The sequence below is a fragment of the Pseudoalteromonas sp. T1lg76 genome, assembly GCF_002964725.1.
GTDB lineage: Bacteria > Pseudomonadota > Gammaproteobacteria > Enterobacterales > Alteromonadaceae > Pseudoalteromonas.
Window position 1 is genome coordinate 1 of sequence record NZ_PQCE01000013.1, and the last position, 102,440, is coordinate 102,440.

Below are 102,440 nucleotides of genomic sequence, written 5' to 3' on the forward strand. Positions count from 1 at the left end.
TCCTGCTCTGTGTTACTCGCTATGAACATAGAATGACTATGCATCATAACGAGCGTCGTGATCAGAATGCGTTTAGATTGAACATAAAGTTAACCGCAAAGATAAACAGACCCTAAGTATTGCGCGGCCTTATATGATGCCAAATTTAGCCTTGCCAATCTACCTAGGGTCTCCCTAAATAGGCGAGCCTGGTGGTAAGGGTAATGGCTTAAAGCCTTGTTGCCACTGACCGGTTTCAAGGAAATGATTAATGGCATCGGCCAGATGTTGTTTAAAGGCGCTCTCCCCTGAGCTAACGCTACCTAGCAGCTTGTTTTGTCTGTAGTCATCAGCCACACGCTGCAGGTAAAACTTGAACTGGGCCTGCACCTCAGGTGCCACCTTATCGCTGGCAACCAGATTGGCAAAGTGCTGTGCCGTCAACCATTGAATACGGTGCTGCACTTTTGCCTCCATGGCATTGCCATGGTTATTGTCGAATACCCGCTTCACCAGGGTATCAAGCAAGGTATCCAGATTATAGGCCAGTTCAGAGCGGGCACCTTGCTGCGCCAGACGATTAACGCGCTCTGGGTGTAACAGCAGGCTCAAGCTATGGTTTGCCGCCACTTCAGGCAGAGCCATGGCATCCAGAGTCAGACCGGTACGGCCCACTATGCTTTCGCGGGTGTTGTATTCGCCATAGGCTTTAGGCGGGATCAAGGCCAGAATTGACTCCGGCACCACCAGCTCTTTGGCATCCAAAGTAAGCAGCAGCGAGGCCAAAGCCTGACGTTGCACCCCGGCATCGACCACTTGCGCGCCCTGCACCTGCTCTTTACCACGCACCTCGTAGCTGTAATCCACACCAGCGATCAGCTTGACTGCGGCTTCCACCTGATAACGGTGGAATAGATACAAGGGCACCAGCACTTCTTCAAGTTGAGATAAGGAGGTGCCGGCTTTGATATTATCAACGCCAAAACGGGACAGGGCTTTGGCCCGTACCGCCATCACGCGTTCCAGCTCTTTACTTGGGTTATCGCCGTTATCCCACAAATGACCATTGGGATGGGCGCCGCCCTGAGCACGGGCGTCTCTATCGGAGATAAACTCCAGGCCAAGGGCTTTGTTCTCGGCAAGGATCTTGGCCAAGGCTTGAGCCTCGTTTTGGCGGCTAAAATCGCCATAACCATATTTAATCACCTGCTCATCCCACACGCCCATGCCCTTGGCATAGGCTTTTGATATATCCAGCACACCCTGCTCGTCCAGGCTGACCAAGGGATGCGGGTAGTCCATCACCGAAGCACGCGCTTTGGGCGAAGCGGCAAAGTTATGGGCTATTCCCAGGGTGTGACCAATTTCATGTGCGCTGAGCTGACGAATTCTGTCCAGCGCCATGGCCTGCAACTCGGCGGTGACTTCATCACCCTTTTTATAAGGAGCGGCCAGGGCTTCGGCAATCAGGATATCCTGACGCACACGCAGCGAACCTAGTGTGACATGACCTTTAATAATTTCACCGGTGCGCGGATCTATCACTGAGCTGCCGTACGACCAGCCTCGAGTGGCGCGATGCACCCATTGAATAACGTTAAAGCGTACGTCCATGGGGTCGGCATGCTCGGGCAGCATTTTGACCTGGAAGGCATTTTTATAACCGGCTTTTTCAAACGCGGCATTCCACCATTTGCCACCATCGAGCAAGGCGCTGCGCACCGGCTCCGGCACGCCCGGATCAAGGTAGTAAATAATGGGTTTCACCGGCTCGCTGACGGCCTGATTGGGGTGTTTTTTGGCCAGGCGATGGCGCGGGATATAGCGCACCAGCATGCTCTCGCCCAAGGGCGCCGAATAATCCTTGTGCTCTATACTCCAATACCCGGATTGCGGGTGGAAGGCTCGTGGCTGGTATTTATCGTCCGGCAAGGCAACGAATGAGTGATGCATATTCACGCTGATGGCGTAAGGATCAGCGCTCACCTGTTTCACATACTCACCAGGCTTAGTGCCGGTAAAGGTGAGCACCGCTTCCAGTTCGGTATTTTTCACAAATGACTTGCTGCGCGGCATAAACACCGCACTGCGGCTGGTGTCGACACTAAAGTTACCTTGCTTACGCGCCGCCAGGGTGCGACTAACGCCGTGCACATCACTGAGCAGATAAGGGGTGTAGTCCAGCAGCACTCGGGAATCCGTGCTGGCCTGCACTTCAAAGCCATATAGAATACTGGAGGCAAAGGCCTCATTCACGCTTTGCTGCTCTGCACTGTTACTGCTTGAGGCACGGTAATTCGTGTTCAAGGCACGCAACATCACCTTGTTGCCCATACGCTCGAACTGCGCCAAATAGGTATTACCCAACTGGCCACGGTCTAAGCCTATATCATTGGAGCCCAAACCATAGGGCAGGCTTTGCTGCAATAGAAACGGCGCCTTCAGCTTATCCACCTCAAGATAAAGCTTGCCCTCATCATTGGCATAATAAAAGGTGAAATAGCCAGGATATTTGCTCATATTTTGAGTAAATTGGCTGATAGACTTAATTGCTGCCTGCGCTTGGGTTATCATAGGCAAGAACAAAAGAAACAGTGCTATTCGTATTATCTGCGTACTTGGCATAATTCTCACTTTTGTTGTTATTGGTATCGTAGGTTGGCTGTGGAATTTATAAGCCTTGAGTATATCTCTCTGCCTTGAGTCTACAACCACAAAGCGATAAATAGACAGCGTAATCTAGACGACATCCTCTCACTTTAAAATGTCGTGTAGACCCCATAAAACTTAGGAACAATTAAGATGCGACGACTCCCCCCAGTCTTGCTTGAAGATGGTTGCTCACATGACCTTATTTCACTTATCCGTACTATTTTAGCGGCCTGTAAAGAAATCTCTTTCCGTGTTGGCCAAGGCGCCCTGTCTGGTGTGCTAGGTTCTACACTGGATGAAAACATCCAGGGCGAAACGCAAAAGAAACTGGATGTACTTTCCAACCAGCTGTTGAAAGACATCCTTTTAGAGTCCGGTTATGTTAAGGCCATCGCCTCGGAAGAAGAGCCGGGCACGGTTGCGGGTAACCCAGACGCAGAATACATAGTCGCATTTGACCCTCTTGATGGCTCATCAAACATTGATATCAATTCATTGGTTGGCACCATTTTCTCTGTTATGCGCGCGCCAAAGGATGCAGATCCGGCTGATCCTAATATCTTTTTGCAAAAGGGTGACCAGCAGGTAGCCGCAGGTTATGTGCTCTACGGCCCATCGACCATGCTGGCGCTTACCACGGGCCAGGGCACACGTATTTTCACCCTGGATAAAACCCAAGGTACCTTCTTGTTGACTCAGGACTTTGCCAAGGTGCCGGAGCAAACCAAAGAATTCGCCATTAATACATCAAACCAGCGCCACTGGCAGCCGGCGATGCAAAACTATATTACCGACCTATTGGCCGGTGAAACCGGACCGCGCGGTCGCAACTTCAATATGCGTTGGATTGCCGCCATGGTAGGCGATGTTCACCGTGTGCTTAGCCGTGGTGGTTTATTTACCTACCCGGAAGACACCAAAGACCCAGAGAAACCGTACAAGTTACGTCTGCTTTATGAAGCCAATCCTATGGCCATGCTGATAGAGCAAGCCGGCGGCCTGGCCTCAACCGGTTATGAGCGCATTATGGATATAGAGCCAGAGCAAATTCACCAGCGCGTGGCTGTGATTTTGGGCTCAAAAGAAGAGGTGGAAGCCTGCTTAAGCTACCACAAGTAATACCGAGGAAGGGCAGTTGATACTGCCCTTTTTATTTAACTTAAATCCTGAATAGTGCCTTATTTCTCCAGCGGCAACTCATGACGAGCGCCCCACTCGCTCCAAGAGCCATCATAAACCTGTAATTCTCTATGGCCACACTCATAGGCTGCCAGCGCTAAAATACAGGCGGTGATGCCTGAGCCACAGCTAAACTGCAATCTCTGAATATCCTGCTCAAGCAGTTGCGCCAATGCTTGCTGCAACTCTTCCTGTGGGCGTAGCTCGCCATCTATTATTAACTCGGCATAAGGCAAGCTCTTGGCATTGGGAATATGTCCGGCGCGCATGCCTGCTCTGGGCTCGGCCATCTCACCACTGAAACGCTGCGCCGGTCGGGCATCAAGCAACAAGGTCGAGGTATCGTTGATAGCCGCGAGCACCTGCTCGGTGTTAATAAAAAAGTCAGCCCGTGAGGAGGCTTTAAAATTACCTCGCTCCTCGGCGCTATGCCAGCCCTGTTGCACCGGCAACTCGGCGGTGCGCCATGCTGGTAGACCGCCACGCAGCACCTTAACGTTATCGAAACCAAAGGCCTTAAACATCCACCAGGCTCGGGCGGCGCTAAATAAGCCCTGGTCGTCATAGACCACCACTTCCGAGTCCTGACTCACTCCAGCTTCTTGCATCTGTTGCTCAAATTGAGCGGCGCTGCATAAAGTATTAGGCCAGGGGCTGGCGTTATCGGCCAGAGCGCTTTTAATATCAAAACGCTGCGCCCCTTTAATGACCGCCGCCGGCGCATATTCGCCCGACTTACCCGGGAGTACCATGCCGGCATCAAAGATTTTTAGCTTGGGGTTGTGCAGCTGTGCATTCAGCTGCGCCACGGTGATTTGCTGGCTCATACACCACCTTGTCATTGGATACTTATTGCAACAATAACATGGACGTTAGCAGAACTCTGGCTGTCGCACCACTTCGATAATTTCTGTGGTCGAAATACTCGGAGTGCGCGGCAAGTAAATTACCTCACAGATATCATTAAATTCATCAAACTTTCCGCGCCAATCATCACCCATAACCAGGATGTCGGCACCATGCTCTTTGATATATCTGCGCTTAAGAGTGAGACAGTCTTCCACAAACACTCGGGTCACATCCGACATGGCGGCAATGATACGCAGACGGTCCTGTTGCGAATACACAGGCGCACGCCCTTTTTTCTGTCTATTCAACGCATCGGAGGAGACACCAACGATTAACTCGTCACCGAGTTTTGCGGCCCTTTGTAACAGGTTTACATGGCCGACATGGAACACATCAAATGTACCAAAGGTAATAACTTTAATTGTCATATAAGAAGCTTACTATTCGCTGAGAACTTAGCCCATCCAGCTTCCCTGCGAGCTTTGTTATTGTTTTTATGTTGTCTTGATTATGTTTTGCCTGTGGTTGCGACAGCGCTTGCTCGATCGCTCCAGGCAATTGCTTGGCTTTATCGACTTTGAAGGTTAAGGCCTCAAAGTAGTCGATATCCGAGTCTAATCTTGCCTTAAATCTATAGGCAAAGGGGCCGCGATATGACCACCTTAATTTATAAAAATTGCACCAGATAACCGGCTTTTTAAGGGCAAAAAACTCGAAAATTGCCGACGATGCATCGGATATCATCACATCGGCCAAAGCCATAAATGGCACCAGATTAAACTCACTGACAGCCGCCAGGTAGACGTGCTTGCGCTGCGCCCACTTATTGAGCAATTGTTGTTGTTTTTGGTATTTATTTCTCGTTAGTGAAAAGAAATGCGGCTTAATAATAATGTTGCAGTGGGCATATTCATCCACCCAATTTTTTTCCATCATTTCTATGGAGCTGGGATAAAATGTCGGCGCATAGAGTAAGGTTGGCTTATTTGGGTCTAAACCCAGATCTTCCAGGCTGTGCTGCGATGTAAAAGCCTGGCTTTGCAACAAAGGGTCTAGCTTAGCGTATCCGGTATCGACAAACTTATCATTTGGATACAGGCTCTCAAGACGTGCTAAACGGTGCTCACCTTCAACGAAGCGTACGCTAGCCGCATTATTTGAAGCATGGTAATAACAGGCCTTAGGGCCAATACCATGCTGCATTAATACGGTTTTTTTGCTTTGGTTTAACACCTGCATTTGGGCAAAAGCTTTGCCAAAAATAATCCACTCGCCATCACATTGACGATAAAAGTCGAGGGATTCATCCTCACTCTCGAGCCAATGCACAGGTAGCTTGTGTGTTTTTATGGCTGCATCAGCCGCCTCTTTTAACGCCTTATCCTGCTCATTGTAAAATACGAAGCACACCGCCGCCCCTTGCTGCAGCAATTGCTTATACAGGGGTAAATATTGGGGAAGATAGTATAAGTGCAATACATCAAAGAAAACCTTCATTTCTTATTCACACTGTTTTAACAATGTTGTGCATCATACTAAAGTTAATTCTTAATTTTTAGATTTGCGCGCAAATATAAGGATTAAGAACTAGTTTTTACCTGCTTAAAAATGCCACTGTGACCAGTTTGAATCGTCTCTCGGCCTAGGCAAAGCAGTGAAAGGGGAAGGCACATAAAAAAATACCGCTGCACCTAGGTGAGCGGTATTTTCAAACAGGGGAAGTTAAATTAGTCGATTAACTGATATTCGTTATCGAGAATGGCAATAATTTCACTGCGTGGATCCGCTGGAATTTCCAGTTGCTCACCGACAATCTTGCTGGCTATCCCCACATAGGTTTGCGATACCTGCATCATCACCTCTACCGGCAACTTGTACGCTTTAGCCAGGGCTTCACGCTCATCCATACGGTCTTTATTCAACAATACATCGCTGTCCGGCACATTATTGATCAATAACTGGCGGAAACCTTCTTTCGAGTTTTCAATGATCTTACCATCACGGTAGGCCGGGCCATCCCAGATACGTGAAGAGTCCGGCGTGCCCACCTCATCGATATAGATAAGCTGTTCATTGCCATTCATGTCTTCCACATAACCAAACTCAAACTTGGTATCAACAAAGATCTGATCCAGCTTGGCCAGCTCGGCGCTGATCAATTCAAAACCTTGCGTCAGCAGGTGCTCGTACTTGGCCACATCGGCTTCGCTGCTGAAATTAAAGGCGTCCAGGTGGTCGGTGATATTCTTGCGGGTGATATTTACATCGTCCACCGCCGGCACATCATCTAGGCCCTCTATAATGCCCTTGGTTGAAGGCGTGATCAGCACTTCTTCCAGCTTCTGATTGGCTTCTAGGCCTTCGGGTAAGTCGATACCACAGAAGCTGCGAATGCCCTTGGCATAATCGCGCCACATGCTGCCGGTAATATATTGACGAGCAATGGCTTCTACCCTAACGGTTTTGGCCTTGCGCACGATCCATACATAAGGGTGCGGAATATCAACAATGTGATTGCCCGCCAAACCCGCGGCATCGAACTGCTTAAACCAGTGTGACGCCACTGCATTAAGGGCAATGCCTTTCCCTGGTACGCCGTTTAGACCTTCTTCACCCTGCCAGATGCAGTCAAATGCAGAGATGCGGTCAGAAATCACCATAAGCGCCAGCTCGGTGCCCTCTGGTACGGCATAGCCTTTTTCGGCAATTAGGCGCGCGCTGTCTTGCTCGGTTAACCAGTATACCGAACGAACCTTGCCGCTGTGCACGGGTCCTTTGGTACGAATAGGTAAATCGTCATTAATGTCTAAGACTTTATAATTGCTCATGGCTACTCCAACAAGGGCTTGAGAGGCGAATGCTTGGCCTTGGCAGCGCTCACGGCAACCAAGACTTTAGGCGCGCTATGATAAGCTAGCTGGACACGAAGATAAAGAAAAACGCCGCCATAAGCGGACTTTTGTCCTATCTTTTCTAATCACGCCTAAAACTAGCGCCTGCATCTGTCATTCGCTCTTCATCTTGCTGTAAACTAAAGAACATCTTAATCGATTAAGGGCCTTCTAGTGGATTTAGCAAGCAGCACTCAGGGTAAACGTTATTTAATGTATATATCGCAAAATTACTCCTATGCAATTTTGCGCCCATTGCAAAAACAAATTCTTGCTCATGGCGGAGAAGTGAAGTGGTTTTTAGAAGGCTCCGAAGTAAACCCTGACTTTTTAGCCGAGGATGAACAGCGTCTCCATAGCATTGACGAAATCAAAGCCTGGGATCCACACGCCACGTTTGCACCTGCGAATATTTTGCCCACTTTTTTCCCCGGTAAAAAAGTGGCTGTATTCCATGGATTTGATGCTGGCAAACTTAACAGCCGTGGTAAAAATGATCATTTCACTATTCGCGGTTGCTTTGACCTCTATTGTACTCAGGGTCCCAACACCACAGGCCCATTTACCGAGCAAGCTAAAGAGATGGGGTTTTTCCGTGTCAGGGAAACAGGTTGGACAATGCTTGATTCCTTATTTTCAACCATCTCTGACAACCCATATGTCTCAGCTACGGATACACGCCCAACGCTGTTAATCTGCTCCACATTTTCCAAACGCCTGTCTCTTGCGCCAGTATTAATTAAACAAGTCAAACAGCTGAGAGACAGTGGCAAATACCGTATTTTGGTGCAATTCCATCCCAAGATGGCGACAGAGATAGTCGACCAATACAAGGCGATGCAGGATGAGAATCTCACCTTTGTTGAGACCGACAACGTTATTCCATTGCTGCAAGCTGCTGACGTCATGCTCTGTGACACATCTTCGATTTTATTGATGTTTTTATTATTGCGCCGCCCAGTGGTGACCTTTAATAACCAGGCTCCGGGGCCACATTTGCTTAATATCACCGAAGCGGATCAGGTGGATGACGCCATTGCCGAAGCGCTTAATCAGCCACCCGAGCTTATGGCCAATATCGAGGCCTTTTGCCAACAACTGCACCCCTATCAGGATGGGCAATCCAGTGTCAGAGTGCTGGCGGCCACCAACGACCTGATAGACTCAGACGGCAAGGAGCTCAAACGCAAACCACTTAATCTGCTACGCCAGTTTAAAATGCGTAAGAAGTTATCCTATTGGCGCTGGTAACGGCGCTTAATCGCAACCCCCTGTTTTGCTCAGACGCTCGTGATAAGCTAAGCGCAGCGAACAAGAAGATATAACGGCGCCAATGATAGACATAGATAAGTTGTGGTTTTCCTGGCAGGGTCATACCGACCAACCCACCTTGAGCATAGACGCTCTGCATATTGCCAAGGGAGAACATCTGTTTTTACACGGCCCCAGCGGCAGCGGTAAATCCACCCTGTTGTCCTTGCTGGCCGGGATTCAAACACCGCAGCGCGGCAGCATCAGGCTTAACGGTACCGCCATCGAGACCTTGAGTAGCGCCCAGCGCGATCAATTTCGCGCCGACCACCTGGGCTACATCTTCCAAAGTTTTAATTTACTATCCTATTTAAGCCCCATTGAAAACGTGACCCTAGCCTGCGCCTTTTCCAAATTACGCAAGCAACGGGCTCTGGCTCATCAAGCGTCACTTAACGAGGTCGCCCACACCTTGCTTACCCAGCTGGGATTAGCACCGCAGTTTCATCAACAGCCAGTCAATACCCTGAGCATAGGTCAGCAACAAAGGGTGGCCGCTGCCCGCGCGGTGATCGGCGACCCGGAAATCATCATTGCCGATGAGCCTACCTCGGCGTTGGATGAAGCCAATCGCCAGGCCTTTATCGAGTTGCTGTTTGCGCAAACGGATAAAACCGGTGCCACCGTGGTGTTTGTTAGCCACGAGCAAAGCCTGGCACCACTGTTCTCCAAGGTGGTGCACTTGGATGACTTGCAAGGAGCAGCCGATGATCTTGCTTAAATTAGCCAGTAAAAGCCTGCTCAATCGCCGCGCCAGCGTGTTGTTAAGCCTGCTGACCATAGCCATTAGCGTAATGCTGCTACTCACCATAGAAAGAGTACGTATGCAGGCCAAGGAAAGCTTTGCCGCCACAGTGTCTGGCACGGATTTGATCGTCGGTGCCCGTACCGGCGATATTCAATTACTGCTCGCCTCGGTATTTCGCATCGGCCATATGAATAATGGCGTGAGCTGGCAAAGCTATAAAGATATCAGCAGCAAAAAGGGCATTAAATGGGCGCTGCCCTTGTCTTTGGGCGATACCCACAAGGGCTATGCGGTGCTTGGTACCACCGGCGATTACTTTAGCCACTTTCAATATGGCAAAAAGCAGCACCTTAGCTTTAGCAGCGGCGCTCCCTTTGCAGAGGACAACGAAGTGGTGCTTGGCGCCGAAGTGGCCAAACGCTTGGGCTATGGCTTGGGTGATAATATTGTCGTCGCCCATGGCATGGGTAAAACCAGTTTTCATCACCATGATGACAAACCACTGGTTGTGGTAGGCATTCTCGCCGCCACCGGCACCCCGGTGGACAAAACCCTGCATGTCCCTTTGATTGCCATCGCGCAATTACACAGTGCACAGGCGCATCATGAAGATGAAGAACAACATAACCATAACGAGCCCCATGCTGCCGACTTAATCGGTGAGCCCAAACAGATCAGCGCCTTTTTAATGGGTTTTGACAGCCCCCTCTATACCCTGCAGGTCCGCCGCAATATTAATAACTACAAAGGCGAACCCCTGATGGCCATTATGCCCGGGGTCACCTTGCGAGAGTTATGGGGCATGTTGGCCATGGTCGAAAAGCTGTTGCTGTTATTCTCTATCGTGGTGCTGCTGGTCAGCCTGCTGGGCATGCTTACCACCTTGTTGGCCAACCTGTCGCAACGACGCCGTGAGCTAGCTATTTTGCGCTCGGTGGGCGCTAAACCCTGGCATATATTCTCCTTGATGAGTATGGAGTCCTTATTGATCAGCCTGCTGGGCACCAGCTTCGGAGTCGCCCTGAGTTATCTTTTGCTGACGCTGGCACAGCCACAATTACAGGCTCAGGCCGGTATCAATATCGATCTTCAAGGTATCTCACGCTATGAACTTATGCTGATCGCCGTTATTATGGCGGCAGCCTGGATTGTCGGCTTAATCCCCGCAGTCCGTGCCTATTTTTATTCCCTGCATGATGGGATGAGTGTTAAGACCTAGGATTATTATGAGTCTATTTAATCGTTTTCTAGCCGTACTATTAACCTGTGTGAGTGTGGCCTCTTTCGCCAATGAACCGGTGGAAATTTTTTGGGAAGATTTAGTGCCCGAGGGGCATGTGACCGTCGATACCCGTAATTCCGCCGCCAGTCACGAAGGCGCCGACCAAAACTGGGTGCAACCGAATTTAGACGCTCCCGTGGTGCAAAAATACAATGGTAAAACAGTAAGTTTGCCAGGCTTTGTGGTACCCCTTGAGGGCGACAGCGAGGTGATCACCGAGTTTCTGCTGGTGCCCTATTTCGGCGCCTGTATTCATGTGCCACCACCGCCGCCAAATCAAATTGTACATGTCACCATAGCCGATGGCGTGCCTATCGAAAGCCTGTATGACGCCATAGTCGTGACCGGGGTAATGAGTGCTGAAAGCTGGAGCGGTGATATCGCCAAAACCGGCTATAAAATCAAAGGTATTGGCGTCGCGCCCTTTGAGCTATAAGGCAATTTTGTATTTTTGTAGGTCGGTGCTCTGCGCCGACATTTAAGCAAAGGTGCAGATTTGTCGGCCTGAAGGCCGACCTGCAACGACATGGTAAGAATCATGCTCTATTGTCGGCCTTTCGGCAATGTGCTCCTGTATTGCTCTACTACCGCCATCCATGGCGGCAAACCCCGACCTACACATTCACCCACTAGCGCTGGCAGCGCTTGCAATACACAGTGCTGCGCCCACCCAGACGAATTTCCGTCAACTCACTTTGACATTCAACACAAGGCTGACCCTTACGGCCATACACCAGTAATTGCTGAGCGAAGTAACCCGGTTTGCCATCACTTTGGGCAAAATCCTTCAGGGTTGTGCCACCTTGCTCAATGGCCGCGGCCAAGGTTTCCTTGATGATCGGCGTGAGCTTCTGATAACGCGCTAGGCTTACCTTGCCGGCTTCACGCTTGGGGTTAATGCCGGCCTTAAACAGTGATTCGTTAGCATAGATATTGCCCACCCCAACCACCACATGATTATCCATCAGAAACTGCTTAATAGGCTGCTTCTTATTACGCGACTTGGCAAATAACCAGCTGGCATCGAAATCATCGGTCAGCGGCTCGGGACCAAGTTTACTAAACACCGAATGCAGGCTGTCGAGCTCCTGCCACAAACAGGCGCCGAAACGACGGGAGTCGTTCAACCTCAAACTCAAGCCGTTGTCGAAATCAAATACCACATGGTCATGCTTTTTAAGCGGCTCATTAATAGGCACCACACGTAAATGACCGGACATGCCTAAGTGCAGGATCACCGCTCCTTCGTCGGTATGCAGCAACAGGTACTTGGCCCGCCTGCTCACGGACTCAATGATTTTTCCACCTAGTTCATAGACTTGCTCGCTTACAGGCCAACGCAATTGGTTTTGGTGAATACTCACTTTGGTGATGGTGCGCCCTTCAACATGGGGAGCTATGCCTAAACGGCTAACCTCGACCTCTGGAAGTTCAGGCATACGAATTTATCCTTCTAATGGTAAAAATAGCTGTTGCGCTTGGAGCTAACTGCCAAGCTTATGGTGCACCCAGCAAAAATAATGACCCCCAGTGTAACCAAAAAGTCGCCCTCAATCAGCCCATTTGCCGCTACCCCAGAGCGGTTAATTATTGTTACAATAGGGGCAAAGTATTTTGGAGAGTCACAATGGCCATGTATGTAGTGGGACACAAGATCCCTGATTCTGATTCTATCTGCGGTGCAATTGCACTGGCATACCTTAAAAACCAGATCGGTGAAGAAGCGATCCCAACCCGTTTAGGCGAATTATCACCGGAAACGCAATTTATCCTTGACCGTTTCGGCTTCGAAGCCCCAGAGCTTAAAATGAGCTATGCCGGTGAAGATGTGTATATCGTTGACCACACCGAAAAAACTCAGGCTCCCGATGATATCGATCAGGCCCGCGTAGTAGGCGTAGTCGACCACCATAAACTTGGCGATCTGACTACCTCAACTCCGCTTGAGTGCTGGATCCGCCCGGTAGGTTGTTCAAACACCATTATCAAAATGATGTATGACTTCTACAATGTGGAAATCCCTAAGGGCATCGCTGGCTTGATGATGTGCGCCATCCTGAGCGACACCGTCATTTTCAAATCACCAACCTGCACTACGGCCGATATCAAATGCGTTGAAGCCCTGGCAGAAATCGCTGGTATCGACGACCCGAAAGAGCTGGGCATGGAAATGTTCAAGGTAAAATCTGCCGTTGAAGGCACGCCGGCACGCGACCTGGTTATGCGTGACTTCAAAGACTTCAACATGAACGGTAACCTGGTTGGCATCGGCCAGCTGGAAGTGATCGACCTGTCTGTATTTGACGATATCAAGGCCGACTTGGAAGCGGATATCGCCAAGCTGAAAGAGGAAGGCAACCGCCACAGCGTATTACTACTGTTAACCGACATCATGAAGGAAGGTTCGCAAATGCTGATCGCCTCTGATGATGAAGGCATAGTAGCCAAAGCCTATGGTGCTGAGATTGCAGACTCGAAGGTATGGCTAGATGGCGTACTGAGCCGTAAAAAGCAGGTTGTACCGCCACTGCAAGACGCATTCGCAGGCTAAAGCGACCTACTAACATAAAAAGCCAAGCACCTCGCTTGGCTTTTTTTATTTCCCACAACAAGCGCAATCCGGATTTTTAACCAGTTTAAAGGTTTTTTGCCCCAGGCTTTGAGCATTATAACTGTGCACTACTCCCGTCTCACCGGTCCCGAGAATACACTGAATAGCCAGCAAAGCCTGCTGCGCGCCAATAATGCCAAGTAAAGGCGCTATCACCCCCTGAGTCGCGCAATTATCACTGGGGTTATCAAGACGCTCGGGAAACACGCATTCATAGCAAGGCGATGACGAAGAGCGAAGATCAAAATAGGCCAGATGGGCGCTAAAGCCCGTCGCCGCAGCACTCACCAATGGCTTATCAAGGGCGTAACAAGCGCGGTTAAGCGCATAACGGGTGGCAAAATTATCGCTGCAGTCCAGCACCAGATCGCAGTCACGAATATGCTCGGCGAGATTGTCGGCATCGGCGCGCTTAACCAGCGCCTCAATGGCAATCTCATTGTTTAGACTCGCCAGTACCTTGGCCGCGGCCTTAGCCTTGGGCTGCCCAAGGTGGTTAACCTTAAACAGCACCTGACGCTGCAGATTACTGAGTTCCACCAGGTCATCATCCATCAATCGCAGCCGCCCCACACCGCTGCTGGCCAGATACATCAGCGCCGGGCTGCCCAAACCGCCACAACCGACCACCAGCACGGTGGCGTTTTTCAGACGCAACTGGGCATCAATACCAAAACCATCCAGCATCAGCTGCCGAGAGTAACGGATTTGCTCCTTGGCACTTAACTCTTTTGTGCTCACTCAAGCGCTCCGGCGATCGCTTGCTGTAACTCGGCAATGGCCGCTTGTGGGTCGGCCGCTTCGGTAATGGCGCGCACCACGGCAATGCTGCCCACTCCGGTTTCCACTACCTCGTCCATGCGCATCAGATCAATGCCACCAATGGCCACGCAGGGATAATGCGGCTGCATCAAGGGCACAAAATGGCGCAGCTTTTCCAGGCCTTGGATTTGTCCGCTCATGTCCTTAGTCGTAGTCGGATAGATGGCGCCAAAGGCCATATAGCTGGGACGATAATTGTGCGCCAGCAGCATTTCATAAAAACCATGGGTGGATAAGCCCAACCGCATGCCGGCATCCTGAATGGCCTTAAGATTGGCGGTGTGTAGGTCTTCCTGGCCCAGGTGTACCCCATAGGCACCGTGCTTCAGCGCCAGCTGCCAGTGGTCGTTAATAAACACCTGTGCCTGATGGGTTTTTCCCAACTCAATGGCACGGATAATATCCTGCTCCAAATTGCCGGCCTCGACGTCTTTAATGCGTAACTGCACTGTTTTCATGCCGTTTTGCAAACACAGTGCTAGCCAATCCAGGGAATCAACCACTGCATACAGGCCAAGACGTTCAGGGCAAGGGGCAAAGCCGGCGGCATAATTAAAATCATTGGCACAATCAAAATCCAGGGCATCGCCCAGCCAGGTGCCCGGTTCAATTACCAGGGGAAAGTCGGCCAAATTTTCCGGGAACTGGGTGTGCGCGACCGGGCCCACACCCTCACCATAACGTTTTGCGGCTTTTAACCCGGCATTGATATAGGCCTTACCAAGGATAAAAGCATCTTTTAGGGGATAGCCCTTAGCCAGGCAGGATGCCAGCACCGAGGACAGGGTACAGCCGGTGCCATGGGTATGAGGCGTGACAACGCTCTCATTTCCCAGCCAGTACTCTTGCTCGCCGTGGCGGCAAAAATCAACGCAGTAACCTTGCGGATAATCCCAGTGCCCGCCCTTAATAATCACCGCTTTGGCGCCCCACTGCTGCAGGCGCTTGGCGGCGTCACGCAGGGCATCCGGACCTATCAGGTACACCCCGGTAAGCAATTGCGTTTCGTACACATTGGGGGTGATCACATCCACCAGCGGCAACAAATGCGTTTTAATGGCGTCGGCAATCTCGCTTTGCGCGTCTTCCTCTATCAGGCTATCGCCGCTGCTGGCAATGGCCACCGGGTCGTAAACAACCTGAGGCGGTGTTTCCCAGTTGTCGCGATAATACTGTAAGTGCTCGGCAATCAACTGAATTTGCTGGACATTGGCAAGCATGCCTATTTTTATGGCTTGGGGTCTCAGGTCATGGGCCAGGGCCTGCAACTGGGATTCGATAACCGTCAAATCCACCGGATTCAATGCCTCAACGGCAAGGCTGTTTTGCGCCGTCAGCGCCGTGATTACGCTGCAACCATGTACGCCAAAGCTGCGCATGGCCTGTAAATCCGCTTGAATACCGGCGCCGCCGCCACTATCCGAGCCGGCAATTGTCCAAACTATTTCGCTCATACTGCTCTCACTCGTTAAACTGGTGCCATACTGGCATACCCAGGGTCGGTGTTGAAGGCACGGCGGTGGATTTTACCGCCATAGGTCCGGCCAAATAGCTTTGTCGACCGGCCAAGGTGGCATTGGCAAAGGCGCGCGCCATCAAGACTGGGTCATTGGCGCCGGCGATGGCCGAGTTTAACAACACCGCATCGGCGCCCAGCTCCATGGCCTGACAGGCATGCGACGGCACACCCAGCCCGGCATCGACAATCAAGGTGACATGGGGCAGGCGCTCGCGAATGCTTTGCAACGCATAAGGGTTAAGAATGCCCTTGCCTGTGCCTATGGGCGCCGCCCAGGGCATGATCACCTCACAACCCAAAGCGGCCAGGCGCTGGCAAATCACCAGGTCGTCGGTGCAATAGGGTAAGACCTTAAAGCCCTCGGCCAGCAATTGCTCGGCGGCCTCAAGCAAGGCCACAGGATCCGGCTGCAGGTTATAGTCATCGCCTATAAGTTCTAGCTTGATCCAATCGGTGGCGAAGACCTCACGGCACATCTGCGCCAGGGTCATGACCTCCTGCACACTGTGACAGCCGGCGGTGTTGGGCAGCACGGTCAAGCCAGTGTCTTTAATAAGCTGCCAAAAATCATCGCCTGCGGCCTGAGAATTTTGTCGTCTAAGGGATACGGTGACGATTTCGCTCTCACTGGCGAGGATCGCCTCCTGCATACACTTGGGCGATGGATAAAGCGCCGATCCGATCAGCAGGCGACTGTTAAATTCCTGACCGTAAATGCTAAGTGTATCCCTCATCTAACCCCCTTGTATTGGCGCGAGGATGTCGAGCCGGTCGCCGTCTTGCAGCACCAGCTGCGGATATTGCCCCTGAGCCACAAATTGGCCGTTGACGGCCAAGGCAAAGGGAGGCGTGGCACCAAAGCTAGCCAGGGCCTGCTTTGCGCTGGCCTGTTCCGGCACCTCAAAGGCGCAGTCATTAATAAAAATCTGCATAATTCATTACCTTAAAATGCGGTATTAAACTCGGTCAGGGCCGTGCGCACCACGGCGGGAGCCAGCATATAACCATGACGGTACAGGCCATTGATGCTGATCACCTTGCCCTGACGACTGACGCTGGGGCGGTTATCCATCAGTGCTGGACGCAAGCCCACCTGCAGGGCCTCAATATGGGCCTCGGCAAAACCACTGTGTACGCTAAAAGCGGCACTCAATAGCTCCAAACCACTGCGCACCGTGACTGGGCGCTGATCCTGAGACTCGATTTCCGTGGCACCTATGACATAGCGATTGCCCGGTTTCGGAGCAATATAAATGGGGTAGCGCGGATGCATCAGGCGCACCGGGCGCTGCAGGAAAACCTCGGGAGCCACTACCCGAGCCACCTCGCCGCGCACACCACGCAAGGGCAGCTCGCCCTTGGCGCCCATACCGCGACAATCAAGCACCGCCAGATAGTCCTGCTGGGCCAACTCCTGAGGCTGTACCTGGGTGTGAAAGTGAAATCGCACCCCGGCATTTTTTAAGCGCGCATAGCTATGGTGGAAAAATCCGAGGTTATCCAGCTGTCCCTCACTGGGCAGGTAAAGCCCGCCGCCAAAACGCCCGGCCAGCTCCGGCTCTAATTGACGCAGGCGCGCCGCGCTTAACTGCTCCGGCGCATAACCAGCCAAGGGCTTAAGCTGCTTTTGAAAATGCGCCATGGCCCCTTGATCCTGCGGGTGGGCGACAACCACGGTGCCTTGGCGCTGAAAATGCACCTGAGTGTCGAGCAGCGCCAGCAATTGCGGCCATATCGCCAGAGACTCCAGCCCCAGCTCGGCCAAATCCTGCTCGCACAGCACCGACTCTGCCAAGGGCGCCAGCATGGCAGCGGCCACCGGACCGGCACTGCCGCTTCCTTCGGCGTCGCCACTGTCGAAGACTTCGAGCCGGTAATGCTTGGCCAGCAAGAGTGCGGCCACCCGACCGCACAAGCCAAAGCCCACTATGGCTATTTTTTTACCCATTAGTAGGCCTTGTGATACAGCTCGCTGCCGGCGGCCTTAAACTCCGCCGACTTAGCCTTCATTTCAGACTCCACATCGACCATGCGAATGCTGATCTCCTCGCCCAAATTATTCGGGTCTATGCCCTTGGCTTCTAAGTCCTTGGCATAGTCACGCACTTCCTGGGTGATCTTCATGGAGCAGAATTTTGGTCCGCACATGGAGCAAAAGTGCGCCACCTTGCCGGATTCCTGCGGCAGGGTTTCATCGTGATATTCACGGGCACGATCCGGGTCTAGGCCCAGGTTGAATTGATCCAACCAGCGGAACTCAAAGCGCGCCTTAGACAAGGCGTTATCGCGTTCTTGGGCGCCAGGATGCCCCTTGGCCAAGTCCGCCGCGTGGGCGGCTATCTTGTAAGTGATCAAACCTTCTTTTACGTCTTCCTTATTGGGCAGGCCAAGATGCTCTTTTGGCGTCACGTAGCAAAGCATGGCACAGCCGTACCAGGCGATTTGCGCCGCACCGATACCCGAGGTGAAATGGTCATAACCTGGGGCGATATCCGTGGTCAGCGGCCCCAAAGTATAGAATGGCGCCTCGCCACAATGTTCCAGCTGCTCGTCCATATTGGCCTTGATCATATGCATGGGTACATGACCCGGGCCCTCAATAAACACCTGCACATCGTGCTGCCAGGCAATTTTTGTCAGCTCGCCCAGGGTACGCAACTCGCTAAATTGAGCTTCGTCATTGGCATCGGCGATCGAGCCGGGACGCAGACCATCGCCCAGGGAGAAACAGATATCGTACTGCTTGAGGATTTCACAGATCTCTTCAAAGTGGGTGTAGAGGAAATTTTCCTTATGATGCGCCAGACACCATTTCGCCATAATAGAGCCACCGCGCGAGACGATGCCGGTTACCCGCTTGGCGGTCATGGGCACATAACGCAGCAGCACACCGGCATGAATAGTGAAGTAATCCACCCCCTGCTCCGCTTGCTCAATTAAGGTATCGCGGAAGATTTCCCAGGTCAGGTCCTCGGCCACCCCGTTGACCTTCTCCAGCGCCTGATAAATGGGCACTGTGCCCACAGGTACCGGTGAGTTACGAATCACCCATTCACGGGTCTCGTGAATATAACGGCCGGTGGATAGATCCATGATGGTGTCGGCACCCCAGCGCGTCGACCATACGGTTTTTTCTACCTCTTCCTCGATGGACGAAGTCACCGAGGAGTTACCAATATTGGCGTTGACCTTGACCAGGAAGTTACGGCCAATGATCATCGGCTCGGATTCCGGGTGGTTTATATTGTTAGGGATCACCGCGCGGCCACGGGCAACCTCGTCGCGAACAAACTCAGGCGTAATAAACTCGGGGATGCTGGCACCAAAAGACTGGCCCGGGTGCTGTTCCTTAAGTAACTGCTCACGTACCTCAGCACGGCCCATGTTTTCACGAATGGCAATGTATTCCATTTCCGGGGTAATAATGCCCTGACGCGCATAATGCATTTGCGTCACATTTTGACCCGCTTTGGCACGGCGGATCTGGGGCAAGTGCTCAAAGCGAATATAATCCAGGCCTTCATCGGCCATGCGCTGCTGGGCAAACTGCGAACTTTTGCTCTCTAGCAACTCGGTGTCGTCACGCCCTTCTATCCAGGCCTGACGAAACTTAGGTAGACCCTTGCGTACATTAAGCTCAAAGTCGGGATCCGTGTATGGGCCCGAGGTGTCGTAGACGCGGATAGGCGCATTTTTTTCATAGACGGGATTGTCTTCTGTGCCACCGACAAAGCTGTCGCTTAAGGCTATTTCCCGCATGCCCACGCGCACGCCGGGCAAGGTGCCTTCAACATAGACTTTTTGCGAATTAGGAAAGGGTTGACCGGTAAGGTTATGAATATAGTGCGACGCCGCTTCTCGGTTTTGACGACGGCTAGGTTTGTTCGATTCTGACATGACGCTTCTCATTAATTGGTTGAGTGTGTCTTGTCTGGAGGTGCAAAGACCTTGCTGGTCTGTGCCTTTGGTCCGTGCGCGTACGCGCCGCTTAGGCTGGGCCGAACTTGTGCCAAGTAAGCACAAGCGTGCCGAGGCAAGCTTGTTCCCTACGCAGGTATGAGCCTGATCAGGTTAACGGATCCCGCAATTGCGATCTCAGCCCCTTGATACCTAATGGTAAGTTAGGGCACTCCGACAAGTGTTCGTGGCGCAGTCTAGCCTAGAAACTCACTGCTGCGCAAGCCAGCGGTCGAGATGATTGGCAAATTGTTGTTTATCCTGGGCGCTCAGCGGCGCCTGGCCACCGGTTTGAATGCCGCTGCTGCGCAGGGTATCCATAAAGTCGCGCATATTCAGGCGTGACTTGATGTTTTCCTTGGTATAGAGCTCGCCGCGGGTATTCAGTGCCAGTGCGCCCTTATCGATCACTTCCGAAGCCAGGGGAATATCACTGGTGATCACCAGCTCACCGCTTTGCACCTGCTTCACAATTTCGTTATCGGCCACATCAAAGCCCGGCATCACCTGCTGCATGCGCAAGTATTCCGAGGCCGGCAGGCGAATATACTGATTAGCAACAAATACCGTCTTGGTTTTGGTGCGCATAGCGGCGCGGCAGATTATCTCGCGAATGGCCACCGGGCAGGCATCGGCATCAACCCAAATACTCATAGTCTTCAATCTAGAAAGTGAAAACACCAGTATACGCGGGGTTAGACCGAAGAAAAACCGCCAAAGTGCGATTCAACGGCAATAACGGACGGCTTATCGAATTTAGTCGCGCCGCAAATTTAAGCGCTTACAATGGGCAAAAAAACGATACAGGAATGAATTGTTATGAAACCTGCACTGACGGTACTTAGCGCGGCGCTGATTGCGACGCTTGGCACCCAAGTCCATGCCCAAGAGGCGTTAGAATTTAGCGATGTATTTGACTTTAAATATCCCAAAGCCACGGTTTTGGGTGAGCAAGGCAAGGTACTAGCCTTTAGTGCCGCCCCCTATCGCGGTGACGCCCAGGGTCTGGTGTATGACCTTGAGAGCAACACCTTGCTTGCCAGCGTTGAGCGCGGTACCCAGGCCAGCATCAATAAAAACAGCCAGTGGGCGGCGTTTTTGCAAGTTCCTTCCCTGTTAGAGAAAGAAACCGCCGATAAAAAAGCCAAGAAAAAACTAAAAAACACACTCGTATTGGTCAATACCCAAAGCGGTGAGCAACAAGAGTTTGCTGCGGTGAAAGACTATCAAATCTCCGACGATGGTCGCTGGCTTGCCTATCGCCATGAGCGAGAAGAAAACAAAGCGAACGATAAAGGCGAAGAAACTGATGCACCAGCAAACGGTGCAGAAAGCTCAGGCAAAACCGAAGACGCCATTAAGGCCGATAAAAAAGACAAGGTCTTAGAGCTGGTTGTGGTGGACTTGAGCTCGGGTGTCAGCAGCAGCCAGGACGCAGTGCTCAAATTCGCCTTTAGCCACACAGGCGCTGGCTTGCTGTTCAATACGCAAAGTAAAGACGGCAGCGAAAACGAGATCAGTTACCTGGACTTAAACAGCGGCCAACGCCATGTGCTTATCGATGAGCCGGGTGTGACCTTAAGCACCATCGACTGGCATCCAATGCAAAACCTAGTGGCCTTTAATGTCGGCAACTATGTGAATGATGACCAGCGTCGCCGAGACTATCGCACCATGCTTTGGCATGTTGAGCAAAACAAATTACAGGACCTGGATAGCCAATGGCAGGCGGGTAAAAAAGGCACGTTGAGCTGGTCTGAAGATGGCGAACGCTTGTATTTCACCGCCCGTCCTACCCTTGCCGCCAAACCCAAAGAGCTAAAGTATCAAGACGCCGAGTCACTGCGTGATTACGACACCATTATGGCCCAGGCCAAACTTAATCTATGGCACCATCAAGACGCTGAAATCAAACCTCGCGAAGAGCAACAATGGGGTGAAGAGAATAAGCACCGTCATTATCAGGCGGTATATCACCTTGATGGCAATAAGGTAGTGCAGCTCGCGGATGCCCAGGTGCCCGAGCTCAACCTGAATAAAAAGGCCGATCACCTGCTTGGTTACAACAATCAGGATTACCTGGCACAAATCACCTACAAGGGCTTCTATAGCGACTACTATGCGGTCGATGTGTTAACCGGTAACAAGCAACTGATCGTGGCCGAGCACCCTCACCGCCCCAGCCTGTCGCCCACGGGCAAGTATGCGGTCTTCTTTGACAAAGGCGTTTGGCAATTAAAAGACTTAGGCAGCAACAAGGTTCGCCCCCTAAGCAAGGCCATTAATGCCATCTTTGCCGATGATCAACACGACTACCCGTCTCCTGTCAGCGATTATGGTGTTGCCGGCTGGTACCGAGACGGCTCCAAGGTGTTAATTAACTCCAAGCATGATATTTGGGCGTTTGATACCCGCAGCGAGGAAGCCCAATCCTTAACCCAGGGTAAAGGCAACAACAAGCAATATCGCGTGATTAACCTCGACAGTGACAAGCTCGGGTTTAATCCGGATGAAACCCTGCTGCTGCGCGTATTTGATTTAAAAGACAAGCAAGCGGGAGTGGCTCAGCTCAAGCTAACGGACAAGTCTTTAGTAACCTTGCTCGACGGCGACGCTCGTTTCGATCTGGTGAAAAAAGCCAAACACGCGGAGAAATATTTATTTACCCAACAAAGCTACTCGCAATTCCCGGATTACTGGCAAGCCGATAAAGACCTGGCCAATGCCAAGCAGGTCACTAACCTCAACCCGCAAATCGATCAGTTTAAATGGGGCAAAAAACCCGAGCTAGTCAGCTATAAAGGCTATGATGGTGAAGATCTTCAGGGTGTACTGATCAAGCCGGCCGACTATGTCGAGGGCAAAAAAGTACCGGTAGTCATCTACTTCTATCGCTATATGAGTCAGCGTCGCTACGATTTCCCGAAGATGGAGCTGAACCACAGACCTAACTTCCCCATGTTTACCTCTAACGGTTATGCCATCTTCTTGCCGGATATTCGCTTTGAAGTAGGTCACCCGGGACCCTCGTCGACTAAAACCATGATCAACGCGGCGCAAAAGCTTATTGATATGGGCGTTGCCGACCCTGATGCCATCGGCTTGCAGGGCCACTCATGGGCGGGTTATCAAAGTGCCTTTATGGTTACGCAAACGGATATGTTTAAGGCCGTGGTGTCTGGCGCCCCGGTATCGAACATGACCTCGGCCTACAGCGGCATACGTTTGAAATCGGGTCTGGCTCGCCAGTTCCAGTACGAAACGGGTCAAAGCCGTATCGGTAAGCCCTTGTATGAGGCTCCCGAGCTCTACATTGAAAACTCACCGGTGTTTTTCGCCGACAAGGTGAACACCCCTATTATGGTGATGTTTGGCAATGAAGACGGTGCCGTGCCCTGGCAGGAAGGCATTCAATACTACCTGGCGCTGCGCCGTGCCGGTAAGGATGTGATCTTCTTGGAATACGAAGGCGAACCTCATCACCTCAAGCAATTCCCGAATCAGGTCGACTTCTCGATTCGCATGATGCAGTACTTTGACCATCACCTAAAAGGCAAAGCCGCACCACAGTGGATGCAAGAAGGCATTCCCTTTTACGAGGAATAAGAACGACAAAACATTGTAGGTCGGTGCTTCGCGCCGACATCTAAACAATTTTGCATTTTTGTCGGCCTGAAGGCCGACCTACAACGACATGGTAAGAATCGTGCACATTTGTAGGTCGGTGCTCTGCGCCGACATCTAAGCAATTTTGCATTTTTGTCGGCCTGAAGGCCGACCTACAGCTGTTTCGCGCGTTTAATGCCGGCCTCTAAAAACATGGCATAAGCTCGTTGTGCCAGCTCATCATCCTGAGGTCGAAAATGCTTGGGGAAGGTTTCAACCAAGGTAGCGACATCGGTGCTTGGGTTCGCCTTAACATGAGCCACTATGGCCTCAAGCCAAACCTTAGGCTTTGTTAAATCGGACGTTACAAGGACACCGCCATGACCCGGCAACACCTGAGTCACGGGCAATTGTGATAACTCATCCAAAGCCATCAGCCAGGCCTGATAGTTGGCCTCACCCGGGTACGGCAAAGTATCAACCATATCCGCGCCAATCAGCAGCTTGTCGGCCTTTACCAGAACGGCAATATCACCTTGGGTGTGCGCAGCAAAAGGCAGTAGCTCGACATTTAACTTGCCCAAATCAAGCTCGGTGGCCTGGGATATCACCTTATCGGGCGTTGAAAAGCGCAGCGATTGCCACTGCTTAAAGCGCGTCTGGGCTCGCGCTATTTTGTCCCGCCAAGCTTGTTGCTCCTGCTCCGGCAGCTTTTCCATACGTTGCGTACTTAAGGCGATACTTTTAACAAAGCCATCCAAACGCTCGTTTAACTGCTCATGGGCGAGGTGAAAATTCTCGCCAAGGGAGTGATGCACTATAAGCTGGGCATCGGGAAAATGCTTTTGTACCAAGGCTAACCCAAGCAGGTGATCATCATGGGCATGGGAAGCGAGCACATAACACAGGGGCACGCGCAGTTGCTTTTTCAGCTCACCAATAAACGCTTCCGTTTGCGTAAACTCCCCTGGGGCGTCCACCAGCAGCGCACACTGCTCTCCTTGGATCAGCGTCTGGTTGGAATCATAAAAGCGCAACTTAGCGGGCTGCTCAATAAATTCAACATGGTCGCTGAGCGTTTGCCAATTTTGCTGGGCCTGGGCGCCGGTCGCGACCACAGATAAAATAAGGGCGCTTACGTATTGACGCATAAACGACTCTCCATAAAAAAGGCGCTCAAGGGCGCCTTAATCTTCTTGCTGCAAAGCAGCTTCTAGCTTGTCACACAAAGCATGTTGCTGTGCCGACAATTGATGCAACTGCGCCTTGGCCTCAAGCAGCTCATGAGACAAGGTCAGCGCTGCTAACAGCAAGGCCTTGTCATCATTGCGAATTGCCGAGCGCGTACGCATTTGCTCTACATTAGCATTTAAGTTTTCGGCCGCAGCGAGCAGTGCCTGCTCTTGCCCCTTGGGACAAGCAAACTGATGCTCTTTACCGAGCAGGTTTACCTTAACGCTGTGCCCTTTGTCACTCATTAGCTCGCCGCTTGCAGCTTCTCAAGTAATGAGCTCAATGTGGTGCTGGTTTCTTTTTGCTTTTCTTCGCTTTCAAGCACTTCAAGTTGCAAGGTTTCGTTTTCGTCTTGTAACTTGGCATTGCTTTCACGCAGCGCCGATACTTCTTGGCCTAGCTCTGCATTGCGGGCAATTAGTTTATCGACCAGTTGTTCGAGTTGGGAAAGGGTTTCTTGATTCATAAATGCGCTCTTTAAACTGTTGATTAGAGTGTGCAAATGTAAAGCAATCTGCCTAGGGATGCTAGGGGTTACAAGCGAATTCCTGTAAATTTTTCCAGTATTAACAGCGGGTTCATTTTCAACCGACCAAGGTTCAGCAAGCGTTTAACTTATCAGCGCGCTTTTTATACAAACAAGTCTTGGGCATACTATTGACTATCGTCGGCTGTTTATCGCTGACAATAAAGAGTAAAATGGCGGCGCAACTTTTTGGTCTGGATTATTTATGCTCAGTTATCGTCACTCCTTCCACGCCGGCAACCCGGCGGATGTAGTCAAACACCTGGTATTGGCTCAGTCGCTTAAGCACATGGTGAAAAAAGACAAGCCTTTTGATTATATCGATACCCATTCGGGTGCGGGCTTTTTTGCCCTCGACAACGCCGATATGCAAAAGACCAAGGAGTATGCCGATGGTATTGCCAAGCTTTGGGATTACCAGGGTGATGTTGAGGCATTAAGCGAATATGTAGCTTTAATTAAGAGCATGAATAATGGCGCGGCGTTAGCCCATTACCCCGGCTCGCCTAAGGTGGCCGAGCATTACCTGCGCAAGCAAGACAAGGGTTGGTTTTTTGAGTTGCACCCGCAGGATTTGGCCTTGCTTGAGAAAAACATGGCCGGCAAGCGCTCATTGCGAGTAAAAGGTGAAAACGGCTTTAGCGGTTTACTCGGCTTGGTGCCGCCTTTATCTCGTCGCGCCTGCGTACTGATGGACCCGCCTTACGAAATTAAAAGCGACTATGACAAAGCCGTCGACAGCCTTATTAAAGCTCATAAGCGCTTTAGCAGCGGCACCTATTTGCTTTGGTACCCTGTGGTGGATCGCGAGCGCATCGACCGTATCGAACAACGCCTAACCCAAAGCGGCATTAAGAATATTCAGCTGTTCGAACTGGCCACCAGTGCCGACACCGACACCCATGGCATGACCGCCTCCGGCATGATAGCCATCAACCCGCCTTACACCCTGATGCAGACCATGGAGCAAGTGCTGCCCGAGCTGGTCACCTTATTAAGCGACAGCAGCGGCTTTTACCGCGCCATACAATTGGTGGAAGAATAAGTTAGGCTTTTGTCGTAAGTCGGTGCTTCGCGCCGACAATGTAAGAATGGTGCCCTCTTGTCGGGGTGAACCCCGACCTACAGCGGTGCTTCGTGCCGACATTTAAGCAAAGCTAATGGTGCTTGCGCGTCGCAGAGACAGGATCCTGGTGTATTAACACATCCACCTCCCCGCCGAACTCGGGATGTTTTTGCAGGCTAAAGGCGTCCTTTACCATAAGCTCAACCTCATCGGCGATGCGATGGGCTTGTACTAAGGGAATATGGTCATCCAACTCTAAGTGAAACTCGACAAAACGCACCTTACCGCCTTGGCGGGTACGTAGGGCATGCACACCGTGCACAGCCTCATGAGCGCAGGCGACCGCCACTATATGCGCCTTTTCTTCATCGGGCAGCTCCTTATCCATCAGATGCCCCGCACTTTCGGTGGCAATTTGCCAGGCGTTATACAATAAATAGGCGGCAACCAAAATGGCGAAATAAGGGTCGGCGCCACTTATCCCGTAATAAGCCAATAACAATGCCAACATCACAGCTAGGTTAAGAAACAAGTCACCCTTGTAATGCAAAGAGTCGGCCTTAAGAGCCACGGATTCGGTGCGCTTCAGGGCCTGATATTGCACAAACACCACAACCAGGGTACAGAAGATTGCAAACACACTCACCCAGACACCAAGCAAAGAATGCGTAATGGCGACCGGATTAAACATGCGCTCTATGGCATGAAAAGCGAGCAAACAGCCACTGCCGGCAATAAAAGCAGATTGGCCAAGGCCGGCTAGGGCTTCGGCCTTACCATGACCAAATCTATGGTCATCATCGGCCGGCTTTAGAGCATAACTAAGCACAAAGAAGTTCATCAAGGTGGCACTGATATCCAGTAAGGAGTCGGTAAGGGAGCCCAACATAGCCGCCGACCCCGATGCCAACCAGGCCCAGGCCTTAGCGAAAATCATTACGCTAACCATAATCAGAGTGCTGACGCTGGCAAAGCGCACCCAAAAATCATACCCCTTCCCTGTCTTTGGTGTTGGTGCTGCGTTGGCCACTAATTATACTCGCTATGATTCATTTACTTATATGGGCGTTATTGTAACTAAGTTTGCCATGCTTAGGCTAATTTTGGCTTCGCCCTTGTAGGTCGGCCTTCAGGCCGATGATGGAGCACCAATATCCCTTTGTCGTTGTAGGTCGGGGTTCACCCCGACAATAGAGCATCATTCTTTCTTTGTCGGCGCAGAGCACCGACCTAGATTACAAATAGCGGGAATTCCAAAACGGGTATTGTCCAAGGTTGGAAGCCAGATGTTTACGTAGCGGGTTTGCGGCAATATAGCGAGCAATTTGCAACCTGTCATCTTCGGCCCTTAATTGGCGTTCAAAGTAGCCGGGTTGCCACACCTTACCTTTACGCGCTAAAAGCGTGTTGATGTCGGCCGCGGTGGCTCCCTTTAAACGTCCCACCGCCTCGTGCAGATTATCCTTCCTTAAACGTAATAGACCATGGAAATGATCTGGCATCAGCACCCAAGTCAGCCAAGTGCAGCGACAAACAAGCTCATGTTGGTGCAAATGCCAGCAGAATAATGTTGCCAGTTCAAAGCGTTGAAAAAATGGAATGCGTTGGTAACAAGTAAAAGTGATGAAGTATTCACCATTAGCCTGACTAAAACGTCCTTTTCGTAAATCATTTAAGCTCATGTCCAGATCCTTGGAAGGCTAAAATTTGATTATAGTTTAGATTCCTAAGTTAGGTATTTTGCACCGATAAAGGGAAAGATTGGTGATCCATTGTCGGCCTGAAAGGCCGACCTACAACCCTTGCGGCAAAGCCTGACCTACAACGACAATTCAACATGTGGGCATTTTTGTCGGGGTAAAGCCCGACCTACAACGACAAAGGCTGGCCTACAAAAGATGCGTTCTTAATACCAAGTTTGATATACTTGCGCCAATTTTGGCTTAGCACCTTAGATTGTCGATAAACACCATGCTAGACATCATCTTATTTCAACCGGAAATTCCACCCAATACCGGCAACATTATTCGCCTCTGCGCCAATACCGGGTATCGCCTGCATTTAATCGAGCCGCTGGGCTTTGAATGGGATGACAAACGTATTAAACGCGCCGGTTTGGATTACCATGAATTTTCTCAGGTGCAGCGCCATGCTGATTTACAAAGCTATATAGACTCACAGCAACCAAAGCGGATCTTTGCCTGCACCACCAAGGGCAAGAAGTATCACCACGAGGTGAACTATCAGGCCGGCGATGCCCTGCTCTTTGGCCCTGAAACCCGAGGCTTACCGGATGACATTATTGCCGGTCTACCAGAGCAGCAGCGCGTGCGCATCCCCATGCAGGCCAATAGCCGCAGCATGAATCTGTCCAACGCGGTCGCCGTATTTGTGTTTGAATCCTGGCGCCAGCTCGATTTCGCCGGTGCCGTTTAACTCTTCCCATAGGTAATAATTTATGACCCCAACTCCAGAACTTATCACCCGCCTGGTGGCGCAAGCACTTGCGGAAGATTTAGACGGTCAAAGCGCCCTTGAGGGCGATATCACCGCGCAACTGATCCCCACCGAGCAACAAGCCGATGCCAAGGTGATCACCCGTGAAGCTGGTGTATTCTGTGGTAAAGACCTGGTAATCGAAGTATTTCAACAGGTTGACCCAAGTGTAGAGCTGACCTTTTATATCGCCGACGGTGAACACATGAGTCCGGATCAGCTTCTATTCACCGCCAAAGGCAATGCCAGAGCCATACTGACCGCCGAGCGCACCGCTCTAAACTTTGTGCAAACCCTTAGTGCCACCGCCACTGCGGCGCACAGCTATGCTCAAGTACTGGCCGGTTCTAACACCGAAATCCTCGATACCCGTAAAACCATCCCAGGCTTGCGCGCATTGCAGAAGTACGCGGTTAAATGTGGTGGCGGGCGCAATCACCGTATCGGTCTGTTCGATGCCTTTCTAATTAAAGAAAACCATATCAGCGCCTGTGGCGGTATCAGTGCTGCAATAGCTCAAGCACGTAAAAACCACCCAGACAAAGCGGTGGAAGTGGAAGTTGAAAACCTCAGCGAATTGGAAGAAGCGCTGGCGGCGGGCAGCGATATCATTATGCTCGACAACTTCTCTTTAGAAGATGTACGCACTGCGGTAGAGCGCACATCTGGCCGTGCCAAGCTGGAAGTGTCCGGGAATATCACCTTCGAAACTTTGCAACAATATGCTAACGTCGGCGTTGACTTTGTATCCAGCGGCGCCCTCACCAAGCATATCAAAGCTATTGATTTATCAATGCGTTTCTAAAATAGAACCAAGCAATTTGACGCCGATACAAATGTTACACAATGTTATAAAAAGGGCTACCCAAAATAAAATCACCGTGATAGCATCTAGTTTCAAAGAATGAGGTTTATAAAATAAAGTAATACTTTGTTATAAATCAATGAAACTGTAACATCGGCAGCGTACACTTTTAAAAAATGCGGGTTAAGTTCGTAGCTCCTTAAAATTAGGCTACAATTTAACCGAACATTAGCGGTGCCGACATTTTTTGTGTTAATGACTTTAAAAATTATTTAAAGCTATTAACATTGAAAACCAACCGGCGCTAAACTAGATTAAAGCAGTAGCTCTGGTTACCTTAACTTTGCCCAAAAAATCCTTTAGGAGAGGAAAATGGAAAAAATGACTCACAACAAACAACAGGGTTTCACCCTAATTGAATTAATGATCGTAGTAGCGATCATCGGTATTCTTGCTGCGGTAGCTCTACCTGCTTATCAGGATTACACTATCCGTGCAAAAATGTCTGAGGTTTTAGTTCAGGCTAGTGCACACAAAAACTCTGTAACAGAGTACTTCCAATCTGAAGGTATATTACCTGCATCTGCAGATGCAGCAGGCGTAGATGCTACAAGTTTACCTAGTGCTTATATTACTAATTTAACTGTTACTGATGGCGTTTTGACATACACTGTGGACATTGATAGTAAAGCAACAGGCGACGTTGTTTTAACTCCTACCGATTCTGCTAACGGTTCATTAACTTGGGTGTGTAGCGGTGACGTTGATGCTAAATACCTTCCAGCAAACTGCCGTCCAACCTAATTAAAGATTATTAAAATCACAAGGGCTGTCATATACAGCCCTTTAGTTCAACAAATCTCTATTGGGCTGTATTGGTGAGTAGCTTAACAAATTTTGATATTTACAGAGTTACTGAAGTTACCTGCCTTATTATCTTTATTTTCCTGCTTAAACTCCCAGACACCAAAAAGCTCACTAATACCCTAGTAGTTTTTATAGCATTGTCACTGTTAACTTTATTTATTTCCCCAGAGCAATACAGATACCATTGTGCCTTTGCCTTTATCTTAACATTAAGCCTTTATTTATTTGCGCTGCAAAGCAGTACCACTCTCTGGCCCGTAATTAGTGTTGCTATCCCTGTCTTAATTTATACCCAGGCTGTAATTATCATTACCATTATGGTGGGTGTTGCCAGCCTAATACACAAAGGTGTTTTTATAGTTGATGCCTTAAATTATGTTGCAAATATTCGCTACTTAAATCATATGCAAGTCGCAACCATGCCGCTCTTGTTTGCGCTTTTGACTACATGCCATCATAGCTATAAAAAGTACCTTTATTTGCTAATCGGCCTGAACTTTATTGTGGCGGTATTTAGCGGTGCTAGAGGGGCTATGTTGGCATTTTGCTTAACTATTGCGCTGTTTGCGCTTATAGATAAAAAAAACAGCATAAGAATAGCGATATTGCTGCTCGTGATTTATTTCTTAAATATCTTTACCGCACCAGATAATGGCGAATATCTAACACGCACAACTTCATCGGGGAGACTCGAGCTATGGCTTGGAGCATTTGAATCACTTAGCTTTAAAAACATCTTTGTCGGCATAACCCCTGGGTTATTTGACTCCAGTAAAAGCGGGTTACAGCTAAATCACCCTCATAACTCCATACTTCAGTTGACATATAGCTATGGCTTTACTCTTGCTGTTTGCGCTGTCTGCGCTTATTTATACCCGGTGTGGAAGCTCCGTAGTGAAATAAAGAACAAGCTTAAAGTAAATCTGCTTTCAGCCATTCTTTTATCGTCCGGTTTATTATCCTTATTCAGCGGAGTTTTTATTAACCCCTTATCCCAGCTTTATTTGGCGTCAATCTGGGGAGCCCTGTTGTACCAAAGCCAAAATCAGAACCAGCCTTTAACTACTCTAAAGATAGAATTACAATTCGGTATAGTGAAAACTTTATTTGCATTAGTGTTGGCTATAACTTGTTGGCTTAGTTTTGATATGATGCGACAAAATGCCACGGGGATAATGCGCCCAGGTTTATGGCTTGATCTAACAATAACATGAGTAAAAATTATGAATTTTAGTTCACCTTTAGCTCGCCGTTTAGCTGCTCTTGGAACATTTGACCTAAGCGAACTCGCCAGACAGAAGTCTGAACAGCAAACGAGCCTTGCCGAAGCAATCTGTACCGTTGCAAACATGAAGCCCGAAACTCTGCAGGCTAGAGCCAGCCAAATGTTCCATGTTTCCATGTTAGATTTATCTCTTTTTGACTCTTCGACTGTACCCGTCGATTTTGTAAACGAAAATCTAGTTAGGAAACATCGACTTCTTCCCATTGCCGTAAAGGGCAAAACCTTATTTATTGCTACTGCCGATCCTACCGACTTTAACGCCTTTGAAGATTATGAATTTAATACTGGCATGCAAATCGAGACTGTAGTGGCTAGATATGACCTGCTTGATAAAACCATTGACTCAGTATTTGACAGCAGCTCTGGCCTAGGGCTCACCGAAAGCGATATGCAGGAGTTGGATGGTGTTGAAGCAGACGATGGTCACAATAAGAAAAGCCTGACCACGGATGTCAATAGCAAGGAAGACGATGCACCCATTATCGTTTATATCAACAAGATATTAATGGATGCTATTAAGCGCGGTGCCTCGGATTTACATTTTGAGCCCTATGAAAAGCGCTACCGAATTCGTTTTCGCGTCGATGGCGTACTCCATGAAATCGCGTCGCCACCGGTCAATCTGGAAAGCCGCATTGCCGCCCGTATTAAGGTTATGTCTCATATGGACTTGGCGGAAAAACGTAAGCCTCAGGATGGCCGTATTAAGCTCAAAATAAACGCGAAGAAAAGCATCGACTTCCGGGTCAGTACCCTACCTACCCTATGGGGGGAAAAAATCGTAATGCGTATTCTCGACAGCTCAAGCGCCATGCTGGGTATCGATGTACTGGGTTACGAGCCAGAACAAAAAAAACTTTACCTTGATGCTCTAGCCCAACCCCAAGGCATGATCTTAGTTACCGGCCCTACCGGCTCGGGTAAAACCGTTTCCCTTTATACCGGCCTAAATATTCTTAATACCGCCCAGCGTAATATTTCCACCGCCGAAGACCCGGTAGAAATTAACTTAGAAGGCATTAACCAGGTGCAGATTAATATGCGCGCGGATATGACCTTTTCCAATGCGCTGCGCCCTTTTTGCGTCAAGACCCGGATGTGGTCATGGTGGGTGAGATCCGAGATTTGGAAACCGCAGAAATCGCAATTAAAGCGGCACAAACCGGTCACTTGGTGCTTTCAACCCTGCATACCAATTCGGCGCCGGAAACTCTGACCCGTTTAATGAATATGGGCGTGCCCTCATATAATATTGCTAGCTCGGTGAGTTTGATTATCGCTCAACGTCTGGCGCGACGCCTATGTAACCATTGTAAAGAGCCAGAACAATTACCCCAGGAAGAGCTGCTTAAACAAGGCTTTAGCTATGAGCAATTAGCTGAACTGACCATTTTCAAGGCGAAAGGCTGTGATGAGTGCACCGAAGGCTATAAGGGACGTGTGGGTATCTATGAGGTCATGCCTATTACCCCAAAAATAGCGGAAATTATTATGCGCGGCGGTAACTCCTTAGAAATCGCCGAAGTTGCAGCCGGCGAAGGGGTGAATAACCTTCGCGCCTCCGGCCTCAAAAAGGTCGCACAAGGGGTAACCAGTCTGGTAGAAATAAACCGTGTTACCAATGCTTAGATAACGAATTTTAACCTTTATGCTCTACACTAAAAGTAAGCGAAAAGTAATCACCGTGTTACTATTAGTCTAGTTCAACAGGATTGTGGATAGAAGAATGGCAAAACAATTAAAAAGTCAACAAGACACCTTCCAGTGGGTGGGAGTTAGCTCCCGTGGTAAAAAACTCGAGGGTGAGCTTAGCAGTTCAAGTATAGCCCTAGTTAAGGCGCAACTGCGCAAACAAGGAATTACCCCCTCCAAGGTCAAGCGTAAACCCAAATCTCTCTTTGGTAGTGGTCAAAAAAGGATTACGCCAAAGGATGTGGCTGTATTAACAAGACAATTAGCGACCATGCTATTGGCAGGTGTATCCCTAGTTCAAGCCATAGATATGATTGCCAATGGCTCGGAAAACCCCAGTATAAAAAACCTGCTTAATAATATAGGCGAAGAGGTTAAAGCTGGTCACCCCCTTAGCTCGGCGCTACGAAAGCATCCAAAATATTTTGATGATCTCTATTGCGACCTGGTTGCTTCCGGTGAACAATCCGGTGCTTTGGATAGAATTTTCGACCGTATCGCCCTTTATAAAGAAAAGGCCGAGGCGCTTAAATCAAAAATTAAGAAAGCACTCTTCTACCCCATAGCCGTTATTGTGGTTGCCATTATAGTAACTTCTATTCTTTTGATTTTTGTGGTGCCTCAATTTGAAGCAATTTTCGCAGACTTTGGTGCTGAACTGCCCGCATTTACGCAAATGGTTATTGGTATATCCGAATTCTTACAGGCCTACTGGTGGGTTGCCCTGTCGGTTTTAGCTATCGGCGGCTATCTTTTTGCGCAGGCACGAATACATAACAAAGACTTTAGCGACAAGGTCGATGCCTATATTTTAAAAATCCCAGTTATTGGCATGATCTTAAATAAGGCGGCGGTGGCCCGTTATGCCCGCACCTTATCGACCACCTTTGCTGCCGGTGTACCCCTGGTTGATGCACTAGACTCGGCCGCTGGCGCTTCAGGTAATGCGGTCTACCGCGACGCCATATTGGAAATTAAAGCGGAAGTGAGCTCGGGTAACCCAATGAACTGGGCCATGCGTAACTCTAACATTTTTCCCGACATGGTAATTCAGATGGTTGCCATAGGTGAGGAATCTGGCTCTTTGGACGATATGCTTGCCAAGGTAGCGACTATTTATGAACAAGAGGTAGATGACGCTGTGGACGGCCTTTCCAGCCTTCTTGAGCCCATGATTATGGCCGTATTAGGCGTATTGATCGGTGGCTTAATTATTGCCATGTATCTACCTATCTTCCAACTAGGTTCAGTAATCTAAATGTTTTCAGAAGTACAAAGCTTAATGCAAGCACAGCCGTGGTTTTTTTATACCACGGCTTTTTTCGTGTCCCTAGCCATTGGCAGTTTTTTAAATGTAGTTATCTATCGCCTGCCGAAAATGATGCAAACCCAATGGCAGGGAGAATGCCGACTCTTATTGGCGGATGAATTAGCGCAGAGCGATGCGCAGGAGCCCCAAGGCACCTTTAACCTGATCACCCCTAGTTCTACCTGCCCTAAGTGTAAGAGCAAGATCAAGCCCTGGCAGAATATTCCCGTACTGAGTTGGCTTTTGCTCGGCGGTAAATGTGCCAATTGTAAAACCCCGATTTCGGTCCGCTATCCTGCCATTGAACTAATTACAGCCCTATTAGGTACAGTGGTTGCCTGGCAACTGGGTGCCAGCGAACTAGCACTCTTATACATTGCCGTAACCTGGTGTTTAGTGGCGCTGACCTTTATCGATATCGATCATATGCTGCTGCCGGATCAAATTACCCTACCGCTGGTCTGGTTAGCGCTTTTGGCCAGCGTTTTAGGCATCACCATCCCCCCTGGCGAGGCAATTATAGGTGCCGCTGCCGGCTATTTAAGCCTTTGGAGTGTTTACTGGTTATTCAAACTGGTAACCGGCAAGGAAGGCATGGGTTATGGCGACTTTAAGCTAATGGCAGTATTTGGCGCCTTGCTTGGTTGGCAGGCCCTGCCCCTGATTATTCTGCTATCAAGCATTGTTGGGGCTGTGCTGGGTATTATCCTGCTGACAATTCAAGGACGGGATAAGGCCACTCCTATTCCCTTTGGCCCTTATATTGCCATCGCCGGCTGGATAGCCATGCTTTGGGGCGAGCAAATACAGGCAAGCTATATGAGTATGCTTCTTGGCTAACACACCCCCTTGGCTCTTGGGTTTAACCGGTGGCATTGGCAGCGGTAAGTCCAGCGCCAGCAAGTTTTTTGCCGAGCTAGGCATCGAGGTAGTCGATGCCGACTTGGTTGCCCGCCAGGTTGTTGTGCCCGGAAGCCCGGCCTTAAATGCCATAGTTAAGCGCCACGGGGAAAGCATACTCGATACCAATGGCGCCCTTGATAGAGCTAAGCTAAGAAAAATCGTATTTAGCGATAATAGCGAGAAGCTCTGGCTTAATAACCTCCTTCATCCGCTTATCCGCACCGAGATGCTCGACCAATTGGCAAGAGCGCAAAGCCCCTATGTGATTTTAGAAGCACCGCTGCTGTTTGAAAACGGACTGGAAAAATACTGTCAGCGCACATTATTGATTGATGTGCAATTAGAGCTACAATTAACGCGCACCTGCGAACGTGATAAACTATCATTGGACGCGGCACGAGCTATAGTTGCCGCACAAATGAGCCGTGGCAATAAAGTGAAAAAAGCCGATGATATTATTAGTAATTCCGGCACATTAGCTGCACTTAAGAGCAAGGTGCAGCGCTACCATTACAGTTATTTAAAGCGAGTTAAGTTGCATTCTTGTGCAGATAAGCAACAATAACCATATAACCTGTAATAACTTAGTTTGTTTAAGCTTATTATAATTACATCTAGCTTGCGTTATATCGGTATTTTATGAACATCAACTCTCCTCTGATCCGAAAGTTTATAACCTTGGGTCGCCTAGATAATGACAAGGTAAGGCTTGAGCAGGACCGTTGTCGCAGCGCCGCCGAACTGATTGTGCGCTGCAGCAATATGAGTCAAAACGAGCTATTAAGTCAGTGTGTCGAACTCTTTCGTGTCCCCTATTTTGATCTCAGTCAGTTTGATGAACAAAGCATAGATACAAACCTGCTAAAAGAGCGCTTGATCCGCCGTCACCACGTGCTGCCGCTGGCGAAAAAAGGCAACAGACTTATGTTAGCTGTGTCCGACCCCACGGATTACGGCGCACTTGAAAACTACGAGTTCAGTACCGGTTTGCAATGTGATGTGGTGCTTTGCGATTATCAGCATATAGATAAGCTTATTGAAAGCCTTTTCGATGCCACCCATGCCTTAAAAATCTCCGAGCAGGACGTTAAGGAACTGGAGCAAATTCAACATGATGACGGCCATGTAGCCGATGATCATGAAACCAGTGACGACGATGCCCCCATTATTGTCTATATCAATAAAATCCTCCGCGATGCCATTCATCGCGAGGCATCCGATTTACATTTTGAGCCCTATGATGGTGAATACCGTATTCGCTTTCGTATCGATGGCGTTTTGCATGAGATGGCCCACCCGCCGTTTAATTTAGCAAACCGCCTCGCCGCTCGTATTAAGGTGATGGCCAAGCTGGATATTTCCGAAAAGCGTAAGCCTCAGGACGGGCGTATTAAAATGAGCCTGTCACAGCATAGGAAAATCGACTTCCGTGTCAGCACCTTGCCGACATTGTGGGGTGAGAAAATCGTTATGCGTATTCTCGATGGCTCCACCACCCTGCTCGGTATAGACGTGTTGGGCTATGAGCCAGAGCAGAAGCTCCTCTATTTAGACGCTTTAGCCCAACCTCAGGGCATGATACTGGTCACCGGCCCTACCGGCTCGGGTAAAACCGTGTCCTTGTATACCGGTCTCAGTATATTAAATACCGCCGAGCGCAATATTTCCACCGCCGAAGATCCGGTGGAAATTAACGTTAAGGGTATTAACCAGGTACAGATTAACCCCAAAGCCGACCTGACCTTTGCCAACGCCCTGCGCGCCTTCCTGCGTCAAGACCCGGATGTGGTCATGGTAGGTGAGATACGTGACCTGGAAACCGCGGAAATCGCCATTAAGGCGTCACAAACAGGTCACTTGGTACTTTCTACCCTGCATACCAATTCAGCGCCGGAAACCATTACCCGACTGCTGAACATGGGCGTGCCTGCCTATAACGTCGCCAGCTCGGTGACCTTGGTAATAGCACAACGCCTGGCCAGAAAACTTTGCAAGCACTGCAAAGTACCTGAGCAGTTACCTGTGGACGAGCTACTAAAGCAAGGCTACAGCGAAGCGGAAGCCGCTAACTTGACCCTGTATAGGGCCGTTGGCTGCGATGAATGCACCGAAGGTTATAAAGGTCGTATCGGCCTTTATGAAATGTTACCGATTAGTCCGAAGATCTCTCAGGCAGTTATGAATGGCGCCACCTCTATAGAGATCGCCGCCATAGCCAAACAAGATGGCTTCACCACCCTAAGAGGTGCGGGCCTGCGTAAAGCGGCGGCTGGCATTACCTCTCTCACCGAAATCAACCGGGTTACCCTGATGTAGCCCGAGTTGAGGGTATATAACTTTCAATTAGCGTCCTGCTTAGATACACTTGCCCGCATCTAAGAATATGCGGAGCAAGTGTAGATGCCTGCGAAAGTGAACTGCCCTACCTGTGAGCAAGACGTTGAGTGGGGCCCCCAAAGCCCTTACCGACCATTTTGCAGCAAACGCTGCCAGCTTATTGATTTAGGCGAATGGTCATCGGAATCAAATAGTATTTCCACGCCCCTGAGCAATGAGCCGCAAGGCGCAGATGCCAGTGCCTTTATCGAAGAAATTGAGGCCATGCTGGCAAAAAGCGAAGATAGCTTTTTTAAAGATTAGTGTAGGTCGGTGCTCTGCGCCGACAAAGGAAGATTGATGCTCTATTGTCGGGCTGAAAGCCCGACCTACAGGCGATAATAAAGAGCGGTGTTCCATTGTCGGGCTTTCGACAATGTGCTCCTGCATTGCTCTCTTGTCAGGCTAAAGCCTGACCTACAAGTATGGCGGCAAACCCCGACCTACATTTCAGATTTAATTTTTACCAGATCAAAGTCGGCTAATTCTGGAACCAGCTTTTGCAGCTTGGACTCTGTGGTATCAAGCATATTCAAGCAGTTGCAGTACTCTTCCGATTTCAGTGCTAGCTGCTCGGCTTTCTTTTGCAGGGATTTGTCGATTTCTGCGGTAATAATTTCCATCCGGGTGCCCACATCACTGATGCGTTCCTCAATATTCCCCTCACGGGATTCGAGGGCATCTCCGAGTGCTATCAACATGGCTCCCAGCGAGCCCTGAATTGCGGTATGAATCTTTTTCGATACTTCCTCAGCAAAGAAGTCATCAAGCTTAGAGAGGGACTGAGGGGCGATATAAAAGAAATCATCGCCTCGTTTGAATTTATTGCGCAGCGCCTGCTCCACATACTGGAGTTGCGCCTTAAGCACTTCGGGCTCTTTATCGGAAAGGCCTGTGACCACATTCTCAATGGCGCTCAGGCTGATATTGACCCCATCGGTAGCCAACTCCACCAATTCGGGAACTGTATCGCGGATCATTTGATTGTATTGCTCAAGAATTTCCGTTTCCTTGGCATCGAGTTCAATCCACTGACCTCGCACCAGCAGCTGATTGCCCTGGTTAATCTGCACCCGGGTTTGGTTATTATCAACAATGCGAATGGTGTCCTGAGTGATGATCAGGCCATGGGTCAGCTCTACATCACAGTGCCCACGTGCCGCGCTGTGCTCGTCTGACACCTGTGCACTCACATCCATGGATGCCATTATTAACCCAACTGTAAACCCTAAAAAGCGCAGCTTCATAACAACCCTCGACTCAACTGCGGCACAGATTATCAAACGGCGGCTCATAAGCAAACAGCTAAATTTATGTACTAGGGACAGGTGAGCGCTTTAATTTCTCAAACTATGACGGTGGGCGCTCACATCTTGCTGATGCAAACGATACAAGGGCGCCGCGGGCTTGCGACGCTGGCAACAAAATACATAACTGCCCAGTTGGCACTTGGCTTCTTTTATCGCATCGGCAGCCAGAGCCGCAACCTGATGGCCGTTATGGCAGCAATTGATATCAGGGGAGACCAAACCAACGGCTAAAGACAGTAAAGGGATAAACTGACGCCTTCCCTGCCTGTCGCAACTCCAATAGCCTTTGGCCTTGATATGCTCGGTGCTGAAATAGCCCTCGATCAGGCGATCAAAATCAGCGATAACCGCAGCACAAATAGCCTGCGCCTGAGGGTCGTCGAACACAACCATAAAGTCATCGCCACCTATATGACCAACAAAACAGGGAACTGTCTGAGTATGGCGACGAATAAGCTTGGCCACCAGCTTGATCACCCCATCGCCATTGTCATAACCATAGAGGTCGTTAAAGGGCTTAAAATGGTTGAGGTCAAAATAAGCCAGGGTAAAGGAGCTGCCTGTATGCAGACGCTGCTCAATGGCTTCATTGATGGCAATATTCCCGGGCAACATGGTCAGCGGATTGGCATGTTGGGCATGACGCACCTTTTCCTCGGTTATGTACTTGAGGATAATTCGCAGTGGCACCACTCCCAGGTATTGCTGCTCGCGAGTGACAATGATATGACGACGAATATCAAGGTCGCCATCGGTGATCTGATGACTAACGCTATCCAAGGTATCATTTTCATCAACCACAAGAAGCGAGCGTTCCATTACCGCGCTGATAGCTTGTCTATCATAAAATGCATGCTCAACTGGAGTCGAAAACAGCTCACTAAGCCGCTCTTTATAAAGCAGACCCACGGGGCGACGCTCGCTGTCTAACACCACCACACAAGAGGCATTATTGTCCTCGGCAAATACTTTTTGTGCCTCACTGCAGCTGGTCTGCAGGCACAAGGCCTGTTTGGCCTGCGCTAAGTAACCTATATTTAAACTCTGCTCACGACGAGCTGGGCTCGCTCTCCATGTCGACTCAGGCATATGCTGATGCCGATAGTGACACTCGGGTTGTGCGCTGGGACAGGCCAACAAGTAGCCCTGAACATTGTCTATGCCCAGCCTGGTCAGAAGTTGAAATTCCTCAAAGCGCTCTATTCCTTCGGCGATCAATCGAGTATTGGTGGCCTTAGCCAAGTCGATAATGGATTTTAAGAACTCCCGTTTGACCGGGCTAAAATCACAATGGTCGATAAAATACCTGTCTATTTTGACTAGCTCGGGGCGTATTTCAGACCATTGCTTTAACCCAGAGTAACCAGCCCCCAAATCATCAATGGCGATTTGAAAACCAAGCTCACGATAATGTTCCACCGCTATTCGTAATAGCCTAGCATCCTCGACCTTATCCTGCTCGGTGAGCTCAATAACCACCTGCTCAGGTCCCAGGCCATATTTACGTAACAAGTGTAGCGTTTGCCCCTTTGGGTGGGCGGGTTCAAGCAAAGTATTAGGGCTGACATTTAAAAACAGCTTACCTGTCAGTCCCAGCTTGGCAAAGGTGGCAATGGCCGTTTCGCGGCATAATAATTCTAATTCGGAGAGCCTACGCGCCTGTTGCGCACATTGAAACAACACGGCCGGAGCGTGCAAGGGACTGCCTTCTGGGCCTCGGCTCAAGGCCTCATAGCCAATTATTTGCTGCTGCGTAACATCGAAAATAGGCTGAAATAGGGTTGTGATCGACCGCTGCCGCAATATCAAGGTTAATTCTGCTATCAAGTCCGTATTCACCGGCCTACTACACTAAAAGCACAAACGGTGGCGCAGGGTAGCACTTGAATATGACAAGTATATGAAAAGGTTTATTTTTCTCCTTTTTGATTTAAGTGTAGGTTAGTGCGCTCTTGTCGCTCTGAGAGGCTGACCTACAGGCGAAAAAAAAAATGCCGCTGAAAAGCGGCATTTTCTATATATCGCACTAAAATCGCAAGAAAGGCGATTAAGGCATGGCGTCTAAGTCCGCACCTTCTTTTTCCACCTCTACCGGGATCAAATCCTCTTTACTCACACCTAGCGCCACGGCTACCGAACTGGCAACGTACACTGAAGAGTAAGTACCGATGAACACACCAAATAGCAATGCCGTAGCAAAACCGTGAATGGTCTGTCCACCCCATACAAACAAGGCAATCAATACCAAGATGGTGGTGATTGAGGTTACCAGGGTACGGTTCAGAGTTTGCGTCAATGAAATATCGATGATCTCTAAGGTGTCATCGGTACGCACTTTACGGAAGTTCTCACGAATACGGTCAGATACAACTATGGTATCGTTGAGTGAGTAACCTATTACCGCCAAGATGGCCGCTAAGATGGTTAAGTCAAACTCAAGACCGAGTAATGAGAACAAGCCCATGGTTAACACCACATCGTGGAAAAGCGCGAATACCGCACCCAGTGCGAAGCGCCACTCAAAGCGCATCGCCACATAAAGCAAGATACAGATAAGCGCCGTTAACATGGCCAAACCGCCCTGCTCTTTAAGGTCTTCCCCCACACTTGGGCCAACAAACTCGATACGACGCATTTGCGCATCGGCATCCGCTTGTTTCATTGCCGTCATCACCTGGTTACCAATCACCTCGGCCTTTACGCCTTCACCCTGAGGTGGCAAGCGCACCAAGACGTCTTTACTGGAGCCAAATAGCTGTACCGACGCTTCAGCAAAGCCATTTTCGGCAAGTACTTTACGCACATTGCTTAGATCGGCCGGTTGTGAAAAACCTACCTCAACGGCGGTACCGCCGGTGAAATCCAAACCAAAGTTAAGGCCTTTAACGAAAAACGACGCGACAGAAGCAAAGATCAGCAAGATGGAGAAACCCATTGCCAATTTGCGTGCTTTCATAAATGGCAAGGTGCCTTTTACTTTTAATAATTGCATGCTTAGTTGCTCCTATATCGACAGCTTTTCAATGCGTTTGCCGCCAACGATCAGGTTGATCACCGCACGGGTACCGACAATGGCTGTAAACATTGATGTCAAAATACCAATGGCTAGAGTTACCGCGAAGCCGGCAATCGGGCCTGTACCCACTGCAAACAGAATAACCGCGGCAATCAGGGTGGTGATGTTGGCATCAAATATGGTGCTAAAGGCGCTGTCGTAACCGAAGTGAATCGCCTGCTGTGGGCTGCGGCCATCGGCCAGCTCTTCACGGATACGCTCAAAAATAAGTACGTTGGCATCAACCGCCATACCTACGGTTAGTACGATACCGGCAATACCAGGTAACGTCAGAGCGGCGCCAGGGATCATCGACATAACACCGACAATCATAATCAGGTTGGCAGCAAGCGCCAGGTTGGCAACCATGCCGAAACCCTTGTAGTACAGCAACATAAAGGCAAGCACAAAGGCAAAACCAAGGACAACCGCTGTCATACCCGCTTCGATGTTTTCCTGACCCAGGCTTGGACCCACGGTACGCTCTTCAACGATTTGAATCGGTGCAACCAGGGCACCAGCGCGAAGCAGCAAGCTTAGGTTATGAGCTTCAGCCGGGCTATCAAGACCGGTAATACGGAAGCTGCGGTTTAAACGCGCCTGGATGGTAGCCACGTTGATAACCTCTTCCACCTTGATCGGCGGCAGGGCTTTACCATTGGCATCCACTTCACCGGATGGCTTGTACTCAATAAATACCGTGGCCATAGGTTTGCCAATAGCGCGTTTAGTAAAGGCATCCATCTTGGCGCCGCCTTTGGAATCAAGCGAGATGTTTACCTGCGGACGCTGGTATTCATCCAGGCTCGATTGTGCACCGGTAATATGGCTACCTTCTAAGATCACGCGCTTTTTAAGCACCACGGGACGACCCGTACGATCCATGATGATCTCTGTGCCCGGCGGCACACGACCCTGCATGGCAAGGCCTGGATCGGCATCTTGATCCACTTCGCGGAACTCAAGGGTAGCCGTAGCACCCAGGATTTCTTTGGCTCGCGCCGTGTCTTGGACGCCCGGAAGCTGGACGATAATACGCTCAGCACCTTGGCGCTGTACGTTTGGCTCGGCCACACCGATTTGGTTAATACGGTTACGAATAATGGTTTCGTTTTGCTTGATGGCGTAATCGCGCAACTCTTTGATGCGCAGCTCGCTCATGGTTACCACAAAACCGCTGTCGTTGTTGCTGTCGTCGCTAAACAAATAGCCCTGATAACGGCCTTGCAGGAATTTCTCCGCCGCGCCTTTATCTTCTTCGCTGCGCATAACTACCTGCACCGAGTCGCTGCCAGCAACACGACGAATGGTACGATAACGTAACTTTTCTTCACGTAAATCCGAGCGGAAGTCCTGTTCCATCTGGTTGAGTGCATTGTCCATAGCGGTCACCATGTCAACTTCCATGGTGAAATGCACACCACCACTTAAGTCAAGACCCAGCTTCATTGGATTACCACCAATCGACTTCAACCACTCGGGTTGTGCCGGCGCCATATTAATGGCTGAGATGTAGTCTTCACTTAAGTTGTCGCGCAAGATGTCCTGAGCTTTTAGTTGTTCTTCTACGTTCTTAAAGCGAACCAGGATCTGCCCGTCTTCCAGCTTGCTCGATTTGGATTCAATTTTATTTTCGCTAAGGATGGTATTTACCGTATCTAGTGCGCTTAGGTCTGCGTCGGCACCTTTGGCGCCCGTTACCTGAATGGCAGGGTCGCGACCATAGATGTTAGGGGTGGCATATAGCACCCCTACCGCAAGCACTAAAAGCACGAGTAAATACTTCCATAAAGGATACTTATTTAACACGTATCTTTCCTTTTTATAGTGACTTCATGGTGCCTTTAGGTAGCACGGCAGAAATTGAGGCTTTCTGTACAGTCACTTCAGCTTGGTCGTTTAAGGCGATGGTTACGAAGTCTTTGTCTTCGGTTACCTTAGTGATTTTACCCACAAGGCCGCCTTGCGTAAGGACTTCATCACCCTTGGCTAGGGCGCTCATCAGGCTCTTGTGCTCTTTTACACGCTTAGCCTGTGGACGGTAGATCAGGAAATAAAATACCAAGCCGAAAATGGCCAGCATGATTAGCATTTCATAACCGCCACCAGCAGGTGCGGCACCAGCTGTGCTGGCATGAGCGTTAGCAATAAATAAACTCATCAGGTGTTCCCCTTCAGTATGTAACTATTAATTTTAATGTCTTAATTTATACGCAAGCCCGCACAAGGCGGGCTGGCAGTTATTCTGTTTCAGCAAGTTCAGGAACCGGCAGATTACGGCGAGCATAAAAGTCCGCCACGAATGCGTCAAGCTCTCCTGCGGCAATGGCTTCACGCAACCCTTCCATAAGGCGTTGGTAATAACGCAAATTATGGATAGTGTTAAGGCGTGCTCCTAAGATCTCATTACACTTATCCAAATGATGCAGATACGCGCGTGAGAAGTTAGTACAGGTATGGCAATCACATTCGCTATCAAGTGGCGCTGTATCGGTTTTATGCACGGCGTTGCGGATTTTCACCACGCCATCGGTAATAAACAGGTGACCATTACGGGCATTTCGCGTCGGCATAACACAGTCAAACATATCGATACCACGGCGCACCGCCTCGACGATATCTTCCGGTTTACCCACACCCATAAGGTAACGTGGCTTTTGCTCCGGCATCTTGTAGGCACAGTGATCCAGGATGTTGATCATGTCTTCTTTTGGTTCACCTACGGACAAGCCACCTAGGGCATAACCGTCGAAACCAATTTCTTCCAACCCTGCTTGCGATTGCGCACGCAGCTCTGGATACATGCCGCCTTGGATAATACCGAATAAGGCCGACGGGTTGTCGCCATGACCTTCTTTAGAACGTTTTGCCCAGCGCAGCGACAGCTCCATAGAATCTTTAGCCTGCTTTTCGGTTGCAGGATACGGCGTACATTCATCGAAGATCATCACAATATCTGAACCTAGATCGCGCTGCACTTGCATCGCCTTTTCCGGGCTTAGCATGATTTTCTCGCCGTTCACCGGTGAGCTAAACAACACACCCTCTTCGGAGATTTTACGCATAGCACCCAGGCTAAATACCTGGAAGCCGCCTGAATCGGTCAGGATAGGCTTATCCCAGCCCATAAAGTCGTGCAGATCACCGTGCTGTTTGATGATCTCAGTGCCCGGGCGCAACATCAGGTGGAAAGTATTACCCAGACAAATATGCGCTCCCGTGCCTTTTAGCTCTTCAGGAGTCATGCCTTTTACCGTGCCGTAAGTACCCACGGGCATAAATGCCGGAGTTTCCACTACACCACGGTCAAAAATCAAGCGACCACGACGGGCTTTGCCATCGGTTGTATCTAATTCAAATTTCATATGAACCTCAATCGGTCGGAAAAACAGTCCAACTCTACTTAACTGTTGCGAACTTAGGCGCAATTTAACCGTCCGATTCTACCTTTTTTGGCACGGCAATACTATGAATTGGGGCAAATCGAAAAAATAAAAGGGGGGTGGGTTAGGTTATGCTCGCAGCTTCGCGTTTTGTAGGTTGGCCTTTAGGCCGACATGGTGGCAGTTGTGCATATTTGTCGGGCTGAAAGCCCGACCTACAGGCAGCAAGGGGTGTATGTTTGTAGGTCGGCCTTTAGGCCGACAAGGTGACAGTTTTGCATACTTGTCGGGCTAAAAGCCCGACCTGCAAGGAATGAAAGACCTAGAGCTAACTTGTTTGCTTGGTTAAGAACATGGCATCGCCATAACTGAAAAAGCGATAACGCTCTTTGATGGCCTCGTGGTAGGCATCCAAAATATGCGTTTGCCCCGAGAAGGCGCTGACCAGCATGATCAGGGTGGACTCTGGCAAGTGAAAGTTGGTGATCATGGCATCGACCACATTGAACTGGTAGCCGGGGAAGATAAAGATATCCGTGTCGCCAAAGTAGCTTTTAAGCTCGCCGCCACCGATTTTCGCTGCCGACTCCAAAGAACGCACCGAGGTTGTACCCACGGCGATAACTCGACCGCCACGCGCTTTAGCGGCCTGCACTGCGGCCACCACCTCTTCTGGCACTTCAATGTATTCCGAGTGCATATGGTGATCGGTAACGCTCTCTACGCGCACCGGCTGAAAGGTGCCGGCTCCCACATGCAGGGTGACAAAGGCCATCTCAACATTCTTGTCTTTTAGCTGCTGCATCAGGGCTTCATCAAAGTGCAAGCCAGCGGTCGGCGCCGCCACGGCACCGGGTTTTTCACCGTAAACGGTCTGATAACGCTGTTTATCTTCGTCGTTATCCGGACGGTCGATATAAGGCGGCAAAGGCATATGACCAATTTGTTCCAGGGTCTCCAGCACCGAACCCTCGCCTTTTAATTCCAGTTCGAATAACTCCCCCTGACGGCCAAGCATTTCCATTTCTGCTTTGCCTTCAAGGAGCAGCATGGTGCCAGGCTTAGGTGACTTGCTCGAGCGTACATGAGCTAAAACCCGCTTATCATCCAATACGCGCTCAACCAGCACTTCCACCTTACCGCCGGAAGCCTTATTGCCGTGCATGCGCGCCGGGATCACCTTGGTATTGTTAAACACCAAAAGATCGCCAGGCTCGATAAAGTCGATAATGTCTTTGAAAATATGATGAGAGGTCGCACCGCTGTTACCATCCACCTTAAGCAAGCGGCTTTGGCTGCGCTCCTTTTGTGGAAAACGGGCAATTAACTCTTCGGGTAAATCAAAACTAAAATCGGCCACACGCATGTCGGGCTCTCCAGGGTGCTGAAAATCGCGCCAAGTCTAGTGATTCCCCAATCCGAAATCAAGCACACTAACCAGCCCGAGCTTTGGATTCGCCATAGACTAGAGTTCTGCCATAAAAGGGTGACCGCTTCATACCCCGAAGAAAATCAAAAAATATTTGCTGCAAAAACATTAAACTAACCACAAGTTGATTGTTTTTTAACTAGCGTGACTTTTGCTCTGCAACTGCTTGTCTATACTGAATAGTTCATGGTCTGTCTGAGCTTATCTGTGCCTTTGCCAAAGATACAAGCAAGACGGCTAATAGCAATTGGTATAAATGCGCTACCCGTGCCAACTAAGGTGGCACAACAAAAAAACTAATAATGGCCCAACAATGGAATGTGGCAAACCAGGTTACTGGTTCAGGAACTCCGCGTCACCGCCTGTGTTCAGGGGTGTGGAAGACTACAAATAAAGGAAGTCGGCATGTTTTTTTTAGTTACTCTACTTTTGTGCGTCAACCTCTTTATAGCTGGGCAATGTTATATGCATGCCAAACGTAAAGGCTATCCGGTTAAGCTCTTTCTGGCCTTGGGTCTGGTGCCCTACTTTAATTTAGTGATCTGGGTGTACCTGCTGTTTCTACCAGCCTTGGAAAAACCTCAGTTTGGCTCAAAAACAACCCTGTAGTGCACTACAGGGTGTTAAGCTTGGTACTGAGTCTGGGTGTACATCATTGATGTGTGCAACTCATACCCGCCTGCTATAAAGCGTATTGCTTCGCTCTGCTTAGCAAGTCTTTATGATCCAGCTTGCCACTTACGCAACGGTTGATATCCGATTTTTTAAACACCGCCATATGCTGGTTACGCGCCTGGCTAAACTGCACATTTACAAATTGCTCATCACTGATATCACGCATCCCGACACCATAATCGCAGAGACTGCGGGCTACACTGGTGAGTGCTTTTTGTAATTGCTCCTGCTGCTCTTGTTGTTGCTTTTCCTTTTGCTTTAAACGTTTCACCTTTACTTCTTTGACCAGCACCTTGTTTTTGGCATCGAGCGTGTCTTTTTCCTCGCGCAACTTGACGATTTCACGCTCTATTTTCTGCAATTGCTCGGTGAGCTCCTTATTGTCATCCTGAAGCTTGGATTGGATTCTCACTTCCCTTTGCTCGCGGTTAAGCTCGCGAAGGCGATGCCGCAACTCCCTCTGCTGCTCAGCGCTGGCACGCATTTGCTCCGATTGCTCACGAATATCTTCCAACTCAATAATGATTTCCTTGGACTCTGTACCTACGACCTCACCATTTACAAATTCCATATGGCCATCATTCATGGTCACCGAATCTGCGGTGATCACGGCCTCAGGCGGCAGCGGCGGCAAGGGCATATCATCAAATTCGGTTACAAAGACAAAATGATTATCCAGACGAATTCGATACAGCACCCCCTGGTCGGCCAAATAGGTACTGGAAACCTGCACCGATTGACGCTCTAGATCCTGCTTTAACGCCGTGCTCAGAATATTTTCCACTATGCCAATTTGGCGCTGCACCTGGTCAAACTCACCGGCTTGCGCAACATTAGTAAAGGAAGCCACACCTAGCGCCACAGCGCTTGCTATAAAGTACTTTTTCATCATTGACTCTCTGTGTTGTAAGCCGTGCTATAAGGCGGCTGTTGTTCAATTTGTTCAGCAATATCATTGAGCTGCATGCGCAAATAAGCATTATCCTGGGCCCGCTGGGTATTGATGTAATCGACCAGAGTCGCCATCGCATCCTGGCGCTCACTGCGGGCGATATCCACGGTTTGTGTGGCTATATCCGCTAAGGCTTCCTTTTGCCACTGCGACTGTGCCACCAGGGCCTCGCTCAATTGCTGCATCTGCTGTTTTTGCTCGGCTAAGGTTTGCTCTTGCTGTTGAATTTGCGCCACCAGCTGCTGATTAGTGCCATACACCTGGTAACCGCCAAAGAGCATGGTAAAACTCATAATGCTTGCAGCTACCCAGGGAAAATACTGGCTTGAGGTCGGCGTTAATGGAAATAACCGCTCAGCTTGCCAGCTTTGAGGAACATCCTGCGCAGCAAACTGCTCAGTAGCCCCTTGCCAATATTCGGCCTGTTTAAGCATGGGGCCAAACACAGGATCGCCGCTCAACGCCGCCATTTCATCCGCACTCAACTGCTCGCCATCTAAGGCTCTGTCAAAAAGCGCTTCAAGATTATTTTGTTTGGCCATCATGAACCTCCAATTGCGGTTTTAATCGACCCAAAGCCGCATACAAACGTGTTTTAACCGTATTGGCCGACACCTCCAGCTGCTGCGCAATTTCTTCAAAGGTGCAGTGTTGGAAGAATTTCATTTCCACCACCACCCTTTGCTCAAAGGGTAATCTGGCAAGCTCGGCTAGCAGCCGCTGATTTTGTTGCGCCTGCATTAAGGGGCGCTCCATATGCAATACATTACTGCTTGGCTCTGCCACCTCATCCAGGCTCTGATGCTGGCGGTGGCGGCGAAAATGCTCCGCCGACTTGTTATAGGCGATACGAAACAACCAGGTGTGCAACTGACTTTGGCCATTAAACTGACCCAAACCTTGATAGGCACTGATAAAGGTTTCCTGCATCACATCTAGGGCGTCATCCGGGTGCTGAAGCAACCTTAGACACTGGTTATACAACCTTTTCTCATGGCGTTTCACCAGGGTCAGCCAGGCTTTATTGCTGCCGCTTTGTGCTTTTATTATTAGCCGTTGTTCTGAGTTAAAAATCACGTAATTAAGCAATCAATTGATTGTGTTATTAGGTTAGTTGCAAGGCAGTGGGAAAAAGTTTGGAAAAATTAAATTTATTTATAAAAAAAGCGGCCTAAGCCGCTTTCAACAAATATTATTCGCTGCCAACCGTGCAGCAGGTGCGAAGAAACTCGCCAACCTTCTCACTGAAGAGACGGAAGTCGCCGATACGCCCCGTGGTTTTACGCCAAACTAAGCCGACATCACGATGGGCATCCGAGTCCGAGCTCACCGCCAGCAAGGGCTTGGAGTCTAAAATCCCGGCATTGAGCGCCATTTGCGGTAAGAAGGTAACGCCCAGCTTGTACTCCACCATGGAAAGCAGGGTATGTAGGTTACTGGCCTCAAAAGGGTTAATACAGCTAGCTCGCTCTAGGTTACAGGCACTAAGGGCATGCCCCGTCATACAGTGCTCTCGCTCAAGCAAGAAGACACTGTGCTCCGGTAGCAGGTTGTAATCGACCTCAGAGTCAATCTGGTAATCCTTATGATGCACCAGATAAAACTTATCTTTAGCGAGGATCTGGGTATGAAAACGGCTGGTTTCATAAGGTAAGGCCAGCAGGGCAATATCTATATGGCCATGCTCGAGTTTATCGAGCAACTTATCACTGGTGTCTTCTACCAGCACCAGATCCAGCTCTTTAAAGGTGGCCTTACAATAGCAATGCAGCGGCGCAGCCACAAAACTGGCAATAGTAGGAATAATGCCAATAGTGAGCGAGCCACTAAGTGGATGCAAGTGACTGCGAGTAAGCTCTTTAACACTCATGGTGTCGTCGATGATCTTCTTCGCCTTTTCCACCACCTCCTCGCCGATGGCGGTAAACATCAGGCTGCGATTTTCCCGCTCGATGAGCTGCACCCCAAGGTTTTCCTCAAGGTTCTGAATGGCGCTACTTAAGGTCGACTGACCTATATAACAGGCGCTGGCGGCGCGGCCGAAATGCTGATGCTGGTGTACGGCTAAGAGATACTGAAGCTGCTTAATACTGGGTAGGTTCGTCATATTTATGCCCATAAATAAAAAGACCCCAACACCTGGGGCGTTGAGATCTTTTCAAGCTAAAAGACTGTTTAGTCGTGGCAGGCGCTCAGCGCCTACGCTTTATACGCCAAATGCTGTTCGTAATACGTAGAAGATTACAATAGCAAGTGCGGCACCAACAGGCAACGTAATTACCCAAGAAACAACGATATTTCTTATTACGCCCATATTCAGCGCGGCAATACCTCGGGCCATACCTACACCCAATACCGCACCAACCAGGGTTTGCGTGGTAGAGATAGGCAGACCTGTACCTGAGGCGATAACAACGGTAGAAGCAGCGGCAAGCTCGGCAGCAAAACCACGGCTAGGCGTTAGGTGAGTGATACCTTCACCGATAGTTTTAATTACTTTCTTACCTAGTAGCGCAAGACCAACAACGATACCAATACCACCAAGAGGTAGAATCCACCAGGCCAGCGCCGCTTTCTTAGCGATTTCACCATTGTTCTCAACAATGTTTACTACCGCAGCAAGTGGACCGATGGCGTTAGCTACATCGTTTGAACCGTGGGCAAAGGCCATACAACAGGCGGTCAGAACCATTAATACCGCAAACACTTTTTCAACGTTGTTGAACTGCATTTTCTTGTCGGCTTTAGGGTCCATTTTCATACGTTGAATAACGATTTTACCGATAATGGCGATAATAACGGCGATACCGATAGAAAGCATATAGCCTTCCACTGCACCCAAGTTAATGCCTATGTGCTTTAAGCCTTTTTTGATAGTCACAAGAGACATTACGAAACCGGCAAGACCCATATACATAGGCACGAAACGCTTGGCATTCTCAAGCGGCTTTTCGGTATCGAAAATCAGCTTTTGCGCGCTCATGAAGATAAGATAAGCGATAAAACCAGAGATCGCCGGGGTGACAATCCAGCTACCGACTATGCCTGCAACCTTAGTCCACTGAATCGCTTCACTACCCACGGCAACCAGGGCAAAACCTATGATGGCGCCAATGATTGAGTGAGTTGTTGAAACAGGCCAGCCTAGGAAAGAGGCAATTAATAACCAGCTACCCGCGGCAAAGAGCGCGGCAATCATACCCAGAACCATAAGTTCAGGGATATCAGCAAATGGGGCGGCATCAATAATACCTTTACGGATCGTTGATGTTACTTCACCGCCAGCCAAGTAGGCACCGGCAAATTCGAAAATCATCGCAATGACGATTGCTTGTTTGATCGTTAGGGCTTTAGAGCCCACAGAAGTACCCATGGCGTTGGCTACATCGTTTGCACCGATACCATAAGCCATGAAGAAACCTACCGCTGCGGCAACAAGCACTAACAGGGTACCGTAGGACGAAATAATATCCATCAGAAAAACCTTATTTTTTTAACTTTGTGTGATTTAACTCTGTACCTTTCACTGAGTTAAATCCGGGCAATGTTAACGGGCTAACAGCACTTCTAAACGAGCACCAACTCGTTCAGCGATATCTGCTAAATCACCCACCCATTCGATGATCTTGTATAAGAACATCACATCAACTGGGTTCATCGTGTCTTCGATGCGACGTAATTCATGACGCAATCTGATTTGCATGTCGTCCGTGTCTTGCTCAATGGCATCAAGCTCAACCAGCATTTTTTCCACCAGCACAACTTCGCGACCGCGAAAACCGGTTTCCAATAACTCGTCTAGCTCGTTAATTGCCTTTGATGCTTGTTTAGTTGCATCCACGCAGCGGGATAAATATTGCAAAAAGTCTTTTTGAATGGTCTCTGGGATTGTCATCTCACGACCAACAACACGACCGGCAATATCTTTTGCTTTATTAGCAATCTTATCCTGATGAGTGATCAGCTCAAGTAGGTCGGTACGCTCAACTGGAAGGAACAAACCACGTGGCAAGTTAAGACGGATTTCACGTTTTAACTCGTCCGCTTCACGTTCAAGTGAGCGAATTTTAAGGCGTAACTCTTCCGCTTCATGCCACTCTTTTTTAAACACATGTTCAAAAAATGGAATAAGCATGGCGCTGGCTTTGTGCACCTTTTTTATATGATCTTCGATTGGTTTAATAGGTGATTTTGCAAAAACCCCTAAAAACGCATTACTAGGCATAATTGACCCTTTGAATCTTAGTTTGCAATAAAATCGTCATAAATAAGTCACGGAAACGTCTTAGGATGACTCCTATAATCGCTACCAGTGTCAATTTATTTTCGATTTGCATCTTTATGCTTCGGGCGTGATTTTACCTTATTAATCACCCGAACGCATGAATTTTCATGCTCAATTCATCAATGTTTTGCCAACTCCAAGACGGCGAAAAATATGAACATAAAAAAGGGCAAAAGTCCTTTTGCCCTTACATCTTGCTACCGGTTAGATGGTCTTCGCAATCATATCCTGTGATACGTGGCGAATATCTTTACCCTTAACAAAGTAGATTACGTACTCAGAAATATTCTGACAACGATCACCTATGCGCTCCAGTGAACGTACCGACCAGATCAGCTCCATTACACGCGGAATTGAACGCGGATCTTCCATCATGTAGGTCATAATCTGACGCGTCAGGGCTTCGTATTCACGGTCGACCTTTTCATCGGCCTTGTGCACTTCAAACGCTTTTTGCGCATCCATACGGGCAAAAGCATCAAGCACATCGTGCAGCATTTTTGACACCAGGCGACCCATGTTTTCCATGTTCGCCAGCAAGCCCTGCTGATCCTTGGTGAAAGAATCCAAGGCTACTTTGGCGATACGCTCGGCTTCATCGCCGATACGCTCTAGATCGGCGATGGTTTTGGCGATGGCAACAACCAGGCGTAAATCGCTCGCCGCCGGCTGACGCTTGGCGATGATGCGCGTACACTCTTCATCTATGTTCACTTCCATGGCGTTAACACGGTAATCGTTTTCTTTTACCTTCTTCGCCAGTTCGCCGTCGCCTTTGGCTACGGCGTCTAAGGCACTGTTTAGTTGCTGCTCAACCAAACCACCCATGCTTAGTACATGATTGCGCACATTTTCCAGCTCTTCGTTAAATTTACCGGAGATATGCTTATTAATATTGTGTTCCATAATGGCCTTCTTAATTCTTACCTAATAATGATAGCAAGCATTGCTACGCCCATCACAGCTTAACCGTAACGACCAGTGATATAGTCTTCGGTTTTCTTTTTACTTGGCGTGGTGAACAAGGTATTGGTATCTGCATACTCAATTAGCTCACCCATATACATAAATGCGGTTTGGTCTGACACACGGGCTGCCTGTTGCATGTTGTGTGTCACTATTACCACAGTGTATTTATCTTTTAGATCGCTGATCAGCTCTTCGATAACCAAGGTTGAAATTGGGTCAAGTGCCGAGGTCGGCTCATCCAGAAGCAAAACTTCAGGTTCAATCGCGATTGAACGGGCAATCACCAGACGCTGCTGCTGACCACCTGAAAGACCAAAGGCACTGTCGTGCAGTCGGTCTTTAACTTCATCCCATAAGGCCGCACCGCGCAGTGATTTTTCCACCACTTCATCCAGCTTACGCTTGTCTTTAATGCCCTGTAGGCGCAGGCCATATACCACGTTCTCATAAATCGACTTAGGGAAGGGGTTAGGGCGCTGGAACACCATGCCGACGTTACGGCGTAGGGCCGCAACATCGACACGCTTGTCGTAAATATTTTCGCCGTGCAGCAGGATTTGACCTTCGATACGACAGGTATCAACCAGATCATTCATGCGGTTAATACAACGCAATAGCGTCGACTTACCACAGCCAGATGGACCGATAAATGCGGTTACCTGACCTTTGGGGATATCCATGCTGACATTTGCCAGTGCTTGCTTCTCGCCGTAGTAAAGATCGAGGTTTTTAATCTGTAACGCTGTTTGCTCTGGGGTCAGATTGGTTAGATCCAACTTGTGCGTGTTTGCTGCGTTTACTTCGGTTGCAACTGTAATCATAACGTTTTTACCTATCTCAATTCTTTACATTAGTTGTCTAGCGCGCGGAACTTCTCACGCAAATGGTTACGAATACCAATTGCCGTGATGTTCAGAGCAATAATCACTGTGACCAGCAGGAATGCAGTTGCATAGACCAGTGGGCGCGCAGCTTCTACGTTCGGGCTTTGGAAGCCTACATCATAAATATGGAAACCCAAGTGCATAAATTTACGATCTAAGTGCACATAAGGGAAGTTACCATCCAGTGGCAGAGTTGGTGCCATTTTCACTACACCCACCAGCATCAGAGGTGCAACCTCACCGGCCGCACGGGCCACCGCCAGGATCAGACCGGTCATAATGGCCGGGCTGGCCATAGGCACCACGATGCGCCACAGGGTTTCAGCCTTGGTAGCACCCAGAGCCAATGAGCCCTGACGCACCTGACTTGGAATACGTGATAAACCTTCTTCGGTTGATACGATAACCACAGGCAGAGTCAAAATAGCCAGTGTCAATGCCGACCAGATCACACCAGGAGTACCAAATACCGGGCTTGGCGACGCTTCCGGGTAGAACAATTGGTCTATGCTGCCACCTAGCATGTAAACGAAGAAACCAAGACCGAATACACCGTATACAATCGAAGGTACACCGGCCAAGTTGATTACCGCGATACGGATCATCTTGGTTACCGCATTCTTCGCCGCATATTCGTGCAGGTAAATGGCTGCAACCACACCAAATGGAGTCACAATCACTGCCATTAGCATAACCATAAATACGGTACCGAAGATGGCTGGGAATACCCCGCCCTCAGTGTTCGCTTCACGAGGGTCGTCAGAAATAAACTTGCCCAACTGGCCGAAGTAATGACCCACCTTGGCAAAGAAGCCCATGTCGTTCGGCAACCAGAAATCCAGCACCTGATACAGTGGCAGGGTTACCAGCTCACCGCGCATGTCTTTTACTACAACCTGATCGCGCTTGGCGTCATCACGCAGTTGGAAAAGTGTTTTTTCCAGCTCTTTATACTGTTCACGCAAGGTCTTACGTTGGGCTTCAAGCTCAGCGGCACGCTCATGAGTCAACTCGTTATCAAGCTCATAGCCACGCTCTTTTAAACGCAGGCGCTCAAGCTCGTAGTTAATATGACCAATGTCGCCATTTTGCAGGTCCAGCGCCTGTTCATTCAGATCTACCGCACGCTCTACCAGCTCTTCGAGTTTTTCTTCCAGGTCGCCTTGAACCGGCTGACCGTTTTCGATCACCTGTTCTATATAACCATAGAAGTTACCGTTTTTAGAACGTTCGAACACGGCCAGGTTATGGGGCGTCGATTGGCTTTGGATGTCGGTTTCCAAAATCCAACGGAAATCCAACTCCACATATTCACGGTTACCGGTTTTGATCAGGTAACGGGTTAGTTCTTCCCCCTGGAAGTCACCCAAGTCTACGCCCGCTTGGCGTACGCGGCTGGCCGGCACAACTTCGTGGTCATAGATTTCACCTATTACCGTGTGCTGCTCTACCGAGCCCTGAATATGAAACTCGTGTACCGGTGAGGCCCAGAAGAAGCCCAGACCACGCCATGCGATCAAGGCCAGCAGGCCGATTACCGAAATCAAACTGATGCTTACCGCACCACCGGTCATCCAAATCCAAGGAGAACCAGACTTAAACCACTGTCTTATCATGTCGTTTCTCCTCTAATTACAGTGAGCTGTACTTTTCACGCAGGCGCTGACGAACAAACTCAGCAAGCGTGTTAAAGACAAAGGTGAAAATAAACAGCACAAAGGCGGCGAGGAAAAGAATACGGTAGTGCGAACTACCTACTTCTGACTCCGGCATTTCTACCGCTATGTTGGCCGCCAGAGTACGCATACCTTGGAAAATGCTCCAATCCATAATTGGCGTGTTACCTGTCGCCATCAGTACGATCATGGTTTCACCCACGGCGCGACCTAGGCCCATCATAATAGCCGAGAAGATACCCGGGCTGGCGGTAAGTAATACTACGCGCACCAGGGTTTGCCATTGGGTGGCGCCCAGCGCCAGAGAGCCGTTCGACAGGTGCTTAGGCACGCTGAATACCGCATCTTCGGCAATCGAGAAAATAGTCGGAATAACCGCAAAGCCCATGGCGATACCCACAACCAAAGAGTTACGTTGGTCGAAGGTCATGCCTAACTCGTTGGTGATGTACTGACGCACGTTGCCACCAAAGAACCAGGCTTCGAGGTTACCGCTCATGGCAAATGACAACCAACCGATAAACAACACCACAGGAATAAGAATAATCGAGTGTGCGCCCTCTGGAATACGGTGACGAATATGCTCCGGCAGCTTAGTCCATGCCAAAGCAGTAGCTAAGATACCTATAGGCAACAGTACCAAGAGAGCGACAATGGCCGGGAGGTTTTCCTCAATTAACGGCGCCAACCAGAGACCGGCCAAGAAACCTAAGATAACCGTTGGTAAGGCTTCCATAATTTCAACCGTTGGCTTAACCACCTTACGGAGCTCGCTCGACATAAAGTAGGCGGTGTAAATGGCCGCAGACAGAGCGATAGGCACGGCAAACAGCATGGCGTACATGGCCGCTTTTAAGGTACCGAATGAAATAGGCACCAAAGAGAATTTAGATTCAAAGTCATCACTGGCCGACGTTGACTGCCAGATGTAATCCGGCTCAGGGTAGCCTTCATACCAAACTTCTTGCCATAAACCAGACCAGGTTACTTCTGGGTGCTCGTTTTCAATTTCCAGCACGCTCACCTTGTTGTCGGCAAGAATTAACGCAGCATTAGCACGCGGAGCAACGGCAAAGTTCTTAATGGCTCCTTCGGCCACCTTGCCCTGCCATAGCTTGGCTTCACTGGTGGTGTAATACAGGCCTAGCTCACCGTTGGCACCGGTAGTAAAGAAGGTGCGACGGTAGAATTCAGAGTAAATATTAATGGCTTTTTGCTTTGAGGTTTCAAAGGCACGAATTTTCTTAAATTCCTTACCCTCATCGGTATTCACCTCAAACCACTGCGACACTTCACCGTTGTCATTGGCCAACATTAGCGAGTTGGCGCCGGCAAGTAGCTGCGCAGAAACAATATTGGCGTTTTCTTCATTCGCCGCCAAAATCTGTGTCAGTTGCACATCATCGGCATAACGGCTATCGAAGATATAAATCTGGTTGGCCGAACGCACAAAAACGCGACTGCCATCGGGAGAGATCAACAGCTCATCAATACGACCGTCGATATCCAGCTCGGTTTGCTCCGCAACCCATTCGGTTTCGCCGGTCATAAAGTTTTCTTCACCCATATAGGCGCTAAATACCACGCGCTTATCGGCGGTCAAAGCAACCACAACAAGCTTGCCTTCAGCTTGAGCAAAGGCGAAGCGCTTTATGGCAGCGCCCTGCTGGTCAACCGTTAACGGCTCACTGCCTAAGGGGTAATTAAGGACAGGCGTCATCTTACGCTGGTTGTTAGGGAAGGTAACCTGAAAGCTGGGCTTTACGATAACCACTTCACCGCTATCCAAACCATAGGCGTACAAGCCTTGGTGCGGCGCGCTGGTTGCAAAGCTGGACACTGCCGCCGGCAACTCTGCCGTCAGTTCGGTGATCTGCTTACCGAAATCAGTCCCCTGGATATTATAGAAATCAACGGCACCACTGCGCTTAAGCAAGTAAGCGACCTCGGTTTGCTCTTCAAGGCCTAGACCTACTACTTCTTGCTGGTCTACGGTGAAATGTGCGCGCTCTTGAACTTCAGCCGATTCAAAAATTGGCTGTACTACATAGAGGAGATAGAAAAATATCAGCAACAGCGCCACGAGTACCATTACCCCACCTGAGGTAATACTAAACTGAGCTATTTTGTCTTTAAACAGACGGCTTCTATCCGTGCTAAATGACAGGTTTTGCGGATTGGAAGTCATCAACTTACCCTTAGATCTTGACGATGTGCGGATTATATTTCATCAAAATGACAGTTTTGTTACATGGCTCTAAAACTGCTACGAAAAGCTGAATTTTAATCTTCTTAGCCGAGCAGACCCGGGAGTTAAAATCCTCACTGCAACAATTGGACAAACTTAAAAAAGGGGTCAATACTTGCTGATGAAGGATTTGAATAAATATTCAAACCTATTTAAAACTTTATAATTAACATTGCCTTAACGAATTCTCTGGGGTTTATATATGCTCCCTTAAACGGGCTTTTCACTCACAATAATAAAGAGACAGTAACCTATGCAGCAGTTAGTATTAACCGTAATCGGCCAAGACCGCCCCGGCCTCTTAGAAGACCTTGCTTCCGTAATTCTTAGTCACCATGGTAACTGGTTAGCCAGTAACCTTTCCCATCTTGCCGGTAAGTTTGCCGGTATCGTACAAGTCGAAGTGGCCGAAGAGCACCTGCGCGAGTTACAAGATTCCCTCAATAGCATTGCGCATTTGGAAATTCGCGTCGAATCCGGCGACCTCACCAACGCCGCAACCGCCGAGTTAATTAACCTGGTGATCACCGGCAATGATCGCCCGGGTATAGTACAAGAGCTGGCAACCGTGATCCGTCATAAGGGGGCCAATATCACCCATCTGACATCAAAGCGACAAAGCGCACCTAACTGGGGCGTGCCTATTTTCAGCGCCATGGCGACCGTGTCCTTACCTGCGGGAATGAGTCGAGACGTGGTTATTGAAGCGCTAGAATCCATTACCTCGGATGTGATCGTCGATATCGAAGATTAGCGGCAAAAACTTACGACCGAAATAGGCAAGGCTGCGGCCCCTGTCATATTTCGGTCATGTTTCTGCAATAAATTAGCGCACTTAGCCAGCCCTTTATTCTGAGTGTGTTATGAACATGGAACAAGTCGACCTGCACGTCACCAGCTATTATCCCAAAGAGCTGAGTTGGTTATCGTTTAACGAGCGGGTATTGCAAGAAGCGAGAGATACAACTAATCCCATTATCGAGCGTATTCGCTTTTTAGGTATTTTCTCCAATAATCTCGATGAATTTTTCCAGGTGCGGGTTGCCGATGTAAAGCGCCGAATTCTTCTTAACAAGCTGCCAGACGCCAATTTTGACGAAGATGAGGCCTTAATGCAGCAAATTCAGGACAAGGTCATAACCCTGGGTCATGATTTCAATGTCGCCTATGATGATATTCTTAAGACCCTGACCGAACACAATATCCATGTAAAACGCCCAGAGCAGCTCAGCCCCTTTCATCAGCAATGGCTGGGTGGTTTCTTTAAGGCCGAGGTACTTGAACACCTGTCACCTATTTTGGTGGACGAAAACAAGAATTACTCGGGCCATATCAACGACACCATGACCTATTTGTTCGTGGAAATGCAGGATGACAAAAATCACTACGCCCTGCTGGAGGTGCCGACCAATCGCCTGCCGCGCTTTGTGGTGCTGCCGGCAGAAAGAACCCGGCGCCAAAAGACCATAGTGCTGCTCGATGATATTATTCTTTATTTTCTTAAAGATGTATTCGGCAACTTTTTCGCCTTCGACTCCATTCGTGGCTACGCCATTAAACTGACCCGAGATGCCGAATACAATCTCGATGATGAAATCGAAGAAGGCGTATTGGACAAGATGTCCAAGGGCTTAAAACAGCGCCTGCGCTCCGAGCCGGTGCGTCTGGTATACGACCATACTATGCCCAGCGAAATGCACAAGGTGCTGCGTAAACGCTTAGGTATCAACCGCTTTGATGCCCTGATCCCAGGTGGCCGATACCGTAATTTCCGCGATTTTTTGGCCTTTCCCAATGTAGGTCGTCGCTATTTAGAAAACAGCCCGTTGCCGAGCCTGCGCTCTCATGCCTTTGAGCGCTTTAGCAGCGTGTTTGATGCCATCAGCCATGAAGACATCTTACTCTATTACCCCTATCACACCTTTAATCACTTTTTGAACTATGTGCGCCAGGCCTCCTTCGACCCGGATGTGGTGCATATCAAGGTCAATATTTATCGTGTTGCCAGCCAGTCGCGCTTAATTGGCGCCCTGGTCAATGCCGCCAAAAATGGTAAAAAGGTGACCGTCATGGTGGAGCTCAAGGCCAGGTTCGATGAGCAGAACAATATTGAATGGGCCAAATCCCTGGACGAGGCTGGCATCAAGGTTATCTTCGGTATCCCGTCTTTGAAGGTGCATTCCAAACTTTGCGTGATCCACCGTAAAGAGCAGGGGCAAATCGTTTCCTATGCCCATATAGGCACGGGTAACTTCCACGAGAAAACAGCGAAAATCTATACCGACTTTAGCCTGTTCACCAAAGATCCTGCCATTTGTGAGGAATGCGACAACGTCTTTAAGTTTATCGAGCACAGCTACAAGCCATTTAACTTTGAACACCTTATGGTGTCGCCGGTCAATGCCCGCGAGCGTATCAACAGTTTGATTGAAGAGCAGTGCCAGCTTAAGCGTAACGGCAGCATTCTTATCAAGATCAACAACCTGGTAGATAAGGAACTGATCGACAAGCTCTATCTGGCTTCGCAGCAAGGGGTGAAGATACGCCTGATTATTCGCGGTATGTGCTCCCTGGTGCCAGGCATTAAGGGATTAAGCGAGAATATCAAGGTTATCAGCATAGTGGATCGCTTTTTAGAGCACCCGCGAGTCATGGTGTTCGGTAAATATGAACAAAGTAAGGTCTATATTTCCTCCGCCGACTGGATGACCCGTAACCTGGATCATCGCGTCGAAGTCGGGGTCCCCATCTACAGCCCGGCCCTGCAGCAGGTGATCATAGATATTCTTGAACTGCAATGGCGCGACCGCAGCAAAGCTCGTATTATTGACGCACAACAACAAAATCACTATGTGCGTCGCGGTAATAAAAAGAAAATCCGCTCGCAGATAGCCATACATGATTACCTGAAGAAATGGGAAAGCAGCCGTGCAAACCAATGAGCCCACTACCTACGCCGCCGTTGACTTAGGATCGAACAGTTTTCACCTGCTGCTAGCACGTGAAGTCGATGGCCGCTTCGAGGTACTGCATAAGGAAAAACAACGGGTCTATCTGGCCGCGGGGCTGGATCACCGCTACTGCCTCAGCGATGAAGCCATAGACAGGGCGGTTGCTGTACTCAAGCAATTTGCCCTTACCCTGGCGGACTTTCCCGCCGCCAACGTTAAGGTGGTCGCCACCTATACTCTGCGCCGGGCCCGTAACGTTAAACGCTTTATGCAAAGAGCGCGAGCGATTTTCCCCTTTCATATCGAGGTAATTTCCGGTCAGGAAGAAGCGCGACTTATTTACCAGGGCGTGGCTCATCATATGCATCATGAAGGCCGCCGTTTAGTGATAGATATAGGCGGTGGCAGCACAGAGCTGGTGATCGGCGAGCATCATCAGCATTTGGCGCTCAGCAGTCGAAATATGGGCTGTGTCAGTTATTCGCAGCAGTTTTTCGGCGATGGCCGGATCACCAAAAAGCGTTTTCATCGCGCCATTTTACGCGCCGAGCAGGAGCTGGAGTCAATCACCACCAGTTATGGTCAACTAGGTTGGCAGCATGTGCTGGCCACCTCGGGCACCGCCAAGGTGTTGACCGCCGTTTGCCATCAGGGTGATCTGAACCAGGATCTGACCCTGGACGATTTATTACAGCTAATGAACAGCAGCTGCGCCGCTGGCCACTTCGATAATCTGCCCTATAGCGAGCTGGTGCCCGAGCGCCGTGGCACCTTTTGCGGAGGTTTAGCCATTATGATTGCGGTAATGCGCTCGCTGAATATAGAAAAGCTCAGTTATTGCGATTACTCGCTGCGTGAAGGCCTGCTGCATGAGCTTCATGACAAACTCACGGACAAGGATATCCGCGTTACCACCATCACCAACTTAAGTGCCCGTTATGTGATAGATACCGAGCACGCCGCCAATGTATGCGCTTCCCTGCAATGGCTTTTTCCTCATGTTGCCAAGCCGTGGCAATTAAGCGAAGAGGATTTGGCCGTTCTTAACTGGGCCGCACAACTGCATGAGGTTGGCTTGAGCATCAATTCCTCCGCACTGCATAAGCACAGCGCTTATATTATTGCCCACAGCCAGTTGCCCGGCTTTACTCAGGAGCAGCAACAACTGCTGGCAACCTTAACCCGTTTCTCGCGCAAGAAAATCAAGCTCAGAGAAATGCCCGACTTTATTCATCTGCCGCAGGCCACACTCTATCGGCTGATCGTCCTGTTTCGTTTGGCTGTCTTGCTTAACCGCAAGCGCCAGGCACAGAGTAAACCTCAGTTTGCCATCACTGTGGATGGCCATTCATTGAACGTGGAATTTAAGGGAAAGTGGCTTAAGGAGCACACCTTGTTCGCCGCAGATCTGGAAGCGGAACAAAGGCAATGGCAGAAACTGGGCCTAAAACTTCAGGTGTTCTAGGCCCTATTCCATAGTTGGCACTGTCGATGTAACACAATACTGGTGATTATGGACACCAGGCAATAGCCGAGAAACAGCCAAAAGCCCTGGTGTAACTGCGCCTGCATTATGACTAATTGACCAAAGTGGCCATCGGCATTACCACCCAGATAGGTGATGATAAGCGCCAGCACAAACACATCGGCCATGCTCCATTTGCTCAGCATAGCAGTGACCCTTTGCAAACGCCCCTGCACTCGTCCAAGTCGGCTCCCAACTCTCGGCCCAGGTCCAAGCAGCAAAACAACAAATTGCAATGTGGATTTAAACAGGGGCACCACCACGGAAAACATAGCTACCAGCACGGCCACCAAAACATTGTCATGCTGGTACAACTCCATCACAGTCCCCCAGATGCTGCGCGTCTTGCCATAGGCTTCAATATGCCCTTCGAGTCGATCCAGACCGAGCATTTGCGACAAGGTCTGAAGCATATACCGGCTTTGGCTGTCACCCTCCTCGGTAATGGCTTCAACGGCACTGCTTGCCAATTCAGACTTGGCAATTTTTGCTTCTATAGTCAGTGCCGGCTCGGTAACGGCAAAGGCCAGCAACACCAGAGAAAAAATAAGCAGTAGACTAATAAAAAAACGACGCACGGCATTCCTCCAACAGAGCCAAAAATGCACTTGCCATGGCCAAGCCAGATCGCAAGAGCTTGTTATTATGACTCTTTCTGTGGTGCAAAAAAGCATTTTTGTACATTTATGTACACGAATTAATTAGGGACTGCCTCCCCTAAAGGTTTACTGTAAAGGCAACAGTTCCTAAAACAATACCTTTTGTATGGGTATATTGGTTATAATTGGGCTTTACTCTACTCTATTAAGTACTGATTTTTATGAGCATAGAACAAACGTTACGCGATCGTAGCAACAACCAATGTGAATTATGTGCCAGCAGCGACCACCTAAGCGTGTACGCCGTACCACCGGAAGGTGAAGCCCATTCCGACAAATCCATCCTAGTATGTGGTTTTTGTGCCGAGCAATTACAAAACCAAGATCAGTTAAGCGACACCCATTGGCACTGCCTTAACGACAGCATGTGGAGCCAGGTACCTGCGGTACAAGTTGTGGCGTGGCGCCTACTGAATAAATTAAGTGCCGAGCACAGCTGGGCCGGCGATATGCTGGATATGCTATACCTAGATGAGCAAACCCAACAGTGGGCCGAAGCCGCCATTGCTGAAGACGAAGATGTGGTGCATCTTGATTCCAACGGTGTGCGTCTGGCCGCCGGTGATACCGTCACCCTGATCAAAGATCTAGATGTAAAAGGCAGCAGCCTGGTTGCCAAACGTGGCACAGCGGTACGCAATATCGGCCTGACCTCGAACCCTGAGCATATCGAAGGGCGCGTGGAAGGTCAGCGAATCGTTATTCTGACTAAATTTGTAAAGAAATAGCGACCGCCGTTTAACCGCGAGGGTCGCAGTATAAGTCCATGTATTAAGGTGTAATTAATACATATTTACTTAAAATACTGGCAGTATTAAAGGAGTTAATAATATGAGCAAAAAGATTACTTTTTCGGCCCTAGCCCTTACCAGCGTATTATTGGGTGCCTGTAGCAATACCCCGGAGCAAGGCGCACAAACCGCCGCCGAGCAACAAATGAAAACCATGCAGGTGCAGGTTCTTTACAAAGACCGCAGCATGCTACCGCCTGGCTCGCAGTTAACCGTTACCCTTTCCGATGTCTCAAAAATGGATGTGGCCGCCGAAGTCATTGCCAGCGAAACCGTTACTTTAGATGGTGCGCCGCCTTATGATCTAGCCTTGACCTATGCCGCCGATGCGGTAAAAGAGCGTATGCGTTACAGCGTCAGCGCCAAAATAACCCATAATGGTGAGCTGCGCTATATCACCACCCAAAATAACGACCCCTTCGGTACCACGCAGACACAAAGCCCGATTAAGGTGATGATGGAGCGCGTTGCCAAGCCGAATGAAAACCTGGTTAATACCTACTGGAAAGCGATGAAAATCGGCACTGAGCAAGTAGTTGTTCAACAGCGTGAACCGCAAATCACCCTGCACCAGGACGGTCGTGTTAGCGGCTTCTTGGGTTGTAACCAGGTTATGGGTCAATACGTGACAGCTCAGCACTTTGGCTTACGCTTTAAGTCGTTAGCCAGCACCAGAAAAATGTGTATGGAGCAAATGGATCAAGAGCAAGCATTCAGCAAGGTGCTAGCCGATACCTTCTCATACCGCATTAATGGCGACACTTAACCTTGAAAAATGAGCAAGGCGATGCCCTGGCTAGCTTTAAGGCCGTACACCTGCCATAAGGCTTTTTATTGCGGCGTCTTGGCGCCGCATTCTCCTTTATTTTTTCAGCTCTTCCCCTACCCCTTTATCCCTAGAAAACGCCGCTTTTGTTCCCATTAAAAAAACAACAGCATGGTAAATTTGCCACGAACAGGATATTCTAATCCTTTATAATTATCCGTAACTTACGGTAAGAGGCCATATAGCGTGCTGACAGCCTTAGAAAAATCGCTCAAAGTCCTGGTGCTTATCCTACTTGTTATCGTCTTTTTTGGTCTGGTACTGACCCCCAGCTATCAGGTGCAGCGCAGCGTCGATATCACAAGTTCATCGGCGCAAATTGCCCCCTGGTTACAGGATTTAAACAACTGGCCAAAATGGCTGGCGGTGCAACAAATCGAAGATCGCGCCCGGCTGCAGGTACATGGCAGAACTCAGGGCGTAGGTGCGCATATCAACTGGCTAGGTGACAGCTCCCGTGGTGAACTGAGCATTACCCACAGCAGTGCGGAGCAATTAGAATTTCAGGTGCTGGTAAATGATGAATACCTTTCCCGTGGCACTATCCGCACCCAAGGCTATGCCCAAGGCAGCAGGGTAACCTGGCAACAGCGGGGAGAAATCACCATTCCGGTACTTGGTCCTTATCTGGCCTGGCTTGCCGAGCATCAACTGCAAAATACCATCACCCATAGTCTGAATAACTTAAGAACCCTATCCGAGCTGCCCCAGCCAGAGCACGATAAGAATAGTGAGCAGCCCAGCGACCCCTAGCCTGCTTTTGGAAAGACACAAAAAAAGCGCCAAAAGGCGCCTTTTTTGCTGCGCAGATCTGCGCTTAGAAGTGCACCTGCAAACCGGCGAACGGTCCAGATACATCGATATCCGTATTGATATCGTCGATATCATCAAGCTCGATCAGCATGCTGCGGTAACCGCCGCGAATAGCCACATCAACCGCTAAGTTATCGATCACTTCCCACTCAACACCAACCTGGTAGTCATGCACCGAGCTGTCATCAAGAGCGAACATGCTGCCTTCAGCAAACACGCTAAGACCTGTGAACGGCAGGCCAACCTGAGCACGGCCATAGGCTAGTGGTACAAAGCCAGAGAAGTCGGTGCGCACCATGGCTCCTGTGCTGGCGTTTTCACCACTCATGGTATCAATGATGTAAAAATCACCATCGAACTGCTTAGCACTTAGACCCAAGTCGATCGACAGGGTATCGTTATCGAAAATTTCGTAGTACAACACATAGTCGATATGAGTAAGATCGGTTTCGGTATACAGGTTCGTGCCGGCGCCAAAGTTAACGTCCTGGAACTCAAAACCGTCAACTAGGGTGGTGTCGCCGGTTACGTCCATTTCCGTGTAACGTAATTTCACGTTAGGGATAAGTGGTACTGGGTGCTCTAGGGCTACGTAGTAACTGGTTAAGGTTTCATCTTCAAACGCGAAATCCTGCTGGGCATTACCTTTACTACCAAAGCTGCCTTCCGGCTCTGCCTGCCAGCCTTCGGCACCTACGTATAAACCCAGTAACGTATCGGCCTGGGCTACTGGCGCCATGCTTGCTAACGATACTGCTGCCGCTAGAACGTACTTTTTCATTTTATCCCCTATTATCCTTGTGCGAGTAACTCGCTTAGTTCAATCAGTGCCGCATTGGCACGCGAAATATAATTAGCCATCACCAAAGAGTGATTGGCCACAAAACCAAAACCACTGCCGTTTAAGACCATTGGGCTCCATACCGGCTCCTGCGTAGCTTCAAGCTCGCGGATGATCTGCTGCACACTCACCCTGGCATTTTTCTTCTCTAATACATCGGCAAAGTCATACTCAATGGCATTTAGAAAATGCAGTAACGCCCAGGTGGCACCACGGGCTTCGTAAAAGGTGTCGTCAATTTTCCACCAGGAAGTACGCACCATTTGCTCATGAGGCGCATAGGTGGCCTGATGGGCTTCGCGATCCCCGGCTAAATCCGTGTTTAAGCGCTCCTGACCGACACTGGCACTGAGGCGCTGACTTAAGCTACCTAGGCGCTTTTCTGCTTCTTTAACCCAGGCGCGCAGGTTATCGGCACGGGCGTAAAACTGACTTTGGCGATCACCACTGTCGGCAATTTGCGAGCGGTATTCAATCAGCAGCTCTATGCCTTTTTGATACTCACCCTCGGCACTTGGCCACATCCAGGCGGTATTGCTGATGTTAAATTGCGGCTGAGCTTTTTTCAGCGAAGGATGCTCGGTTGACTGAGATTGCGAACGGCTAAAGTCTTTACGCATGGATAGGGCCATATCACGGGCCATTTCCAATGCGCCGTATTCCCAGGCCGGCATATTGTCCATCATAACGCTCGGCGGCATCATGTCATTGCTGAGGTAGCCACCTGGTTTATCGAGTAAGGTTTGAGTCACAGTGATCAGCGCCGAGGTGGTCACATATCCTGTCACCAGTTGCTCGTTACGTTCACTGGCCTGCTGCTTAGCATTTTCGAGCACATCAAAGCGGTCTGGCTCTATGCTCCAATACACGGCAATTAAATAAAATAACAATAATACAGCGGCGATGGCGGCTGCGATCTTTCCTTTATGCTGTGACATATCAACTCCTAGTTGTGGTGGTGCTGGTGCTCACTGCCGCTGTCGCGCTTTTGCTCTTTCTCTATCAAGCTGAAAACACGCGCCTGGCCATTTACACGTTCGCCATCGGCGAAGATCAGTGTCATTTTCAGAGTCTGATCGACGCTAAGGGCCTGCTGTGGCGAAAATAACATTAAGTGTAGCCCACCCGGTTGCAACACTATGCGGCTATTTGCGCCGATAGTGAGGCTGTCCAACTTGCGCATTTTCATCATGCCATCGCTGTGTTCATGGGTATGAATTTCCACGCGCCCCAGCGACTCTAGTTCAACGGCTTTAAGGGTGCGCTCACGCTCGGAATTATTTTCCAAGGTAAAATAGCCCACCGAGCTGCTGGCCGCCGGCAAAAACTGGCGAACCTTAGCCTCGCTGATCATTAGCCCATCCTGGGCGTAGCTAAAGGCACAAGCACAGAGGGCCGTTGCCGCAAGCAAGGCCCGATTGAAAATACGCAACATAATGCTTCCTTGAATTTATCCCTTGAAGGTACCCTAATATAACTTAATGACAACTGAGTGTCTTTAGTAAAATCAGCAACCTAAACCCCACTGGGGTGGGATTAAATAAGGATCTGCTCCTCAAAGAGCAGGTGGCAAACAAGGTAAAGCGCCGCCATGATAATGGGGGCATTGAGAAAGACGATGATCACCGCCAAACGAACCAGCCAGATTGGCAGATGGTGATGTTTCGCAAAACCGGCACATACGCCGGAGATTTTCTTATTCAGGGCATCGCGATAATAAGTGCTGCTTGATTTAGCCATGCTGTACTCCTAATTAGTGGAACTACTGCATGGCTCTCAAGTTATATGCCAAAACATAAGATGTTGAATTGAAAGGATTATAAAATACAGTCGGCTAATTTCAATTAGCCGGACAGACTAATTTGTAGTGTATTTGCCTACTTCTAGCTGACAAAGCCCAATGCCTGTACCAGGGTTTGCGCCGTGGCTTCACTTTTATGGCCGTTTTCGGAAAGGTGGCGACGATAACCGCGCGCTCCCGGCATCCCTTGGAAAAGCCCCAGCATATGACGCGCCACATGCCAAAAGCGGGCGCCCTGGCGCATTTCATCGTCAATATAATCCAACATTTGCGCGGCCACCTGATGGCGGGTCAAGGTGCAGCCCGGCAGGCCATAAAGCTCGGCATCCACCTGCGCCAGCAAATAAGGATTGCTGTATGCTTCCCGGCCTATCATCACACCATCAACATGCTCTAAATGATGCTGACACTCGGCAAGGGTTTTGATGCCGCCGTTAATGCTGATATGCAGATGCGGATAGTCTTTTTTCAACTGGTACACACGAGGATAATCAAGCGGCGGGATTTCACGGTTTTCCTTCGGGCTCAAGCCCTGCAACCAGGCCTTACGGGCATGGATAATAAAATCATCACAGCCGATTTTATGATTGGCATCGATCAACGCCAAAAGGAACTCATAGCTGTCTTGCTCATCGATACCAATACGGGTTTTTACCGTAACCGGGATATCGGTCACCGCCTTCATCGCCGCAATGCCCTCGGCCACCAGCTCCGGCTGGGCCATCAAACAGGCGCCAAAGCGACCATTTTGCACCCTATCGGAAGGACAACCCACGTTTAAGTTAATTTCCGCATAACCGCGCTCTGCCGCCAGCTTAGCGCAATGGGCCAACTCCTCGGGGTTTGAACCTCCAAGCTGCAAGGCCACAGGTTGCTCATGCTGGTTAAAATGCAGGTAATCGCCCTTGCCATGAATAATGGCACCGGTAGTGATCATCTCAGTGTAAAGCACCGCCTCTTTGCTCATCAGGCGATGAAAGGTACGGCAATGACGGTCGGTCCAATCCAGCATTGGGGCAACGCTAAAACGGCGGAAAGTGTCTTGCTGCCAAGTGGGAGTCGGAGTATGAGTGATAGTATCTGTCATGGCTGATTACCTAAAAAACGCCTGCGGTCGTGCAGTACTAGTGTGCAGTAAGGGCGCGAATTATACGCAACTAACGCGTAAATTTCACGCCATCCAGCAATCCTCTTGCTAGAGAGCAAAATAATCTTTAATGCCGCCGAGGATATTGGCCACCGCCACCGAGCTTAAGATCAAACCCATAACCCGGGAAATAATACTGGCGCCACTGTCACCGATAAAGTTATGCACATAACGGGCAAGCAGCAAGAGCAGGAGCACCAAAACCAGCACACCCAGCATCACAGCAGAAGTGATCGCCTGCTCGACCCAGGTAAACTCGGCATTACGGGTCATCAGTACCGCGCCCAGCATGGCCCCGGGGCTGGCAATGGAAGGAATGGCCAAGGGGAAAATCGCGGTTTCGGTGGAGTCACGCATGCTCTTGATCTCGGACTCAGGCTTCCCCTCACCGAAGATCATGGTCAAAGCAAATAACAACAGAACGATACCGCCGGCAATTTGAAACGCGGCTAAGGGAATACGAATGGCGTTTAACAGCAGCTCGCCAACCACCACAAAGAATAATAACACCAGGGCTGAAACGGCGACGGCCTTATAGGCTACTTTGCGTTTAAAGGCGGCATCTTCGCCTCGGGTGACGGCGATAAATACCGGAATGGTACCAACCGGGTCGATAACCGCAAAAAAGAAGATAAATGTGGCGATTAACTCGTTCACGCTAACTCCCAGTTATGAAAACAAAATTATACCGTTGGCGACAATTCAGAGATAGTAATTTTTCGCGACCATAGTATGCTATTAGGGGTGCGAGAAGATCAAAAAGGTAACCTATGAACGTTGATGCGCTGGTCAATAAAGCGAAAAGAATGTGTGATAGCAAGGGTGCGCGCTTCACACCCATTAGAGAAAAGGTTTTTCGCTTACTGGCGAGCACCGAAAGCGGTGTAGGTGCCTACGACTTACTTGAGCAGCTTAAGGTTACCGAAAGCAGTGCCAAACCGGCCACCATTTATCGCGCCCTCGATTTTCTGGCGGAGCAAGGCTTTATTCATAAAATCGAAAGCACCAATGCCTTTATGCTGTGCCATCATTTTGAGTCCATCCACCCGGTGCAATTGCTGATCTGTGATCAGTGCGGTCATGTGGCTGAGCTGCACTCCGGCGTGCTTTCCCATGAGCTAAGCGCTCTTGCTCTTGAGCATGGCTTTAGCGTCAGCGCCCAAACCATAGAGGCCCATGGCATTTGCAAGAACTGCCAATCTTAAGCGCCACAGCAGTACGTCAAAATGAGCCGTGATACCTTATGAGCTGGCAACAACATCAAGTCACCCTAAGCGCCAAAACGCGTGGTTTTCATCTTATCGATGATGAACTGGAGCGGCTTTTGCCACAAATCGGCCAGTATCAGGTCGGCTTGGTACACCTGTTACTGCTGCACACCTCCGCCAGTTTAACCATTAATGAAAACGCCGATCCCACGGTGCGTCAGGATATGGAAGCCCACTTCAACTGGGCCGCCCCCGAGCGCCAGCCCTTCTATCGCCACACCTATGAAGGGGATGACGATATGCCGGCCCATATCAAGGCCAGCACCCTGGGCAGCGAGCTGACCTTGCCTATTCGCGACGGGCATCTGGTGCTAGGCACCTGGCAGGGCATTTATCTGGGTGAGCACAGAGATATGGGTGGCAAGCGACGCATTTTGGCGACCTTTCAGGGTCAAATGTACCCCTAATAAAAACACCAAAAGTTCTTTTCTTACAATAGATTACAATTTTCCTTTTTTATTCAAACTATGGCTATAGTTAATAGACTCTGAATCAATAAGGAACAACAATGCTCACTCCAAATCATACAAATTTGATCGTTCCCTGCCTGCCCAATGACTACACAGCACAACAAAGCTTTATGCTCACCCCCAGCAGCTCACAACGCTGGGTAACCCAACTGAGCGACAGTGGTGAGCGTTTAGGCGGCTCCAATAACGACGACTTCAACGTCACCTTCACCAATAATGCCGAAGACCCCAGTATTGAAAAGCGCCAGGAAGCCAGATTTATAGTGCATATTGAAGACCCGGATTGGGAATTTTTCGGCAATGGCGTGGAATATGTTAAGAGTGACAGCAATTGTAACTACAATGTCGACTCGCAGTTGAGCGAAGATAAGAAACAGCTCACCATAGTGCTGCGCCAGGTAGAACCCACGATTCGCTATGCAGGCAGTGATAACAGCCCTCTTGATAAGGTGATTGAGGTCACGCCCTCACCTTCGGCACAACCGCTAACCATTGGCTTTCGTTATACCGCCAAGCAATTGAGCAGCGGCCGTTTTTATATGTCTCAGGACCCGCGCATTATAGTCGATCGCCCTAAAGAGCAGTAACCGGGGCGTCATCACAAAGCCGTTGTGACTGGTGTAATCGCTGGGTAAATTGCGGATAGGCACATAACGGCTTGAACCAGGGGAGGACAAACCAGTTGGCACCATACCCCGCCTGCATCGCCTTTTGCACGTAATACAGCGCCGAATGATTATCGCCGGTAGCAGCATAGACAATGGCTGCGGCATAATGGATATCCGCCAGCTCCTGCCCGAGCTCCAAACTGGTATTAATGGCGGTGGTTGCCCTTTGATAATCTCCCAGATGGGCATAGGCCTGGGCCCTGTCTGACCAGGAGTAAGCGGACTGCTGACCATTATTCACATCTATCACTCGCTGATAATACTCACGTCCCAAAGCCAATTGCCCCGCCAGGGTCAACGCATCCGCATAGTTTAACAGGATCCCCGAATTATTTGGCGCCAGGCTATGAGCTTGCCCGGCTATGATCTGCGCCTGCTGATATTGCTGCACATACAAATAGGCCAAAGCAAGATTAGCCAAGATGCTGGTGTTGGCAACATCCTTGGGATCTAAAGACTCCTTAATGAGCGCCTCATAATGGCGGATCACTGTAGCAAAGTCGCCCTGGGTGAGCGCCAGCACCGCCATTAACTGTAAGGCATCCTTGTCCAATGGCAGCTTATTGAGCACATCATCGAGCAAGGACAGCGCCGAGTCGATGTCGCCCATGCTATAGAGCAAGGACGCCAGCTTTATTTGCACATTTAGATTGGGTCGCATCATCAGGGAACGCTCCAAGGCATCACGTCCCTTTTCTCGCTCTCCTTGAGCCAAATACCAGGAAGCTTGCAGGTTTAAATATTCCGCCTCTCCTCCACCTAGCCGGCGTAATTGCGCCAGGTCATGAGACGCATCTTCAACCTTTCCCTGGGCCAAGGACAGCAAGATACGGCTGCTAAAATAACTGGGCCGACGCTGATATTGTCGCGGCGCCTGCGCCAACAAGCCTTGCACCTGCTCTAGATATTCATCCTTGCCGGTGATCTCCTTCAGCTGCAGCGCCAATTCCCGCGCCAGCGTATAGCCCACATCAAAATGCGATTCTGTACTCAACAAAGCCATAACCTCGTTGAACAAGGGCTCACTGATCTCGTCATCATTATAATAACGGTTGTAATAATTGAAGATTTGCTCCTGAAGCGCCTGCTCATCCTGCATATTAAAGCTTGTCTCATGAGCAAACAGACTGGCGCCATAAAAGCGCGCCGACTCATGCACATTGCGGGTGTCGACCAAATCCGACTGCCATTGCTTGGTGGCCACCAGCTGCCAGTCTGGCGCCTCTAAGCGGCTGATTTCAATGCTGCAATAGCGCTGTTGGCAAGAAGCCGAGCTGGTGATAAAAACGCTGGCTCCGGTGTAATCGGCCAGCATCTGAAAATAGGTTTTGGGGTCTTGTAAGCGCTCCGGCTCAACTCCCTTGGCCAGCATCTGCAGTTCCGTACGACTAACCAGATGCTCATTTTGCGATGCCAATTGTTGCCACAATGCACTTTGAATAGAACCGCTTAGCGTGCCCTGGTAGTAGGCCAACTCGGGCGCTGCTATCTCTACCTGAGTGGGTAAAATAGCCACCACAGGCGCCTTGATAAAGTAATCGCGAAACAGATAGAGGCTCACCAGCAAGACAGCGATAAAGCCAAAGGTAAGGCCATAATACCAGGCTCGCCGAGTAGGTTTTGAGCTCGTTTTAGCCGGCTCTGAAGCTTCGGAGGCAGCCTCAGATGAAGCCATCTCATTTTGCTTGCCCTGGGCTGGGGCCTCTAGCGGCTCGGTCTGCTGCGCCATAATGGCCTGCTGTACCTGCAACTGCAATATTTGCTCAAGCTGAGTGCTCAACGCACCACGGCGTAAGTTAACACGCTTACCCGGCTCTACCGCCAAGCCCTGACTGAGTATATGGATAAGCGGCTGCGGCAAGTAGGCAGAAAACGCATTCAGATCAATAAACTGACCATCGCATATGGCCCGCGCCATATCTTTTTCACTACCTTGGCCTTGGCCGCCATAGGGGTGCTGTCCCGTCAGTAACTCGATGGCAAGCACACAAAAGGAAAACCAGTCGCTGTTATTGCTAAGAGGCTGACCAAGGATTTGCTCCGGCGCCATATAGCCTTGAGTACCGGCGCTCGCACCGGCCTTGGCATTTGCACCAATAAATTCGGCAATACCAAAATCGGCAACTTTTACCGCCCCCGATTCACTGATCAAAATATTGCTGGGCTTTAAATCCCTATGGATGATGCCGTTGCGATGAGCATGCTCCAGCCCTTTGGCGATATCGATCAACAGGGAGAGCTTTTGTTCCAGGCTGAGTAAATGCTGTTTTTGGTACTGCAGCAGATTTTTGCCACGGCAAAATTCCATTACCAGAAAATGCGTATCCTGATCTTCTGCACAATCAAATACTTGAATAATATTGGGGTGATTTAATCGAGCGAGAAAGCGCGCTTCACTCAGGGCTTCAGCACTGTCGGCGGCGCTAAGATCCGCCTGCGCCAACACCTTTAAGGCAACCGTGCGCTCCAACTTGGTATCGAACGCTTCAAAGACGGTCCCCATGGCACCCTGGTAGATCAGATGTTTAATCTCGTAGTGTGCTAACTTCTGCATTACCGCTAGCCCTACTAGTTAGAAGCGCTGTTGATTGCGCCCTCGAGTTGGTGACCCTTATAAATCTCGAAGTTACTGGCGTTAAAGCGCACCTTGCGCAGCTTACGTTCAATAACATGATCCGCCCCTTCCACATGAGCCAGGGCATCGCTAAATTGTTTGCGGGCGCGATGAATTTGAATATTAAGATAGCGGGAATCTATGCCTAAGTCTTTGGCGATCACTTCGGTATCAACCCATCCCTGGCTTAGCTCATGCACGCCCTTGGCCGCGTCCTGCGCCCTATAGCGCGCCAAGTTCAGAGTAAGATAATGATGGCAACGCTCACCCAGGTCGACCTCTTCATTAGGGCCTTTAATCACCAGCTCCGCCGACTCTTCATCTAAAGTAAGGTTGAAAATAAAGTTAAGATCCGCCAGTTTCACGCTGGCCACATCACGCATGGCGGTTGCCGCCTCGCTATGGCTTAAGTGCAATTGATAGGTATGGCGACTGTCGCTCACCCTGTCATGCTCTATGATAATGGTGTGCTCAAGCAGCGGTCCGTCGAGGCGTTCAAAACACCAAAAGCCGCTCTCACGCTGAATAAATACGGCAATTTCCGGCTGCTCATCTGGGATCAGGTTATAGCTGCTCAGGGGGATATGTTGCTCGGTGGGCCGTTGCAATGAGTTGAGAATAATCAGCATATCTTCGGGCTTATCGAGATTGGCAACCCGATAACCGCTGCAGCTATTGCCGGGAAAGGTAAGCAGATCATTGCAATGAAGTATCTCTGGGCGATCTTTTTCCAAGCGCTTCGAGTTCAACCAGGTGCCATTACGACTTAGATCGCGGATCTGCCAATGACTCCCCTGCCACTCGATAATACAGTGAATTTTCGACACGCTGGGCTCAACAACTAGGGTGTCGACGCTATATTGAAAGCGACCAAAACTATGGTGGGCATGCAGGTAGATCACATTGTCCGTATCTAGTTCGATAAGGTAAGCCATATCCGCTCCCAGCACCTGTCCCTATAAGAATTGTTGTAACTGACATTTTGGGCTTTTTTTTAGAAAAAAGAAACAACTGCTTTACAAGTCGGCCACAACCCCACTGGGATAATTAGCTTTTCACTTATAAATCAAATTGATAGCTTATTTTTCATTGCGCAGGGCGGGAAAATAACAACAAAGGCGGCTTCTCACCGCCTAGTTTAGATACTGGTAGGTAACCCGTGGAGTGATATTGCACAGCAATTCATAGGGGATAGTGCTGGCGCAGGTGGCAATTTCTTCGATGCCGAGCTCGGCGCCCCACATGATGGCGTCATCACCCACCGCCACGCTCTGGTTATCGGCGCCTATATCTACGCTGATCATGTCCATGGACACCCTGCCCACCAGCGGATAGCGACGACCATTAATCAGCACTGGGGTGCCGTTTTCGGCATGGCGCGGATAGCCGTCACCATAACCTATAGCCACCACAGCCAACTGGGTATCGGCACTGGCCTGCCAGTGACCGCCATAGCCTACGGGTTCGCCCTTTTTCACCCGACGCACCGCAATCACTTCGCTGGTCAGGCTCATCACCGGCTGTAAACCCAGCTCAGAGGAGGTTTTACCCTGCACCGGCGATACCCCATAAAGCATCAAGCCGGGGCGCACCCAGTGACCATGGCTTTGCGGGTAATTGATAATGGCGGCGGAATTAGCCAGGCATAAGGGTGCTGGCTTATCGCTGACCAAGGTAGTAAAGGTGGCCAGCTGGGTTTGGTTATAGCTGTTTTCAAGCTCGTCGGCGCAGGCAAAATGAGTCATCAAATGCAGCTGCTCATGCACATTGGCACAGCGTTTAAGACGCTGATAAAACTGCTCAAACTGCTCCGGCTCAACGCCGAGGCGGTGCATGCCGGTGTCGACCTTAAGCCACACTTTGATTTGACCATTGAGCTGCGCCTGCTCCAGCGCTGCTAACTGGTACTCGTCATGGACTATGGTTTGGAAATTGTTGGCCAGCATGATGTCGATATCGCTGGCCTTAAAAAAGCCTTCAAGCAAGACAATTGGCTTGGTAATACCGCCGGTGCGCAGCGCCAAGGCTTCTTCAATGCGGGCCACGGCGAAGGCATCCGCCCCCGCCAGTTGCTGGGCTATGGGCACCAGACCATGGCCATAGGCGTTGGCCTTAAGTACCGCCATCACCTGACTGTTGGGCGCCAGCTCTTTTACCCGGGCGAGATTGGCTCGCAGTGCAGAAAAATCAATAGTTGCCGTAGCCAGGGCCATAATTATTAGTACTCATCTTCCATTGCCGGTCCGGCATAATTATCAAAGCGTGAGTATTGCCCCTGGAAAGTTAACCTGACCTTACCGATAGGGCCGTTACGCTGCTTACCTATGATGATTTCCGCAGTGCCCTTGTCGTTACTGTCTTCGTTGTAAACCTCATCACGGTAGATAAACATGATCAAGTCGGCATCCTGCTCGATTGAGCCCGATTCACGCAAGTCCGAGTTTACCGGGCGCTTATCGGCACGCTGCTCCAGCGTACGGTTAAGCTGCGACAGGGCTACCACGGGGCACTCAAGCTCTTTGGCCAGGGCCTTAAGTGAGCGAGAAATTTCGGCGATTTCCAGGGTTCGGTTATCAGACAAACTTGGCACCCGCATCAGCTGCAGGTAGTCGACCATGATCATACTGATGCCGCCGTGATCACGGGCGATACGACGGGCTCGTGAACGCACATCGGTAGGCGTTAGCCCCGAGGCGTCATCGACATACATCTTGCCCTTTTCGATCAGTAGTCCCATGGTGGAAGATAAACGCGCCCAATCATCATCATCCAGCTGACCGGTACGTACCTTGGTTTGGTTGATACGTCCTAATGACGCCAACATACGCATCATGATCTGCTCCGAGGGCATCTCCAGTGAGAAGATAACTACGGGCTTATCTCGGGTCATGGCAGCATGTTCGGCCAGGTTCATGGCGAAGGTGGTTTTACCCATGGACGGACGAGCGGCGACTATGATCAAATCCGAAGGCTGTAAACCTGCGGTCATTTTATCGAGATCCGAATAACCCGTGCTGACACCGGTTACACCGTCTTGGGGCGACTGATACAACTCTTCGATTTTATCGACGGTCTTTTCCAAAATAGTATGGATATTTTGCGGACCTTCGGTGCTCTTGGTGCGCTGTTCAGCGATTTTAAATACTTTACTCTCGGCCAGATCGAGTAACTCATGACTGCCGCGCCCTTCGGGGTTAAAACCGGCTTCGGCAATTTCATTAGCCACACCGATCATTTCACGCACTACGGCACGTTCACGTACGATATGCGCATAGGCAGAGATATTCGCCGCACTTGGCGTATTTTTGGCAATTTCCCCTAAATAAGCAAAGCCACCTATGCCTTCCAGCTGGTTATTTTTCTCCAGCGATTCCGAAATGGTGATGAGATCTATGGGCTGCCCAGCTTCCACCAAACGTTCCATGGCCTCGAAAATAAACCTGTGCGTGCGGGTATAGAAATCCTGAGATACCACTATCTCAGCCACACGGTCAAAGGCTTCATTATCAAGCATTAGGCCACCAAGCACGGATTGCTCGGCTTCAATGGAATGCGGGGGTACTTTTAGGCTATCAACCTGTTTATCTATCTTTGCCATAGTTACTCAAAAGGGGAGCGAATTGCCTTATTCTATCGGCTTAGTATGGCAGTGCAACAATTGCGTCGTATTTTTAAAAAAGAAGCGGGCTAAGTGCCCGCTAAGTTGGGAGTTGTTTTTTGCTAGTCGCGTTAATTAGTCGTTTTTACGTAAGTTGGTGTTACCACTGATGGTGGTCACCTCCACTTCGGCCTCGCCCTGACCCAGGGTGAAACTTAGGCTCTCGCCCGGGCCGTACTTGGCTTTGACCGCCTTGTCTTTGCTCAGCTCGTTGCGGATATCGCCACCGGCATGAGCGTCTAAGTCAAAGCGTGCCGATACACTCGTTGGCAGGTACAAGTCAAAGTCACCACTGACGCTTTCGGCACGAATCTGCGCATTCGCTTTAAGCTCTTGCACATACACTTCCAGCTCGCCGTTAACCGTGTTCAGCTTCAAGCTGCCCAGGGTTTGTGCGTGCAAAGTCAGATCACCATTGACGTTCTCAAAACGAATATCTTCTGAACTGGTTTTGCTGGTGACATCGCCGTTTACCAGGGTCATGCGCAGCTGGCCGGCAGAATTAACATCGTTAATATCGCCATTGACGGTTTGGTAGCGAATATCACCTTGCAGGTCGGTGCCATCAATATCGCCGTTAACGGTTTCAAAGGTCAGTTTGCCTTGTAATTTTTTGGCATCGATATCGCCGTTAACGGTTTCAATACGGCTGTCGCCATTGAGATCGCTTACATCTACATCGACATTCACGCCTTCCAGGCTTAGGGCGCTTTGCATCGGCATATAAATGGTGAGCCTGGAACCTTCACCCTCATCATCCTTATTGCCCCAACCCCAATTGGAGCTCTTAGGCATTTTGACAATAAAGTCGGTGCGTTGACCGCGTGTTTCCAGGGTGTAGCCTTCGGCTCTGTCGTCCAGCTCGCCCTTGATCTGCAGGCTTGCCTTATCCCAGCCCTTGATAATGATGTCGCCGCGCTGATTGTCGATAAAGATACGACCATCCGCAGGTACGTTGATCTGCTCGTCGATTTTCTCGCCCGCCAAGGCCAAACATGGAACCAATGCCAGGGTATACGCTAGTGCTTTCATCTTCTTCTCCTAAATATGCTGTAATACAGTGCCCTGCTTGGGCTGGTGCACTTTATTAATTAAATCAAGTTGTTGTTGGTATACTTGCGCTAACATGCCAAGTAGGGCGCGATTATTTGGGTCGTCTTCCAGCGCGGTTTTGATTGCCTTTTCCGCCTGCTCCAACTCTTCGAGTTGCTGTTGCCAGTTATCGGTTAACGCCGGTTGCGACTGATACTGCACCAGCAGGCTCTGCTTTTGTTGCTCAAATACATCGCTTATAAGCGCAAACTGGGGTTGTTGAGCGTCTTGCTGCATTGGCATGTTCAAGCCCACCACGGCCACCAGAATCGCTGCGGCGGCACTGCCGAATGCCGGCATCAGCCAATTGCGCTTTGCCTTGTTTTGGTTAGCGCTTTGCTGCAAGTTAATCGCATGCTCAATACCTGGCCAAAGGTCGCGGCTTGGGCTCACTTCTTTTTGCTGCGATTGCAGTTGCTCATCTAAAAACTGGTCGAAGTCTGGTTTACTCATTTTCATACCACTCCTTTAACAACCCTCTGGCGCGGTGATACTGGGATTTTGACGATCCCACCGCCATATTCATCATCTGTGCTATTTCTTCGTGGCGATAGCCTTCCACCGCGTGCAGGACAAATACCTGCCGGGCGCGCTCGGGCAAACGCACTATTAGTTTGTCGAGACCATTAAGCTCCTGACATTGCGCGGCTTGCTCGTACTCCATGCCGGCATCTTCACTGCTCACCACCCGCTGAATCCAGTTCTTTTGCTTGCGCAGATAACTGATAGCGATATTGCTGGCCACGCGATGCAACCAGGTGCTGAATTGCGACTGACCATCGAAGCTATGTATTTTTTGCCACAATTGCACAAACACTTCCTGAGTCACATCTTCCGCCTGCGCCGGGTCGGCCACCAAGCGCAGACAGAGCGCATACACACGTTTTACATGCGTTTGGTACAGGATATAAAAGGCATCTTGGTCACCCTGCTGGGCTTTCTCTATGCTTTGTAGTTCCTGTTGCGCCGTTTGTGTTTGTGAGAATGCCTGTTCGGCATTAACCAACATCCGCGTCATCCTGTTGTTGTTTATTTGCTTTGTTACTCTATTAGACGCACCCAAAAGTACAAAGGGTTTAAATGGTTTTAAAAAATTTTTTAATTTATTTTTCAAAGGGTCACAAAGGTGCCTTTGGCGTGGGGCTGAAAAGTTGGGTGATCGTAGTGACGATGGTACTTTGAATTGAGTTCTTGTAGGGTCGCCGACCTCGACTTAGAGGAAATGCTTGGTTCAGTGCGATGCTAATAATTCGTCCCTGAAGCTGGGTTCCTGCCGGCATCCCTACCTCCACCTCCTCATGCTGCGACGATTATCAATCGTCGGTCATTCGTCGCCCCTAAGAACCCAGAGGCGCCCCGACATTGCATTATCTCCTCAACGCGCTACGAGAAGTGAACGTAACCAACATGCATAGGACAGTCCCCCTCCTCGTAGAACTCGTCGCCTTCAAGCGGCGGGAGTGAAATTATTCACTCCCTTGTTTCCGCTTTCAGCCATTTCCTGGGCATGTTTTCGCCCTTAGTCCAAAGGGCGATTACTCTTCTCGTATCGCGTTTCGGATGCAATGTAAGGGGATTTAGCTGATACACCGAGTTCAATTATCGCGTTGTTTATGTTGATAAAGATCTCACTATGAGGAAGTACATAAATTGGACTTTCTGTGCTAACAAGTTAATCTAGCCAACATGGGATGTGGTCTAAAAGTCATAATCACGAACGGCTTTAAGCAAGGATTGAGCATTTGGAAATTTTCTTTTCGCTACTATTTTTGATGTTGTTGGTTAATCTTGTGGTTATCAGCAAACTTAAATGCAAATACCCAAACGAAGTAAAGTATTGGGACTCTCCATCTGGCTTGATGAGCAACATCACCAACGCATCATTTCTATATGGCTATATCGGCACCCGCCAATTTCGGCATATCAAGTTGGATGCAAATATTAAGATACGGTGCGAAGTTTTGTTTGCCATCGTTTGGGGATTTCTTAGCTACCCCGGGTATATCCTGCTTCACGAACTTTACCCGTGGTAGCGAGTCAAGTATTAGGAAAAAATGATGAACTTCCTCGCGGTAATTTTTATACGCTTCTATCAGCGCTTTATTTCTCCCTACAAAGGGTTTCACTGTGCGCATGCCTGCCTGCACAAAGGAGCGTCCTGTTCTGCCGCAGTATTAGACATCGTCCAAAAAGATGGAGTCTGGCACGGATACCAAAAAATCAGAGCACGCATGTATGCCTGTAAAAGTGCCTATGCCACGCTGCAACTAAACACCCAAAAAGATAAAAACAAACGCAAAAAGAAAGACAATGACTATGACTGCTGCGACCCATCCGCGGCCTGCGATGTCGCCAGCTGCGCGGGAAGAGGAAAAAATTGCGACCTACCCGACCTCCCTTGCGACTGCTGGCCATAAACACTTAACTCAGGAATAGCATGAAACCCGTTAATACCGAAAATACAGAGCACTACACCTGGGGCGATAACTGCGATGGTTGGCATTTAGTGAAATCTGCCAACCTCAGTGTTATTCAAGAATGCGTGCCACCAGGTTGTAAAGAAGTCCGTCATTATCACGAGCACGCCGAGCAGTTCTTCTTTATCCTCAGCGGCATCGCCACCATCGAAGTAGACGGTAAAGAGTATGAATTACACCCTCAACAAGGCATCCACATCCCCTCCCAAACACCGCACCAACTCAAAAATAAACACGAAGAACACCTCTGTTTCATCGTCACCTCAACACCCCCAAGCCATGGAGATAGAGTGTTAGTTTGAATAGACTAGTCTTCACATCAGCTTAGTGTCTGCACTGAGCGAGGAGAAGACGCTCGAAGCATCTCATATTATCTATTTAAACGGTAATTACCGTCCATAACGGCTTTCCAACATCAATAACTCTGGCCCCATCACTTTTTCCCATTGTCTTTTAATACATTACCTTTGTGGCTAGGATGGTCGCTCTTGATGCAAATTCTTAAGAGAGCAACCTTGCCTGCTCGCTCCAAAACTTTCCAGATCGTGACGCTTCGACTACATTATTAACACTACCCACATGAAATTAATCACAAAAGTATGGAAACATCAGTGAGACACACATATACAGGAAACCAATTTTACAAAGGAATGGGCGTGTTATAACTGTCCTAGTAAGTACAAATATACTTTGGAGTAACATTTACGCTATCTATACTCGACTCGGAGAAAGTAATGAAAAAATCGAAACTTAATGGCGCAATTTTGTTGATGTTGGGCATAACGGGTAATGCCGTCGCACAGAATAACTTCTACGCGGGGGCGAGCATCGGGCAAGCTACCATCGATGCGTGCAGCGGTATCACCAGTTGCGACGATGAGGACACCGGCAGGAAGATCTTCGGTGGTTGGGAGTTCTATTCGAACCTCGCGTTTGAGGCCGCTTGGGTGGATTTTGGTGAGATCGATGGTTCCATAGACGGTTCGAAAGTCAGCGCCGCAGTAGACGGGTGGTCACTCGCTGCGAAGGGCAAGCTACCACTCAATGAGCATTTTGGCCTGTTCGGCAAGTTTGGCATGATCACTTGGGATCTCGAAGGAGGCGGAGCTGCTTCCGGAATTGATGACGATGGCAGCGATCTTTTGTATGGCCTCGGCGCTGAATACATGTTCAATGACCAATTCAGTATTGTCGCTGAGTGGGAGTGGTATGATATTGACGAAGACGTTGATCTGTTTTCTGCCGGTGTACTGTTCAGGTTCTAATCTGAGCGAAACAATCAATCTAAATAATGCCCTTGTATGGCTTCGCGAGTCTGCATAGCGGGATTGATCGCTCAGGAACACTCTGCTCAATTGGGCGGAGTTGATGATTGCTCTACTTCCGAGTTTGGCACTTAGAGGCCTATAGGAAATCTCAAAACTAACAGGTATCGATCTCCCGTTTGAATTCGCGCTGTAGAAATCAGGTTTTGTTGTGGAGTGTGTCATTGAGAGCGAGGGCGACGGGTGACCGAAGCCTTGCTTCGCAGCTCACGGAGGTGGAGGCATGGATGCCGACAGGATCACGGCTTCAGGGATGAATTATTAGCACCCAAGCTAATTCGTCCCTCTTTAGGTGCCGTCCCTGGCCTCTCTCTGGCTCAAGGCGTTCGCTTGCTAAAAATAGTCCACCGGACTATTTTCTTAACGCGCTCACCCAACGCGACAAGATCGACCCAAAGGCACCTTTGTCTGCGCATAGCACCGAACTACAGCCGCATTGTCGGCAGCCCGACAAAACCTAGCCAAAGGCACCTTTGTCGGCGCAAAGCACCGACCTACAACTGGCATAAAAAAACCGCGCCTTGGCGCGGTTTTTCACATAAAGCTAATCGACGATTAAGCTTCAGCAATAACGATCACTTTGATAGTTGCAGTAACTTCTGAGTGAACCTGGATTGCTACGTCGAACTCACCTGTTTCACGGATAGTACCGGTAGGTAGGCGAACTTCTGATTTAGCTACAGCGATACCAGTTGCAGAGATCGCGTCAGCGATGTCACGAGTACCGATTGAACCAAATAGTTTACCTTCGTCACCTGCTTTAGAAACAAGAGTCACTTCTGCAAGTGCTTCAAGCTTCTCAGCGCGTGCTTGTGAAGCAGCTAGCTCTTCAGCGATTTTCGCTTCAAGCTCAGCGCGACGTGCTTCGAAAGTTTCGATGTTAACTTTAGTTGCAGGAACTGCCTTACCTTTAGGGAAAAGGAAGTTACGTGCGAAACCAGATTTAACTGAAACCTGGTCACCTAGGCTACCTAGGTTTGCGATCTTGTCTAGTAGAATAACTTGCATGTCTCTACACCTTTTAAAAACAGTTAATCCGCTGCTTACTTGTGTAAGTCAGTGTATGGAAGAAGGGCTAGGTAGCGAGCACGCTTGATAGCGGTTGCTAGCTGACGCTGATACTTAGCGCTAGTACCTGTGATACGGCTAGGTACGATTTTGCCACTTTCTGTAACGTAGTTTTTAAGAGTAGCTAGATCTTTATAATCGATTTGTTGTACGCCTTCCGCTTTGAAGCGGCAGAACTTACGACGTCTGAAGTAACGTGCCATGAGTATTTTCCTCAATTAATTCTTTCAATTTGCTGAGCGTGTAGTACCAGTTGACTGAGGCCGTTTCGGCCCTGATGGCGATTTAAAAATCCCCTAACTCGTACCTGTTGCTCAACTTGCAAATACTGTGTTGCTGGTTGATGCTCATTGCCACTTGCGACCACTTGAATGCGAACATAACTTTGTCGGTTAAGTTGCGCTTCAACCTGTATTGAACGATGCTCAAGCACGAAAATACAGTGTGGCACACCGGCCGGGCTTTGACTGAATTTTGGGGCCTTACAAATAACGCCACCAAGTTCGACTAGGTTGAGCGCTTGCTCGCTAGACAGTTCAGCCATTACAACCACGCAGAACGATTAAGCTTCAGCAGCAGCTTCTTTTTTCTCTTCTTTAGCAAGAGGAGAAGCTTCAGTTACTGCATCTTTAGTGCGCATAACTAGGTTACGAAGCACTGCATCGTTGTAGCGGAAAGAAGTTTCAAGCTCGTTGATTACTTCAGTTGGTGCTTCAACGTTCATTAGAACATAGTGTGCTTTGTGAAGCTTTTCGATTGGGTAAGCCAGTTGACGACGACCCCAGTCTTCTAGACGGTGAATTTTACCGCCAGCTTCAGTGATAGAACCAGTATAACGCTCGATCATACCAGCTACTTGTTCACTTTGATCTGGATGAACCATGAATACGATTTCGTAATGACGCATGGGTATTCCTTACGGTTAATATAGCCTTCCACCGTTTCGACCACTCGGTTTAAGGCAAGGAATTAAAGTTAAAAGGTCGAAATGAGCGCGTATTCTACGCATTGCTGGCAAATTAAGCAACTTAATTTATCCGCCTTAAGCAATAAAAAAGCCCGCGATAATGCGGGCTTCACGCTATTTCGATAAGTTAAGCGCGCTGTCTTAGCACTTCGAATAAACTGATGCCCGTAGCCACGGATACATTGAGGCTGGATACAGTGCCCACCATGGGGATTTTCACCAACACATCGCAGTGCTCGCGGGTCAAACGGCGCATGCCATCGCCCTCGGCGCCCATCACTATGGCGATCGGACCGGTCAGATTGGCTTCGAACAAGGTGGTGTCGGTTTCACCGGCAGTGCCCACTACCCACACGCCCGCGTCCTTGATTTCACGCAGGGTACGCGCCAGGTTGGTCACCTGCACTAAGGGCACGGTTTCCGCTGCACCACAGGCCACCTTACGGGCCGTGGCATTTAACCTGGCCGACTTATCCTTAGGCACCACAACGGCATGGACACCGGCGGCATCGGCGCTACGTAAACAGGCACCGAGATTATGCGGATCGGTAATGCCATCAAGCACCAACAAGAAGGGGGTTTGCTCGCGCTTGATAATATCGTCCAAGTCTTTTTCGCTGTACTGCTTACCGGCGCGCACATTGGCGATAATGCCCTGGTGCTGTTCGCCCTTGGCCTTATCGTCCAGGGCCTTGCGCTGCATAAACTGGATTGAAATACCAAACTTGCGAGCCTGATTAATAACGTCATTAAGACGCTTGTCTTCGCGGCCCTTGAGTGCGTAAATCTCTAAAAAGCGCTCAGGCTCTTTGCTTAAGATGGCTTCAACGCTGTGAAAGCCAAAAATTAGTTCGTTGCTCACAAACACTCTCTACTATTTTGCTCTGGTGCGGGCATTTTTACCTGCACGCTGCTTTTTCTTTGCCTTCTTGGCCTTGGCTTTTTTCGCCACGGCCCCCGTTCTGTCTTTTTCACCAGCCTTTTTAGGCTTGTCCTTGCCTGCGGGTTTAGCGCCCGACCTTGAGCCAGATTTGGAACCTGACTTAGCTCCGGACTTGGCGCCAGATCTAGGCTTTCTACCTTTATCAGGGATCTCCCCTGATTTTAGCTGCTCGCGCACCGAAGGTTTAGCGCGGCGGCGACTATATCTGTCTTCAGCATCGCTGGCCAGCACCAGGTTAATGCGGCGCTCTTCAAGGGACACCGAGGCCACCTGCACGCGCACCTTATCACCCATGCGATACACCTTGTTGGTGTGCTCGCCCACTAAACAGTGCTTGGCACCATCATAATGGAAGTATTCATCACCTAAACTGGCAATATGCACCAGGCCGTCAATCTGCAGGTCATCCAGGCGTACAAAAATGCCGAAGTTGGTCACCGAGGAGATCACCCCGCCAAACTGCATGCCCACATGGTCTTGCATATATTCACATTTTAGCCAATCCGCCACTTCACGGGTGGCATCATCGGCGCGGCGTTCGGTCATGGAACATTGCTCGCCCAGTTGATCCGCTTCATCGGCGCTGTATGCATGCTCGCCGCTGGTTTGCTGACCCTGAGATTTTAAAATGGCCTTAATGGCGCGGTGCACCACCAAATCCGGGTAACGACGTATGGGCGAGGTAAAATGCGCATATGCCGGCAGAGCCAAACCAAAGTGGCCAATGTTGTCGGCCTGATACACGGCTTGCTTCATGGCGCGCAGCAACATGGTTTGGATCAGCTCAATTTCTGGACGCTCCGCCAGCTTATTGATGGCGGCGGTGATCTCACCGGGCTCGGGGGCATCACCAAAGGGATGCTCCACACCCAGCTCACCTAAGAACTCACGGAAATGTCCCAGCTTTTCGCTGTCCGGCTCATCATGCACCCGATACAGGGCGCTGGCTTCGTGTTTTTCCAACAAGCGCGCGGCGGCGACGTTGGCCATGATCATGCACTCTTCGATCAGCATATGAGCATCGTTACGCACCACGGGCACAATCGAGTCTATTTTGCGATGAGCATTAAAGACAAAGCGGGTTTCCAGAGTATCAAACTCAATGGCACCGCGCTGCTGACGCGCCGCCTTTAATGCCATATACATTTGCTGCAGGTCTTTTAGATAACCCACTAACGGCTCGTACTCTTCGCACAGGCGCTCGTCGCCTTCTAAAATACCATGCACCTTGGTGTAGGTTAGACGGGCATGGGAGTTCATCACCGCTTCGTAGAAACGATAACCCGACAACTTACCTGCATCGGAAACAGTCATTTCCGCCACCATACAAAGGCGGTCCACCTTAGGGTTCAAGGAACACAGGCCATTGGAAAGCACTTTCGGCAGCATGGGGATCACCTGCTCGGGGAAGTACACTGAGTTACCACGGTTGATGGCTTCCATATCCAGCGGTGAGCCCTTTTTCACATAGTGAGAAACATCGGCGATGGCCACCCACAGGCGCCAGCCACCGGATTTATTGCGCTCACAATACACGGCGTCATCGAAATCTCGGGCGTCTTCACCGTCTATGGTCACCAGCGGCAGATGACGTAAATCTACTCGCCCTTGCTTATCTTTTTCTTCAACAAACTCGCCCAGAGGCGCAACCTGCTGTTCAACGGCCTCCGGCCATTGATGGGGAATTTCGTAGTTGCGCAGTGCCACTTCGATTTCCATGCCCGGCGCCAGGTGATCGCCCAGCACTTCGGTCACCTTGCCTACCGCATTCATATGGCGGGTCGGGTTTTGGGTGATCTCGATTTGCACCATTTGATTATGACGCGCACCCTTTTCTGCACCGGGCAGAACTATAATGTCTTGCGTCAGGCGCGGATCTTCCGGCACCACCACGGCCATACCGTGCTCAACAAAATAACGACCAATAATAGGCGCACGCTCGTTTTCCAGCACCCGAACAATACGCGCTTCCACCTTACCACCCTGGCCTCGTGAGCCAGCCTTGGCCAGCACCACATCACCATGGAGCACCAGATTCATCTGATGACGGGGAATAAACCAGTCTTTGGGTTCACCCTCAACCTGCAAGAAGCCAAAGCCGTCACGGTGGCCGATAACCTTGCCTTTCAACAGGGCGCTATCCTCGGGGATGACGTAACATTTGTGCTTATTAAAATGCACCTGACCTTCACGCTCCATGGCACGCAAACGACGCTTAAAAGCGATTTGACGATCACTTTCATAAACTTCGAGTTCGCCGCAAAGTTGGCTAAAGGTGGCAGGTTTAGAGCGTTTCTTTATGTGGTCGAGAATAAACTCTCGGCTGGGGACGGGATTGTCGTATTTTTGCTGTTCTCTATCGAGGTATGGATCCTGCTTGGTCATTCATTAACTTATACTATGATTTATGCTGTTATTTTAACCCATATAAGAAAAAGGCAACAGGGAATTACTGTTAAAGTTTTGGGTCGATTGGGCTTTTAAATCAAATTGAGGCTCTTTCCCGCAACAAGAATGCCGTGTGCAAGGTGAAGCCTTGCCCAGGTTAGAGCTAAGAAAACAACAAGCGGTACGTAAAAACGCCAACGCTGCTGTGACATTTTTCGCTTGGCGCCACTTAAAGGCAAAAGCAGTAACAAAATTTCAAAATTTGGGCACAAAAAAAGCTGCCGAAGCAGCTTTTTTCTAACGCATTTGGTAATTACTCACCGAATGGGTTGCGTACTATCATGGTCTCAACACGGTCTGGACCGGTAGAGATGATATCAACAGGTACGCCTGTGATTTCTTCGATACGCTTGATGTAGTCGATTGCTGCTTTAGGCAGGTCTTCAACACGAGTCACACCGAAAGTGTTTTCGCTCCAGCCCGGCATTTCTTCGTATACAGGCGTTACCTTCTCGTAGCCTTCAGCGGCAAGCGGAGTTACGTTGGTAACTGTGCCATCTTCAAGCTGGTAGCCAGTACAGATCTTGATGGTTTCGATACCGTCAAGTACGTCAAGCTTGGTCATACAGAAGCCTGAGATGCTGTTTATCTGCACTGCACGACGCATAGCCACGGCATCAAACCAACCAGTACGACGCAGACGACCTGTGGTCGCGCCGAACTCGTGACCCTTCTCACCTAGGTGCTTACCAACTGGGTCTTGCTTATCAAGGCCGTCGTAAAGCTCTGTAGGGAATGGGCCTGAACCAACACGAGTAGTGTAGGCTTTTACGATACCTAGTACGTAGTCCAGGTTTAATGGACCAAAACCAGCACCTGTCGCCACACCACCAGCAGTGGTGTTTGAAGAAGTTACATACGGATATGTACCGTGGTCGATGTCAAGAAGTGTACCTTGAGCACCTTCAAACAGGATGTTTTCACCGTTTGCGCGCGCTTGGTCAAGCAGCTCGGTAACGTCAACAACCATAGCTTTAAGGATCTCAGCCACAGCCATAGCGTCATCGAATGTCTTCTGGAAGTCGACCGGCTCAACCTTGTAGTAATTTTCTAAAGTGAAGTTGTGGTACTCAAGGATCTCGCGTAGTTTGTTCGCGAATTGCTCTGGGTTGAACAAATCACCAACACGCAGACCACGACGTGCTACCTTGTCCTCGTAGGCAGGACCGATACCACGACCAGTAGTACCAATGGCTTTATCGCCACGTGCTTTTTCACGCGCAACATCAAGTGCTACGTGATAAGGCAAGATCAGCGGACAAGCTTCAGAAATTAGAAGACGCTCACGCACAGGTACGCCACGCTCTTCAAGCATGCCGATTTCTCTCATTAATGCGTCTGGAGCAAGTACAACACCGTTACCAATGATACATTTAACGTTGTCACGCAGTACACCCGATGGGATCAAGTGCAGTACGGTTTTCTCACCATTGATCACTAGCGTGTGACCAGCATTGTGACCACCTTGGTAGCGTACTACTAAAGATGCTTTATCTGTAAGAAGGTCAACAACCTTCCCTTTCCCTTCGTCACCCCACTGGGTGCCTAATACAACGACGTTTTTACCCATTGCAAATTCACTTAGAAAAAATTAGGCGCAGATTTTACCAGAAAAGAGGGCCAGAGATCACCCCGTTTTGGCTATTTTTTCCGCTAATAGTTTTTTTACTTTTTACTCATAGGGCTAGCAAGGGATTAACCTGGTTGCACAAAGTGAAATAACACCGCGCCAATGAGTATTAAAATTATGCCGACCACCTTCAGAGTCCGCTCATCGGTCTGCACTATCTGCAGTAAATAAGCGCGCCACTGTTTTGGAAATAGCGCCGGCCCCAGGCCTTCAAATATCAGCATTAATGCTACGGCACTTAAAAATAATTGCCAGCTCATTTAGCCTCCACCAATTAAAATAATGGCAAAAAAAAGCCCCGAGACTAAATCTCAGGGCTTTTAAAAATGGAGTGATTACTGCGCCGAGGCGTTCTTCATGTATTTGAAGAATTCGCTGTTGGGCTCTATCACCATCACATCTTGTTTATTCTTAAAGGTGTTTTTATACGCATCAAGACTACGCAGGAAACCGAAGAATTCAGGATCCTTGTTGTAGGCATCGGCATAAATTTTTGCCGCCTGGGCATCACCTTCACCGCGCACAGAGCGGGCATTACGCTCGGCATCCGCCAGCATAACCGTCACGCGACGATCCACTTCGGCGCGCAGCTCTTCGGCTTTTTCCTGACCCTGTGAGCGGTGTTCTTTCGCTACCGCGGTACGCTCGGCGCGCATACGCTGGTAGATTGAGCTGCTCACTTCGTCTGGCAGGTTGATTTGCTTCACGCGCACGTCCAGCACTTCAATACCCAACTCGCGGGCACTTTCCGAGGCCTGAATTAAGGCATCCGCCATCAGCTCGCTACGCTCACCAGAAACGATTTCACGAATAGTACGAGCACCAAAGTTGGTACGCAGGCCATTGTTTACCTTTTGCTTAAGCAGGGTTTCCGCATAGTTCTTATCACCGCGAGTACGCAGGTAATAATCACTAAAGTCTTGAACGCGCCACTTCACGTAAGAATCAACGATCAAATCTTTTTTCTCGCTGGTTACAAAGCGATCCGGTGCACCATCCAAGGTTTGAATACGGGCATCCAGTTTGCGCACCTGAGCCACAAAGGGCACCTTAAAGTGCAGACCCGGCTCATACACCACGGCGTTATCGCTGTCGTCTTTTTGCACCTTGCTGAATAGCAAAACAATGGCTCTTTGTCCTTCCGGCACCACAAATACCGAAGAAAAAGAAAATACCACAGCAGCAATAATGAGGATTAAACTAAAATTTCTCACTTTTATCGTCCTCCATTAAAGCGGTCTTTAGCGAAACGGTCATTACCTGAATTCACCTGGCTGTTTTGCGATGAATTGGTGCCTAGCTTGTTACGTAAATCCTGGATGGTATTGGCATTTGGTAAAGTTACTTTTTTACCTGACGAATGCTGCTCCATGATTTTATCCAAAGGCAGATACATCATGTTGTTGCCGCCTTTCACGTCAACCAAGACTTTAGAGCTGCTGCCAAGCACCTGCTCCATGGCATCAATATACAAACGCTGGCGTGTTACCTGCTTAGCACTTTGATACTCAGGTAGCAGCTTTTCAAAACGCGCCACCTCACCCTGAGCTTCCAAAGTTACACGCTCACGGTAGGCTTCCGCTTCCTGGGTCATACGCGTAACCCGACCACGGGCACGAGGCTCGATTTCACGGGCATAGGCTTCCGCTTCACGAATAAAGCGCTCTTCATCTTCTTGCGCGGCAATGGCGTCATCGAAGGCGTCTTTTACTTCCGACGGCGGGCGAGAGTCTTTAAAGTTCACGTCGGTAACAACCAGACCCAATTTATAAGGCTCGATAATACCGTTCAACTCTTCCCAAGTCTGCTGACGTACCACCTCACGGCCAGTGGTCAGTACCTGATCCATCTTCGCATGACCAACCACATAACGCAGGGCGCTATCCAGGGCTTGCTGAAGACTGTGATCCGCATCGGTAACACTGTACTTGTAAAGATAAGGGTCAAGCACACGATACTGAACTTCAAACTCAACGCTAACCACGTTCTCGTCTTCGGTCAGCATAAAGCCAGACGCCGACAGTGAACGTACCGCTTCGATATCCACGGGAATAACGTTTTCGATAAAGGTGGCTTTCCAACGCAGACCTGGCTCGGCGATACGGGCAAACTTACCAAACTGTAAGACCACACCACGTTCCGCTTCTTTTACGGTGTAAAAACCGCTCAAGGCCCAAATGATCAGCGCGATGATCACCACGATAAAGATGCCGGCGCCACCGACACCACCGCCTTTATTTCCGCCCTTGTTGCCGCCAAACAGACCGCCAAATTTATCGGAATACTTTTTCAGTACCTCGTCTAAATCAGGTGGGCCTTGGTCGCGACCGCCTTTATTGTCCCAAGGGTCTTTGCCGTTGCCATTGTTACCCGGCTCGTTCCAGGCCATAGCTCTACTCCATAGTTATCAATATTCGTTATTCGGGGTAATGCTAGCTTAGCATTACCTGCGTTGTCACAACGAGGCGTTAAACGCCCAGCTGTAAACAAAGAAAATCTTTAATGGTGCTACTTTAGCGTATTTTCCCATGCTAAGTAAGGTAGCTATCGATTTGTTCACCGATTTCCTTTTTCAACTTATTCCACTCGCTCATGGGTACATTCACCTGCAGCAACCAGTTGCCATCTTCGTCATGGTCTTCCTTGTTGATGCTGTTGAGGTTGTACAAGGCACCACGTAAACGCCCCTGGCTCGGCGGCACACACAACAAGGTGTTGAGCATTTGCTTAGCCAGCAATTCGCTGATCGCCTGCTTTAGCAGTTCAACCCCTTGACCCTGCTGCGCCGACAACCACACTCGACGTGGCTTGCCTTCGTCGTCTCTGTCAATACGCGGCTCAACATCTTCGAGTTGGTCAATTTTGTTGTACACCAGCAATTGCGGGATCTCGTTGGCCTCAATCTCCTCCAGCACTTCCTGTACCTGCTCGATGTTTTCTTTACGGCGAGGATCTGCCGCATCGATCACATGTAACTGAAGGTCCGCTTCACGGGTCTCGGTCAGTGTGGCTTTAAAGGCCGCCACCAGGTCATGGGGCAAATGGCGAATAAAGCCCACGGTATCGGCGAGGATCACACTGCCAATATCCGGCACTTCAAGCTTACGCAAAGTGGGGTCTAGGGTTGCAAACAGCTGATCCGCTGCATACACATCCGACTCGGTCAGGCGATTAAACAGGGTCGACTTACCGGCGTTGGTATAACCCACCAGAGAAACACCGGGAATTTCATTTCGATTTCGCGCACGACGCCCTTGTTCACGTTGTTTCGCTACTTTATCAAGACGTTTAAGGATGTTTTTAATACGTGCACGTAATAAACGGCGGTCGGTCTCAAGCTGGGTCTCACCAGGACCCCGTAAACCTATACCACCTTTTTGTCGCTCCAAGTGTGTCCAACCGCGGATCAAACGGGTGGAAATATGGCGTAGCTGCGCCAGTTCAACCTGGAGTTTACCTTCATGGGTACGCGCCCTTTGGGCGAAAATATCTAAAATCAACGCGGTTCTATCGAGCACGCGGCATTTGCACACTCGCTCTAGGTTGCGCTCTTGTGATGGGCTTAATTCGTGATTGAATATAATGACATCTGCGTTGTGGGATTGGACAATCTCAGCGATTTCTTCTGCTTTACCCGTGCCGACGAATAGCTTGGGATGTGGTGCCTGACGGCTGCCTTGCACAACCATCAGACTACTAACACCTGCAGAAGACACCAGCATTTCCAACTCTTGAAGGTCTTCTCTATCACCTTCATGGGGAAACTCTATGTGTACTAAGACTGCCTGTTCGCCGGCTTCATAACGGTCAAACAAGCACACTGCTCCTACTGATTAAAATTCCCTTCTTCTGACTCTGGCGCGTCTGTTCCTTGCGCACCGTGGAAATTAACTGAACGGGCCGGCACTACGGTCGAAATCGCGTGCTTATACACCATTTGGTTTACTGTGTTTTCAAGCAAGATCACAAATTGGTCAAATGACTGAATTTTACCTTGCAGTTTAATGCCGTTAACTAAAAAGATAGAAACAGGAACACGTTCACGACGTAACGCATTCAAAAATGGGTCTTGTAACGATTGGCCTTTTGCCATTGTTATTTTCCTTAGTTTATAGATGTTATTATGTAACTATATCTGGAACATACTTAAAACAAAAATCGTTCCAATAATACTAGCTTAGCGAACTTACTATACGTTGCAAGTTTTCACTATCCCCACTTTCAAGCCAGGTGAGGTCCGACCAACCGCGTAACCAGGTCAGCTGGCGTTTTGCTAACTGACGGGTTGCCGCAATGCCGCGAAAAACCATCTCATCATAGTCAATTTCACCGGCGATGTAATCCCACATTTGTCTATAGCCGACACAACGTATCGATGGCAAATCTGGATGCAAATCATCCCTGTTATATAAGGACAAAACTTCATTTTCAAACCCCTGCTCCAGCATTATTTTGAATCTTTTCTCAATACGCTGGTGTAGCACCTTGCGATCGCTTGGCGCAATGGCAAACTGATAAACAGGAAAATCAAGAGCTTGTGCCTTGTTTTGCTGTAACTCCGTCATGGTCTTGCCGCTAATGCGATACACCTCTAGGGCACGGTTAATACGCTGCGAATCATTGGCATTGATTTTCGCCGCGGCCTGCGGGTCTATCTGCTGCAGCTTCTGATGCAAGGCTGGCCAGCCTTGCTCCTTGGCTTCTTTTTCCAACTCGGCCCGCACCGCTTCATCCGCCTCGGGCAAAGGCGACAAGCCCTCAAGCAAGCCTTTGAAATACATCATGGTACCACCCACCAACAAGGGCACCTTGCCCTGAGCGTGCAGCTCCTTGATATGCGCCAGAGCATCGCTGCGAAAATCCGCCATGGAGTAACTTTCGGCCGGGTCGATAATATCGATTAATCGATGCGGCGCTTTTGCCAGCTCTTCGGCATTAGGTTTGGCCGTACCTATGTCCATGCCCTTATATACCAGGGCCGAGTCGACACTGATCACTTCGGTATCGAAGTGCTTGCAGAGCTCAATGGCTAGATCGGTTTTACCCGAGGCCGTTGGCCCCATTAAAAATATAACTGGCAGTGTACTCACGGAACTTAGACGCTTATTTGGTTGAGGTACTGGGATACGTCTATTTTAACGGCTTTTTGCTGTAAGTGCTGCATAATCTCGGGGCATTTTTGCAGCTGCAAGCGCCAGTTAAGAAAGTCCTGACCGTCAAAGTAAGTCTCCGGCACCTGACTTGCCAGCCATTGCAGCCAGGGCTGTTCGCCATCTTTTTCACTGAGCGGCGCCGCCAATACACACTCGATCACCTGTTTGGCGTCCACACTGTACAAACAGCTGGGTAAACGCTTGACCATCACATGCTGTTTTACCAGCTCCAGATCAAAGCCCAGCACCGCCAGCCAGGACTGACTTGCCTTCAGCCGGGTAAACTCTTCGCTATTGATAGCCACCCGCACCGGCAGTAACAGTGCCCTTCCAGGCAACTGCGCATCTTCTTCGAGCCCTTGCTGCCAAGCTGGTAATAACACACTGCGCCAATGGCCCAGGTAAAGCTCCCCTTCCTGGCTTAGGGCGCAGCGCCCCTGATTTAAAGGGAGAATGTCGACGTTTTGCCCTAGAGCTGTCGCTCCTGCTACTGGTGCGACCTGCTGCGCGGCCTGAGTAAAGCTATGTGCCTGCACCTCGCTAATGCCCTGATAATAGCGATTAGCCTGTTCAATTTGTGCCGCTTTGGGCGCTGAGCCAGGGGCTTTAGCACCATAGCCCGCACTCGCATTGCCGCCACCCGATGACGCCCTAGGTGAAGCTGATGAAGCGCTTGCCCAAGTTTGAGATTCATTCTGCGGCTGCATAAGCTGGGGCTGTAAATGGGATTTCGGATAATCACCATACTCAATCGGCGTCGCGGCTTGTGTTGGCAGCTGCGCTTCCTGGTGGCCAAACAGGCTTTGCTCTGTGGTGATTAACTGCTGCACCGCCTGCAAAATAAAGTCATGCACCAGGCGCGCCTGATGGAAACGCACCTCGTGTTTAGCCGGATGCACATTCACATCCACCTGGCGCGGGTCGATTTCCAAATACAGTACAAAGGCCGGCACATGGGTGGCGCCCACATGCTCTTCAAAGGCCTGGCGAATTGCATGCAAGATCAGCTTATCGCGCATCATGCGGCCATTTACATAGGTGTATTGCGGCTCGGTTTGAGTTTCCTGAGGCATGATCCAGCCGTGCAAATACAGGCCCTGTTCGCCACTTTGCAGGTGCATGCCCTGCTCGGCAAAGCCCTTGCCGGCGACCTGTGCAATACGCTTCACCGCCTGCTCTTCGGACACAGGGCGATACTGACGTACCACCTTGCCGTTGTGCGTTAAGGTCAGAGCGATATCGAGGCGGCTGAGGGCTATACGCTTAAGCAGTTCATCGATATGGCTAAACTCGGTCTTTTCGGTACGTAAAAATTTGCGCCGCGCCGGGGTATTAAAAAACAGATCTTTTACTTCGATACTGGTGCCGTCCGGATGCGCCGTCGGCTGTACCTGCACCGCCATATCCCGCCCCTCGGCAAAGGCCTGCCAGGCTTCTGCTTGCGCTGCGGGCTTGGATTTAAGCGTCAGTCGAGAGACCGAGCTGATCGACGCCAGGGCTTCACCACGAAAGCCCAAAGAGCAAATATTTTCCAGATCATCGAGACTTTTCAGCTTACTGGTGGCATGACGCGATAGCGCCAGGGTGAGCTCGTCTTTGGCAATACCGCTGCCATTATCACTAATACGAATAAGCTTATGGCCGCCGCGCTCAATGTCGACGCGAATGCGGGTAGCACCAGCATCCAGGCTGTTTTCAACCAGCTCTTTAACCACGGACGCAGGGCGCTCAACAACCTCACCGGCGGCGATTTGGTTAGCCAAACGCGCCGGTAATATCTCTATACTCATAAGCTCACTTAGGTGCTGGGAATGGTCAGTACCTGGCCGATATAGACCCGATCTGATTTGAGTTTGTTAGCCCGCTTCAGGTCGCTCACCGATACACCATAACGGCTGGCAACCACGCTTAACGACTCACCACGGGAGATCTTGTGGCGAGTTGGATTCTGCGCCTTAATGGTGGCGAACAGGGAATCATCCGGCGGATTTTGCTGATAATAGCCGCGGATCGATTTAAACACAGCCTGTGCCAGCTTTTCCTGATGCCCCGCCGAAAGCAATAAACGCTCTTCCTGTGGGTTGGAAATAAAGCCGGTTTCAACCAAGATCGACGGAATATCCGGTGATTTCAATACCCCAAAACTCGCCGCTTGAGGCTGGCGCTTATGCATTTTCGCGACCTTGCTCAACTCTTTAACCGCTGCCTCGGCAATCTTAAATCCGGTTTTCATGGAATGATCCATGGACATATCGAGCAGCGTCTGCGCCAGGTATTTTTCACTGGCGGTATCGCGAATCACATCCGCAGCACACCAAGAAGTTCGGAATGCTTTTCCCTGTCTTCCAGCCATTTACCGATTTCCGAGTTAGCCCGACGCAGCGACAACACCCACACCGAAGCCCCTCTTGGCTGCGGACTGGTGAAAGCATCCGCGTGAATGGAAACCAGGAAGTCAGCCTTGCTTTCACGGGCCTTGGCGCTACGTGAGTTGACCTTGATAAAGTAATCGCCACTGCGCACCAAATGCGCCTTCATGCCACGCTCGGCATTAATCAAACGCTCCAGGCGCTTGGCGATTTTCAAGGTGATGTCTTTTTCAAAGGTGCCGCTGGGGCCGACAGAACCGGGATCTTCACCGCCATGACCGGCATCTATGGCAATCACTATGTCACGATTGGTTTCAAGCAGGCGATTCTTAGGTGTTTTCTCGGCGCTTTGGTTGTCGCTTTTATCGTACAGGTCGATCACCAAGCGGTCTTTATAGGGACCAGTTGGTGCCAGAGCAAAGAGCACGGGCTTTGTCGGTTTAAGTAATTCAAACACCACTCGGGTAGAGCCGGCTTTTTTTGGCTTGCTGGCGCGGATCACATCAACGAGTTGATGCTTTTTTTCTATGTTCGGAAAGTCGCTGTGTCGGGCGGTGTTATTAATATCCACCACCAGGCGCCGCGGATTACTGAGCATAAAAAAGCTGTAATCCGGCTTTTCGGCCATATCGAATACGATGCGGGTACTATCCGGCGACGGCCAAACCCGCACCCCTTCAATTTTATTCTGTGCCGATGCGGCCGCAGCCCACAGCACTAGTATGCAACTTAAGGTAATCTTGCTCGCGGTTATAATTGTTTTAAGCATTGCCTTTTAACTTCGTTACTATGTCAGCGCCTCGCTCGGTGTCGGCAAGAATGCTGATCTCACGCGCTTCGCCGTTATACTCTAAGGTGATTTTTAAATCGGCGCGAGGGATCATCCCGGCACCCTTACTTGGCCACTCTAGAATACATACGGCACTATTATCAAAATAATCCCGGATCCCCATAAACTCCAGTTCTTCGGGATCAGCTAATCGATATAAATCAAAATGATATATATTGACCTCGGGCAGTTCGTAAGGTTCCACCAAGGTATAGGTGGGACTCTTAACCTTGCCTTTATGGCCCAGCCCTTGCACTAAACCGCGACTCAAGGTGGTTTTACCCGCCCCCAGATCGCCATAAAGATAAATCACCACACCGCCCGCCACAAACTTGGCGAGAGTGTTGCCAAAAGCCACGGTGGCCGCTTCATCGGCTAAATACTGGTGAAATTCATGACTCATCTATTGCTTATCCTACTAATGCTCTTAAAACTGGGAATAAATCGCTGGCTAATAGCCCCTTGCCGCCTTGTGCCGCCGCCTGCTCGGCAGCAAACCCATGCAAGTAGGCACCAAGGCATGTCGCATCCTGAGCACTCAGGCCCTGGGCTAATAAAGCAGCTATAATACCAGATAATACATCACCCATCCCAGCACTCGCTAGTACCTCGCTGCCACTGCTGTTGATCCACAGCCTTTGCTCACAAGCAATCAAGGTACCCGGCCCTTTTAACAACGCGGTTGCCCGATAATGCTTTACCAGCTCGGTTAGCGCCGCAAAGCGGTTAGCTTCAACTTCAGCCACCGAGGTATTCAACAGCCTGGCCGCCTCTTTTGGGTGCGGCGTCAAAACGGCTTTTTCTAGTTCCTGAGGGTTTTGCGCCAGCAGGTTAAGGGCATCGGCATCAAGCACCTTTACTTTATCCTTGCCCTGCTTTAGCACCTGCTGCAGTAAGGTTTGAGCCCATTGGCGCTGCCCCAGTCCGGGCCCTACCACCAGCACCGAAGCCTTGTCGATCAGTGGCATCAATTGCTCCTGCGTCTCAACCCCATGCACCATCAACTCAAAACGCCCCTGCAAAACCGCCATGACATTTTCCGGGTGGGTCGCCACACTGACCAGGCCGGCACCGCAACGCAGCGCTGCCTCACTGGCCAAACGCGCCGCTCCGGCCATGCCTGGGCCACCACCTATCACCAGCACATGACCGGCATTATTTTTATGGGCACAGGGCTGGCGCTGCGGGCGTTTTCTCATCATCTCATCATGAATTAGGCGACGCGCCTTCGGCATACAGATATGAGCAAAGGCCTGATCCACGCCCAAAGGCGCAAACCAGAGTAAGCCACATTGCGCCTTGGCTCGTCCGGTGAGCATCCCCTGTTTTAAGCCGATAAAGGTCAGGGTATGGTGCGCGGCAAAAGCGCCGGGGTAAACCTCACCGCTTGTGGCATTTACGCCACTGGGAACATCGATGGCAATACGCACCGCACGCAATTCATTAAGATGTGTAAAGGTGTCTTGCAGCTCCGGGCTCAGAGGGCGATCCAGACCAATGCCAAAGACACCGTCTATGATCAACTCAAACTGGTGCAAATTGGGCTTGGCCACGCACTCACCACCGCCATTTTTATAGCGCTGCATCATTTCTTTGGCGTCGCTTCCCAAGTGAGCTAAGGATAACAGGGGCCACACCTGCACAGAGTAACCGGCACGTCTTAGTTGCTCGGCAACAACGAAACCATCGCCGCCATTATTGCCGCTGCCCACCAGCACCAGCACTCGCTGGTTATTGGCATAATGGGCCTGCACCCAGGCCGCTACAGCGCCACCAGCGGTTGCCATCAGCTCTGTCATGCTAATGCCGCAGTGCTTGGCCGCATGCGCCTCGTTTTCTCTTAACTGTTGGGGGCTATAAGCCTGCTGTGGTAAATTAGTACTGTAGTTAAGATACATGGTTGTTTACTTTTGCCTCAAGACACTATCAATTATCCTGAACTAGCCCAGCAAATTAAGCAATGGGCAAGCGAACTGGGTTTTGCCGACGCGGCGATCTGCGATATCGATTTGCGCCAGCATGAAGCTCAGCTGCAACGCTGGCTCGATTTAGGGTATCACGGCGAAATGAACTTTATGGCCGAGCATGGCACCAAACGTTCTCGCCCGGACGAACTGGTGCCGGGCACGCAGCGGGTGATCTCCCTAAAAATGCACTATCTGCCCCCCGATGCAGGCTTTGCCAAAACCTTAAAGGACCCAAATCTGGCTTATATTAGTCGCTACGCCCTGGGACGCGATTACCATAAGCTTATGCGCAACCGCATTAAGAAACTAGGAGAGCGCATCAGCGAGCAGGTAGAAAGTCTTGGCTTTCGCCCCTTTGTCGACTCGGCTCCTGTATTAGAGCGCCAGCTGGCCGCCAAGGCCGGGCTTGGTTTTACCGGCAAACACAGCTTAATTATCGATAAGCAGGCCGGCTCCTGGTTCTTCTTGGGTGAATTGTTTGTCGATATTCCCCTGCCCGTGGATGACCCCACCGAGCGCTCAGCCAGCCAAGGGGACTGTGGCAACTGCGTGGCCTGCATGACCATGTGCCCTACCGGCGCCATAGTAGAACCCTTTGTGGTCGATGCCCGCAAATGTATTTCCTACCTGACCATAGAGCTTAAAGGCGCTATCCCCGAGCAGTACCGTCAGGCCATGGGCAACCGTATTTATGGCTGTGATGATTGCCAGCTGATCTGCCCTTGGAATCGCTATGGCCAAATCACCGCCGAGCAAGACTTTCATGCCCGAGCGCAATTACGCGATAAAAGTCTGCTTGCCCTCTTTGCTTGGGACGAAGCGACCTTTTTAAAGAATACCGAAGGCAGCCCGATACGCCGCATCGGTCATCAACGCTGGCTTCGCAATATTGCCGTAGCTCTGGGTAACGCCCCTTATGATCAAGCCATAGTGCAAGCCCTTGAGGAGCAGCTAGATGAAGTCGATGATTTGGTCGGCGAGCATATTCAATGGGCATTAGCGCAGCAACAACGAAAAGCACAAGCCATAGAGGTCAAGGTAATTAGCACACAAAAGAAAACTCAGCGACTTGTTCGCGCCGTTGAAAAAGGCTTAGTTCGAGACGCGTAGTTCGGGACCTCTAGCTAGGACGAGCAATTAAGGATTCGAAGTTATAAATACCACGCACGACAAGGCATTGGTAAATTTTTGCTGTTAAAAAGAGGGATTTTTATTTAATGGGGAAAATTGGAGCGGCACACGAGGTTCGAACTCGTGACCTCAACCTTGGCAAGGTTGCGCTCTACCAGCTGAGCTAGTGCCGCTTCATA

General features: G+C 49.8%; 97 protein-coding genes, 1 tRNA gene, 2 pseudogenes and 1 riboswitch. Of the genes and pseudogenes, 33 read left to right on the plus strand and 67 right to left on the minus strand.

The genetic code is table 11. The features are described from left to right. Positions 1-174: 174 nt before the first annotated feature. Complete coding sequence (locus tag C2M35_RS05790; protein WP_234000029.1) at positions 175-2,604, minus strand: zinc-dependent metalloprotease; 2,430 nt, start codon at positions 2,602-2,604, stop codon at positions 175-177. 177 nt (positions 2,605-2,781) lie between these two features. Between C2M35_RS05790 and C2M35_RS05795 the strand changes: the two genes are divergently transcribed. After that, positions 2,782-3,750: a class 1 fructose-bisphosphatase gene (locus C2M35_RS05795; protein ID WP_105264817.1), complete on the plus strand. Its 969-nt coding sequence runs from the start codon at positions 2,782-2,784 to the stop codon at positions 3,748-3,750. A 59-nt stretch (positions 3,751-3,809) separates the two neighbouring features. On the opposite strand, the gene C2M35_RS05800 is transcribed toward C2M35_RS05795, so the two are convergent. The 4 genes from C2M35_RS05800 to C2M35_RS05815 form a co-directional block, all read right to left on the minus strand. Continuing rightward, positions 3,810-4,637 (minus strand): sulfurtransferase, encoded by an 828-nt coding sequence (locus C2M35_RS05800; protein ID WP_105264818.1) that lies wholly within the window; start codon positions 4,635-4,637, stop codon positions 3,810-3,812. Positions 4,638-4,682: 45 nt separating this feature from the next. Then, entirely contained in the window at positions 4,683-5,087 is a 405-nt protein-coding gene (locus C2M35_RS05805; protein WP_105258183.1) for an adenylyltransferase/cytidyltransferase family protein, read from the minus strand. Continuing rightward, positions 5,077-6,156: a CDP-glycerol glycerophosphotransferase family protein gene (locus C2M35_RS05810; protein ID WP_105200171.1), complete on the minus strand. Its 1,080-nt coding sequence runs from the start codon at positions 6,154-6,156 to the stop codon at positions 5,077-5,079. Before C2M35_RS05810 ends, C2M35_RS05805 begins: the two co-directional genes overlap by 11 nt. A gap of 230 nt (positions 6,157-6,386) precedes the next feature. Continuing rightward, complete coding sequence (locus C2M35_RS05815; RefSeq protein WP_105214731.1) at positions 6,387-7,487, minus strand: phosphoribosylaminoimidazolesuccinocarboxamide synthase; 1,101 nt, start codon at positions 7,485-7,487, stop codon at positions 6,387-6,389. 276 nt (positions 7,488-7,763) lie between these two features. Here C2M35_RS05815 and C2M35_RS05820 point away from each other — a divergent pair, with 276 nt between their 5' ends. The 4 genes from C2M35_RS05820 (at position 7,764) to C2M35_RS05835 (ending at position 11,327) form a co-directional block, all read left to right on the plus strand. Beyond that, the gene (locus C2M35_RS05820; RefSeq protein WP_105200305.1) at positions 7,764-8,801 is read left to right on the plus strand and encodes a CDP-glycerol glycerophosphotransferase family protein; all 1,038 of its coding nucleotides are present in this window, start codon (positions 7,764-7,766) and stop codon (positions 8,799-8,801) included. Between the two features lie 82 nt (positions 8,802-8,883). Continuing rightward, positions 8,884-9,582 carry an ABC transporter ATP-binding protein gene (locus tag C2M35_RS05825; RefSeq protein WP_105264819.1) on the plus strand — a complete coding sequence of 233 codons (699 nt, stop codon included), beginning with the start codon at positions 8,884-8,886 and terminating at the stop codon, positions 9,580-9,582. Next, positions 9,569-10,828 (plus strand): ABC transporter permease, encoded by a 1,260-nt coding sequence (locus C2M35_RS05830; protein WP_105264820.1) that lies wholly within the window; start codon positions 9,569-9,571, stop codon positions 10,826-10,828. Before C2M35_RS05825 ends, C2M35_RS05830 begins: the two co-directional genes overlap by 14 nt. A 7-nt stretch (positions 10,829-10,835) precedes the next feature. Further along, complete coding sequence (locus C2M35_RS05835; protein ID WP_105214747.1) at positions 10,836-11,327, plus strand: DUF3299 domain-containing protein; 492 nt, start codon at positions 10,836-10,838, stop codon at positions 11,325-11,327. A gap of 193 nt (positions 11,328-11,520) precedes the next feature. On the opposite strand, the gene mutM is transcribed toward C2M35_RS05835, so the two are convergent. After that, complete coding sequence (mutM, locus tag C2M35_RS05840; RefSeq protein ID WP_105264821.1) at positions 11,521-12,330, minus strand: bifunctional DNA-formamidopyrimidine glycosylase/DNA-(apurinic or apyrimidinic site) lyase; 810 nt, start codon at positions 12,328-12,330, stop codon at positions 11,521-11,523. A gap of 188 nt (positions 12,331-12,518) precedes the next feature. On the opposite strand from mutM, the gene C2M35_RS05845 reads away from it, so the two are divergent. Then, positions 12,519-13,442, plus strand: coding sequence for a manganese-dependent inorganic pyrophosphatase (locus C2M35_RS05845; protein ID WP_105214751.1), 924 nt, complete (start codon positions 12,519-12,521; stop codon positions 13,440-13,442). Positions 13,443-13,487: 45 nt separating this feature from the next. Here the strand turns inward: C2M35_RS05845 and C2M35_RS05850 are convergent, their stop codons facing one another. The 7 genes from C2M35_RS05850 to C2M35_RS05880 all read right to left on the minus strand — a co-directional run bounded on the left by C2M35_RS05850 (position 13,488) and on the right by C2M35_RS05880 (position 20,454). Then, the gene (locus tag C2M35_RS05850) at positions 13,488-14,243 is read right to left on the minus strand and encodes a HesA/MoeB/ThiF family protein (protein WP_267894729.1); all 756 of its coding nucleotides are present in this window, start codon (positions 14,241-14,243) and stop codon (positions 13,488-13,490) included. Further along, entirely contained in the window at positions 14,240-15,778 is a 1,539-nt protein-coding gene (gene thiE, locus C2M35_RS05855; RefSeq protein ID WP_105264822.1) for a thiamine phosphate synthase, read from the minus strand. The genes C2M35_RS05850 and thiE overlap by 4 nt, the downstream gene beginning before the upstream one ends. Positions 15,779-15,785: 7 nt before the next feature. Further along, positions 15,786-16,577, minus strand: a complete 792-nt coding sequence (locus tag C2M35_RS05860; RefSeq protein ID WP_105214755.1) for a thiazole synthase — start codon at positions 16,575-16,577, stop codon at positions 15,786-15,788. Continuing rightward, the gene (thiS, locus tag C2M35_RS05865; protein ID WP_105264823.1) at positions 16,578-16,775 is read right to left on the minus strand and encodes a sulfur carrier protein ThiS; all 198 of its coding nucleotides are present in this window, start codon (positions 16,773-16,775) and stop codon (positions 16,578-16,580) included. Positions 16,776-16,786: 11 nt separating this feature from the next. Beyond that, a complete protein-coding gene (locus tag C2M35_RS05870) occupies positions 16,787-17,791 on the minus strand; it encodes an FAD-dependent oxidoreductase (RefSeq protein WP_105264824.1) in 1,005 nt (334 codons plus the stop codon). Continuing rightward, the gene (thiC, locus tag C2M35_RS05875) at positions 17,791-19,740 is read right to left on the minus strand and encodes a phosphomethylpyrimidine synthase ThiC (protein ID WP_199774394.1); all 1,950 of its coding nucleotides are present in this window, start codon (positions 19,738-19,740) and stop codon (positions 17,791-17,793) included. The genes C2M35_RS05870 and thiC overlap by 1 nt, the downstream gene beginning before the upstream one ends. A gap of 129 nt (positions 19,741-19,869) precedes the next feature. Continuing rightward, a riboswitch (TPP riboswitch) is annotated at positions 19,870-19,987 on the minus strand. A gap of 23 nt (positions 19,988-20,010) precedes the next feature. Next, a complete protein-coding gene (locus C2M35_RS05880; protein ID WP_105187885.1) occupies positions 20,011-20,454 on the minus strand; it encodes a YaiI/YqxD family protein in 444 nt (147 codons plus the stop codon). Between the two features lie 165 nt (positions 20,455-20,619). On the opposite strand from C2M35_RS05880, the gene C2M35_RS05885 reads away from it, so the two are divergent. Further along, complete coding sequence (locus C2M35_RS05885; RefSeq protein WP_105264825.1) at positions 20,620-23,406, plus strand: S9 family peptidase; 2,787 nt, start codon at positions 20,620-20,622, stop codon at positions 23,404-23,406. A 173-nt stretch (positions 23,407-23,579) separates the two neighbouring features. On the opposite strand, the gene C2M35_RS05890 is transcribed toward C2M35_RS05885, so the two are convergent. From C2M35_RS05890 to zapB, 3 genes are read right to left on the minus strand one after another with little or no spacing between them, the layout of a single operon-like run. After that, positions 23,580-24,557: an MBL fold metallo-hydrolase gene (locus C2M35_RS05890; protein ID WP_105264826.1), complete on the minus strand. Its 978-nt coding sequence runs from the start codon at positions 24,555-24,557 to the stop codon at positions 23,580-23,582. Between the two features lie 36 nt (positions 24,558-24,593). After that, the gene (locus tag C2M35_RS05895; RefSeq protein ID WP_105200157.1) at positions 24,594-24,884 is read right to left on the minus strand and encodes a cell division protein ZapA; all 291 of its coding nucleotides are present in this window, start codon (positions 24,882-24,884) and stop codon (positions 24,594-24,596) included. Further along, entirely contained in the window at positions 24,884-25,105 is a 222-nt protein-coding gene (gene zapB, locus C2M35_RS05900) for a cell division protein ZapB (protein ID WP_105200156.1), read from the minus strand. Before zapB ends, C2M35_RS05895 begins: the two co-directional genes overlap by 1 nt. A gap of 265 nt (positions 25,106-25,370) precedes the next feature. Between zapB and C2M35_RS05905 the strand changes: the two genes are divergently transcribed. Continuing rightward, positions 25,371-26,210 carry a 23S rRNA (adenine(2030)-N(6))-methyltransferase RlmJ gene (locus C2M35_RS05905; protein WP_105200155.1) on the plus strand — a complete coding sequence of 280 codons (840 nt, stop codon included), beginning with the start codon at positions 25,371-25,373 and terminating at the stop codon, positions 26,208-26,210. A 112-nt stretch (positions 26,211-26,322) separates the two neighbouring features. Here the strand turns inward: C2M35_RS05905 and C2M35_RS05910 are convergent, their stop codons facing one another. Then, positions 26,323-27,180, minus strand: coding sequence for a cation diffusion facilitator family transporter (locus C2M35_RS05910; protein ID WP_105264864.1), 858 nt, complete (start codon positions 27,178-27,180; stop codon positions 26,323-26,325). Between the two features lie 286 nt (positions 27,181-27,466). Then, positions 27,467-27,913 (minus strand): REP-associated tyrosine transposase, encoded by a 447-nt coding sequence (locus C2M35_RS05915; RefSeq protein WP_105200154.1) that lies wholly within the window; start codon positions 27,911-27,913, stop codon positions 27,467-27,469. 289 nt (positions 27,914-28,202) lie between these two features. Between C2M35_RS05915 and trmL the strand changes: the two genes are divergently transcribed. The 10 genes and pseudogenes from trmL to yacG all read left to right on the plus strand — a co-directional run bounded on the left by trmL (position 28,203) and on the right by yacG (position 38,228). Continuing rightward, on the plus strand, positions 28,203-28,667 hold the full coding sequence (gene trmL / locus C2M35_RS05920; RefSeq protein ID WP_105264827.1) for a tRNA (uridine(34)/cytosine(34)/5-carboxymethylaminomethyluridine(34)-2'-O)-methyltransferase TrmL: 465 nt from the start codon (positions 28,203-28,205) through the stop codon (positions 28,665-28,667). Positions 28,668-28,689: 22 nt separating this feature from the next. Continuing rightward, on the plus strand, positions 28,690-29,532 hold the full coding sequence (gene nadC, locus C2M35_RS05925; protein WP_105264828.1) for a carboxylating nicotinate-nucleotide diphosphorylase: 843 nt from the start codon (positions 28,690-28,692) through the stop codon (positions 29,530-29,532). Between the two features lie 372 nt (positions 29,533-29,904). After that, positions 29,905-30,336: a pilin gene (locus C2M35_RS05930; RefSeq protein ID WP_105264829.1), complete on the plus strand. Its 432-nt coding sequence runs from the start codon at positions 29,905-29,907 to the stop codon at positions 30,334-30,336. A 74-nt stretch (positions 30,337-30,410) separates the two neighbouring features. Further along, complete coding sequence (locus C2M35_RS05935) at positions 30,411-31,613, plus strand: O-antigen ligase family protein (protein WP_105264830.1); 1,203 nt, start codon at positions 30,411-30,413, stop codon at positions 31,611-31,613. Positions 31,614-31,622: 9 nt separating this feature from the next. After that, a pseudogene (gene pilB / locus C2M35_RS05940) lies at positions 31,623-33,313 on the plus strand (type IV-A pilus assembly ATPase PilB). A gap of 97 nt (positions 33,314-33,410) precedes the next feature. Continuing rightward, positions 33,411-34,634 carry a type II secretion system F family protein gene (locus tag C2M35_RS05945; protein WP_105264831.1) on the plus strand — a complete coding sequence of 408 codons (1,224 nt, stop codon included), beginning with the start codon at positions 33,411-33,413 and terminating at the stop codon, positions 34,632-34,634. Next, complete coding sequence (locus C2M35_RS05950; protein WP_199774395.1) at positions 34,635-35,525, plus strand: prepilin peptidase; 891 nt, start codon at positions 34,635-34,637, stop codon at positions 35,523-35,525. It begins immediately after the preceding gene. After that, positions 35,518-36,153 carry a dephospho-CoA kinase gene (gene coaE / locus C2M35_RS05955; RefSeq protein WP_105264832.1) on the plus strand — a complete coding sequence of 212 codons (636 nt, stop codon included), beginning with the start codon at positions 35,518-35,520 and terminating at the stop codon, positions 36,151-36,153. Before C2M35_RS05950 ends, coaE begins: the two co-directional genes overlap by 8 nt. A 74-nt stretch (positions 36,154-36,227) precedes the next feature. Next, positions 36,228-37,904 carry a type IV-A pilus assembly ATPase PilB gene (pilB, locus tag C2M35_RS05960; RefSeq protein WP_105264833.1) on the plus strand — a complete coding sequence of 559 codons (1,677 nt, stop codon included), beginning with the start codon at positions 36,228-36,230 and terminating at the stop codon, positions 37,902-37,904. An 84-nt stretch (positions 37,905-37,988) separates the two neighbouring features. Further along, positions 37,989-38,228: a DNA gyrase inhibitor YacG gene (gene yacG, locus C2M35_RS05965; RefSeq protein WP_105264834.1), complete on the plus strand. Its 240-nt coding sequence runs from the start codon at positions 37,989-37,991 to the stop codon at positions 38,226-38,228. Between the two features lie 179 nt (positions 38,229-38,407). Here the strand turns inward: yacG and C2M35_RS05970 are convergent, their stop codons facing one another. The 7 genes from C2M35_RS05970 to queA all read right to left on the minus strand — a co-directional run bounded on the left by C2M35_RS05970 (position 38,408) and on the right by queA (position 47,078). Further along, entirely contained in the window at positions 38,408-39,172 is a 765-nt protein-coding gene (locus C2M35_RS05970; RefSeq protein WP_105258234.1) for a YggN family protein, read from the minus strand. Positions 39,173-39,301: 129 nt separating this feature from the next. Beyond that, on the minus strand, positions 39,302-41,101 hold the full coding sequence (locus C2M35_RS05975) for a bifunctional diguanylate cyclase/phosphodiesterase (RefSeq protein WP_105264866.1): 1,800 nt from the start codon (positions 41,099-41,101) through the stop codon (positions 39,302-39,304). Positions 41,102-41,321: 220 nt separating this feature from the next. Further along, positions 41,322-42,266: a protein translocase subunit SecF gene (gene secF / locus C2M35_RS05980; protein ID WP_105200144.1), complete on the minus strand. Its 945-nt coding sequence runs from the start codon at positions 42,264-42,266 to the stop codon at positions 41,322-41,324. A gap of 12 nt (positions 42,267-42,278) precedes the next feature. Next, on the minus strand, positions 42,279-44,138 hold the full coding sequence (gene secD / locus C2M35_RS05985; protein ID WP_105264835.1) for a protein translocase subunit SecD: 1,860 nt from the start codon (positions 44,136-44,138) through the stop codon (positions 42,279-42,281). Between the two features lie 13 nt (positions 44,139-44,151). Further along, positions 44,152-44,490 carry a preprotein translocase subunit YajC gene (gene yajC / locus C2M35_RS05990; RefSeq protein ID WP_105200142.1) on the minus strand — a complete coding sequence of 113 codons (339 nt, stop codon included), beginning with the start codon at positions 44,488-44,490 and terminating at the stop codon, positions 44,152-44,154. Between the two features lie 79 nt (positions 44,491-44,569). Further along, the gene (gene tgt / locus C2M35_RS05995) at positions 44,570-45,694 is read right to left on the minus strand and encodes a tRNA guanosine(34) transglycosylase Tgt (protein WP_105214796.1); all 1,125 of its coding nucleotides are present in this window, start codon (positions 45,692-45,694) and stop codon (positions 44,570-44,572) included. Between the two features lie 346 nt (positions 45,695-46,040). Further along, the gene (gene queA / locus C2M35_RS06000; RefSeq protein ID WP_105264836.1) at positions 46,041-47,078 is read right to left on the minus strand and encodes a tRNA preQ1(34) S-adenosylmethionine ribosyltransferase-isomerase QueA; all 1,038 of its coding nucleotides are present in this window, start codon (positions 47,076-47,078) and stop codon (positions 46,041-46,043) included. 468 nt (positions 47,079-47,546) lie between these two features. Between queA and C2M35_RS06005 the strand changes: the two genes are divergently transcribed. Continuing rightward, complete coding sequence (locus C2M35_RS06005) at positions 47,547-47,750, plus strand: hypothetical protein (RefSeq protein ID WP_105264837.1); 204 nt, start codon at positions 47,547-47,549, stop codon at positions 47,748-47,750. Positions 47,751-47,823: 73 nt separating this feature from the next. On the opposite strand, the gene C2M35_RS06010 is transcribed toward C2M35_RS06005, so the two are convergent. From C2M35_RS06010 to C2M35_RS06055, 10 genes are all read right to left on the minus strand, one after another. Next, positions 47,824-48,708: a hypothetical protein gene (locus tag C2M35_RS06010; protein ID WP_158677923.1), complete on the minus strand. Its 885-nt coding sequence runs from the start codon at positions 48,706-48,708 to the stop codon at positions 47,824-47,826. Next, on the minus strand, positions 48,705-49,313 hold the full coding sequence (locus C2M35_RS06015; RefSeq protein WP_158677924.1) for a hypothetical protein: 609 nt from the start codon (positions 49,311-49,313) through the stop codon (positions 48,705-48,707). The genes C2M35_RS06010 and C2M35_RS06015 overlap by 4 nt, the downstream gene beginning before the upstream one ends. Further along, positions 49,294-49,845: an RNA polymerase sigma factor gene (locus C2M35_RS06020; RefSeq protein WP_105264867.1), complete on the minus strand. Its 552-nt coding sequence runs from the start codon at positions 49,843-49,845 to the stop codon at positions 49,294-49,296. The genes C2M35_RS06015 and C2M35_RS06020 overlap by 20 nt, the downstream gene beginning before the upstream one ends. Positions 49,846-49,960: 115 nt before the next feature. Then, entirely contained in the window at positions 49,961-50,875 is a 915-nt protein-coding gene (locus C2M35_RS06025) for a hydrogen peroxide-inducible genes activator (protein ID WP_105200299.1), read from the minus strand. 99 nt (positions 50,876-50,974) lie between these two features. Then, positions 50,975-52,243, minus strand: coding sequence for an inorganic phosphate transporter (locus C2M35_RS06030; protein WP_105214811.1), 1,269 nt, complete (start codon positions 52,241-52,243; stop codon positions 50,975-50,977). 72 nt (positions 52,244-52,315) lie between these two features. Then, complete coding sequence (locus C2M35_RS06035) at positions 52,316-52,993, minus strand: TIGR00153 family protein (RefSeq protein WP_105200135.1); 678 nt, start codon at positions 52,991-52,993, stop codon at positions 52,316-52,318. Between the two features lie 264 nt (positions 52,994-53,257). Next, a complete protein-coding gene (gene phoU / locus C2M35_RS06040; RefSeq protein ID WP_105200134.1) occupies positions 53,258-53,959 on the minus strand; it encodes a phosphate signaling complex protein PhoU in 702 nt (233 codons plus the stop codon). A gap of 59 nt (positions 53,960-54,018) precedes the next feature. Next, entirely contained in the window at positions 54,019-54,843 is an 825-nt protein-coding gene (gene pstB, locus C2M35_RS06045; protein WP_105200133.1) for a phosphate ABC transporter ATP-binding protein PstB, read from the minus strand. Between the two features lie 29 nt (positions 54,844-54,872). Further along, the gene (pstA, locus tag C2M35_RS06050; protein ID WP_105264840.1) at positions 54,873-56,522 is read right to left on the minus strand and encodes a phosphate ABC transporter permease PstA; all 1,650 of its coding nucleotides are present in this window, start codon (positions 56,520-56,522) and stop codon (positions 54,873-54,875) included. Between the two features lie 16 nt (positions 56,523-56,538). Continuing rightward, a complete protein-coding gene (locus C2M35_RS06055) occupies positions 56,539-58,770 on the minus strand; it encodes an ABC transporter permease subunit (protein ID WP_105264841.1) in 2,232 nt (743 codons plus the stop codon). A 313-nt stretch (positions 58,771-59,083) separates the two neighbouring features. Between C2M35_RS06055 and C2M35_RS06060 the strand changes: the two genes are divergently transcribed. From C2M35_RS06060 to C2M35_RS06070, 3 genes are all read left to right on the plus strand, one after another. Continuing rightward, a complete protein-coding gene (locus C2M35_RS06060) occupies positions 59,084-59,584 on the plus strand; it encodes a glycine cleavage system protein R (RefSeq protein WP_105200130.1) in 501 nt (166 codons plus the stop codon). Between the two features lie 109 nt (positions 59,585-59,693). Further along, entirely contained in the window at positions 59,694-61,772 is a 2,079-nt protein-coding gene (ppk1, locus tag C2M35_RS06065; RefSeq protein WP_105264842.1) for a polyphosphate kinase 1, read from the plus strand. Further along, positions 61,759-63,246, plus strand: a complete 1,488-nt coding sequence (locus C2M35_RS06070; RefSeq protein WP_234000031.1) for a Ppx/GppA phosphatase family protein — start codon at positions 61,759-61,761, stop codon at positions 63,244-63,246. The genes ppk1 and C2M35_RS06070 overlap by 14 nt, the downstream gene beginning before the upstream one ends. On the opposite strand, the gene C2M35_RS06075 is transcribed toward C2M35_RS06070, so the two are convergent. Beyond that, entirely contained in the window at positions 63,243-63,884 is a 642-nt protein-coding gene (locus C2M35_RS06075; RefSeq protein WP_233999540.1) for a paraquat-inducible protein A, read from the minus strand. The genes C2M35_RS06070 and C2M35_RS06075 overlap by 4 nt on opposite strands. Positions 63,885-64,126: 242 nt before the next feature. Here C2M35_RS06075 and C2M35_RS06080 point away from each other — a divergent pair, with 242 nt between their 5' ends. The 3 genes from C2M35_RS06080 to C2M35_RS06090 all read left to right on the plus strand — a co-directional run bounded on the left by C2M35_RS06080 (position 64,127) and on the right by C2M35_RS06090 (position 66,335). Next, a complete protein-coding gene (locus C2M35_RS06080; protein WP_105200127.1) occupies positions 64,127-64,693 on the plus strand; it encodes a PhnA domain-containing protein in 567 nt (188 codons plus the stop codon). A 103-nt stretch (positions 64,694-64,796) separates the two neighbouring features. Next, positions 64,797-65,522 carry an META domain-containing protein gene (locus tag C2M35_RS06085; RefSeq protein ID WP_105264843.1) on the plus strand — a complete coding sequence of 242 codons (726 nt, stop codon included), beginning with the start codon at positions 64,797-64,799 and terminating at the stop codon, positions 65,520-65,522. 246 nt (positions 65,523-65,768) lie between these two features. Further along, the gene (locus C2M35_RS06090; RefSeq protein WP_105264844.1) at positions 65,769-66,335 is read left to right on the plus strand and encodes an SRPBCC family protein; all 567 of its coding nucleotides are present in this window, start codon (positions 65,769-65,771) and stop codon (positions 66,333-66,335) included. Positions 66,336-66,399: 64 nt separating this feature from the next. Here C2M35_RS06090 and C2M35_RS06095 read toward each other — a convergent pair whose 3' ends face one another. From C2M35_RS06095 to C2M35_RS06120, 6 genes are all read right to left on the minus strand, one after another. Next, complete coding sequence (locus C2M35_RS06095) at positions 66,400-67,176, minus strand: TIGR04219 family outer membrane beta-barrel protein (protein WP_105214824.1); 777 nt, start codon at positions 67,174-67,176, stop codon at positions 66,400-66,402. Positions 67,177-67,187: 11 nt separating this feature from the next. Further along, positions 67,188-68,174, minus strand: coding sequence for a DUF2333 family protein (locus C2M35_RS06100; RefSeq protein ID WP_105200123.1), 987 nt, complete (start codon positions 68,172-68,174; stop codon positions 67,188-67,190). 8 nt (positions 68,175-68,182) lie between these two features. Then, a complete protein-coding gene (locus C2M35_RS06105; RefSeq protein ID WP_105264845.1) occupies positions 68,183-68,671 on the minus strand; it encodes a copper chaperone PCu(A)C in 489 nt (162 codons plus the stop codon). 101 nt (positions 68,672-68,772) lie between these two features. Next, complete coding sequence (locus C2M35_RS06110) at positions 68,773-68,976, minus strand: PspC domain-containing protein (RefSeq protein WP_105264846.1); 204 nt, start codon at positions 68,974-68,976, stop codon at positions 68,773-68,775. Between the two features lie 143 nt (positions 68,977-69,119). Then, a complete protein-coding gene (gene dusA, locus C2M35_RS06115) occupies positions 69,120-70,124 on the minus strand; it encodes a tRNA dihydrouridine(20/20a) synthase DusA (protein ID WP_105264847.1) in 1,005 nt (334 codons plus the stop codon). Between the two features lie 108 nt (positions 70,125-70,232). Continuing rightward, a complete protein-coding gene (locus C2M35_RS06120) occupies positions 70,233-70,841 on the minus strand; it encodes a MarC family protein (RefSeq protein WP_105264848.1) in 609 nt (202 codons plus the stop codon). Positions 70,842-70,954: 113 nt separating this feature from the next. On the opposite strand from C2M35_RS06120, the gene C2M35_RS06125 reads away from it, so the two are divergent. The 3 genes from C2M35_RS06125 to C2M35_RS06135 all read left to right on the plus strand — a co-directional run bounded on the left by C2M35_RS06125 (position 70,955) and on the right by C2M35_RS06135 (position 72,509). After that, positions 70,955-71,389, plus strand: coding sequence for a transcriptional repressor (locus C2M35_RS06125; RefSeq protein WP_105264849.1), 435 nt, complete (start codon positions 70,955-70,957; stop codon positions 71,387-71,389). 38 nt (positions 71,390-71,427) lie between these two features. Beyond that, complete coding sequence (locus tag C2M35_RS06130) at positions 71,428-71,859, plus strand: secondary thiamine-phosphate synthase enzyme YjbQ (protein WP_105264850.1); 432 nt, start codon at positions 71,428-71,430, stop codon at positions 71,857-71,859. 101 nt (positions 71,860-71,960) lie between these two features. Beyond that, positions 71,961-72,509, plus strand: a complete 549-nt coding sequence (locus C2M35_RS06135; RefSeq protein WP_105264851.1) for a hypothetical protein — start codon at positions 71,961-71,963, stop codon at positions 72,507-72,509. On the opposite strand, the gene C2M35_RS06140 is transcribed toward C2M35_RS06135, so the two are convergent. The 7 genes from C2M35_RS06140 to C2M35_RS06170 form a co-directional block, all read right to left on the minus strand. Continuing rightward, complete coding sequence (locus C2M35_RS06140; RefSeq protein ID WP_105264852.1) at positions 72,496-75,144, minus strand: serine/threonine-protein kinase; 2,649 nt, start codon at positions 75,142-75,144, stop codon at positions 72,496-72,498. The genes C2M35_RS06135 and C2M35_RS06140 overlap by 14 nt on opposite strands. 14 nt (positions 75,145-75,158) lie before the next feature. Continuing rightward, complete coding sequence (locus tag C2M35_RS06145; protein ID WP_105187937.1) at positions 75,159-76,139, minus strand: FHA domain-containing protein; 981 nt, start codon at positions 76,137-76,139, stop codon at positions 75,159-75,161. Between the two features lie 198 nt (positions 76,140-76,337). Next, complete coding sequence (alr, locus tag C2M35_RS06150) at positions 76,338-77,417, minus strand: alanine racemase (RefSeq protein ID WP_105200114.1); 1,080 nt, start codon at positions 77,415-77,417, stop codon at positions 76,338-76,340. Positions 77,418-77,422: 5 nt separating this feature from the next. Beyond that, positions 77,423-78,802, minus strand: a complete 1,380-nt coding sequence (dnaB, locus tag C2M35_RS06155) for a replicative DNA helicase (RefSeq protein WP_105200113.1) — start codon at positions 78,800-78,802, stop codon at positions 77,423-77,425. Positions 78,803-78,937: 135 nt separating this feature from the next. Further along, positions 78,938-79,894, minus strand: coding sequence for a DUF4097 family beta strand repeat-containing protein (locus C2M35_RS06160; protein WP_105264853.1), 957 nt, complete (start codon positions 79,892-79,894; stop codon positions 78,938-78,940). Positions 79,895-79,903: 9 nt separating this feature from the next. Further along, entirely contained in the window at positions 79,904-80,413 is a 510-nt protein-coding gene (locus tag C2M35_RS06165) for a hypothetical protein (protein WP_199774396.1), read from the minus strand. Next, on the minus strand, positions 80,400-80,963 hold the full coding sequence (locus C2M35_RS06170; protein ID WP_105214838.1) for an RNA polymerase sigma factor: 564 nt from the start codon (positions 80,961-80,963) through the stop codon (positions 80,400-80,402). The genes C2M35_RS06165 and C2M35_RS06170 overlap by 14 nt, the downstream gene beginning before the upstream one ends. Positions 80,964-82,008: 1,045 nt before the next feature. On the opposite strand from C2M35_RS06170, the gene yidD reads away from it, so the two are divergent. The 3 genes from yidD (at position 82,009) to C2M35_RS06190 (ending at position 83,696) form a co-directional block, all read left to right on the plus strand. Beyond that, positions 82,009-82,371, plus strand: coding sequence for a membrane protein insertion efficiency factor YidD (gene yidD / locus C2M35_RS06180; RefSeq protein ID WP_199774397.1), 363 nt, complete (start codon positions 82,009-82,011; stop codon positions 82,369-82,371). 20 nt (positions 82,372-82,391) lie between these two features. After that, entirely contained in the window at positions 82,392-82,733 is a 342-nt protein-coding gene (locus C2M35_RS06185; RefSeq protein WP_105264856.1) for a cupin domain-containing protein, read from the plus strand. Positions 82,734-83,165: 432 nt separating this feature from the next. Then, positions 83,166-83,696: an outer membrane beta-barrel protein gene (locus C2M35_RS06190; RefSeq protein ID WP_105200107.1), complete on the plus strand. Its 531-nt coding sequence runs from the start codon at positions 83,166-83,168 to the stop codon at positions 83,694-83,696. A 615-nt stretch (positions 83,697-84,311) separates the two neighbouring features. Here the strand turns inward: C2M35_RS06190 and rplI are convergent. The 6 genes from rplI to rnr form a co-directional block, all read right to left on the minus strand. Further along, positions 84,312-84,764, minus strand: a complete 453-nt coding sequence (gene rplI, locus C2M35_RS06195) for a 50S ribosomal protein L9 (protein WP_105200106.1) — start codon at positions 84,762-84,764, stop codon at positions 84,312-84,314. 35 nt (positions 84,765-84,799) lie between these two features. Beyond that, on the minus strand, positions 84,800-85,027 hold the full coding sequence (gene rpsR, locus C2M35_RS06200) for a 30S ribosomal protein S18 (RefSeq protein WP_010386263.1): 228 nt from the start codon (positions 85,025-85,027) through the stop codon (positions 84,800-84,802). A gap of 11 nt (positions 85,028-85,038) precedes the next feature. Further along, positions 85,039-85,368 carry a primosomal replication protein N gene (gene priB, locus C2M35_RS06205; RefSeq protein WP_105200105.1) on the minus strand — a complete coding sequence of 110 codons (330 nt, stop codon included), beginning with the start codon at positions 85,366-85,368 and terminating at the stop codon, positions 85,039-85,041. 18 nt (positions 85,369-85,386) lie between these two features. Further along, a complete protein-coding gene (gene rpsF, locus C2M35_RS06210) occupies positions 85,387-85,731 on the minus strand; it encodes a 30S ribosomal protein S6 (protein ID WP_105200104.1) in 345 nt (114 codons plus the stop codon). 187 nt (positions 85,732-85,918) lie between these two features. Next, a complete protein-coding gene (gene rlmB, locus C2M35_RS06215) occupies positions 85,919-86,653 on the minus strand; it encodes a 23S rRNA (guanosine(2251)-2'-O)-methyltransferase RlmB (protein ID WP_105200296.1) in 735 nt (244 codons plus the stop codon). A gap of 12 nt (positions 86,654-86,665) precedes the next feature. Continuing rightward, positions 86,666-89,119, minus strand: a complete 2,454-nt coding sequence (gene rnr, locus C2M35_RS06220; RefSeq protein ID WP_105264857.1) for a ribonuclease R — start codon at positions 89,117-89,119, stop codon at positions 86,666-86,668. A 136-nt stretch (positions 89,120-89,255) separates the two neighbouring features. On the opposite strand from rnr, the gene C2M35_RS15655 reads away from it, so the two are divergent. Beyond that, complete coding sequence (locus C2M35_RS15655) at positions 89,256-89,423, plus strand: hypothetical protein (protein WP_158677925.1); 168 nt, start codon at positions 89,256-89,258, stop codon at positions 89,421-89,423. A gap of 12 nt (positions 89,424-89,435) precedes the next feature. Here C2M35_RS15655 and C2M35_RS06225 read toward each other — a convergent pair whose 3' ends face one another. The 11 genes and pseudogenes from C2M35_RS06225 to C2M35_RS06275 form a co-directional block, all read right to left on the minus strand. Further along, positions 89,436-90,752, minus strand: coding sequence for an adenylosuccinate synthase (locus C2M35_RS06225; protein WP_105200102.1), 1,317 nt, complete (start codon positions 90,750-90,752; stop codon positions 89,436-89,438). A gap of 125 nt (positions 90,753-90,877) precedes the next feature. Then, positions 90,878-91,072 carry a DUF2065 domain-containing protein gene (locus tag C2M35_RS06230; protein ID WP_105200101.1) on the minus strand — a complete coding sequence of 65 codons (195 nt, stop codon included), beginning with the start codon at positions 91,070-91,072 and terminating at the stop codon, positions 90,878-90,880. Between the two features lie 75 nt (positions 91,073-91,147). Beyond that, positions 91,148-92,026: a protease modulator HflC gene (gene hflC, locus C2M35_RS06235; RefSeq protein WP_105264858.1), complete on the minus strand. Its 879-nt coding sequence runs from the start codon at positions 92,024-92,026 to the stop codon at positions 91,148-91,150. Between the two features lie 2 nt (positions 92,027-92,028). Further along, on the minus strand, positions 92,029-93,201 hold the full coding sequence (hflK, locus tag C2M35_RS06240; protein ID WP_105200099.1) for an FtsH protease activity modulator HflK: 1,173 nt from the start codon (positions 93,199-93,201) through the stop codon (positions 92,029-92,031). Between the two features lie 142 nt (positions 93,202-93,343). Then, positions 93,344-94,627 carry a ribosome rescue GTPase HflX gene (hflX, locus tag C2M35_RS06245; RefSeq protein WP_105200098.1) on the minus strand — a complete coding sequence of 428 codons (1,284 nt, stop codon included), beginning with the start codon at positions 94,625-94,627 and terminating at the stop codon, positions 93,344-93,346. Positions 94,628-94,638: 11 nt separating this feature from the next. Then, positions 94,639-94,905 (minus strand): RNA chaperone Hfq, encoded by a 267-nt coding sequence (gene hfq, locus C2M35_RS06250; protein ID WP_105187956.1) that lies wholly within the window; start codon positions 94,903-94,905, stop codon positions 94,639-94,641. Between the two features lie 79 nt (positions 94,906-94,984). After that, on the minus strand, positions 94,985-95,902 hold the full coding sequence (miaA, locus tag C2M35_RS06255; RefSeq protein WP_105258149.1) for a tRNA (adenosine(37)-N6)-dimethylallyltransferase MiaA: 918 nt from the start codon (positions 95,900-95,902) through the stop codon (positions 94,985-94,987). Positions 95,903-95,907: 5 nt separating this feature from the next. Further along, complete coding sequence (gene mutL / locus C2M35_RS06260; RefSeq protein WP_105264859.1) at positions 95,908-97,755, minus strand: DNA mismatch repair endonuclease MutL; 1,848 nt, start codon at positions 97,753-97,755, stop codon at positions 95,908-95,910. A gap of 8 nt (positions 97,756-97,763) precedes the next feature. Beyond that, positions 97,764-99,103 (minus strand): annotated as a pseudogene (locus C2M35_RS06265) (N-acetylmuramoyl-L-alanine amidase). After that, positions 99,096-99,566: a tRNA (adenosine(37)-N6)-threonylcarbamoyltransferase complex ATPase subunit type 1 TsaE gene (tsaE, locus tag C2M35_RS06270; protein ID WP_105200095.1), complete on the minus strand. Its 471-nt coding sequence runs from the start codon at positions 99,564-99,566 to the stop codon at positions 99,096-99,098. The pseudogene C2M35_RS06265 and the gene tsaE overlap by 8 nt, the downstream one beginning before the upstream one ends. 7 nt (positions 99,567-99,573) lie before the next feature. Next, on the minus strand, positions 99,574-101,061 hold the full coding sequence (locus C2M35_RS06275) for an NAD(P)H-hydrate dehydratase (RefSeq protein ID WP_105264860.1): 1,488 nt from the start codon (positions 101,059-101,061) through the stop codon (positions 99,574-99,576). Between the two features lie 12 nt (positions 101,062-101,073). On the opposite strand from C2M35_RS06275, the gene queG reads away from it, so the two are divergent. Then, the gene (queG, locus tag C2M35_RS06280; RefSeq protein ID WP_105264861.1) at positions 101,074-102,240 is read left to right on the plus strand and encodes a tRNA epoxyqueuosine(34) reductase QueG; all 1,167 of its coding nucleotides are present in this window, start codon (positions 101,074-101,076) and stop codon (positions 102,238-102,240) included. A 118-nt stretch (positions 102,241-102,358) separates the two neighbouring features. Here the strand turns inward: queG and C2M35_RS06285 are convergent. Further along, positions 102,359-102,434: transfer RNA gene (locus C2M35_RS06285), tRNA-Gly, on the minus strand. Positions 102,435-102,440 lie beyond the last annotated feature (6 nt).

Coding starts and splice junctions, on each gene's coding strand:
- C2M35_RS05790 (WP_234000029.1), bottom strand. CDS start 2,604: ATGCCAAGTACGCAGATAATACGAATAGCACTGTTTCTTTTGTTCTTG.
- C2M35_RS05795 (WP_105264817.1), top strand. CDS start 2,782: ATGCGACGACTCCCCCCAGTCTTGCTTGAAGATGGTTGCTCACATGAC.
- C2M35_RS05800 (WP_105264818.1), bottom strand. CDS start 4,637: ATGAGCCAGCAAATCACCGTGGCGCAGCTGAATGCACAGCTGCACAAC.
- C2M35_RS05805 (WP_105258183.1), bottom strand. CDS start 5,087: ATGACAATTAAAGTTATTACCTTTGGTACATTTGATGTGTTCCATGTC.
- C2M35_RS05810 (WP_105200171.1), bottom strand. CDS start 6,156: ATGAAGGTTTTCTTTGATGTATTGCACTTATACTATCTTCCCCAATAT.
- C2M35_RS05815 (WP_105214731.1), bottom strand. CDS start 7,487: ATGAGCAATTATAAAGTCTTAGACATTAATGACGATTTACCTATTCGT.
- C2M35_RS05820 (WP_105200305.1), top strand. CDS start 7,764: ATGTATATATCGCAAAATTACTCCTATGCAATTTTGCGCCCATTGCAA.
- C2M35_RS05825 (WP_105264819.1), top strand. CDS start 8,884: ATGATAGACATAGATAAGTTGTGGTTTTCCTGGCAGGGTCATACCGAC.
- C2M35_RS05830 (WP_105264820.1), top strand. CDS start 9,569: ATGATCTTGCTTAAATTAGCCAGTAAAAGCCTGCTCAATCGCCGCGCC.
- C2M35_RS05835 (WP_105214747.1), top strand. CDS start 10,836: ATGAGTCTATTTAATCGTTTTCTAGCCGTACTATTAACCTGTGTGAGT.
- mutM (WP_105264821.1), bottom strand. CDS start 12,330: ATGCCTGAACTTCCAGAGGTCGAGGTTAGCCGTTTAGGCATAGCTCCC.
- C2M35_RS05845 (WP_105214751.1), top strand. CDS start 12,519: ATGGCCATGTATGTAGTGGGACACAAGATCCCTGATTCTGATTCTATC.
- thiE (WP_105264822.1), bottom strand. CDS start 15,778: ATGAGCGAAATAGTTTGGACAATTGCCGGCTCGGATAGTGGCGGCGGC.
- C2M35_RS05860 (WP_105214755.1), bottom strand. CDS start 16,577: ATGAGGGATACACTTAGCATTTACGGTCAGGAATTTAACAGTCGCCTG.
- thiS (WP_105264823.1), bottom strand. CDS start 16,775: ATGCAGATTTTTATTAATGACTGCGCCTTTGAGGTGCCGGAACAGGCC.
- C2M35_RS05870 (WP_105264824.1), bottom strand. CDS start 17,791: ATGGGTAAAAAAATAGCCATAGTGGGCTTTGGCTTGTGCGGTCGGGTG.
- thiC (WP_199774394.1), bottom strand. CDS start 19,740: ATGTCAGAATCGAACAAACCTAGCCGTCGTCAAAACCGAGAAGCGGCG.
- C2M35_RS05880 (WP_105187885.1), bottom strand. CDS start 20,454: ATGAGTATTTGGGTTGATGCCGATGCCTGCCCGGTGGCCATTCGCGAG.
- C2M35_RS05885 (WP_105264825.1), top strand. CDS start 20,620: ATGAAACCTGCACTGACGGTACTTAGCGCGGCGCTGATTGCGACGCTT.
- C2M35_RS05890 (WP_105264826.1), bottom strand. CDS start 24,557: ATGCGTCAATACGTAAGCGCCCTTATTTTATCTGTGGTCGCGACCGGC.
- C2M35_RS05895 (WP_105200157.1), bottom strand. CDS start 24,884: ATGAGTGACAAAGGGCACAGCGTTAAGGTAAACCTGCTCGGTAAAGAG.
- zapB (WP_105200156.1), bottom strand. CDS start 25,105: ATGAATCAAGAAACCCTTTCCCAACTCGAACAACTGGTCGATAAACTA.
- C2M35_RS05905 (WP_105200155.1), top strand. CDS start 25,371: ATGCTCAGTTATCGTCACTCCTTCCACGCCGGCAACCCGGCGGATGTA.
- C2M35_RS05910 (WP_105264864.1), bottom strand. CDS start 27,180: ATGGTTAGCGTAATGATTTTCGCTAAGGCCTGGGCCTGGTTGGCATCG.
- C2M35_RS05915 (WP_105200154.1), bottom strand. CDS start 27,913: ATGAGCTTAAATGATTTACGAAAAGGACGTTTTAGTCAGGCTAATGGT.
- trmL (WP_105264827.1), top strand. CDS start 28,203: ATGCTAGACATCATCTTATTTCAACCGGAAATTCCACCCAATACCGGC.
- nadC (WP_105264828.1), top strand. CDS start 28,690: ATGACCCCAACTCCAGAACTTATCACCCGCCTGGTGGCGCAAGCACTT.
- C2M35_RS05930 (WP_105264829.1), top strand. CDS start 29,905: ATGGAAAAAATGACTCACAACAAACAACAGGGTTTCACCCTAATTGAA.
- C2M35_RS05945 (WP_105264831.1), top strand. CDS start 33,411: ATGGCAAAACAATTAAAAAGTCAACAAGACACCTTCCAGTGGGTGGGA.
- C2M35_RS05950 (WP_199774395.1), top strand. CDS start 34,635: ATGTTTTCAGAAGTACAAAGCTTAATGCAAGCACAGCCGTGGTTTTTT.
- pilB (WP_105264833.1), top strand. CDS start 36,228: ATGAACATCAACTCTCCTCTGATCCGAAAGTTTATAACCTTGGGTCGC.
- yacG (WP_105264834.1), top strand. CDS start 37,989: ATGCCTGCGAAAGTGAACTGCCCTACCTGTGAGCAAGACGTTGAGTGG.
- C2M35_RS05970 (WP_105258234.1), bottom strand. CDS start 39,172: ATGGCATCCATGGATGTGAGTGCACAGGTGTCAGACGAGCACAGCGCG.
- secF (WP_105200144.1), bottom strand. CDS start 42,266: ATGCAATTATTAAAAGTAAAAGGCACCTTGCCATTTATGAAAGCACGC.
- yajC (WP_105200142.1), bottom strand. CDS start 44,490: ATGAGTTTATTTATTGCTAACGCTCATGCCAGCACAGCTGGTGCCGCA.
- tgt (WP_105214796.1), bottom strand. CDS start 45,694: ATGAAATTTGAATTAGATACAACCGATGGCAAAGCCCGTCGTGGTCGC.
- queA (WP_105264836.1), bottom strand. CDS start 47,078: ATGCGTGTGGCCGATTTTAGTTTTGATTTACCCGAAGAGTTAATTGCC.
- C2M35_RS06005 (WP_105264837.1), top strand. CDS start 47,547: ATGTTTTTTTTAGTTACTCTACTTTTGTGCGTCAACCTCTTTATAGCT.
- C2M35_RS06010 (WP_158677923.1), bottom strand. CDS start 48,708: ATGATGAAAAAGTACTTTATAGCAAGCGCTGTGGCGCTAGGTGTGGCT.
- C2M35_RS06015 (WP_158677924.1), bottom strand. CDS start 49,313: ATGATGGCCAAACAAAATAATCTTGAAGCGCTTTTTGACAGAGCCTTA.
- C2M35_RS06025 (WP_105200299.1), bottom strand. CDS start 50,875: ATGACGAACCTACCCAGTATTAAGCAGCTTCAGTATCTCTTAGCCGTA.
- C2M35_RS06030 (WP_105214811.1), bottom strand. CDS start 52,243: ATGGATATTATTTCGTCCTACGGTACCCTGTTAGTGCTTGTTGCCGCA.
- C2M35_RS06035 (WP_105200135.1), bottom strand. CDS start 52,993: ATGCCTAGTAATGCGTTTTTAGGGGTTTTTGCAAAATCACCTATTAAA.
- phoU (WP_105200134.1), bottom strand. CDS start 53,959: ATGGAACACAATATTAATAAGCATATCTCCGGTAAATTTAACGAAGAG.
- pstB (WP_105200133.1), bottom strand. CDS start 54,843: ATGATTACAGTTGCAACCGAAGTAAACGCAGCAAACACGCACAAGTTG.
- pstA (WP_105264840.1), bottom strand. CDS start 56,522: ATGATAAGACAGTGGTTTAAGTCTGGTTCTCCTTGGATTTGGATGACC.
- C2M35_RS06055 (WP_105264841.1), bottom strand. CDS start 58,770: ATGACTTCCAATCCGCAAAACCTGTCATTTAGCACGGATAGAAGCCGT.
- C2M35_RS06060 (WP_105200130.1), top strand. CDS start 59,084: ATGCAGCAGTTAGTATTAACCGTAATCGGCCAAGACCGCCCCGGCCTC.
- ppk1 (WP_105264842.1), top strand. CDS start 59,694: ATGAACATGGAACAAGTCGACCTGCACGTCACCAGCTATTATCCCAAA.
- C2M35_RS06080 (WP_105200127.1), top strand. CDS start 64,127: ATGAGCATAGAACAAACGTTACGCGATCGTAGCAACAACCAATGTGAA.
- C2M35_RS06085 (WP_105264843.1), top strand. CDS start 64,797: ATGAGCAAAAAGATTACTTTTTCGGCCCTAGCCCTTACCAGCGTATTA.
- C2M35_RS06095 (WP_105214824.1), bottom strand. CDS start 67,176: ATGAAAAAGTACGTTCTAGCGGCAGCAGTATCGTTAGCAAGCATGGCG.
- C2M35_RS06100 (WP_105200123.1), bottom strand. CDS start 68,174: ATGTCACAGCATAAAGGAAAGATCGCAGCCGCCATCGCCGCTGTATTA.
- C2M35_RS06105 (WP_105264845.1), bottom strand. CDS start 68,671: ATGTTGCGTATTTTCAATCGGGCCTTGCTTGCGGCAACGGCCCTCTGT.
- C2M35_RS06110 (WP_105264846.1), bottom strand. CDS start 68,976: ATGGCTAAATCAAGCAGCACTTATTATCGCGATGCCCTGAATAAGAAA.
- dusA (WP_105264847.1), bottom strand. CDS start 70,124: ATGACAGATACTATCACTCATACTCCGACTCCCACTTGGCAGCAAGAC.
- C2M35_RS06125 (WP_105264849.1), top strand. CDS start 70,955: ATGAACGTTGATGCGCTGGTCAATAAAGCGAAAAGAATGTGTGATAGC.
- C2M35_RS06130 (WP_105264850.1), top strand. CDS start 71,428: ATGAGCTGGCAACAACATCAAGTCACCCTAAGCGCCAAAACGCGTGGT.
- C2M35_RS06135 (WP_105264851.1), top strand. CDS start 71,961: ATGCTCACTCCAAATCATACAAATTTGATCGTTCCCTGCCTGCCCAAT.
- C2M35_RS06140 (WP_105264852.1), bottom strand. CDS start 75,144: ATGCAGAAGTTAGCACACTACGAGATTAAACATCTGATCTACCAGGGT.
- C2M35_RS06145 (WP_105187937.1), bottom strand. CDS start 76,139: ATGGCTTACCTTATCGAACTAGATACGGACAATGTGATCTACCTGCAT.
- alr (WP_105200114.1), bottom strand. CDS start 77,417: ATGGCCCTGGCTACGGCAACTATTGATTTTTCTGCACTGCGAGCCAAT.
- dnaB (WP_105200113.1), bottom strand. CDS start 78,802: ATGGCAAAGATAGATAAACAGGTTGATAGCCTAAAAGTACCCCCGCAT.
- C2M35_RS06160 (WP_105264853.1), bottom strand. CDS start 79,894: ATGAAAGCACTAGCGTATACCCTGGCATTGGTTCCATGTTTGGCCTTG.
- C2M35_RS06165 (WP_199774396.1), bottom strand. CDS start 80,413: ATGAAAATGAGTAAACCAGACTTCGACCAGTTTTTAGATGAGCAACTG.
- C2M35_RS06170 (WP_105214838.1), bottom strand. CDS start 80,963: ATGTTGGTTAATGCCGAACAGGCATTCTCACAAACACAAACGGCGCAA.
- yidD (WP_199774397.1), top strand. CDS start 82,009: ATGATGAACTTCCTCGCGGTAATTTTTATACGCTTCTATCAGCGCTTT.
- C2M35_RS06185 (WP_105264856.1), top strand. CDS start 82,392: ATGAAACCCGTTAATACCGAAAATACAGAGCACTACACCTGGGGCGAT.
- C2M35_RS06190 (WP_105200107.1), top strand. CDS start 83,166: ATGAAAAAATCGAAACTTAATGGCGCAATTTTGTTGATGTTGGGCATA.
- rplI (WP_105200106.1), bottom strand. CDS start 84,764: ATGCAAGTTATTCTACTAGACAAGATCGCAAACCTAGGTAGCCTAGGT.
- rpsR (WP_010386263.1), bottom strand. CDS start 85,027: ATGGCACGTTACTTCAGACGTCGTAAGTTCTGCCGCTTCAAAGCGGAA.
- priB (WP_105200105.1), bottom strand. CDS start 85,368: ATGGCTGAACTGTCTAGCGAGCAAGCGCTCAACCTAGTCGAACTTGGT.
- rpsF (WP_105200104.1), bottom strand. CDS start 85,731: ATGCGTCATTACGAAATCGTATTCATGGTTCATCCAGATCAAAGTGAA.
- rnr (WP_105264857.1), bottom strand. CDS start 89,119: ATGACCAAGCAGGATCCATACCTCGATAGAGAACAGCAAAAATACGAC.
- C2M35_RS06225 (WP_105200102.1), bottom strand. CDS start 90,752: ATGGGTAAAAACGTCGTTGTATTAGGCACCCAGTGGGGTGACGAAGGG.
- C2M35_RS06230 (WP_105200101.1), bottom strand. CDS start 91,072: ATGAGCTGGCAATTATTTTTAAGTGCCGTAGCATTAATGCTGATATTT.
- hflK (WP_105200099.1), bottom strand. CDS start 93,201: ATGGCCTGGAACGAGCCGGGTAACAATGGCAACGGCAAAGACCCTTGG.
- hfq (WP_105187956.1), bottom strand. CDS start 94,905: ATGGCAAAAGGCCAATCGTTACAAGACCCATTTTTGAATGCGTTACGT.
- mutL (WP_105264859.1), bottom strand. CDS start 97,755: ATGAGTATAGAGATATTACCGGCGCGTTTGGCTAACCAAATCGCCGCC.
- tsaE (WP_105200095.1), bottom strand. CDS start 99,566: ATGAGTCATGAATTTCACCAGTATTTAGCCGATGAAGCGGCCACCGTG.
- C2M35_RS06275 (WP_105264860.1), bottom strand. CDS start 101,061: ATGTATCTTAACTACAGTACTAATTTACCACAGCAGGCTTATAGCCCC.